Source organism: Bacillus sp. Pc3 (assembly GCF_000815145.1).
GTDB classification, from domain to species: domain Bacteria; phylum Bacillota; class Bacilli; order Bacillales; family Bacillaceae; genus Bacillus; species Bacillus velezensis.
Genome location: NZ_CP010406.1, coordinates 1754843 through 1870185 on the forward strand (window position 1 = coordinate 1754843; position 115343 = coordinate 1870185).

Annotated in this window: 113 protein-coding genes, 5 tRNA genes, 2 pseudogenes and 1 other annotated feature (1 of these 121 cut by a window edge); of the genes and pseudogenes, 34 read left to right on the forward strand and 86 right to left on the reverse strand. The window is 46.9% G+C overall.

Going from position 1 to position 115343, the window contains the following annotated elements; genetic code table 11:
• Positions 1 to 5 precede the first annotated feature (5 nt).
• Both tmrB and SB24_RS08120 read left to right on the forward strand, forming a co-directional pair.
• Entirely contained in the window at positions 6 to 599 is a 594-nt protein-coding gene (tmrB, locus tag SB24_RS08115) for a tunicamycin resistance ATP-binding TmrB (RefSeq protein ID WP_015416765.1), read from the forward strand.
• Between the two features lie 179 nt (positions 600 to 778).
• Entirely contained in the window at positions 779 to 1063 is a 285-nt protein-coding gene (locus SB24_RS08120) for an antimicrobial peptide LCI (RefSeq protein ID WP_015416764.1), read from the forward strand.
• Between the two features lie 50 nt (positions 1064 to 1113).
• On the opposite strand, the gene nadE is transcribed toward SB24_RS08120, so the two are convergent.
• Together nadE and SB24_RS08130 are read right to left on the reverse strand one after the other, a co-directional pair.
• Entirely contained in the window at positions 1114 to 1932 is an 819-nt protein-coding gene (gene nadE / locus SB24_RS08125) for an ammonia-dependent NAD(+) synthetase (RefSeq protein ID WP_007409061.1), read from the reverse strand.
• A 134-nt stretch (positions 1933 to 2066) separates the two neighbouring features.
• Positions 2067 to 2663: a DUF1989 domain-containing protein gene (locus SB24_RS08130; RefSeq protein WP_011996295.1), complete on the reverse strand. Its 597-nt coding sequence runs from the start codon at positions 2661 to 2663 to the stop codon at positions 2067 to 2069.
• A 124-nt stretch (positions 2664 to 2787) separates the two neighbouring features.
• On the opposite strand from SB24_RS08130, the gene SB24_RS08135 reads away from it, so the two are divergent.
• Complete coding sequence (locus tag SB24_RS08135) at positions 2788 to 4116, forward strand: amino acid permease (protein WP_015416763.1); 1329 nt, start codon at positions 2788 to 2790, stop codon at positions 4114 to 4116.
• A 1-nt stretch (position 4117) separates the two neighbouring features.
• Here SB24_RS08135 and SB24_RS08140 read toward each other — a convergent pair whose 3' ends face one another.
• From SB24_RS08140 to SB24_RS08150, 3 genes are all read right to left on the reverse strand, one after another.
• On the reverse strand, positions 4118 to 4879 hold the full coding sequence (locus tag SB24_RS08140; protein ID WP_015416762.1) for a YqcI/YcgG family protein: 762 nt from the start codon (positions 4877 to 4879) through the stop codon (positions 4118 to 4120).
• Positions 4880 to 4943: 64 nt separating this feature from the next.
• Positions 4944 to 5573 carry a LysE family translocator gene (locus SB24_RS08145; RefSeq protein ID WP_007409057.1) on the reverse strand — a complete coding sequence of 210 codons (630 nt, stop codon included), beginning with the start codon at positions 5571 to 5573 and terminating at the stop codon, positions 4944 to 4946.
• 63 nt (positions 5574 to 5636) lie between these two features.
• Positions 5637 to 6098 (reverse strand): MarR family transcriptional regulator, encoded by a 462-nt coding sequence (locus SB24_RS08150; RefSeq protein ID WP_003156626.1) that lies wholly within the window; start codon positions 6096 to 6098, stop codon positions 5637 to 5639.
• A 113-nt stretch (positions 6099 to 6211) separates the two neighbouring features.
• On the opposite strand from SB24_RS08150, the gene SB24_RS08155 reads away from it, so the two are divergent.
• Entirely contained in the window at positions 6212 to 7744 is a 1533-nt protein-coding gene (locus SB24_RS08155; RefSeq protein WP_015239110.1) for an MDR family MFS transporter, read from the forward strand.
• Positions 7745 to 7785: 41 nt separating this feature from the next.
• Here SB24_RS08155 and SB24_RS08160 read toward each other — a convergent pair whose 3' ends face one another.
• The 4 genes from SB24_RS08160 to SB24_RS08175 form a co-directional block, all read right to left on the reverse strand.
• Complete coding sequence (locus SB24_RS08160; RefSeq protein WP_014416851.1) at positions 7786 to 8739, reverse strand: L-lactate dehydrogenase; 954 nt, start codon at positions 8737 to 8739, stop codon at positions 7786 to 7788.
• A 270-nt stretch (positions 8740 to 9009) separates the two neighbouring features.
• Positions 9010 to 10989 (reverse strand): alpha-amylase, encoded by a 1980-nt coding sequence (amyE, locus tag SB24_RS08165; protein ID WP_039252855.1) that lies wholly within the window; start codon positions 10987 to 10989, stop codon positions 9010 to 9012.
• Between the two features lie 229 nt (positions 10990 to 11218).
• Positions 11219 to 11707 (reverse strand): DUF6773 family protein, encoded by a 489-nt coding sequence (locus tag SB24_RS08170; RefSeq protein ID WP_015416759.1) that lies wholly within the window; start codon positions 11705 to 11707, stop codon positions 11219 to 11221.
• A gap of 91 nt (positions 11708 to 11798) precedes the next feature.
• Positions 11799 to 13232, reverse strand: a complete 1434-nt coding sequence (locus tag SB24_RS08175) for a YfcC family protein (protein WP_039252857.1) — start codon at positions 13230 to 13232, stop codon at positions 11799 to 11801.
• A 133-nt stretch (positions 13233 to 13365) separates the two neighbouring features.
• Between SB24_RS08175 and SB24_RS08180 the strand changes: the two genes are divergently transcribed.
• Complete coding sequence (locus tag SB24_RS08180) at positions 13366 to 14487, forward strand: M20 peptidase aminoacylase family protein (RefSeq protein WP_039252859.1); 1122 nt, start codon at positions 13366 to 13368, stop codon at positions 14485 to 14487.
• A 34-nt stretch (positions 14488 to 14521) separates the two neighbouring features.
• On the opposite strand, the gene SB24_RS08185 is transcribed toward SB24_RS08180, so the two are convergent.
• From SB24_RS08185 to SB24_RS08230, 10 genes are all read right to left on the reverse strand, one after another.
• Positions 14522 to 15403, reverse strand: coding sequence for a glycine betaine ABC transporter substrate-binding protein (locus tag SB24_RS08185; RefSeq protein WP_015416757.1), 882 nt, complete (start codon positions 15401 to 15403; stop codon positions 14522 to 14524).
• The gene (gene opuAB, locus SB24_RS08190) at positions 15403 to 16251 is read right to left on the reverse strand and encodes a glycine/proline betaine ABC transporter permease subunit OpuAB (RefSeq protein ID WP_003156639.1); all 849 of its coding nucleotides are present in this window, start codon (positions 16249 to 16251) and stop codon (positions 15403 to 15405) included. The genes SB24_RS08185 and opuAB overlap by 1 nt, the downstream gene beginning before the upstream one ends.
• Positions 16252 to 17508 (reverse strand): glycine/proline betaine ABC transporter ATP-binding protein OpuAA, encoded by a 1257-nt coding sequence (opuAA, locus tag SB24_RS08195; RefSeq protein WP_015416756.1) that lies wholly within the window; start codon positions 17506 to 17508, stop codon positions 16252 to 16254.
• A 381-nt stretch (positions 17509 to 17889) separates the two neighbouring features.
• Positions 17890 to 19092, reverse strand: a complete 1203-nt coding sequence (locus tag SB24_RS08200; RefSeq protein ID WP_015416755.1) for an MFS transporter — start codon at positions 19090 to 19092, stop codon at positions 17890 to 17892.
• A 115-nt stretch (positions 19093 to 19207) separates the two neighbouring features.
• Complete coding sequence (locus SB24_RS08205; protein WP_007609246.1) at positions 19208 to 20296, reverse strand: toxic anion resistance protein; 1089 nt, start codon at positions 20294 to 20296, stop codon at positions 19208 to 19210.
• Positions 20297 to 20302: 6 nt separating this feature from the next.
• Positions 20303 to 21925 carry a YceG family protein gene (locus tag SB24_RS08210; RefSeq protein WP_007409048.1) on the reverse strand — a complete coding sequence of 541 codons (1623 nt, stop codon included), beginning with the start codon at positions 21923 to 21925 and terminating at the stop codon, positions 20303 to 20305.
• A gap of 72 nt (positions 21926 to 21997) precedes the next feature.
• Positions 21998 to 22771, reverse strand: coding sequence for a TerC family protein (locus tag SB24_RS08215; protein WP_003156644.1), 774 nt, complete (start codon positions 22769 to 22771; stop codon positions 21998 to 22000).
• Positions 22772 to 22809: 38 nt separating this feature from the next.
• Positions 22810 to 23388: a TerD family protein gene (locus SB24_RS08220; protein WP_003156645.1), complete on the reverse strand. Its 579-nt coding sequence runs from the start codon at positions 23386 to 23388 to the stop codon at positions 22810 to 22812.
• Between the two features lie 32 nt (positions 23389 to 23420).
• Positions 23421 to 24002, reverse strand: a complete 582-nt coding sequence (locus SB24_RS08225; protein ID WP_007409047.1) for a TerD family protein — start codon at positions 24000 to 24002, stop codon at positions 23421 to 23423.
• 23 nt (positions 24003 to 24025) lie between these two features.
• On the reverse strand, positions 24026 to 24622 hold the full coding sequence (locus SB24_RS08230) for a TerD family protein (protein ID WP_015239102.1): 597 nt from the start codon (positions 24620 to 24622) through the stop codon (positions 24026 to 24028).
• A 275-nt stretch (positions 24623 to 24897) separates the two neighbouring features.
• Between SB24_RS08230 and SB24_RS08235 the strand changes: the two genes are divergently transcribed.
• Positions 24898 to 25893: an LLM class flavin-dependent oxidoreductase gene (locus tag SB24_RS08235; RefSeq protein ID WP_007409045.1), complete on the forward strand. Its 996-nt coding sequence runs from the start codon at positions 24898 to 24900 to the stop codon at positions 25891 to 25893.
• A 44-nt stretch (positions 25894 to 25937) separates the two neighbouring features.
• On the opposite strand, the gene SB24_RS08240 is transcribed toward SB24_RS08235, so the two are convergent.
• The 6 genes from SB24_RS08240 to SB24_RS08265 all read right to left on the reverse strand — a co-directional run bounded on the left by SB24_RS08240 (position 25938) and on the right by SB24_RS08265 (position 32408).
• On the reverse strand, positions 25938 to 26777 hold the full coding sequence (locus tag SB24_RS08240) for a metal ABC transporter permease (RefSeq protein WP_007409044.1): 840 nt from the start codon (positions 26775 to 26777) through the stop codon (positions 25938 to 25940).
• Positions 26735 to 27430, reverse strand: coding sequence for a metal ABC transporter ATP-binding protein (locus tag SB24_RS08245; RefSeq protein WP_003156655.1), 696 nt, complete (start codon positions 27428 to 27430; stop codon positions 26735 to 26737). Before SB24_RS08245 ends, SB24_RS08240 begins: the two co-directional genes overlap by 43 nt.
• Before the next feature lie 54 nt (positions 27431 to 27484).
• Entirely contained in the window at positions 27485 to 28444 is a 960-nt protein-coding gene (locus SB24_RS08250) for a metal ABC transporter substrate-binding protein (protein ID WP_031378693.1), read from the reverse strand.
• 184 nt (positions 28445 to 28628) lie between these two features.
• Positions 28629 to 30308 carry a glycoside hydrolase family 13 protein gene (locus tag SB24_RS08255; protein WP_039252865.1) on the reverse strand — a complete coding sequence of 560 codons (1680 nt, stop codon included), beginning with the start codon at positions 30306 to 30308 and terminating at the stop codon, positions 28629 to 28631.
• Between the two features lie 83 nt (positions 30309 to 30391).
• Positions 30392 to 31171, reverse strand: coding sequence for a glucose 1-dehydrogenase (locus SB24_RS08260; protein ID WP_039252868.1), 780 nt, complete (start codon positions 31169 to 31171; stop codon positions 30392 to 30394).
• Positions 31172 to 31286: 115 nt separating this feature from the next.
• The gene (locus SB24_RS08265) at positions 31287 to 32408 is read right to left on the reverse strand and encodes a response regulator aspartate phosphatase (protein WP_033575143.1); all 1122 of its coding nucleotides are present in this window, start codon (positions 32406 to 32408) and stop codon (positions 31287 to 31289) included.
• Positions 32409 to 32517: 109 nt separating this feature from the next.
• Here SB24_RS08265 and SB24_RS08270 point away from each other — a divergent pair, with 109 nt between their 5' ends.
• The gene (locus SB24_RS08270; RefSeq protein ID WP_015416743.1) at positions 32518 to 33021 is read left to right on the forward strand and encodes a peptidoglycan L-alanyl-D-glutamate endopeptidase CwlK; all 504 of its coding nucleotides are present in this window, start codon (positions 32518 to 32520) and stop codon (positions 33019 to 33021) included.
• On the opposite strand, the gene SB24_RS08275 is transcribed toward SB24_RS08270, so the two are convergent.
• Both SB24_RS08275 and SB24_RS08280 read right to left on the reverse strand, forming a co-directional pair.
• Positions 33018 to 34376, reverse strand: coding sequence for a YcdB/YcdC domain-containing protein (locus SB24_RS08275; RefSeq protein ID WP_015416742.1), 1359 nt, complete (start codon positions 34374 to 34376; stop codon positions 33018 to 33020). The genes SB24_RS08270 and SB24_RS08275 overlap by 4 nt on opposite strands.
• 200 nt (positions 34377 to 34576) lie before the next feature.
• The gene (locus tag SB24_RS08280) at positions 34577 to 35977 is read right to left on the reverse strand and encodes a YcdB/YcdC domain-containing protein (protein ID WP_039252871.1); all 1401 of its coding nucleotides are present in this window, start codon (positions 35975 to 35977) and stop codon (positions 34577 to 34579) included.
• Between the two features lie 126 nt (positions 35978 to 36103).
• Between SB24_RS08280 and SB24_RS08285 the strand changes: the two genes are divergently transcribed.
• Positions 36104 to 37099: a DUF5105 domain-containing protein gene (locus SB24_RS08285; RefSeq protein ID WP_015416740.1), complete on the forward strand. Its 996-nt coding sequence runs from the start codon at positions 36104 to 36106 to the stop codon at positions 37097 to 37099.
• A gap of 43 nt (positions 37100 to 37142) precedes the next feature.
• Here the strand turns inward: SB24_RS08285 and SB24_RS08290 are convergent, their stop codons facing one another.
• From SB24_RS08290 to SB24_RS08305, 4 genes are all read right to left on the reverse strand, one after another.
• Complete coding sequence (locus tag SB24_RS08290; RefSeq protein ID WP_039252874.1) at positions 37143 to 38075, reverse strand: aldo/keto reductase; 933 nt, start codon at positions 38073 to 38075, stop codon at positions 37143 to 37145.
• Positions 38076 to 38204: 129 nt separating this feature from the next.
• The gene (locus tag SB24_RS08295; protein ID WP_015416739.1) at positions 38205 to 39275 is read right to left on the reverse strand and encodes a helix-turn-helix domain-containing protein; all 1071 of its coding nucleotides are present in this window, start codon (positions 39273 to 39275) and stop codon (positions 38205 to 38207) included.
• 136 nt (positions 39276 to 39411) lie between these two features.
• Positions 39412 to 40056 carry a lipase EstA gene (locus tag SB24_RS08300; RefSeq protein WP_007409033.1) on the reverse strand — a complete coding sequence of 215 codons (645 nt, stop codon included), beginning with the start codon at positions 40054 to 40056 and terminating at the stop codon, positions 39412 to 39414.
• A 195-nt stretch (positions 40057 to 40251) separates the two neighbouring features.
• Positions 40252 to 41367, reverse strand: coding sequence for a type II asparaginase (locus SB24_RS08305; RefSeq protein ID WP_033575137.1), 1116 nt, complete (start codon positions 41365 to 41367; stop codon positions 40252 to 40254).
• Between the two features lie 177 nt (positions 41368 to 41544).
• Between SB24_RS08305 and SB24_RS08310 the strand changes: the two genes are divergently transcribed.
• Positions 41545 to 42111, forward strand: a complete 567-nt coding sequence (locus tag SB24_RS08310) for a transcriptional regulator LmrA (protein WP_007409030.1) — start codon at positions 41545 to 41547, stop codon at positions 42109 to 42111.
• 36 nt (positions 42112 to 42147) lie between these two features.
• On the forward strand, positions 42148 to 43587 hold the full coding sequence (gene lmr(B), locus SB24_RS08315; RefSeq protein WP_032862609.1) for a lincomycin efflux MFS transporter Lmr(B): 1440 nt from the start codon (positions 42148 to 42150) through the stop codon (positions 43585 to 43587).
• Positions 43588 to 43622: 35 nt separating this feature from the next.
• On the opposite strand, the gene SB24_RS08320 is transcribed toward lmr(B), so the two are convergent.
• Positions 43623 to 44750 carry an aminotransferase class V-fold PLP-dependent enzyme gene (locus SB24_RS08320; protein WP_033575136.1) on the reverse strand — a complete coding sequence of 376 codons (1128 nt, stop codon included), beginning with the start codon at positions 44748 to 44750 and terminating at the stop codon, positions 43623 to 43625.
• A gap of 71 nt (positions 44751 to 44821) precedes the next feature.
• Between SB24_RS08320 and pcp the strand changes: the two genes are divergently transcribed.
• The gene (gene pcp, locus SB24_RS08325) at positions 44822 to 45469 is read left to right on the forward strand and encodes a pyroglutamyl-peptidase I (RefSeq protein WP_033575135.1); all 648 of its coding nucleotides are present in this window, start codon (positions 44822 to 44824) and stop codon (positions 45467 to 45469) included.
• On the opposite strand, the gene tatC is transcribed toward pcp, so the two are convergent.
• The 4 genes from tatC to SB24_RS08345 all read right to left on the reverse strand — a co-directional run bounded on the left by tatC (position 45466) and on the right by SB24_RS08345 (position 48906).
• Positions 45466 to 46191: a twin-arginine translocase subunit TatC gene (tatC, locus tag SB24_RS08330; protein WP_033575134.1), complete on the reverse strand. Its 726-nt coding sequence runs from the start codon at positions 46189 to 46191 to the stop codon at positions 45466 to 45468. The two genes, pcp and tatC, sit on opposite strands and share 4 nt — an antisense overlap.
• Positions 46192 to 46252: 61 nt before the next feature.
• Positions 46253 to 46450 (reverse strand): twin-arginine translocase TatA/TatE family subunit, encoded by a 198-nt coding sequence (locus SB24_RS08335; RefSeq protein WP_003156681.1) that lies wholly within the window; start codon positions 46448 to 46450, stop codon positions 46253 to 46255.
• A gap of 12 nt (positions 46451 to 46462) precedes the next feature.
• Complete coding sequence (locus SB24_RS08340) at positions 46463 to 48214, reverse strand: alkaline phosphatase D family protein (protein WP_033575133.1); 1752 nt, start codon at positions 48212 to 48214, stop codon at positions 46463 to 46465.
• Between the two features lie 263 nt (positions 48215 to 48477).
• Positions 48478 to 48906: a cell wall hydrolase gene (locus tag SB24_RS08345; protein ID WP_015416732.1), complete on the reverse strand. Its 429-nt coding sequence runs from the start codon at positions 48904 to 48906 to the stop codon at positions 48478 to 48480.
• A 153-nt stretch (positions 48907 to 49059) separates the two neighbouring features.
• On the opposite strand from SB24_RS08345, the gene SB24_RS08350 reads away from it, so the two are divergent.
• The gene (locus tag SB24_RS08350; protein WP_003156684.1) at positions 49060 to 49443 is read left to right on the forward strand and encodes a DUF2512 family protein; all 384 of its coding nucleotides are present in this window, start codon (positions 49060 to 49062) and stop codon (positions 49441 to 49443) included.
• A 63-nt stretch (positions 49444 to 49506) separates the two neighbouring features.
• On the opposite strand, the gene SB24_RS08355 is transcribed toward SB24_RS08350, so the two are convergent.
• From SB24_RS08355 to SB24_RS08370, 4 genes are all read right to left on the reverse strand, one after another.
• Positions 49507 to 49845 carry a thioredoxin family protein gene (locus SB24_RS08355; RefSeq protein ID WP_015416731.1) on the reverse strand — a complete coding sequence of 113 codons (339 nt, stop codon included), beginning with the start codon at positions 49843 to 49845 and terminating at the stop codon, positions 49507 to 49509.
• 178 nt (positions 49846 to 50023) lie between these two features.
• Entirely contained in the window at positions 50024 to 50413 is a 390-nt protein-coding gene (locus SB24_RS08360) for a DoxX family protein (RefSeq protein ID WP_015239089.1), read from the reverse strand.
• Positions 50414 to 50543: 130 nt separating this feature from the next.
• On the reverse strand, positions 50544 to 51482 hold the full coding sequence (locus SB24_RS08365; RefSeq protein ID WP_033575132.1) for a ring-cleaving dioxygenase: 939 nt from the start codon (positions 51480 to 51482) through the stop codon (positions 50544 to 50546).
• Positions 51483 to 51506: 24 nt separating this feature from the next.
• Complete coding sequence (locus SB24_RS08370) at positions 51507 to 52127, reverse strand: nitroreductase family protein (RefSeq protein ID WP_033575131.1); 621 nt, start codon at positions 52125 to 52127, stop codon at positions 51507 to 51509.
• A 428-nt stretch (positions 52128 to 52555) separates the two neighbouring features.
• On the opposite strand from SB24_RS08370, the gene SB24_RS08375 reads away from it, so the two are divergent.
• Positions 52556 to 53449 (forward strand): cation diffusion facilitator family transporter, encoded by an 894-nt coding sequence (locus SB24_RS08375; protein WP_007409018.1) that lies wholly within the window; start codon positions 52556 to 52558, stop codon positions 53447 to 53449.
• A 141-nt stretch (positions 53450 to 53590) separates the two neighbouring features.
• Here SB24_RS08375 and SB24_RS20410 read toward each other — a convergent pair.
• The 5 genes and pseudogenes from SB24_RS20410 to SB24_RS08400 form a co-directional block, all read right to left on the reverse strand.
• Positions 53591 to 53778, reverse strand: a pseudogene (locus SB24_RS20410) (IS5/IS1182 family transposase); the annotation flags it as partial.
• A 113-nt stretch (positions 53779 to 53891) separates the two neighbouring features.
• Complete coding sequence (locus tag SB24_RS08385; protein WP_007409016.1) at positions 53892 to 54056, reverse strand: tryptophan RNA-binding attenuator protein inhibitory protein; 165 nt, start codon at positions 54054 to 54056, stop codon at positions 53892 to 53894.
• Positions 54057 to 54142: 86 nt separating this feature from the next.
• Positions 54143 to 54393, reverse strand: a binding site (T-box leader).
• A 48-nt stretch (positions 54394 to 54441) separates the two neighbouring features.
• Positions 54442 to 54834 (reverse strand): annotated as a pseudogene (locus tag SB24_RS08390) (phosphotransferase); the annotation flags it as partial.
• A gap of 5 nt (positions 54835 to 54839) precedes the next feature.
• Positions 54840 to 55787, reverse strand: coding sequence for a glutamine utilization two-component system response regulator GlnL (locus tag SB24_RS08395; protein ID WP_039252880.1), 948 nt, complete (start codon positions 55785 to 55787; stop codon positions 54840 to 54842).
• 1 nt (position 55788) lies between these two features.
• Positions 55789 to 57081 (reverse strand): two-component system sensor histidine kinase GlnK, encoded by a 1293-nt coding sequence (locus SB24_RS08400; protein ID WP_039252882.1) that lies wholly within the window; start codon positions 57079 to 57081, stop codon positions 55789 to 55791.
• Between the two features lie 243 nt (positions 57082 to 57324).
• Between SB24_RS08400 and SB24_RS08405 the strand changes: the two genes are divergently transcribed.
• The 4 genes from SB24_RS08405 to SB24_RS08420 all read left to right on the forward strand — a co-directional run bounded on the left by SB24_RS08405 (position 57325) and on the right by SB24_RS08420 (position 62349).
• Positions 57325 to 58308, forward strand: coding sequence for a glutaminase (locus SB24_RS08405; RefSeq protein ID WP_007409011.1), 984 nt, complete (start codon positions 57325 to 57327; stop codon positions 58306 to 58308).
• A 24-nt stretch (positions 58309 to 58332) separates the two neighbouring features.
• Positions 58333 to 59769 carry an alanine/glycine:cation symporter family protein gene (locus SB24_RS08410; RefSeq protein WP_007409010.1) on the forward strand — a complete coding sequence of 479 codons (1437 nt, stop codon included), beginning with the start codon at positions 58333 to 58335 and terminating at the stop codon, positions 59767 to 59769.
• Between the two features lie 115 nt (positions 59770 to 59884).
• On the forward strand, positions 59885 to 60832 hold the full coding sequence (mmuM, locus tag SB24_RS08415) for a homocysteine S-methyltransferase (protein ID WP_033575128.1): 948 nt from the start codon (positions 59885 to 59887) through the stop codon (positions 60830 to 60832).
• A gap of 113 nt (positions 60833 to 60945) precedes the next feature.
• A complete protein-coding gene (locus SB24_RS08420; RefSeq protein ID WP_162624348.1) occupies positions 60946 to 62349 on the forward strand; it encodes an amino acid permease in 1404 nt (467 codons plus the stop codon).
• Positions 62350 to 62389: 40 nt separating this feature from the next.
• Here the strand turns inward: SB24_RS08420 and SB24_RS08425 are convergent, their stop codons facing one another.
• Positions 62390 to 63457, reverse strand: a complete 1068-nt coding sequence (locus SB24_RS08425; RefSeq protein WP_033575126.1) for a branched-chain amino acid aminotransferase — start codon at positions 63455 to 63457, stop codon at positions 62390 to 62392.
• Between the two features lie 369 nt (positions 63458 to 63826).
• Between SB24_RS08425 and gltP the strand changes: the two genes are divergently transcribed.
• Positions 63827 to 65077, forward strand: coding sequence for a glutamate-aspartate/proton symporter GltP (gene gltP / locus SB24_RS08430; RefSeq protein ID WP_007409006.1), 1251 nt, complete (start codon positions 63827 to 63829; stop codon positions 65075 to 65077).
• Positions 65078 to 65113: 36 nt separating this feature from the next.
• Here the strand turns inward: gltP and trhO are convergent, their stop codons facing one another.
• The 9 genes from trhO to SB24_RS08475 form a co-directional block, all read right to left on the reverse strand.
• A complete protein-coding gene (trhO, locus tag SB24_RS08435; RefSeq protein WP_007609165.1) occupies positions 65114 to 66082 on the reverse strand; it encodes an oxygen-dependent tRNA uridine(34) hydroxylase TrhO in 969 nt (322 codons plus the stop codon).
• Between the two features lie 104 nt (positions 66083 to 66186).
• A complete protein-coding gene (locus tag SB24_RS08440) occupies positions 66187 to 66462 on the reverse strand; it encodes a hypothetical protein (protein WP_033575125.1) in 276 nt (91 codons plus the stop codon).
• Between the two features lie 42 nt (positions 66463 to 66504).
• Entirely contained in the window at positions 66505 to 67320 is an 816-nt protein-coding gene (locus SB24_RS08445; protein WP_015239079.1) for a phosphatidylserine decarboxylase, read from the reverse strand.
• Complete coding sequence (locus tag SB24_RS08450; protein ID WP_015416720.1) at positions 67313 to 67801, reverse strand: DedA family protein; 489 nt, start codon at positions 67799 to 67801, stop codon at positions 67313 to 67315. The genes SB24_RS08445 and SB24_RS08450 overlap by 8 nt, the downstream gene beginning before the upstream one ends.
• The gene (pssA, locus tag SB24_RS08455; RefSeq protein ID WP_007409002.1) at positions 67792 to 68325 is read right to left on the reverse strand and encodes a CDP-diacylglycerol--serine O-phosphatidyltransferase; all 534 of its coding nucleotides are present in this window, start codon (positions 68323 to 68325) and stop codon (positions 67792 to 67794) included. The genes SB24_RS08450 and pssA overlap by 10 nt, the downstream gene beginning before the upstream one ends.
• A 476-nt stretch (positions 68326 to 68801) precedes the next feature.
• The gene (gene purT / locus SB24_RS08460; RefSeq protein ID WP_039252885.1) at positions 68802 to 69956 is read right to left on the reverse strand and encodes a phosphoribosylglycinamide formyltransferase 2; all 1155 of its coding nucleotides are present in this window, start codon (positions 69954 to 69956) and stop codon (positions 68802 to 68804) included.
• 81 nt (positions 69957 to 70037) lie between these two features.
• Positions 70038 to 71108: an iron-containing alcohol dehydrogenase family protein gene (locus SB24_RS08465; protein WP_031378714.1), complete on the reverse strand. Its 1071-nt coding sequence runs from the start codon at positions 71106 to 71108 to the stop codon at positions 70038 to 70040.
• Between the two features lie 72 nt (positions 71109 to 71180).
• Positions 71181 to 71651, reverse strand: coding sequence for a helix-turn-helix transcriptional regulator (locus tag SB24_RS08470; protein ID WP_003156718.1), 471 nt, complete (start codon positions 71649 to 71651; stop codon positions 71181 to 71183).
• Between the two features lie 263 nt (positions 71652 to 71914).
• Entirely contained in the window at positions 71915 to 72358 is a 444-nt protein-coding gene (locus SB24_RS08475; protein WP_007408999.1) for a Ser-Thr-rich GPI-anchored membrane family protein, read from the reverse strand.
• A 375-nt stretch (positions 72359 to 72733) separates the two neighbouring features.
• Here SB24_RS08475 and SB24_RS08480 point away from each other — a divergent pair, with 375 nt between their 5' ends.
• The 3 genes from SB24_RS08480 to hpaB all read left to right on the forward strand — a co-directional run bounded on the left by SB24_RS08480 (position 72734) and on the right by hpaB (position 77491).
• The gene (locus tag SB24_RS08480; protein ID WP_039252888.1) at positions 72734 to 74938 is read left to right on the forward strand and encodes a glycoside hydrolase domain-containing protein; all 2205 of its coding nucleotides are present in this window, start codon (positions 72734 to 72736) and stop codon (positions 74936 to 74938) included.
• Positions 74939 to 75009: 71 nt separating this feature from the next.
• On the forward strand, positions 75010 to 75897 hold the full coding sequence (locus SB24_RS08485) for a hypothetical protein (protein WP_031378857.1): 888 nt from the start codon (positions 75010 to 75012) through the stop codon (positions 75895 to 75897).
• 148 nt (positions 75898 to 76045) lie between these two features.
• Positions 76046 to 77491, forward strand: a complete 1446-nt coding sequence (gene hpaB / locus SB24_RS08490) for a 4-hydroxyphenylacetate 3-monooxygenase, oxygenase component (protein WP_039252891.1) — start codon at positions 76046 to 76048, stop codon at positions 77489 to 77491.
• Positions 77492 to 77546: 55 nt separating this feature from the next.
• On the opposite strand, the gene SB24_RS08495 is transcribed toward hpaB, so the two are convergent.
• Positions 77547 to 77789, reverse strand: coding sequence for a DUF2651 family protein (locus SB24_RS08495; RefSeq protein ID WP_007408994.1), 243 nt, complete (start codon positions 77787 to 77789; stop codon positions 77547 to 77549).
• A gap of 334 nt (positions 77790 to 78123) precedes the next feature.
• On the opposite strand from SB24_RS08495, the gene glpT reads away from it, so the two are divergent.
• Positions 78124 to 79458, forward strand: a complete 1335-nt coding sequence (gene glpT / locus SB24_RS08500; protein WP_003156725.1) for a glycerol-3-phosphate transporter — start codon at positions 78124 to 78126, stop codon at positions 79456 to 79458.
• Positions 79459 to 79553: 95 nt separating this feature from the next.
• Entirely contained in the window at positions 79554 to 80441 is an 888-nt protein-coding gene (locus SB24_RS08505) for a glycerophosphodiester phosphodiesterase (RefSeq protein WP_015416714.1), read from the forward strand.
• Positions 80442 to 80621: 180 nt separating this feature from the next.
• Here the strand turns inward: SB24_RS08505 and SB24_RS08510 are convergent, their stop codons facing one another.
• From SB24_RS08510 to SB24_RS08525, 4 genes are all read right to left on the reverse strand, one after another.
• Positions 80622 to 80870 carry a DUF2651 family protein gene (locus SB24_RS08510; protein WP_014720665.1) on the reverse strand — a complete coding sequence of 83 codons (249 nt, stop codon included), beginning with the start codon at positions 80868 to 80870 and terminating at the stop codon, positions 80622 to 80624.
• 76 nt (positions 80871 to 80946) lie between these two features.
• Entirely contained in the window at positions 80947 to 82149 is a 1203-nt protein-coding gene (locus SB24_RS08515) for a hypothetical protein (RefSeq protein WP_039252896.1), read from the reverse strand.
• 64 nt (positions 82150 to 82213) lie between these two features.
• Positions 82214 to 82954: a hypothetical protein gene (locus SB24_RS08520; protein ID WP_039252900.1), complete on the reverse strand. Its 741-nt coding sequence runs from the start codon at positions 82952 to 82954 to the stop codon at positions 82214 to 82216.
• Between the two features lie 373 nt (positions 82955 to 83327).
• The gene (locus SB24_RS08525) at positions 83328 to 84947 is read right to left on the reverse strand and encodes a glutamate/serine transporter AimA (protein ID WP_031378861.1); all 1620 of its coding nucleotides are present in this window, start codon (positions 84945 to 84947) and stop codon (positions 83328 to 83330) included.
• A 185-nt stretch (positions 84948 to 85132) separates the two neighbouring features.
• Between SB24_RS08525 and SB24_RS08530 the strand changes: the two genes are divergently transcribed.
• Complete coding sequence (locus tag SB24_RS08530) at positions 85133 to 85393, forward strand: hypothetical protein (RefSeq protein WP_039252903.1); 261 nt, start codon at positions 85133 to 85135, stop codon at positions 85391 to 85393.
• Between the two features lie 44 nt (positions 85394 to 85437).
• On the opposite strand, the gene SB24_RS08535 is transcribed toward SB24_RS08530, so the two are convergent.
• The 12 genes from SB24_RS08535 to SB24_RS08590 all read right to left on the reverse strand — a co-directional run bounded on the left by SB24_RS08535 (position 85438) and on the right by SB24_RS08590 (position 95593).
• A complete protein-coding gene (locus SB24_RS08535; RefSeq protein WP_039252906.1) occupies positions 85438 to 86136 on the reverse strand; it encodes a YqeB family protein in 699 nt (232 codons plus the stop codon).
• A gap of 109 nt (positions 86137 to 86245) precedes the next feature.
• Complete coding sequence (locus SB24_RS08540) at positions 86246 to 86494, reverse strand: sigma-G-dependent sporulation-specific acid-soluble spore protein CsgA (protein WP_031378862.1); 249 nt, start codon at positions 86492 to 86494, stop codon at positions 86246 to 86248.
• An 80-nt stretch (positions 86495 to 86574) separates the two neighbouring features.
• Complete coding sequence (locus SB24_RS08545; RefSeq protein ID WP_015239070.1) at positions 86575 to 87051, reverse strand: DUF4879 domain-containing protein; 477 nt, start codon at positions 87049 to 87051, stop codon at positions 86575 to 86577.
• 103 nt (positions 87052 to 87154) lie between these two features.
• A complete protein-coding gene (locus SB24_RS08550; protein ID WP_032862732.1) occupies positions 87155 to 87334 on the reverse strand; it encodes a hypothetical protein in 180 nt (59 codons plus the stop codon).
• Positions 87335 to 87347: 13 nt separating this feature from the next.
• Positions 87348 to 88490: an ABC transporter permease gene (locus SB24_RS08555; protein WP_015416709.1), complete on the reverse strand. Its 1143-nt coding sequence runs from the start codon at positions 88488 to 88490 to the stop codon at positions 87348 to 87350.
• On the reverse strand, positions 88487 to 89668 hold the full coding sequence (locus SB24_RS08560) for an ABC transporter permease (protein WP_039252909.1): 1182 nt from the start codon (positions 89666 to 89668) through the stop codon (positions 88487 to 88489). Before SB24_RS08560 ends, SB24_RS08555 begins: the two co-directional genes overlap by 4 nt.
• 8 nt (positions 89669 to 89676) lie before the next feature.
• The gene (locus tag SB24_RS08565) at positions 89677 to 90612 is read right to left on the reverse strand and encodes an ABC transporter ATP-binding protein (protein WP_015416707.1); all 936 of its coding nucleotides are present in this window, start codon (positions 90610 to 90612) and stop codon (positions 89677 to 89679) included.
• Between the two features lie 141 nt (positions 90613 to 90753).
• Positions 90754 to 91398 carry a response regulator gene (locus tag SB24_RS08570; protein WP_015416706.1) on the reverse strand — a complete coding sequence of 215 codons (645 nt, stop codon included), beginning with the start codon at positions 91396 to 91398 and terminating at the stop codon, positions 90754 to 90756.
• A gap of 4 nt (positions 91399 to 91402) precedes the next feature.
• Complete coding sequence (locus tag SB24_RS08575) at positions 91403 to 92533, reverse strand: sensor histidine kinase (protein ID WP_039252913.1); 1131 nt, start codon at positions 92531 to 92533, stop codon at positions 91403 to 91405.
• Between the two features lie 10 nt (positions 92534 to 92543).
• A complete protein-coding gene (locus tag SB24_RS08580) occupies positions 92544 to 93257 on the reverse strand; it encodes a YjjG family noncanonical pyrimidine nucleotidase (RefSeq protein WP_015416704.1) in 714 nt (237 codons plus the stop codon).
• Positions 93258 to 93349: 92 nt separating this feature from the next.
• The gene (locus SB24_RS08585; RefSeq protein ID WP_015416703.1) at positions 93350 to 94735 is read right to left on the reverse strand and encodes an amino acid permease; all 1386 of its coding nucleotides are present in this window, start codon (positions 94733 to 94735) and stop codon (positions 93350 to 93352) included.
• Between the two features lie 426 nt (positions 94736 to 95161).
• Positions 95162 to 95593, reverse strand: a complete 432-nt coding sequence (locus SB24_RS08590) for a MarR family winged helix-turn-helix transcriptional regulator (protein WP_039252916.1) — start codon at positions 95591 to 95593, stop codon at positions 95162 to 95164.
• A 195-nt stretch (positions 95594 to 95788) separates the two neighbouring features.
• On the opposite strand from SB24_RS08590, the gene SB24_RS08595 reads away from it, so the two are divergent.
• The 3 genes from SB24_RS08595 to SB24_RS08605 all read left to right on the forward strand — a co-directional run bounded on the left by SB24_RS08595 (position 95789) and on the right by SB24_RS08605 (position 97811).
• On the forward strand, positions 95789 to 96193 hold the full coding sequence (locus tag SB24_RS08595; protein WP_003156751.1) for a CidA/LrgA family holin-like protein: 405 nt from the start codon (positions 95789 to 95791) through the stop codon (positions 96191 to 96193).
• Positions 96163 to 96855 (forward strand): LrgB family protein, encoded by a 693-nt coding sequence (locus SB24_RS08600; protein WP_039252919.1) that lies wholly within the window; start codon positions 96163 to 96165, stop codon positions 96853 to 96855. The genes SB24_RS08595 and SB24_RS08600 overlap by 31 nt, the downstream gene beginning before the upstream one ends.
• Positions 96856 to 96965: 110 nt before the next feature.
• Entirely contained in the window at positions 96966 to 97811 is an 846-nt protein-coding gene (locus tag SB24_RS08605) for an aldo/keto reductase (protein WP_079891298.1), read from the forward strand.
• Positions 97812 to 97863: 52 nt separating this feature from the next.
• Here the strand turns inward: SB24_RS08605 and SB24_RS08610 are convergent, their stop codons facing one another.
• Positions 97864 to 99030, reverse strand: a complete 1167-nt coding sequence (locus SB24_RS08610) for a DUF4885 family protein (protein WP_033575103.1) — start codon at positions 99028 to 99030, stop codon at positions 97864 to 97866.
• Between the two features lie 134 nt (positions 99031 to 99164).
• On the opposite strand from SB24_RS08610, the gene SB24_RS08615 reads away from it, so the two are divergent.
• Positions 99165 to 100046 (forward strand): hypothetical protein, encoded by an 882-nt coding sequence (locus SB24_RS08615; RefSeq protein ID WP_015416700.1) that lies wholly within the window; start codon positions 99165 to 99167, stop codon positions 100044 to 100046.
• A 102-nt stretch (positions 100047 to 100148) separates the two neighbouring features.
• Here SB24_RS08615 and SB24_RS08620 read toward each other — a convergent pair whose 3' ends face one another.
• The 13 genes from SB24_RS08620 to SB24_RS08680 form a co-directional block, all read right to left on the reverse strand.
• On the reverse strand, positions 100149 to 100802 hold the full coding sequence (locus SB24_RS08620) for an ABC-2 transporter permease (protein ID WP_031378865.1): 654 nt from the start codon (positions 100800 to 100802) through the stop codon (positions 100149 to 100151).
• On the reverse strand, positions 100780 to 101652 hold the full coding sequence (locus SB24_RS08625; RefSeq protein WP_015416698.1) for an ABC transporter ATP-binding protein: 873 nt from the start codon (positions 101650 to 101652) through the stop codon (positions 100780 to 100782). The genes SB24_RS08620 and SB24_RS08625 overlap by 23 nt, the downstream gene beginning before the upstream one ends.
• Positions 101653 to 102070: 418 nt before the next feature.
• Positions 102071 to 103873: a glutamine--fructose-6-phosphate transaminase (isomerizing) gene (glmS, locus tag SB24_RS08630; protein WP_039252922.1), complete on the reverse strand. Its 1803-nt coding sequence runs from the start codon at positions 103871 to 103873 to the stop codon at positions 102071 to 102073.
• Between the two features lie 431 nt (positions 103874 to 104304).
• Positions 104305 to 105651 carry a phosphoglucosamine mutase gene (glmM, locus tag SB24_RS08635; protein ID WP_007408011.1) on the reverse strand — a complete coding sequence of 449 codons (1347 nt, stop codon included), beginning with the start codon at positions 105649 to 105651 and terminating at the stop codon, positions 104305 to 104307.
• A gap of 17 nt (positions 105652 to 105668) precedes the next feature.
• Positions 105669 to 107108, reverse strand: coding sequence for a CdaA regulatory protein CdaR (locus SB24_RS08640; RefSeq protein WP_039252927.1), 1440 nt, complete (start codon positions 107106 to 107108; stop codon positions 105669 to 105671).
• Positions 107101 to 107922, reverse strand: a complete 822-nt coding sequence (gene cdaA / locus SB24_RS08645; protein ID WP_003156763.1) for a diadenylate cyclase CdaA — start codon at positions 107920 to 107922, stop codon at positions 107101 to 107103. The genes SB24_RS08640 and cdaA overlap by 8 nt, the downstream gene beginning before the upstream one ends.
• 166 nt (positions 107923 to 108088) lie before the next feature.
• Positions 108089 to 108715: an anti-sigma-W factor RsiW gene (gene rsiW, locus SB24_RS08650; protein ID WP_011996220.1), complete on the reverse strand. Its 627-nt coding sequence runs from the start codon at positions 108713 to 108715 to the stop codon at positions 108089 to 108091.
• A 13-nt stretch (positions 108716 to 108728) separates the two neighbouring features.
• Entirely contained in the window at positions 108729 to 109292 is a 564-nt protein-coding gene (gene sigW, locus SB24_RS08655; RefSeq protein ID WP_039252930.1) for an RNA polymerase sigma factor SigW, read from the reverse strand.
• 230 nt (positions 109293 to 109522) lie between these two features.
• Positions 109523 to 109594, reverse strand: a tRNA-Gln gene (locus SB24_RS08660).
• 4 nt (positions 109595 to 109598) lie between these two features.
• Positions 109599 to 109683 (reverse strand) — tRNA-Tyr (locus tag SB24_RS08665).
• 19 nt (positions 109684 to 109702) lie between these two features.
• Positions 109703 to 109775 (reverse strand) — tRNA-Thr (locus tag SB24_RS08670).
• Between the two features lie 5 nt (positions 109776 to 109780).
• Positions 109781 to 109856: transfer RNA gene (locus SB24_RS08675), tRNA-Val, on the reverse strand.
• A 3-nt stretch (positions 109857 to 109859) separates the two neighbouring features.
• A tRNA-Glu gene (locus tag SB24_RS08680) sits at positions 109860 to 109931 on the reverse strand.
• A 180-nt stretch (positions 109932 to 110111) separates the two neighbouring features.
• Between SB24_RS08680 and SB24_RS08685 the strand changes: the two genes are divergently transcribed.
• The 6 genes from SB24_RS08685 to SB24_RS08710 form a co-directional block, all read left to right on the forward strand.
• Positions 110112 to 110564 (forward strand): 2-thiouracil desulfurase family protein, encoded by a 453-nt coding sequence (locus tag SB24_RS08685; protein WP_007408014.1) that lies wholly within the window; start codon positions 110112 to 110114, stop codon positions 110562 to 110564.
• 18 nt (positions 110565 to 110582) lie between these two features.
• Positions 110583 to 111059, forward strand: a complete 477-nt coding sequence (locus SB24_RS08690) for a GNAT family N-acetyltransferase (protein ID WP_015239057.1) — start codon at positions 110583 to 110585, stop codon at positions 111057 to 111059.
• A 99-nt stretch (positions 111060 to 111158) separates the two neighbouring features.
• Positions 111159 to 112088 (forward strand): N-acetylmuramic acid 6-phosphate etherase, encoded by a 930-nt coding sequence (murQ, locus tag SB24_RS08695; protein WP_015416693.1) that lies wholly within the window; start codon positions 111159 to 111161, stop codon positions 112086 to 112088.
• 128 nt (positions 112089 to 112216) lie between these two features.
• Entirely contained in the window at positions 112217 to 113584 is a 1368-nt protein-coding gene (locus SB24_RS08700) for a PTS transporter subunit EIIC (RefSeq protein WP_015416692.1), read from the forward strand.
• Positions 113585 to 113602: 18 nt separating this feature from the next.
• Positions 113603 to 114886, forward strand: coding sequence for a penicillin binding protein PBP4B (gene pbp4b, locus SB24_RS08705; protein ID WP_015416691.1), 1284 nt, complete (start codon positions 113603 to 113605; stop codon positions 114884 to 114886).
• Between the two features lie 46 nt (positions 114887 to 114932).
• A protein-coding gene (locus tag SB24_RS08710) for a glycoside hydrolase family 3 protein (protein WP_039252934.1) crosses the window boundary here: on the forward strand, positions 114933 to 115343 show its start. It continues 1503 nt past the right edge of the window; the window shows 411 of its 1914 coding nt (coding positions 1–411); its start codon is at positions 114933 to 114935; the stop codon falls past the right edge of the window.

A 115343-nucleotide genomic window follows, 5' to 3' on the forward strand; every position in this document is an offset into this window, starting at 1 on the left:
TCATGATGATCATTTGGATAAATGGGGCTTTCGGTTCCGGAAAAACACAAACAGCGTTTGAACTGCACAGAAGACTGAAACCGTCTTACATATATGATCCTGAAAAGATGGGGTTTGCGATGCGTTCGATGATACCGCCGGATATCGCTGAAGATGACTTTCAAAGCTACCCTCTGTGGCGGGAATTCAATTACAGCATGCTTTCCTATTTGTCAGATACATATCAGGGCATCATCATTGTGCCCATGACCATTACGAACGTTCAATACTTCCATGACATTATCAGCAGGCTGAGACAGGATGGCCGGACCATTCACCACTTTACCCTGCTGGCTTCAAAGGAAACATTGCTGAAACGCCTGCGCACCAGAGTGGAAGGAAAAAACTCCTGGGCCGCAAAACAAATCGACCGCTGCATCAACAGCCTGTCTGATAGCCTCTTCACAGAACATCTCCATACAGACCAAATGTCTATTCAGCAGGTCGCAGAAACGATCGCTGCCCAAGCAAATCTGCCTCTTAACCCTGATTCGAGAGGCAGCCTTCGAAGATTCACCGACAGGTTGATAGTGAAGCTGAATCATATCCGTATCAAATAAAAAAACGTTTTGAAAACATGTCCCTGATCCATGCAAATGGATCAATAAATAAAAAGCCCCTCTGAAGGGATGTTTTTTCAAATTAAGAAAAAAATTTTAGAAATAGAGGAGGAATTTTATGGATAATCATCTAATTATTAACACTGTAACACATTTCATTTGAAAAGGGAGTGCTCGAAATGAATTTCAAAAAAGTGTTAACCGGTTCTGCGCTGTCTCTTGCCTTACTGATGTCTGCCGCTCCTGCCTTTGCCGCATCACCAACAGCATCCGCATCCGCGGAAAATAGCCCAATCTCAACGAAAGCAGATGCCGGCATTAATGCCATCAAACTCGTTCAAAGCCCTAACGGCAACTTCGCTGCTTCTTTCGTTTTAGATGGAACAAAATGGATTTTCAAAAGCAAATACTATGACAGCAGCAAAGGGTATTGGGTAGGGATTTATGAAAGTGTAGATAAATAAAAATGAAATAAACAAAAAACCTCCCTTTCAAAAGGGAGGTTTTTTTTATTCTATTTCCACCAATCATCAAACATCGATGCCGGCACCTGGCGCTTATGCTCCGTACTGAGGTAGCGTTTTTCCAGCGCTTCAATCACTTCGGAAGAAACATCCTTGCCTTCTAAATAATCATCAATGTCATTGTATGTGATGCCGAGTTCGGTCTCATCAGTCTGCTGCGGTTTTTCATCGAGCAGATCGGCCGTCGGTAATTTCAAATACAGGCGTTCCGGCGCGCCGAGTTCTTCTAATAAACGTCTGCCCTGGCGTTTCGTTAATCCGGTCAGCGGCAGCAGATCAGCTCCGCCGTCACCGTATTTCGTGAAGAAACCGGTCACCGCCTCGGCCGCATGGTCGGTTCCGATGACAAGCAGCCCCTCTTGTCCGCCGATGGCATATTGAGCGATCATTCTCATTCTGGCTTTTACATTTCCTTTGTTAAAGTCAGACAGCTGATCGCCCGTGTCTTTTTTATACTGATCAGCGAACGCGCTGACAGCGGACTTAATATCAAATGTCCATGATTTATCAGGTTTAATGAATTTGAGCGCCAATTGGGCGTCATCCTCATCCTGCTGTGTGCCGTGCGGAAGGCGGACGGCGATAAATTCAGCGTTTCCGCCTTCTTCTCTGATGCTTTCAGCCGCCAACTGGGCGAGGCGTCCCGCAAGCGTGGAATCCTGCCCCCCGCTGATGCCGAGCACAAAGCCTTTGGCACCTGTTTTTTTTAAATATTGTTTCAGAAAGTTCACTCTGTCCTCAATTTCTTGTTTCGGATCAATTGAGGGCTTTACATGGAGATCATTCATAATTTGTTTCTGGATGCTCATCCCAATCACTCCTCCTGCATTGTTTCTTTATGATCCATTTCCCGTTCATGCTGAAAATGAATCATGCCACTATGTACGACTCTCTGTTAAATATAGCACAGGTGCAGATTTTAAGTGAATCAAATACACCGGGATCAGCTGATTTCCACCCGCAGCGCCGTGATGCTGTCTCCGTTGCATTTTCCTTTTTCAATCGGACAGGATGAAAACGCGACGACGAGATCCATTTCCGCACGGAGCCGTACATAATCACCCGCGTCAGAAAGAGGCGTTTCGACTGATAAGTTCCCCTTCTCATCGAGCACCGTGTTCATAAAGATGGCAAATGGGTAATGCATATGCGGCCGCGGCACCCCGAACGGTTCAAGCGCCCCGCTCATATTGTCATAGCACGTATCCTGGAGCTCGTCTTTATGCTTTCCGTATAAAAGCCTGTTCATATCCGGACGGCAGGCGGGAAGCAGCAGGTCATGCTTGCCGACTGTATCCTCAATCAGCGTCAGCATCGGCTTGTATAAATTCGAATAAATATGATCACCCGTTTTTACATGAATGGACTGGTTGGCATCAATCGTCGCGCCCTGATCAAGATGTTCATAAAAGTCCTTGGCATGATACGCCGTAAAATCAGCCACCTGCTGCCCTTCCACATCGACTACTTTTATAATCTGCCCTTTGTGAACCTTCAGGCCGAGCCCTTTTTTCGGCGGTACGATAAATTGCTGTGTCATCAGACTGCTCCTTTTTTTCTTCTATTATGAACCCCGGCCGTTTGTTTCATGTAAAGCAATTTATTGGATGTATATTCCCCTTCTGACGGCCGCAATCTAAGCTTTGATAAAGGGGTTGAACTTCATGAGTAAATCACAGGACCAGCCTAAAGGGAATCTCGCTTGGTGGCAGCTCTCCTTAATCGGCGTCGGCTGCACAATCGGGACGGGCTTTTTTCTCGGGTCCAGCATCGCTATTGTCAAAAGCGGATTTTCCGCGCTGATCTCATTTCTTATTGCCGGGCTTGGCACCTATTTTGTCTTTGAGCAGCTCGCGAAGCTCTCGGCCAAACAGCCCGAAAAGGGGTCTTTTTGCGCTTATGCGAGAAAGGCTTTCGGCACTTGGGCCGGTTTCAGCAACGGATGGGTGTACTGGTCGTCCGAGATGCTGATCACTGGAAGCCAGCTGACAGCGATCTCGCTATTTACGAAGCATTGGTTTCCGAATGTGCCGCTGTGGATTTTCGCCTCCATCTATGCGGTGCTCGGTCTCTTGATTATATTTACGGGGCTGTCCGTTTTTCAAAAAACGGAAAATGTGCTCGCTGTTGTCAAGACGGCGGCGATTGTTATGTTTATCGTCATCGCCATATTGGCGCTGTGCGGTATATTTTCTCATAAACCGGATGTGCAGGTGCCGAACGAATCAAAGGATTTGTTCCCGCACGGAGCGATGGGGTTATGGACCGGATTGATTTATGCGTTTTACGCCTTCGGAGGAATTGAAGTCTTGGGGCTGATGACCGTGCATTTGAAAAAGCCGGAGGAAGCCTCAAAATCAGGCCGGCTGATGCTTGCCGTTCTTGCGGTGATTTACGTCATTTCTCTCGGCCTGGCGCTGCTGTTAGTGCCGCTGGGCAAATTCACCGAACAGGACAGCCCGTTTATTACATCGCTGAAGGGTTTTCATTTAGATATCATTCTTGATATTTTTAACGGAATTTTTATTATTGCGGGATTTTCCACGCTCGTCGCCTCGCTGTTTGCCGTGACGACATTGCTTTGTACGATGGCAGATGACGGAGATGCGCCGAAATGCTTCAGATTAAAGGAAAACAAAAAAATCTGCTGGCCTGCGCTCGGATTGACGTTTGCCGGACTCATCGTCTCCATCATCCTGTCATTGGTGCTGCCGAAAAATATATATGAACACATGACGACCGCGGCGGGCCTGATGCTTCTTTATACGTGGCTGTTCATTTTGTTCTCGGGCAAGAAACTGCTCGAAACGACAAAGATGGGAACCGTACAGATTGTTATCGCCCTTGTGCTGATTGTCGCGGCCGTCTCCGGGACGCTGTTTGAGAAATCGAGCCGGCCCGGTTTTCTGGTCAGCCTTTGTTTTCTCGCCGTCATTGCGATCGTGACATGGATCGTACAAAAAAAGCAGGGACACAGCCCTGCCGGATCATAGCTTATTTCGTCGGTTTAAACAGTCTCTTCAAATAAGAAAAGGGACACTTTGACACTTGCGTCTCATCATCACGGAGGAAATATTGCTTCCATTCTAAATTGTCTTTTCCTCCGTACCACCCCAATCGGGGATGAAGAGGGGCTTCATCATACGCCTCTAAGCGTTTTCTGATCAGCCGGCTCATGTTTCGTCCGAACGCGGTTGAATCATTTAATCCTTCGAAAACCCATCTCGGCTGAAACGCGAGCATAAAAAACGGGAAGCTTCTGCTTTGTCTCGCTTCATGCGCAGGCGTCGCGCACAGAATAAAATACGGCTCGCCGTCAAAGCAGAACTCCCATTTATAATGTTCAGGGTCTTCCGGTATGTCTTCCGGCCAGTCTTTCGGATCGCAGCCGCTCAGCCGGTTTAAAAAAGACCAGAACAGCTCTTCATACGCCTCAATGGAATAATACTCAGCTAAATCCTCAGGCGTATCAAAAATCACAAGCAGCGACGCGTATTTTCCGGTATTCCTTGAGATCTTTCCGTACTCGGACAGCAGTAGTCCCACTTCCTCCGGGGTTCCCTCTTCGCGGGGATCACCCGCAAAGGATATCCGGAGCTGATCTGTCAAAAATCCCTGACGTCCGGGAATGCACGGAAACGCGTCCGCTTTATCGCCTACTTTTTCTGATAGAAGCTCAAAAGCGATTCTCTGCCAATTTGGCAGATCCAATAACTTTTCCTCAAGGCAACTTTTTGTGTACAGCTCGCTTGCCATCGGCCCACCTCCAGTATCGTCATGATACGTTATGATGGAGATAGGCGATGGGTGACTCTTCTATTTATGAGATGAGCATTTGAATCCCCTGCCATCCGAAATAAAACCCGAAAACGATCAAAGACACACCCGCCGCTCCCGTCAGCCAGCGGAGCGCTTTTTCATGAAGGAGATTTCTGAAAGTGCTCGCGGCGACCGCCATGCAGAAATCCCAGATCAAAATGCCGAGAAGAATGCCGGAGCTGTAAATCAAAAGCTGATTTGCATCGAAGGATTCAGCGGTTTTAGCGAGGATGCTGCCGTATATGCCGAGCCAGAATAAAATGCTCAGCGGATTGGAAAGAGAAATAAAAAATCCCGCGCCGAATGTTTTGTAAAAAGCCGGTTTTCCTTTTCCGCTTCTGACATTCATGGCTTCCCTGATATTTTTTAGCGTTTCGACTCCCGTATAGGTCAGCACGAAAAAACCGAAGAGCCACAAAAACGTTTTTACAAAAGGAGCGGTCAAAAATTGAGACAGCCCGAAATAGATCAGAATCATATACAGCCCATCCGCGGCCATGGCGCCAAGACCGAAAATCCATGCATGCCAAAAGCCGTTTTTGATGCCTTTGTCAATTTGCGCCGCATTGACCGGTCCGACAGGTGCTGACAATGACAGCCCGAGAACGATGTAGCTTAAAAAGATGTTCATTGACTTCCCCCTCATTCATGCAACTTGTACAAGTTATTCATGAATGGGCCGTGCTATGATATATTATTTTAATTTCTCAAGCTCGTCTTCCATCATGTCCGTCGCTTTTCCTAAAAAATCGAATATCAGCCGCAGTTCTTCTTCTTTATATTGCCGGCAAAGGCTGATCGTAGACTGGGATAAGGAGCTGAACAATTGCTTCACATTCGCCTTTCCGGCTGTCAGCGGCACGATAATCACCCGACGTTTGTCTTCGGGGTCTTTTTTCCTCATGACATATCCCGCTTTTTCGAGCCGGTCAATGAGCGCCGTTACCGAACCTGTGCTGAGACCGGTTTTTTTCCCAAGCTCGCCTGCGGTCATCGGGCCTGCTTCATTTAAGATATCAGCTGATTTTAAATCGGTTGGAAACAGACCGAGAGATTGAGCGGCCGCCTGATGAAACAGGATCGTCCTTGTGGCCATCTTTCGGAATAACTGTATCGCGGTTTCCTCCGTCTCGCTTCTGGTATTTCTTGTTGACAACTGACAGGCCTCCCTATAAAATCAATTTATCTTGACGATCAAGATAATTTTCGGCAAATCTAATATGATCATAGCAAATTTAATGATTAAAAGTAAGTATGGGAGGAAAAAGCATGGAACAAACAGCCGCGAAGGACGCCTCGACGAAGTTTGTCGTCATCGGTCTTTTGCTGGGCATTTTAATGTCGGCTATGGATAATACAATCGTTGCCACTGCGATGGGAAATATCGTGGCGGACCTCGGAAGTTTCGATAAGTTCGCGTGGGTGACGGCATCATACATGGTAGCCGTTATGGCCGGTATGCCGATTTACGGAAAACTGTCCGATATGTACGGACGCAAACGTTTCTTTTTATTCGGTCTTATTCTTTTCTTAATCGGATCCGCGTTATGCGGAATCGCCCAAACAATGGATCAGCTCATCATTTACCGCGTCATTCAGGGAATCGGCGGAGGCGCGCTGATGCCGATCGCCTTCACGATCATTTTTGATTTATTCCCGCCGGAAAAACGCGGAAAAATGTCGGGCATGTTCGGTGCCGTTTTCGGCCTGTCCAGCGTTCTCGGGCCGCTTTTAGGCGCGCTCATTACCGACTCCATCAGCTGGCACTGGGTGTTTTACATCAACGTGCCGATCGGTATTTTATCATTGTTTTTTATTCTTCGTTATTATAAAGAATCCCTTGAACACAAGAAGCAGAAAATCGACTGGGCCGGCGCAATCACGCTGGTGGTTTCCATTGTCGGTCTGATGTTCGCTCTTGAGCTCGGCGGAAAAACATATGATTGGAACTCCGTGCAGATCATCGGTCTGTTCGCTGTGTTCGCCGTGTTCTTTATCGCCTTTTTTATTGTGGAAAGAAAAGCGGAAGAACCGATTATCTCATTTTGGATGTTTAAAAACCGTTTATTTGCTACGGCACAGATTCTGGCGTTCCTTTACGGAGCCACGTTCGTCATTTTAGCGGTGTTTATCCCGATCTTCGTTCAGGCTGTGTACGGAAGCACCGCGACAAGCGCGGGCTTTATTTTGACGCCGATGATGATCGGCTCTGTTATCGGAAGTATGATCGGCGGAATTTTCCAGACAAAAGTGCGGTTCCGCACTTTAATGCTGATTTCCGTGGTCGCTTTCTTTATCGGAATGCTGCTGCTTTCCAATATGACACCGGATACGGCGCGTACAATGCTGACGGTATTCATGCTGATCTCCGGATTCGGTGTCGGCTTCAACTTCTCACTGCTGCCGGCCGCGTCCATGAACGATCTGGAGCCGCGTTACCGCGGAAGCGCCAACTCAACAAACTCGTTTTTGAGATCATTCGGTATGACGCTCGGTGTGACGATTTTCGGAACCATCCAGACGAATGTGTTTACCAATAAGCTCACAGATTCATTCAGCGGCATGAAAGGAGCGGGCGGCGCGATGCAGAACATCGGAAATCCGCAGGAGATTTTCCAGGCCGGCACGCGCGCCCATATTCCGCCGCACATTCTGGATCGCATTATTGACGCCATGTCGCAAAGCATCACATATGTATTTACGCTTGCGCTGGCGCCGATCGTCATTGCGGCCGTTACCATTTTGTTTATGGGAAAAGCGAGAGTAAAAACCTCTCAGGAAATGGCGAAAAAAGCGAATTAAAAAAAGCAGTACATGGCGTTTGTCATGTACTGCTTTTTTGTTTACTCTGCGAAATGCGGAGCGAGAATATCTTTCAGCACGTTTGCGCTGCGGCTGAATTGAGCCTGTTCTGTTTCATTCAGCTCAAGTTCCGTCACACCTGCGATGCCGTTCCGATTGACGACGGCCGGAACGCCGATAAAGACGTCGTTTACACCGTATTGGCCGTCCAGATATGTGCTGACGGTTAAAATGCTGTTTTCATTACGCAAAATCGCTTTTGTGATGCGGGCGAGGCTCATCGCCACTCCGTAATATGTCGCGCCTTTTTTCTCGATAATATGGTAGGCCGCGTTTTTCACATCGTCAACGATCTGATCCAGCTCGTCCTGTTTGTAAGCTGCATTTTTCTCCAGCAATTGCTGCACCGGCACTCCGCCGATATTGGCGTGACTCCATACAGGAAGCTCGGTATCGCCATGCTCGCCGATAATGTGGGCGTGTACGTTTTGCGGAGCGGCTCCGAAGTATTCGCTCAGCATATAACGGAATCGCGCAGAATCCAGTGTCGTGCCGCTTCCGATGACGCGTTCTTTCGGCAGCCCGCTGAATGTCCATGTCGCATAAGTGAGAATGTCGACCGGGTTTGTGGCAACGAGGAAGATGCCGTCAAATCCGCTTGCCATTACTTCACCGACAATGCTTTTAAAAATGGCGAGATTTTTTTCGACCAGCTCAAGTCTCGTTTCACCCGGTTTTTGATTGGCTCCTGCACAGATGCACACGATATCGGCATCCTTACAATCCTCATATGTGCCGTAAGACGTTTTGACCGGATGAGGCGCAAATGCCTTTCCGTGATTTAAATCCATGACATCTCCCATGGCTTTTTCTCTATTTACATCAATGATCACAAGCTCATCTGTGATCCCTTGGTTAATTAACGCAAATGCATAACTGCTTCCAACAAAACCTGCTCCGATTAATGCTACTTTGTTCACTCGTTCGTTCATCATGTATGCTCATCCTCCAGTGTTTCGTGGTGTCTGTTTTTATCTTGTGAAGTATTTCACATTTATATTGTGCAACACTTCACAAACTTTTGCAAGAGAAAAGTTTGATTTTTGAACAAAAAAATATCGGTGATGGTTTCCAGATTGTTGACAACATCCTAAAACGGAACCGTTTTAGGATGTTGTCATCTTTTCAGCGTGATTGAAGACGCGCTGTCCCTTTCCCAGAAGCGGGGGTTTGCCGGCACGCTGATGTGATGATGGCCCTATCCATTAATGCGGAAGATAACCATTCAAACCGGAGTTGTTATACAAACCATTCTGCACATAATCAAAGCCGGGCTGGTTCTGTCCGGGCACTTGGGCGCTGCCATTGTTAAAAATCACTTTGGCATTGGCCGTATCCGTATTCGCAGGCAGCGTCAGCGTGTACATTCCATTTGCATTCTTAGTCATTGCTTTCCCCGGCCACGATCCGGTTAATTCTATGGCCCTGCCTCCATCATGTTTATAGATATAAGCATTTACCTGGCCCCAATGGTCCGGGTTTTGATAGCCAATGATGTTGGTTTGGGACGGGTCTTTTTTGACAAATGTGTATTCTTGGGTTCTCGCTGGACCCTCGCCGTTCGTTCCGGTTAATTTGATGTTGTATGTCGTGCCGATTGGATCTCCTTTCCCGATCGTTAGTCGGTCTCCATCCTTAAATGCTGTCTGCTGCCCATTATTGATTTGGTAAACGGCTTTTGTTGTTTTCGCATTTGCACGCAGGGTGACCGTCAGCTGATCATTGAAAGAATGGACTGCCCCCGTTTGGTAATTCTCAAGAAAGACATGAGGCGTATTTCCAATATCATCAGGATAAAGAACAGCCGCCGATCTGGCATTGATCGTACCTGTCAGTTTGCCGTTCGCTACTTGAAATGAACCGGCGCCGGCCCTATTATCATACCTGCCGTCAGGTAATTTCGCTGAAGTATTGATGGTGACAGAAGAGGATCCTGCATTTGCCAGCACAACGCCTTTTGAGCCGCGCTGATTCATAAAGATTTGGTTGTTCCCATTCGGATTCGAGAGTTCCTCAGGCTGCCCGGCCATTACATTGTGAAATGTATTGACCGCAGTAATCGCCTGATCTTTAAATAAGGCGCTCCCGCGATCTCCTATTTGACTTTTTCCGGGAAATCTTACACCATTTCCTCCGCCCTCAGGTCTGGAAAAGAAAAGAGGCGTGCTTCCTGAGCGGGAACCAATCACTGCCCAGCCTAAACGAATATCGTCATCACTCATCCATGTGGACTCTTCATCATCATTGGCATACGTATCATGTGATTCCACCCATGTGACTAACTTGTCCGCAGACACGTCAGATGCATAACGGGAGATATTCGACACACTCAGATTACGGTTCTTTAAAGCGGATCTGATGGAATGCCCGTAGTTAGAAGCCGTCACATTCATATAATTCGCATAAGCAGTATCTCTGGACGCGCTGTCTTGCAGGATTTCTCCGTATTGGAACTCCGCCGATGTATTTGTGATATTCGGCCAAAACTGGCTGCCGTAATTCCCATCATCCGGAAGCTCTATATGCTTGGCGGCATCATAGCGGAATCCGTCTGCTCCGTCATTCAATGCTCTTTCCAAGAAACGTTTCAGATAGGCCTGCACCTCAGTATTCTGTGTATTCCAATCATACAGCCCAAGCAAGGAATTTTGAGTGACGTCCCATCGATCCGACCAATTTTTAATTTGTGTGTTTCCATGGGTCCAGTTTGGAATACGCTTAATCTCGTCAGAAATCGCGCCATAATCGCTGGTAGTATGATTGATAACCGCATCGACAATGACTTTTACGCCATACTTTTCCGCGGCTGCACACATGTCCTTAAATTCTTGTTCAGTGCCTAAGTAACGGTTGCCGATTTGGTACGATGTCGGCTGATACAGCCAGTACCAGTTCCTCATGCTTTTATCTCCTTGGTTCCCTTCCTTTACTTGGTTAATCGGAGACGTCTGAATGGCTGCATAGCCCGCATCACGAATATCTTTCATATTTTGTGTTAACGTATTGAACGACCAATTCCATGCATGAAGGATGGTCCCGTTTTTGACCGATGACGCGGTCACCTTATTCGATTTGTTTGCAGTTTCAGCGTTTGCAGCCGCCGGGCCTGACAAAACCAAATGAAACAGCAATAAAAATCCGGCGAATAACGGCAGTAAAGAGGTTTTGAATCGTTTTTCAAACATTTTTGACACTCCTTATTTCATTTTTGAAGACTGACTGCGGAGTCAAAAATTCCTCTTACTCTTTCTTCAGCTCCTTTCAACTGTTGTGAAGACTGGATAATTTTGTTAACGCTTACATTTCAACTTATCACACTCTCTCTATCAAAGCAACGTGGCAGAGTGAATTCAAATCTATATTCCTATCAATTAAAAAGACTTCCCGCTTTCAAACAAAAAAAGAAACCACCTGTCAAGATGATTTCTTTTTTATTTCTTTTATCGCTCTTCTGTAAGACAGCTTCACAATGACATACCGAAGCAGAAACAGAATGCCTCCGCAGACGATAAAAAGAAAGATCATTTTCAGCCAAGCAAAGAATGTATGGGGAAACCCCCTGTCGTACATCGTAATCGCCGCTACCGCAAAAGTGACCGCAATTGAATCTATCCGCTGCTGCTTCACCCGCTTTTGCAGTTCTTCTTTGGTGTCTATTCTCGGCATGAGCATTCCCGACGCTCCCGCCCTGATGCAATAATAAACAATTATAATGAAGAAAACCGCCAAGCTACCGGCCCATTCCCTAAACGGACAGTTCAGAACAAGTCCGCGTACGATGATGTCAAGCAAAGACAGTGTGCCCACAAGCATTCCGACTTCTGACCAAATCATTCGTTCTTTCTCTTTCACACTCTCACTCTTTCCATTCACGTTTGAAAGTCTGTTCCGACGCTGATTCATGACTTCCTCCCGTACTATTAAGAATGGCTTACAACTCCCATTATATCTTGCCGATTCATAATGATAAACCGAAATATCATTGACAAAAATGTTAATAAGGGCCCCAATTGATCAGGACGCCTATGCAGATAAACACGAGACCGATGACAAACCAAATCAGCGCCAGCGGAATCATGAAGCGAAGCCACTTTACGTACGGAATGCCGCTGGCAGCCAGTACGGCCATCAGCACGCCGGAAGTCGGATTGACACAGTTTACGACGCCTTCTCCGAGCATGACCGCTTCAACCGCGACCTGTCTCGTGATGCCCATCAGATCGGCAAGCGGCGCCAAGATCGGAATAAATACGACCGCCTCCCCTGAGCCCGATGAAATCAGAAAATGAAGCAGGGCGCTGGAAATATACATTCCGATTGCGCCTGCCATAGGGCTGAAACCGTCCAGCAGTGACGCAAGTCCATTGACTACCGTATCAAGCAGCTTTCCATGTTCCAGGATAACGGAAATGCTTCTCGCCATTCCGACGATCAGCGCACCGTAAACGAGCCCCTGACAGCCTGTAATAAACGTTTTTGCGATATCATTTGCCGCCATTCCCGCAATCAGTCCGGACACGATTGAGATAAAAATGAACACGGCGGCCATCTCTGAATCAGACCAGCCAAGAGTAAGCGCGCCGTATAAAAAGCCGGCAAGCGACAAAGCCGCAACAGCCAGAATCAATTTATGGCGGACGGTAAACGGGACATGCTTGTCCTCCGGCTCAGAAACCTGCGGGAGTGAACCTGCCGCCGGAAACCAATCGTTCCCCAGCAGACTGGCGTCCTTTGCTTTTCTGAGTTTTCTCGTATACCGATAAATATATAAAATAGATGATAACAGAAAACAAATGTAGACGGCAATCCGCAGGCCGATACCGGAAAACAGCGGCAGCTCCGCGATGCTTTGTGATAACCCGAGCGGTGAAGGTGATAAAATCGTCGCGTTAAACCCGGCATAGCAGCCGATATAAATGACGGCCGCTCCGGCCACGGCGTCCCATTTCAGCGAGCGGGCGACGATCAGGCCGATCGGAATAAAACCGATCACGGAATTAACGACGATGCCGGTTGTGCCGAGGATCGAAAATAGAGATCCGACAATCGCAATAAACAGCAGCTGTTTTGTGCGGAACGTACTGATGACATTACTGATCAATCCATTGATGGCGCCCGTTTTCTCCAAAATCGCAATGGTGCCGCCCGTAAACAGGATTAAAAAAATAATCGGCGCGGAACTTGTCATCCCTTCCTGAATCGCGGTAAAAAAAGCGATCGGGCTGACAGGAGACCGGTCTAAAGAATGATAACTCCCCGGGACGGCGGACGTCACACTGCCCTTTGTCACCCTGTCAAATTCCCCCGCGGGAACGATGTACGACGCTATCGCGCATAGTAAAGCGACAATGAACAGCAGCACATAAGCATCAGGCATCACAAACAATTTCTTCTTTTTCAATACAGGTTCGGCCTTCGGCACAGCCATAACATCACCATCCCGCTTTAAATTTATAAACTATTCAGAAAATACAGATATGTGCTATATTATATACAGACCGATTGCCTGTTTTCAATATCAAAAATAAAAAACAGACAGCTTTTGAAGGAGGACTTACGGCATGAACAGACTCACAGCGCATGAAAAGCAAGTCATTATGGATATTTTTGACCACCTGCACGCCAATCCCGAAGTAAGCTGGAAAGAATATCAAACAACTGAATATCTGACTGAAAAACTGAAAGAGGCCGGCTGCCGGACCCGCACGTTTGATGATTGTACCGGTGTTGTCGGCGAAATCGGAGAAGGCTCGCCCGTTGTGGCTGTCCGGGCGGATATTGACGCGCTGTGGCAGGAAGTGGACGGTGTCTTTCAGGCGAACCATTCATGCGGACATGATTCACATATGACGATGGCGCTCGGCACGATGATGCTTTTAAAGAGTCAGCCGAAACTTCCGAAGGGCACCATCCGCTTAATTTTTCAGCCGGCGGAAGAAAAAGGCGGCGGAGCGCTGAAAATGATTGAAAAAGGCGTACTGGATGATGTTGACTTCTTATACGGCGTGCACGTGCGCCCCGTACAGGAAACGGCAAACGGCCGATGCGCACCGTCCATTCTGCATGGCTCAAGCCAGCATATAGAAGGCCTGATTATCGGAGAAGAAGCCCACGGCGCGAGACCGCATCTCGGCCTTAACAGTATCGAAATCGCCGCTCTTCTCGTCCAAAAACTCAGCTTCATTCATCTTGATCCCGGCATCCCGCATTCCGTGAAGATGACAAAGCTTCAGGCAGGCGGTGAGAGTTCCAATATCATTCCGGGAAAAGCATCGTTCAGCCTTGATCTCCGCGCACAAACCAATGCCGCCATGGAGAAATTAACCGCCGAAACCGAAAGAGCCTGTGAGGCGGCGGCTGCCGCATTCGGCGCAAAAATCGAACTGCAAAAAGAACACAGCCTCCCGGCAGCCGAGCGAAACAAAGAGGCGGAAGCCATCATGGCATCTGCGATAAGCGGCATTCTCGGAGAAGAACATGTGGATGAACCTCTTGTGACAACCGGAGGAGAGGATTTTCACTTTTACGGGTTAAAGGTGCCGAACTTAAAAACGACGATGCTCGGCCTAGGATGCGGTCTGCAGCCGGGGCTTCACCATCCCCAAATGACATTTGACCGAAGCGCCATCTTTACAGGCGTTGAGATATTAACGGCTGCCGTCCTCAAATCGTTTGAAGCATAAAAAAAGCAGCCCGTTACAGGGCTGCTTTTCTTCGTTATTTCTTCAAATCTTCAATTGAATTGACGTTTTTCATATACTGAGGAACGACCAGACCCATCTTGACGCCTGTCAGACTCGTTCCTACATCTTCATATTTGCCTTTATATTTAGACGCATATGCCTTATGGGTATTCGGAAGCCAAGCAGACAATGACGCATCCGCGCTGCCTGTCGCAATCGCAGTCCACATCGGTCCGGCCTCCACTTGCGTCAGCTTCACGTCATAGCCGAGGTCTTGAAATACTTTTCCGACCACGTTCGTACTTGCGATTTCACTGTCCCAAGCCACATATGCCAGGTTAATTTTATCCCCTTTGACTTTATGGGCGCCTTTTGTCCATTGAGCCACTTGGTCTTTGTGTTTTTTCACATATTCAGCAGCGGCTTTGGCCGGCTTTTCGCCTTCTTCAACGGCAATCATGACTTCTCCCATATCGTCCTGCGTCCATTTGAACTGGCTGAGAACTTTGGCCGCGTTAGGCTGTTCCTTACTGAAGCCGGTTCTTGTAATCGTATGAATCTGCTCGGCAGTTCCGTACGTTTTTTTCGGATCATCAAGGAACTTCAGCTTGTATCTGGAGAACATCCAGTGCGGCGTCCAGCCCGTTACGATGATCGGCTTTTTCCGGTCATATGATTTCTTCAATGTCGCCGTCATGGCAGCACTTGACGCCGTGACGACATTCCAGTCTTTCAATCCGTAATCCTTCACGGCCTCATCCGTCAGGGCCATGATCCCCGATCCCGGATCAATACCGATAATGGTTTTGTTCACCTGGTCCGCAGCCGTTGCCTTACCATCAGTCTGCGAACCGCAGGCAGCCAAAGAAAGAGCCAGCGCAGCGGTAACGCCGACACCGATGATTTTCTTAAGCATCAGGCATTCCCCCTGCTCTTCTTCTTCACTTTAATGTTTTGCGTGATACGGTCGAGTGTAATCGCTACGATGACGATCGCGATACCCGCTTCCACTCCGACACCGGTTTTCAACTGTGTCACGGCGCTGTATACTTCAGAACCGAGGCCCGGCGCACCGACCATGGCCGCGATAACGACCATTGACAAAGCAAGCATGATGCTTTGGTTAATACCGGCAAGAATTGTTTTTGTGGCAAGCGGAAGCTGCACCTTGAACAGACGCTGAGACGTCGTTGAACCGAATGCTTCCGTCGCTTCGATCAAATCAGCCGGAACTTGTTTAATACCGAGAACCGTCATGCGGATCGTCGGAGGCATCGCGAAAATAACAGATGCCACGACGCCTGGCACAACCCCGATATTAAAGAAGAAAATTGCAGGCAGCAGATATACGAAAGCCGGCATGGTCTGCATTAAATCCAGAATCGGTGTAACAATGCGGCGGACCGTTTCTTTCTGAGACGCCCATATGCCGATCGGAACCCCGATAATAATGGAAATCAAAACAGATGTGACGACAAGCGCCAACGTTTGCAGCATCGGCGACCAATAGCCCAAATAATCAATAACAAGGAATCCGATTAACGTAAAGAGTGCAATTCCTCTCGTACTGATCCACCAAGCGAGAGCTGCAAAAATAACAGTCAATAAAATAGACGGGATGAAACCCAAACCGCTCACAATCGCGTTTACGAAAGCGGCCAAACCGTTTGAGATTCCGTCAAAGAAACCTCCGAACGTCATGGTAAGCCAGTCAACAAACCGGTCAACGATATCTGCTAACGGAATTCTAGGCAATCTGTCCATTTACTTCACCCCCTGAACAGAAGAATCCTGAGCTTGTTCAGCAGAATCTTCAACATTTATATAATCGTTATTTCCTGAAAGCGCGCCGATTAATGCGCCTTTTACGACAATGCCTTTCATGCGGTCTTTATCGTCCGTGACGGCGATCGGAATATTCGCATCAGACACGACATCGAAAATCTCCGTCAAGTACGTGCTTTCGTTTACAGTCGTAAATTCAGTATTTAGAATATCCTGAAGCGATAAGTCGGATTCCACCGCTTTTTTCGCATCCGCCGCGTGAATGACGCCGAGAAGCTGTTTCTGTTTATCAACGGCGTAAATAGAAGAAATACCGAGATTCTTCATGAGCTGCAGCGCTACACGAGGCCCTTTGTCAATCCGCACGGTTTCAGCGCGCTTCATGATGTGGCCCGCTGTCAGAACTTTGGATAAATCAACGTCCTCAACGAATTTCTCAACGTATTCATTGGACGGGCTCATCAGAATTTCTTCAGGCGTCCCGATCTGAACGATGTTACCGTCTTTCATCAGCACGATTCTGTCGCCGATGCGCAATGCTTCATCAAGATCATGCGTGATAAAGATGATCGTCTTGCCGACAGAGTCATGAAGGTCTAAAAGCTCATCCTGCATGTCTTTGCGGATCAGCGGATCAAGCGCACTGAAAGCTTCATCCATCAGAAGAATGTCAGGATCATTCGTCAATGCGCGCGCAAGTCCGACACGCTGCTGCATTCCTCCGCTGAGCTGATCTGGGAATTGGTGTTCAAAGCCTTCAAGACCGACAAGTTTAAGCGAATCAAGCGCTTTTTGCTCACGCTCTTTTTTGTCGACGCCTTGAAGCTCCAGGCCGTATTCCGTATTTTCAAGAATCGTTCTGTGCGGAAACAGTGCAAATTTTTGAAAGACCATGCTGATTTTTTTCCGGCGCACTTCCCGGAGCTGGTCTTTTGACATATTTGTTATCATGTCACCATCAATATAAATATTCCCGGCAGTCGGTTCAATAAGCCGGTTTAACAGCCGAACTAAAGTTGATTTACCGCTCCCCGATAGACCCATGATGACAAATATCTCCCCATCATATACATCAAAGTTTGCTTGATTGACACCAACGGTTGATCCGGTCGCTTTCAGGATCTCTTTTTTGTTTTTTCCGCTGGACAGCATCTGAATGGCTTTTTTTGTCTGTTTTCCGAAAACCTTAGATACATTTTCGACTTTTATCTTAATTGGTTTCTCATCCAAATTCATATTTTCCCTCCATAATAAGCAATCTTTAATACCGTAACACGTTTGTAATAAGTCAAACAAACATCATAATCCCGTTTATTTTGTATCATTACTTTAAAAACATCCCTGTGTCTTATTTTCCTCTGGTATGCTTCTAAATACTCTCTAATCCTCCTTATTGAGGATAAATTATAAAGGAAATCGGGCTTTTATCAGGCTTGAGAACGTTTCCATCGAATGTGCTGCAAACTGATTTCCTATCCTTTTTTTACAAAAACAAGAATTTTTTCGCGACATTGTCCCGGAAAAAGAAGTTTTCTCCTCCTAAAAATAAGGAATATTAAGGAAAAATATAGGTCTGTCAACAGACAGCTCACTAAAAAAAGCACCCCAAAAGGGTGCTCATTGCGCAAGCTCTGTCTGTTTCGTTTCTTTTCCGAGAATAATAATGGTGATGACGGCAATCAGGATGGCCGCACAAAAGACGGCGAAAATCACTGTAAACGAAACGTTCCGGGCTGCAAGCGATCCGACGAGAAGCGGACCGAAAATGCCGCCGATTCTGCCGACGGCCGCCGTTGTGCCGGAACCGGTCGCACGGATCGCCGCAGGGTACTGCTCCGGTGTATAGGCGTAAAGCACGCCCCATGCGCCGAGATTGAAGAAGGACAGCAGCATGCCCGCTGTGAGCAGCATGGCCAATGAATCCGCGGCACCGAAGAAATAAGCGCTGCCCGCCGTTCCGAGCAAATAGAAGACTAAGATGGTCTTCCTCCCCGCTTTTTCGATCAGCCACGCCGCAGAGAAATATCCGGGAAGCTGGGCAAGTGTCATCAGAAGGACGTATTCGAAGCTCTCAATCATGCTGTAGCCTTTCATCAGCATCACGCTCGGCAGCCATAAAAACATGCCGTAATAAGAAAAGACGACGCAGAACCAAACGACAGACAGCAGCACCGTCGGCCGGATATACGGTTTCGTCCAGACACTTCCCGCCTGCCCGCGTATGCTTTTTTTCTGCGGCAATGCCTGATGCGCCGGTGATTCCGGAAGGCTTTTCCGCAAGTACAGCGCATAAAATGCGGCCAGCGCCGTTAAGAGCAGCGCGGCCTGCCAGCCGAATGACGGTATGACAAAGTAGGAAATCACCGCCGCAAGAAGCCAGCCCGCGGCCCAAAAGCTCTCAAGCAGCACGATGATCCGTCCCCGCTTTTCGGGAGGGGACGCTTCTGACACGAGCGTCGAGGCGACAGGCAGTTCCCCGCCAAGCCCCATTCCGATCAGAAAACGCAATATGAGAAAAACCGTCAATCCCGTTGCGAAAGCGGATATGCCGCTTCCGACAGAAAAGAATAACAGCGTGATCATAAACACTTTTTTCCGGCCGATCCTGTCGGCCAGCATTCCGAATACAAAGGCGCCCGCTGCCATACCGATGGAATTGACGCTTCCGATCCATTTCATTTGATCGGGTGTTAAATTCCAATCAGTGTGAAGCGCGGCGATAATAAACGATAAAATTCCGACATCCATCGCATCAAACAGCCAGCCCATTCCGGCAATCGCCAGAAGTTTTCGCGGAGTGACGGCAGGTTGTTTGTTCATAAGCAGCACCTCAAATCGAAAATGATTACCGTATAAGTTTACACCTGTCTTTACACATTGTCATTATCTTTTTTCGCAAAAAAATCCCGCTTGCCGTAAGCAAGCGGGGTGTGTGTTAATTCTTTAAGACTGCGTTTTTAATATTATCCTGAAGCTGTTGAATCCGTTTCGCGCCGTCTTCTCTGATACGTCTGTTCTCTTCTTCGATCTGTTTCGTTTCCTGCATACCGCTGACAATCGTATTCCAAGACGTTTCAATCGTCTCAATGTCAATGCTCGGACGGCCTGCCATACGGGCAATCTCCACGCTTTGGTTTGAAATATTTTCAGCGTTTCGCTTCAGCATTTCATTCGTGCGGCGGTCCAGCTCGCTCATTGAATCAGCCACAAGCTTTTGCCGTTTGACTGTGACAGCCTGAATGATGCCGTTTTTGAAAATCGGAATCGTAATGACGAAAGCGGAATTGATTTTCCCGATGAGCTTCGTATTTCCGCGCTGAAGGAGGCGGATCTGCGGCGCCGTTTGCAGCGCCACCATCCGCGCCATATCTAAATCATAGACACGTTCCTCAAGCGCCTGAAGCCCGTCACGCAGCGTATCAAGCTGCATTTGCGCAAGCTGGTTTCCGCCTGCCGCTTTTTCTTCATAAGAAGGAATGAGCGCCTGCATTTCCTCAAGCTTCATCTGCCCGGCAACGACATATTTTTCAAGCTCCATGTAGTAGTTAATGTTGTTTTCATACATCTCTTCAAGCGTATGGTTCGTCTTTGCCATTTCATCTTTGTATTTTGAAATTTCGACGTGGATTTTTTCAATTTCTCCGCCCAGGGTGCGGTACTTTTGAAAAATCTTTTCAATCATACTGTTGCCGCGTTTGAACATTTTAGCGAGAAATCCTTTTGGTTCATCGAAATCATTTTTGTCAAAACGGTCCATGATTTTTCCGAGCTGCGTCAGCATTGTGCCTGAATCCGTGACACTTGTTGTTTTCATCATATTTAAGATGCGGTCGGAGAACTTCGAGATTTCAACTGCCGGTTCTTTTCCGTACTCAAGCAGCTCCATTTGGTTTTTCACGTCAATCTGCTGCGAAATGCGCTGCACCTCAGGGTCTTGGCGCAGCTGCACCCTGATGTCATCTGCTTTTTGTTCAGAAATCTCTTCATTTTTATCAAGAACAAGCGGATTTTGATTTTCTGTCATGACTATTTACTCTCCCTGCTTTTGCGTAATGGTTCTAAACAGCTTTCTTACGAGTGACGGCTCCTTATATTCCTGCCGAAACACCATGTCCTCCAGCCAATGGACATCAAATTGGCTTTCTTCAATATAATGCTCAATGTCCTGATGGCCCGGCGGATTATACAAGATGATATCGACGCCGAATTTATTTAAAAACAACAGAGCGGCGGCGTCAGAACGTGTAAGTTCGCCATTTTGTTCCGTATGATATAAAACGAGTTTCGGAACGGTTTGGGCGTAATCAAACGTCTGAATCAATTGCAGCAGCGAAGCGGGCAGGTTCGTCGCCTGGCGGAACAAATAGATTGCGGCATCCCTTGCCTGCTCCCCGGGCAAAGCCTTCAGCCCTGGGTTTCTGCACATGTCAGAAATCACATTGGCGATGGCGTTCTGCACGCCTGACGGGAGATGCTTGTACTGCCAGATGTTGCTTCTTTTCAGCCTGTCCGCGTCAATCGCTCCTTCTTCGTTCAAAACCTGACTGTAGTGATACTGGTAGTTGGCTTTCAGCTCTTCCGTAAACGGAAAACTGCGGATCATGTGTGTCTCCTGATAGTCTGCGGCGGTATGGAGTCTGTTCCAATATTCTTTCGTATCTTTGGAAACCCCCATCACTTTCGCAAAAAGGTTCGGAACGGCCACCCGCTCCCTGTCCGCTTTAAATTGCGGCCGGATAAACGCCCGCTCCTTCGCAATGAGAAATAACTCATCATACGTCGTTTTTAATGTCACGGACTGCGGGGTATGATCCCTGAACTGCCAAGGCTTATACATCATAGATTCCTCATGGTTCAGCACATGCTCAATTTCTTTCGTTGACCGGTAGGCCGTCGTGGACGTTCTGTCCGGCTTTTCTTTCGGGAATGGCTCAAGGCCGCCTGTTGCGGGGAGCTTTATCACAAAGCTGAGTTCCTCATCCGGATCAATCAAGCTGAACGGATCTTCCGCAGCCGGATGAAACAATAGGACGTCACAGCCGATCAGCATGAGATAATAGAGAAAATAGAGCTGGCTTTTGGCAGCGTCTCCATACCACACCACCTTCGGCATCTCACGCTCTATATCGGCTTGTTCAAGCCATGGATTCAGGTGGTTCAGCGAAAACTTTGACACATCCAAGAGCACACGCCGGAAATCGGGATGATTCAGCCCGTTTTCATGCCGGTCCGCAAAGGTTTCCAAAAGCGTCATAAACGCGGTTCTCAGCCGGCGGTGCATAAGCGGATCAGCGTGTTTGGCAAGCAGCCTGCCCCCATCGAGAAACGCGACAAACCTGGAAACCGAAAGCCCTTTCTCTTTTTGATTGACCGAATGGATGTGCTGCAGCGCCTGAAACGTTTCAGGCGCGATGGTCTTATCCAGCGTCTCGCTTAACACATGGATGTTTTCGTGAGAAGACAGCTCGAAAAGCTTATTGTAATACTCCGTCTCATCATAAGGAGTGCCCAAAATCCGGACGGCAAGACGGGTAAACGCCAGCCCGTTTTCCCGCTCGTAACCGGGACGTTCCGGCAGCGGCCGCATCAGAAACGTTTCCCAGTCATCGTTTTCCGGCTCGGCCTTTCGGATCACCAATTCTTCCTGCCTCATCATTTTCCTCCTTTCTCTTCATGATGATCGGTACAAAAAAGGAAGGAAATGAACTCTCCCTCCTTTTTTGTTTTATTCTTCTTTAGATGCAGCCGTTTGCTCCTGAACCTGCTTTTGTTTGTTGAAATAGTGGATAATAAACGTTACCACAAACGCAGCGATGATGATTCCGAAGAACACCACGTGCGGCATTTCATAATCAAAGGCGCTCGCCGCCATTTTCACGGCGATAATCCCGATCAGCACAAAAGCCGTATTTTCAAGCTCAGGGATTTTATCAATTAAAACAAGGAATACTTTTGCGACTGTACGCATCATGAGAATGCCAAGCATACCGCCGATCAAGAGCACCCACACTTTTTCCGATACCGCAAACGCGGCCAGAATGCTGTCAACAGAGAAGGCCAAATCCATTAACTCAACTGAAACGACAGTGGCCCAGAAAATTCCGAACGTACGGACCATCCATGAATTTTTCTTCATGCCTTCCGTATCGTCATCACCTTCTCCGATCCAGAAATGCTTAATGACGAGCCAAGCCAGGTACAGCGCGCCAAGCACTTTAATCCACCAGAACTTAATGAGCAGCATTCCGATCCCGATAAAGATAAAACGGAAAATATATGCCCCGAACAATCCGTATGTTAATGCTTTCTTCCGCTGTTTTTCAGGCAGATGCCTTACCATCACCGCAAGCACTAACGCATTGTCGGCCGACAGCAGCCCTTCCAGCAGAACCAAGGAACCGATCAGCCCCCATGATACAGGGTCAGTCAGCACCTCACCCCACATTTTCCAATCAAAAAAGGAAGCGTAGGTCGACATAATATGATGTAGAAAATCCAAGTTTTTTCCTCCTATTTAGTAAAACGGTAATTTCCTGCTTACACCTGCAAGCCGTAATTCCGGCAAAGTGATGCCAGACCGCCGGAAAACCCGCTGCCGATGGCGTTAAACTTCCACTCAGCCCCATGGCGGTAAAGCTCACAAACGACAACCGCCGTTTCAATCGAGAAGTCTTCCCCTAAATCGAAACGAAGCAGTTCATTCTGGCTGTTTTCATCGACGACGCGCACGAACGCGTTCGAAACTTGTCCGAAATTTTGGCCGCGCGCTTCCGCATCATGAATCGTGACGGTGATGCCGATCTTTTCAATATTTGCGGGTATTTTTGAGAAGTCGACGATAATTTGTTCATCGTCTCCCTCGCCCTCGCCCGTCCGGTTGTCTCCCGTATGGATGACGCCCCCGCTCGGGTGTTCCAGGTTATTGTAGAAAACAAAATCAAGATCATTTACACAGTTGTCATGGGCATCGACAAGAAAAGCCGACGCGTCAAGGTCAAAGTCATGCCCTCCGGAGTACTTGTTCGTATCCCACCCTAAGCCGATCACCGCTTTTGTAAGGCCGGGGTTCGTTTTTGTCAGATCAACACGCTGTCCTTTCGCCAATTGAATAGCCATGTGCCGTCTCTCCCTTCTGTGTTTGATATGGTTCAGCCGATTTGCAGGCCGTAATCTGTCGCAATACGGGCCAGTCCGCCTTGGTAGCCTGAGCCGATCGCGGAAAATTTCCATTCGCCGTTATGTCTGTAAAGCTCCCCTGCGATAATGGCTGTTTCAATTGAGAAATCTTCAGCCAGATCATAGCGGATCAGCTCCTCATTTGTCTCTTCATTGACAATGCGCACGAACGCGTTGGAAACTTGTCCGAAGTTTTGGCCGCGCGCTTCCGCTTCATGAATCGTGATGACGAATGAAATTTTGTCAATAGCCGCGGGCACCGCGCTCAGGTTGACTCTTACGCTTTCGTCATCGCCTTCGCCCTGGCCTGTCAGGTTGTCGCCTGAATGTGCGACAGAGCCGTTTCCGCCTTCAAGCTGATTATAGAAAATGAAATCATCAGGCGACGCGCATTTTCCCGCTTCATTTAATAGAAAGACGCTGGAATCTAAATCAAAATCATGTCCGCCGTCGTATTTGTTTGTATCCCAGCCAAGGCCGACAACGACTTTAGAAAGACCCGGATTTGTTTTAGTCAAATCTACTTTTTGTCCTTTTGCCAATGAAATTGCCATGTGTGCACTCTCCTTTTTATCGTTTAGGCGTATCGGTTAACGATATCGCCGATTTTTGTATCGTTTGTGCCTTCTCCTACTGCGGCGAATTTCCACTCGCCGTCCTGGCGGTAGATTTCAGCCGCGATCAGGCTCGTTCTGCCTGAATAGTTATCTCTTAAATTGTAAGTCACCAGTTCTTCGCGATTAGCCTGATCAACGACGCGGATGAACGCGTTTTGAATCATGCCGAAGTCCTGTTTTCGTCTGACGCAGTCGTAAATATTGACGACAAACACAAGTTTATTAATCTGAGCGGGCACCTTCGCCAAATCGATGAGAATTTGTTCATCATCGCCGTCGCCTTCACCCGTCAGGTTGTCACCCGTATGTACGACACCGCCGCACCGGCTTTTCAGATTGCCGAAATAGATGACGTTTTTGCTGTCTGTCATTTTATCATTTTCAAGCATCAGTACGGAAGCGTCACAGTCGATATTGGCACCGCCTCCGCCGAACAGCTTTCCGAAAAAGCCCCCGGATGATACAGGGTCCCAGCCGAGTCCGACCAGCAGTTTTGACAGGCCGGCTTTTCCTTTTGTTAAATCAATCCGCTGTCCTTTTTGTAAAGAGATCGCCATATGATTCACTCCTATTCTGTAAGGGTGCCGCTAAGCACGCCGCAAGTGCGCATTTTTACTAAATTCCGGGACAAGAATCCCGGTGTTTATTAAGATATACGTCTTTTATTATATCAAAGTTTCATAAAACATAAGAATTTTTGGCGAAAAACGGCGAAAAATTACTTCCTATATTCTCCTTCGTTCCGGAGAGAATAGAGAAAACAAAGAAATTGACGAAGACTGAACATTTTTCCTATCCTTGTATCAATACATGTCAGTAAAGGAGCAGACGAGTGATTGATTTAAGCATACTTGATCAGGCGCCCGTATCCAAAGGAAACGGGCCGCACGAGACGCTCCGCCGTTCAGCGGAGCTCGCCCGTCTCAGTGAAGGATGGGGCTATAAGCGGTACTGGTTTGCCGAGCATCACGGCACAAGAGGGCTCGCAAGCGTTTCGCCGGAAATTATGATCGCTCATACCGCCGCAGCCACAACGTCCATCCGTGTCGGATCAGGCGGCGTGCTGCTGCCGCAGTACAGCCCCTATAAAGTCGCGGAAACTTTCCGTCAGCTTGAGGCGCTGCACCCGAACCGGATTGACCTTGGGGTCGGACGCTCACCGGGCGGCACGACGAAAATCCGGCTCGCCCTCACAGACGGGGTAAAGAAAAGCATGACCGAGTTTAACAGGCAGCTTCAGGATTTATCATCCTTTCTGACAGATTCGGTTCCCTCGGACCATGCTTATGCAGGAATAAAAACAGCGCCTTTGATTGAAACAGCCCCGCAGCTTTGGGTGCTCGGCCTCGGGGAAAACAGCGCCAGACGCGCCGCTCTTCAAGGTGCGGGCTATGTCTTCGGCCATTTCATTAATCCGGAACGCGGGGAAAAAGCTTTTCAGATCTATCGGGACCATTTCCGGGCCTCCGCCCATTTTTCCGCTCCCGCCTCGCTCTGTGCCATTTTCGTCATATGCGCGGCTACGGATGAGAAAGCGGAAGAACTCGCCTTAAGCCAGGATTTATGGCTTCTTCGTGTCGGAAAAGGCGCCGACAGCCGCGTGCCGAGTGTGGAGGAAGCGAAAGCTTATCCGTATTCGCCGGAGGACCGTAAACAGATAGAAGAAAACAGGAAGCGGATGGTGATCGGCTCTCCTGCCGCAGTGAAACGCCGTCTGCTTGAACTTTCCGAGCGGTATCAGACAAAAGAGATGATGGTGCTGTGCAACGTCTTTGATTTCGAAGCAAAAAAAGAGTCATATGAGCGTCTTGCTGATATATTTCTGTGAAAAAAAGCCGTCAAACGGAGCAGCAGATGAGACTGCTGCACCGCTTAACGGCGGTTTTTTCGTTCTTTTCCTTTTTTAAACGCATTCCAAATCCCCTGCAGCGTAAACCCGAGCAGAAGCAGAATGATTAACAGTAAAGTGATTGACGGCCCCGGAGGCGTTCCGAGCTGGTACGAAGACGTCAGCCCCATGAACACACTGAAAAGAGAAATAATAATGGCTGCCGCAAACACCCATTTAAACCCTTTGGCGATACGGATTGCAAAAGCCGCGGGCAGTACGAGGAGCGCGGAAACGAGCAGCACGCCGATAATCGGAATAATGACCGAAATCGCCAGCCCCGTCACGATGCTGAATGACATTGACAGCAGGTTTGTGTTAATGCCTGATGTCTTCGCCGTCGCCTCGTCAAAAGTAAGCAGATAGAGCGGTCTGTTTAATATAATGAAATAAAGCAGAATCAGCAGGGTAATGCCTCCGATAATATAGACCTGCTGCTGGCTGACCGTGACAAGCGATCCAAATAAATATTGATCGATGCTCATCGACGCGCCGCCTTTTGACAGACTGATCAGAAACATCGCAAACGACAGCCCGGCCGCCATTAAGATTGCGATAGATACCTCGGAATATGTACGGTACGCCCGCCGCATGTATTCAATGCCGATCGCTCCGATCGTGACGACAACGATGCTCGCCGCCGTAATATTGGTACTGAGAAAAAAACCGATGGCCACGCCCGACAATGAAATATGAGACAGCGTATCCGCCATCAGCGCCTGTCTTCTCAGCACGAGATATACGCCTAATATCGGCGCCATAATTCCGATCATGCTTCCCGCTAGAAAAGCTCGTCGCATGAATTCCAAGTCAAACATTTCCATCCGCCTTTTTCCCCCCTTTCAAGCCGTATGACTTTATCCAGATACTGCTGTACTTCGTTTTGTTCGTGTGTCACCATGACGACGGTGCGGTTGTGATTTTTCACCTGATGGTGCATAAATTCGTAGAAACCCTGTCTGCTTTCATAATCAACCGCGGTTGTCGGCTCATCAAGCATCAGCAGATCCGGATTGCTCGCAAGCATTCTCGCAATGCAGATTTTCTGCTTCTGTCCGCCGGATAAATCGCCGATTTTCCGGTGGCGGAAATCCCACATTTCCACCATCTTCAGCGCGTTTTCCACCTCGTGGTGATCCGTTTCGTTCAATCGTTTAAACCATTTTCCTTTCGTATAACGGCCTGATTGCACAAGCTCCAGAACCGTGCTTGGGAATCCTGCGTTAAATGAAGAAATCTGCTGCGGAACATAGCCGATTGTCAGGCGTTTTCCAGCTGCGTTTTTTTTACTGATCTCGGCCGTTCCTTCCCAAGGTCTGAGCATGCCGAGCATGACTTTCATCAGCGTCGATTTTGACGCGCCGTTCGGCCCTGTAATGCCGACGAATTCGCCGCTTTTAATTTCCAGCGACACGCCGTCAAGCACCGGTGTATGCGAATAACCAAAAACGATATCCTGTAATGTAACGAGATTCATGCTGACCTTCCTTTCCCGCATAGAAATAGTGTGCACCCCGCGGCGCACACTATGTTATTTAACCAATAGCGAATCTTTCAGTGCATCAAGGTTTTTCTCCATAATGTCGATATAACCGATGCCTTTATCCCGTTCTTTTTGGCTTAAACCTTCCAGTGTATTGAGCACTTCCGTTTTCGCGCCGATTTCACCGGCAAGTGTATCTGCAACTTTAGGCGATGCAACTTCTTCAAAGTAGATGATCTTCACATCATGCTGTTTGGCAAACGTTTTGAGATCCGCCAGTTTGGCCGCACTCGGCTCTTCTTCAGGAGAAAGGCCTGCAATCGCGACTTGTTTTAAGCCGTATTCTTTGGCGAGATAGCTGAATGCCGCGTGCTGTGTGATCAGTTCTTTTTTCGCCGCTTTATTTAATGTTGTACGGTATAGTTTATCAAGATCCTGCAGTTTTGCAATATATTCTGTACTATTTTTCTCATAGTATGCTTTATTCTTCGGGTCCTGTTTTACGATCTGCGCCGTAATGGTTTTGACCTCTTTTTGCGCAAGAACCGGGCTGAGCCACACGTGAGGGTCCATGCTGTGGCTGTGGTCATGACCGCCGTGTCCATGTTCCTCTTCCTCTTCATCCGAACCTTCGAGTAAGTCAATTCCTTTTGACGCCTTTACAAACTTCGCATGATCAGAGCTCATGCTTTTTTCCGCTGAAGGAACCCATGTCTCCATATATTCGCTGTTGTATACGAAAAGATCGGCGTTTTGAATGCCGGCGATATCCTTCGGCGTCGGCTCCCAATCATGGGGTTCGACCGAAGACGGGATGAGAATGTCTACATCGCCTTTGTCTTTGACAATTTGTTTCGTGAATTCGTACATAGGATAAAAGGTCGTCACGACGTGCAGTTTGCCGCTTTTCGAAGAACCTGACGAACCTTTTGAAGATGAATTGCCGCAGCCCGCCGCGATTAAAAAGCATGCCGCAATGACAATGATTCCGCTCCATTTTTTAAACAAGCCGTTTCCCCCTGTTCTGTAAATCAGAATGATGACGATTTCCAAAGCGTTCTTTCTCGTTCATTTGTTACCTATACCATAATAAAACGAAGTAATTACGTTTTGCAAGATATTTTTTTCTAAATTAATATCCAATTTACCTAAAAAACCCCGCCATGTATGGACGGGGGAGTCCTATCACATATCAGGCAAGCAGATAAACTCTTGTTTCGTATGGGCGGAATGTGATGCGGGATTCCGTGCCGCCGTCATTATCATAGTTGCTGAGAAGCAGCTCGGCCCTTTCAGGTTCGGAACCGTCCGGCCAATAAAAAGCGGCTTCTTCTTTCGATACGTTGCTGATGGACATGAGTTTTTGTCCGTTTGCCTGTCTTTCATACACGAACAGCTGCGGGTCATCAGGAAGCAGCAGCTTGTAGCTGCCTTTTATGATATCAGCATACTGTTTTCGCAGGCGGATCAGTTTTTTGTAAAAGTTCAATATAGAATCGGGATCATCCTGAGCCTCGGCCGCATTGACGGTTTTGTAATTGGGATTGACCGCGAGCCACGGTTCGCCCTCCGTAAATCCGGCATTCTTGCTGCCGTCCCACTGCATCGGTGTACGGGCATGATCCCGGCTTTTCGCCATAATGGACGCCATGACTTCTCCCCTGTTGCGGCCCATTTCAAATACCCTTTTATGATACATATTGACGGTCTGAATATCTTGATAATCCTCTATTCTGTCAAACGGAGCGTTTGTCATGCCGATTTCTTCCCCCTGGTAAATGTACGGCGTGCCTTTCATGAAATAAAGCAGGGCGGCAAGCATTTTGGCGGATGCTTTGCGGTATGTGCCTTCGTCTCCGAAACGGGATACGATCCGAGGCTGGTCATGATTGCACCAATACAGCGTGTTCCAGCCTCGATGTTCCAGTTTTTCCTGCCAGTCTGTGAGCACCTTCTTCAAATCGGACAGCTCAAGCGGTTTTACATCCCAATGCTCTTGGCCCGGCTTTTGATCAAGCTCCATATGCTGAAAATGAAAAATCATATTCAGTTCATGCTCATCGGTTCCCGTGTAGACCAGCCCCTCCTCAGGCGTCACTGATCCGGCCTCGCCGACCGACATCACGTCATATTTGGAAAACACCTCTTTCGTCATTTCTTTTAAGTAATCGTGTATCCGTGCCCCGTTTGGCCGGAAAGGCTTCGGATCGGCCCGGCGGGCGATGTAATCTTCATATGGCGGCAAATATTCTTTTTTTGACAGAAGATGGAGCTGGTCTATACGCAATCCGTCCACGCCTTTATCGAGCCAAAATCTCATCATCTCGTACACGGATTGCCGAACCTCGGGATTTTCCCAATTCAGGTCGGCTTGTTTGACGGCGTTCATATGCAGGTAATATTCGCCCGTATGTTCTTCGTACTGCCAGACGGATTGTCCGTAATCCGACACCCAATCGGTCGGCGGGCCGTCCGCGGTGCCCGGCCGCCAAATATAATAATCGCGGTATTTGCTGTCCGGATTCATTTCCGCCTCTTTGAACCAAGGATGCTCCGTGGAGGTATGATTTAAGACGAAATCCATCACAAGCTTTAATCCGCGGCTGTGGGATTCTGTAAGCAGATCGTGAAAGTCCTCCATCCTTCCGTAAGATTCCATAATCGCTTGATGATCCGTCACATCGTAGCCGTTATCGACGTTTGGCGACGGGTAAATCGGGCAGATCCATATCACATCAGCGCCAAGTTCTTTTATATAATCGAGACGCGCGATAATCCCCCGCAGGTCGCCAATGCCGTCGCCGTTCGTATCTTGAAAGCTTCGCGGATAGATTTGATAGACAACGGCGTCTTTCCACCAGTCATTCTCCATCTTGCGGCCCCTCCTGTTTTTTAGAGAACCATTTCCTTTATAATCCTTCCCTAAACAAAAAAGAGAAGGTTTCCCCTCCTCTTTTAACTTTCCAGCTGAGACGGATAAAGCGTCATGCCTCCGTCGACGAAAAGTGTCGTTCCGGTTACGTAACTCGCTTCTTCCGACACCATCCATGCGGCGGCCGCGGCGACTTCTTCCGGTTTTCCGAAGGCGTTCATCGGAATTTTTTTCAGCTGGGCCTGTTTATGTGTTTCATCTTCCAGATCCTTATTGGACTCCGTGGCGATCGTGCCGGGAGCGATGGCATTCACCCGGATGCCTTTGTCTGCGTAATTGAGCGCCATCGTTTCCGTCATCATTTTGATCCCGCCTTTGGATGCCGAGTACTGCACGTTTTCAGGACGCGGTATTTGCTGATGAACGCTCGATATGTTTAAGACCGTTCCTTTTTTGCCGCGTTCGAGCATATGTTTCAGTGCCGCTTTCGCCCCCAAAAAGGTGCCGGTCACGTTGACGTCGATGACCCTTTGCCAATCCTCCAGGCTCATTTCATGGGGCATCGCTTCGGCCCCGTTAAAGCCGGAATTGTTAACCATCACGTCCACACCCCCGAAATGCTCCTGGGCGGCATCAAACAGCGCCTGAATCCCTTCTTCTGAGGATACATCGGCTTTTACGGTGACGGCTCGGCCTCCCGCTTTCTCAATGATGTCCGCCGCTTCTTCCGCTCCGGCGGAATCACCGAGGTAGTTCACAACCACATTCATCCGCTCCTTGCCGAAGCGTTCGGCAATGGCCTTTCCGATTCCTTTCGAAGAACCTGTTACGATCGCTGTTTTTCCCTGTAAATCCTGATACATTGTCTCATTTCCTCCCTGATGTTAATACAGAGCATGTACCCGGTTTTAATCGGCTGAAAACAAAAGAGATCATAAAAAGAACGATGAAGCCGAAGCTCCCTCGTTCTTTTTTTCATTATGCGTAGTTGTTCATTTGCAGCCTTTTTTGCACGCCGACAAGCCTGCTGAAAAAATAAGATGCCGCTTTGTAGTTCTCCCGTTGATGAAAGAAATGAGCCGCGTCCTGAAGCAGTTCCTCTGTGTCAGCCAACAGCTCTTTTGATTCCAGGATGTCAAAATACTCTTTGAGCGAATCCTGTCCGCCTTCCCCCTGATAAAGCTCTTTAATCAGACGGAATTTCGTCATATAGATCTCATCTTCCCACTCCGCCGCGCTTCTCATGCCCCGCGCGCAGCTGGCGGCGGCTTCACTGTATTTTTCCGTTTTAAAGTAGATATGCGTGAGTGAAAAAACAGCTTGGATGACCTGCCGGAAGCTGTGTGCTTCAAATCCGGCAGCCGCCCGTTCAAAATCCTCCGCCGCCTTGCAAAAGTCACCCAGACTGTACATACAGTGCCCGATATTATAATAGGCCGCAGCAATCATATATTGATCATCAAGCCGCTCCGCGTGTTCCAAGGCGCATTCGAGGTATTCCAGGGCTTTTTTATGCTGCTGGGCGTCCATCAGATTTCCGGCAATGATAAATTTGCACTGCACCCTTCTCATTCCGTATAATTCATATTTCTTGTAAATATCAAGCGCCTGCCCCGCGTAATTCATCGAAAAGAAAGTCTGCTTGATATGATAGTACACCTCAGAAATTTTATACAGAAACTCGGCTTTCTCTATGTCATCTTCCACATATTCAAGCTTTTCCTCAGCCCGCTTATAATGAGAAATCGCTGAGATGAAGTTTTTCTGCTTAAATTCATACATTCCCCTGAAATAGTAAAAATAATATTCCAGTAAGCCGGTCAGCTTTTGCTGGTTCATCTCAATCTCAGTGAGCATTTCAGAGAACGGAGGCTGGCAGTCGCCGTCTTTCATGGGTTTTAATTTATCCAGCATGATGCGGTGCCGAAATTCCATCAATGAAAAATACAACAATAAATCCTGGTTCTCTTCCATATCTTCGAGTTCATATTGAATCTCCCGCTTCAGCGCTTCAGCTTGATCGGCTTCAAACGCGCGGATCAGCTTATACCATTCATTCATCTTTACGGCCACTTCTTCAGATGGAATTTTGGATTTCATAGATTTGCCTCCTTCCTCCGGCTACTAATTATGTTATATTTTATCATAGCAAATTTATGGCAGTGAGCAAACAAAGATTTTAATCAATTAAAGAAAGAGAGAATTCATCATGAAACGACCAGTCAGAATTGCGCTGCTTTTGATCCTCTTCTTTTCCGCAGACCTATGTTTTTCCTATGTGCAGAAAGAATTGAGGCCGCAGACGGCATTACAAGACAGAGCCATTCCAAGCGCTCTTCATCCGCTCGTGAAACAGAATGCGGAGCTATTGCAGACGGCCGCTCTGAAAAAAGGCATCACCGTCATTATCACAGAGGGTTTCAGATCAATTGAGGAACAAAACGAATTGTACCGTCAAGGACGTTCAAAAAAAGGAAATATCGTCACCTACGCAAAAGGCGGGGAATCTTACCACAATTACGGCCTTGCGATCGACTTCGCCCTGCAAAAAAAGGATGGAAGCCTGATTTGGGATATGACGTACGACGGAAACCGAAACGGCACGCCCGATTGGCTTGAGGTCGTATCGATTGCCAAAACGCTCGGTTTTGATTGGGGAGGCGATTGGAGAGGCTTTAAAGATTATCCTCATTTACAAATGATCCCTGGCTAATAAAACCTTTTCTTTTTTCGCTTTTGCGCATCAATGTACGGAGGATAGACAGGCCTGTACACAAGCTTATATCCTTCATTGCCGGACGGCGTAAAATCGCGCTGCCACTCCAGCCGCAGATGGAAATCGGATAAAAAAGCGGCCTTTGCTTCTTCGGGAGTAACGGCCGGCACCGGATTGATCTTCTCCAGCTGCTCCGGGTCAATGTCAGGCGCCATGTAAGCTTCCACAAGCCCCGTTACGGGACTGACAAGTATTCTCGCAGCGCCGAACCGCAGCGGAATATCCTGATGCCATACGGAAAAATGGAAGCGGAACCTGCCCCTTCCGTCCGTTTTCAGCGGGTTCATTTTAAAAAACTCGTCCGCTCTCGGATAAAGTTTGTATAAAAATTGAAGCGCGACGGTCTCACACTCTTCCGCAGAATAAAAGGCCGGGCCCTGATGCTCAATAAAAGATTTAAAGGCTGTCATTTTCCCTGTCTTTTTGTCCGTTTTCATCTTCATTGTATTTTTGTTGCTGCTTTCAAAATAGCTTTCGATACTCAAATCTTTCCGTTCCGGAACCGATCCTTTCCGCCATGTCGTTCCGATCTCATCCCCGAGATCGCGCCGGCGCGTCTGAACCATATCCGAGGTAAACCCCATTAATTCATCCAGGCTGATTTCCCGTTTATGTTCAAACGCGGGAAGCGGTTTTGCCGGCTCATTCCTGTCTTCGCAAAGCTGCTGATCCGGCACGATATCATCTTCACCGGCCGGATAGCTGTAAGCCGGCAGAATCGGTTCATAGACGAGACGCGGTATTTTCTCAAAATTGACCACATCATAGACGAGACTGAATGTCAGCACACTCATATAATGCGAGACGACTTTTTCCCGATCGACGAATGTTTCCGGGACGGGCGCTTCACCCTTATCCCCGTAATAGATAAACTGCACGACGAAGCCGCTCCTGGTTACATCAACGAAAAAACCTGAATCGGGAAGCGGCCGGCCGAGCACTTTTTTTGTATAGATAAATCGGATGCACCCATTGCGTTCTTCCCTCGCCTGAAAGATGAAATTCATAAAAGTAAGCGGGCGGTGTCTCGCCGCAAACCGAAGAGCCGTCAGCTTTAATTCGGCGTCTGACAGCTTCATGTCTGAACTCGGACAGTCGTTGCGTGAATAGGTAAGCAAAGATCCGTCGTCGCCCAGCTCAATCGTGACCGTTTTATCCGGATGGTTACGATCTTTCCATATATAATAGGCTTTCGTTTTTTGTTTTTCATCATAATCTTCTATTTCAAGCTCATAGTCCGGCGGTATGTTCCCGATTTCCAGCGCTTTTTTTCTCAGATGTTCTTTCAGCAATGGGGTCATCCTTTCAGAAGAGTGTATAAAAAAGAACTGTTTTTTATTATATAAAAACGTCCTTATCCTTTTAAAGGGAAGAAAGTGCCTTTTATGTGTCTATTTTTAGCAAAGAGGGAAAAGAGCCGTATTCAGAGCGGCTCTTTTTCATACAAATGTCACATTCCCCGTGAAAGCCCCGGGACGAACGCCCATGACCTTCAGCCTATTAAACTCGTGATCGCTTCCCCTGTATGAGCCTCAATAAACCGCGGGAAAACCGGCTTGTATACGAGCCTGTACACTTTTCCGCAGCTGTCGTCATCGTAACAACGATCCCAAGCGAGCTCGGCTTTGATGGCCCGGCGGATCGCGTCCTTCGCCTCTTCCATTGTCAATGAAGGAACGGGATCGATTTCCTGGAGCTCTTTCGGATCAATTTCCGGCGGCATATAAAAAGTGACAAGACCCGTCTTTTTGCTGACACAGATTCTCCCCTCTCCGAATCGCAAATCAACGCCGTCCGAACAAGCCTTATATGTAAGTCCCACGTTTTCTCCTTCATCATCCGGTTCATCATATTGAACCCGGAAATACTGATCCGCTTCCGGAAACATGGCGAATAAAAAGCGGATGGCCATGTGATGGCATTCTTCCTCGGAAAACACCGATTCGCCTTCAACTTTTATAAATGACATCACCCCGGTGAGCCGGCCCGATTCTTTATCATACCTTGTTTTCAATACGTGTTCATTCCGTTCTTTAAACAGACTTTCCAAGCTTTTATCTTCCCGCACGGATTTTGTTTTTTCAGGACGCCAGGCAATGCCGATACAGCCCTCTCCAAGATCGCTTTCCCTATCTTTATAAAAACCGTCGTGCAGCCCGATCATGTCATTGATGCTCATCTTTTCCGCTTCAGGTGCAGGGCGTGAAATCGGGACATACGGCCGCGTTTCGTCTTCCAGCTCTTCATATTCGTCTAATTCTGCATTCTCTTCCTTCAGGTCGGCCGATATCGGCCGCGTCGGAGACACGATTTCATAGACGAGATGGGGCTTGTCATCCCCCTGCACATAGACGGACTGATGCAGGACGGTGAACAACAGCTCTGCTTCAATATGTTTGACAAAGTGAGCCAATGCTTCCCGCTTGTCCGCAATTGTCTCCGGTCTTAACAGATCATCGGCCTTCCCATGGTAAGAAAAGCCGGTTACTTCCCCTGTCACAGCCAGGTCGATGTAAAACCCGGTCAGCGGAAGCGGCAGACCGTCAGCCATCTGAACATAGGAATATCTCACATCGCCATCATTTGCGGGTCCGTTTTTTTCCGGTTCAAACTCAGCCAATGCCCCCGGACGATGGGTTTCTAAAAACGCCCGCATCCGTTCTTCTATGTCCGATTCCGAAAGAGCCGGCAGATCAGTCCGGAAAGCCGGACGGGATAAGTATTTCAGTTTTCCGTCCCGGTCTAATTCGACCATGATGCCGGCTTCCGGATCATTCTTATCTTCCCACCAAAACAGAACCTCATCTTCCTGGTATTCTTCCACATTACTCTCGTAGCGGGCAGGTACGTTTCCGATTCGGAGAGCCAGCTGTTTCAATTCTTCTTTATTCATCATAACACTTCCTTTTCTTCCAAAAAGATTGATGATTACCAAGACTCTTTTATACAAAACTAGTATAATTAACCTGTCCGTCTTCATGACTATCGAATTAATCATTAACAACAGGGGGTAAACCAGATGTCCATCAAAAAAATGAGCGCCGTGTTTTTCATTCTGCTTCTCACGGCATTTACCGCCGCGTGCAGCAGCGAAACGAGCGGCGGCCAGGAAAGCAGCACGGCGAAAGTGAAAATAAAAGAGACGGCATGGGCCGCTTCAGACGATACTGAACATCCGGCCGCGCTGAAAGTAACGGTCACCGTCAAAAATACGGGCAAAGACCCGCTTACCGTCAAAAGCAGCGACTTCTCGCTTTATCAGGATGACGCGAAAACAGCCAAGGCCGATAAGGAAGACTTGATGCAGAGCGGCACGCTTCATGCCGGTAAGACAGTGACGGGCAATCTGTACTTCACAGCTGACGAAGGCAAATCCTATGAATTGGTATATCAGCCGCAGGCAAAAGACGCGAAGCCTTTATCTTATAAACTGAAAGTCAAAGGCACAGCCTCCAACGCAAAACCTGACCCGGCGGACGCATTATCCGCATACATTGATGTGATGCTGTACGGCAAGCACAATAAAGATTTCACCCGCCTGACCGGTGTAAATGAAAAAATGACGGCCGCCGCATATCAGGAATCGGCGAAAGCCAGCTTTATCGCTTCTGCAGGCATTTCACAAGAACAGGCGGATTCAAAAGCCATTTCCGCTATTATTGACGCCATGTCATCAGCGCTTCGGGATAACACAGAGCTCAAGGTGCATACCAAATCCATGTCAGGCAAAAAAGCCGTCCTTGAAGCAAAAGTGACGCCGCTTGATATGTCTCCGCTTGCGGGCCAGCTGCAAGACCGCGTGCAAGACTATGCCGGAAAGCACCCTGATGCTGATGAAAACGAAATTGTCAGCCACCTGCTTTCTGTCTATCCGGAAGAGTTTATGCGCCTCAAACCGGCTTCTTCTTCTGTTACAAGAGAAATCGAGATGAAGAAAAACGCCCGCGGCCAGTGGTATCTGGATACAGACGCCGATCTGGAAGGATTGACAGAAGCGTTTTTGAAAACGTCCTGACAACAAGAAAGGAAATAGCGCAGGCTATTTCCTTTTTTTATTTTCACTTAAAGATGTCACTGATATATTGAACCTCATCCTCGGTTAACTGCACATGAAGCGCGTCCAGATTGTGTTTCAGCTGGTCGGGGCGTTTGGCTCCGGGAATGATCGCATCCACTGCCGGCTGCGACAGAAGCCACGCGAGTGCGATATGCGCTGTCTGCGCCCCTTTTTCCTCCGCAACGGCCCGAAGCTTATCCACTCTCTCCAGGTTTTGGCGAAAAGCTTCCCCCTGAAACGGCGGCCTGTTCTTTCGGCTGTCCTCAAAGACTGTGTCTTTTGTAAACTTTCCCGTCAGCAAGCCGGAAGCAAGCGGGAAATAAGGAATAAAGGAAATGCCGTTCTTTTCACAATAAGGCAGCAGATCATGCTCCGCCTCACGCTGAATCAGTGAATATTCCGATTGAAAAACCTCTAAATAGCCGTCCGCGTTAAACTCCTGCAATTGCCGGAAGCTGAGATTGGACGCGCCGATTGCTCTGATTTTCCCTTCGTCCTTCAGTTCTTTTAGCGTGCCCGCCACTTCGGAGAGCGGTGTTTTGCCGTCAGGGAAGTGGATGTAATACAAATCAATCACGTCTGTTTTCAGCCGCTTCAGGCTGTTTTCCGCCTCACTCCGGAGAAATTCACGGCTGTTGTCCAGCTCGATTTGTCCGTTGGCTTCTTTATGCGCGCCTTTTGACGCAATCACGAGGCTGTCCCGCACGCCGCGCTCTGCGACAACTTCACCGATTAACTCTTCGGAACGCCCCAAACCGTATATAAACGCCGTATCAATAAAATTGACGCCGCCGTCCAATGCTGTGCGGATGAGTTCTTTTCCCGTTTCATCATTAAGATTCGGAAACAAATTATGTCCTCCGACCGCATTTGCGCCAAAACCGATACGCTTTACCCGTAAATCCGTCCTGCCCAGCGTACGTGTCTCATCCATGGCTCAGGCTCCCTTCCTTTTATCGCTCTGTTTAGTATTAGATAGACGGTAAGAATTATCCTGCCTGAGAGCCTATCTGCAAAAAAAACCTTGAAAAGCGTTTGCCCTTCAAGGTTTTTTGGCTGTGTATTAAGATGTCAGAGCTGCGGCGAAGCGTTCGGCTTCATCCGTGAGAGCACCCTCAATTTCCTTATAGCGGCTGGAAATCGTTGAGGCGCTGACGCCGTACTTCTTCGCCAGCTTCGCTTGAGAAACGGACGCGCCGTTCAGAGAAATGCTGTTTACGTAATATTCGACCGCCGCCGCGAAAGCTTCAGGCTTTCTGATCGTCGGTGTTTTTTTGACACAGAACGTTTTCCACAGATCAATTACGGCCGGAACCAGCTCAGCCGGGTATTCATCCCCGCTCAGGCCTTTTTCAATAGCGTCTGCCGTTTCCTTCTCCATGTCGTTGGCCCACTCTGTCTGTTTTTCTTCAGCAGCCTGCTCAGGCTCTTCCGCCGTTCCTAAAAGAGCGGCCAGCACAATGTCGAAGTTGTCCTGCATAAAGCGCTCAGGCGATTTTCCTTCCGCAAGAGCCGGGGCAGCCGCCTTTTTCACTTTGCTGATTAGAGCTTCGGTCCGCTTCACAGGGAAGATCGTAAATTGCATGAAGAACTCCGCTTTTTCCGCTTCGTGGATCGGATAGCCGAGAATCAGGCTTCCCGCCGGCGGAAGATCCTGCTGGCTGACGTCCATTTCCACTTTGAATTGTTTTTTCGTCATCACATCTTCAAAGTGAATCATTCCTTCTTTCACATCTTCAAGCACCATAACGGCAGGTGTCATGCTTTTCCATGATTCAACGATTTCCCGTGTTTTCGGGCGGTTGATGCCGCCGGCTTTTTTCTGAAGATATTCTTCAAAAATCGTCTTGCCGCCTGCCAGCGGACGAAAGAAAATTCCCCAAATGCCGAGGTTGAAGACTCCGATGTCTTTTGTCTGTCTGTCCAGCTCCGTAATGAACGCGTGCTGGTTAATAAATGATGATATGCCGTCTCTATGTGCTGTAAAGGCGTACTCCATTAGGCTTTCCTGAATCTGTTTCGCTTCTTTTGCCGCGATGTCTGCCGGAATGGCAGCTTCTTTGCTTCCGCAGCATTTTTTATATTTCTTCCCGCTGCCGCATGGGCAAGGGGCGTTTCTTTTCACTTTTCCCACAATAAACCCTCCGAATTCTGATATAACTTTATTATTTTAACAAAAATAACTTCAGAGGGCTTGGTTTACGGCGAAAAAAGAATATGGAAGAAAAAAAGACCCCGGGATATTCTCATTCTCCGAGGCTTTGAAACTGTTAATTTGTATTTTGTCCGCCGCCGTTCAGACCTTCTTTAATCAGCCCGTTTACTTGGCTGTTCATCAAAAGTCCGATGTGGCCGACACCGTGAATCTGCACGTTTTTCCCGCCGATCAGCCGTGACAGCGGGTTCAGGACGATTAAGTCCGCTGAGCTGTAAATCGATGTATATAAAATCTTTTGGTTCGGATCAGTCCCCGGAAGCGCCCGGTTGGTCACAAGGCCGTTCGCTCCGCCGAGTGTGACGACGTTTGCGATTTTGTCTCCGCCGTCAAGATTTTTAATGTAATAGAGCGTGTTGGCGCCGCCCATGCTGTGCGCGACGATATCGACTTTTTTCGCACCTGTTTCGCTGAGCACTTTTTTCACGTAATTGGACAGTCTCGGTGCATTGTGTCTGTTGTTTCCGGTTTTGTCCAGAAAATCAATGGCGTACATCTCATTTCTTGACCAGCCTTGGGATGCCAAGTACGTTTTGATTCCCGCGAAGTTAAAGGACGCCCCGCCGATTCCGTGGACCATGACAACCGGGTTATGCTCTGAGGAAGCTTTCGATACGGTCGGCTGGAAGGCAAATACGGAAATGACGGAGAGCATGCAGACTGTAAGAATCGCTAGGATTTTGCTTTTGATTTGTTTCATGAACTTTCCTCCTGTTATGTAATTTTTTGCAATTTTCATTTTATTAGAGAAGAAAAGGAAAAAATAGAGTATTTTTTACTGTTTTCAACAATTGAAAAAGAGGCGGAAAAATGAGAAAGACGCCCCTTTCCCGAAAGCACACTTATACTTTAATACGGCAAACAAAAAAAGGAGAGAACACCCGGTTCTCTTCTCCTAGTACTCATTGAAATAGGTTTGAATCCGCTTAGGGTCATGCGTTTTTGTCAGCGCGAGCATCAGCAGAATCCGCGCTTTTTGAGGGTTGAGAGAGTTTGAAGCTGTCAAATGGTCTTTTTCATACTCTCGATTAGGTGTTACCGTTCCGTTTCCCGTCCTTGTGGAGCGGACGACCGCCAGCCCGCTTTTGACCGACTTTACGGCGCCTTTATGCGCCGCATCAGACATTGAGCCGTTTCCCGGGCCTGCAAAAATAATGCCTTGCGCCCCTGATTTTACGGCAGCTTCAAAGAGATAGCTTCCGTCATTTTGATAGCCGTATATAATATCGACTTGCGGCAGTTTATCAAGTTTGTCTATCTTGAAATCTGTATCCTTCGTATGCTTTCGGGTCATGATGTTATTAAAATAGATGTCATCAGCAATTGTTCCGATATAACCCATCTCTTCCGATTTGAATGTGTCTGCCGCGGTTGTATTGGTTTTTGTCACATAGCGCGCCGAAGCGATTCTGTCATTTAATACGACAAGCGTCCCCTTACCTTTCGCATCAGGCGCAGCCGCTGTTTTTACAGCGTTATATAAGTTGGACGGCCCGTCTGCTCCGATCGCCGTGGACGGCCTCATTGACCCGGCGACAACAACGGGCTTGTCACTTTTGACCGTCAGATTGAGAAAGTAGGCGGTTTCCTCAAGTGTGTCTGTTCCATGTGTAATGACAATGCCGTCTGTATCATCAGACTTGAGCAGCTTGTTTACCCGTTTTGCAAGTTTCAGCAGTGTCTCGTTATTCATATTCTGGCTGCCTATATTCACAACCTGTTCTCCGCTCACATGCGCGACCTCTTTTATCTCCGGAACGGCCTGAATCAGGGCATCAACTCCGATTGCCCCCGCCGTGTACTCCGTAGCGGACGTCTTTGAAGGAGCAGCGCCTGCAATTGTGCCGCCGGTGGCAAGAATTTTAACATTCGGAAGTCCGTCTTTTTTCGCTGGGGCTGCGGCTGCCATCCGGGGCGGTGTTTCTTTCGCTTGAGGAGATTGGGAGCAGCCGGCCGCGATGAAGAGCAGAGCCGTGATAAATGTAATGAAGGGCATAAATTGTTTTTTCATTCTTTTCTCTCCTTTTCTTTATTTATGAAGATTTTCCTCTCACCGGTCAACGCGCTTGTCAGGCAACCTCCCGAAGAAAATAACCGTTAAAAAACCTTGACACCGTCATGTGAAATCAAGATAATAGACCAGTCACTATATTTTAAATTTGTCAAAAATCAGTAAGGTGGGAACATTATGAGCTATGGAGATTCTCGTGAAAAAATCCTCGCCGCGGCAACCAGGCTGTTTCAGCTTCAGGGATATTACGGCACGGGGCTGAATCAGATTATTAAAGAAAGCGGTGCGCCGAAAGGTTCTCTTTACTATCATTTTCCGGACGGCAAAGAGCAGCTCGCCATTGAGGCTGTCAATGAAATGAGCCATTATATCCGTATGAAAATAAAAGAAAGCCTTGATGCCCATCCTGATCCTGCGGAAAGCATTCAAGCGTTTTTACAGGACTTATCAAGCCAATTCACATGTCCGGAAAACTTTGAAGGGTTTCCTGTCGGTTTACTGGCTGCCGAGACTGCTTTAAAGAGCGAAAAGCTCCAGCAGGCCTGTCAAAGCGCTTATCAGGAATGGGAGAATCTGTTCGCGGGCAAATTGAGATCAGCCGGTTTTTCTGATGAGAAAGCGGCGGAAATCAGCACTGTTTTAAATGCCATGATAGAAGGCGGCATCATTGTGTCCTTAGCCAAAAAAGACAAAATGCCGATCCTCCATATTTCTAAACAAATCCCGAACCTGCTGAAGACATAAAATACGAGAGACATGTACGTATAGAAAGAGAGGAGAATGATTTTGGAAAACGCTCAGCCTTCCAAACAATATAAAGTCATGCCGATCATGATTTCTTTACTGACGGCAGGGTTTATCGGCATGTTCAGTGAAACGGCGCTGAATATCGCCCTGACTGACCTGATGAAGGAGTTACATATCACTCCTGCGACCGTCCAGTGGCTGACGACGGGCTATCTGCTCGTTCTCGGTATTCTTGTCCCGGTATCGGGTCTGCTTTTGCAATGGTTTACGACGAGACAGCTGTTTATCGTTTCACTTGCTTTTTCCATTATCGGCACGCTGATTGCAGCGCTTGCGCCGAGCTTTCCGTTTCTTTTGGCGGCAAGAATCGTGCAGGCTTTAGGAACCGGGCTGCTGCTGCCGCTGATGTTTAATACAATCCTCGTCATCTTTCCGCCGCATAGGCGCGGAGCGGCGATGGGGACGATCGGGCTTGTCATCATGTTCGCTCCTGCGATCGGTCCGACATTTTCAGGGCTTGTGTTAGAGCATTTGAACTGGCATTGGATTTTCTGGATTTCCCTGCCGTTTCTTGTGTTGGCTCTTTTATTCGGCATCGCCTACATGCAGAACGTGTCTGACATTACAAAACCGAAAATTGACGTGCTTTCCATTATTCTGTCTACGATCGGATTTGGCGGCATCGTATTCGGATTCAGCAATGCGGGCGAAGGATCAGACGGCTGGTCAAGCCCGACGGTTATCGGTTCGCTCACTGTCGGTGCGATCGCGCTCATCTTATTTTCCATCAGGCAGCTGACAATGAAGCAGCCGATGATGAATCTGCGCGCTTTCCGCTATCCGATGTTTGTTCTCGGTGTCGTGATTGTATTTATCTGTATGATGGTTATCTTATCAACAATGCTCCTATTGCCTATGTATTTACAAAGCGGACTGATGCTGACGGCGTTTACGTCCGGGCTCATCCTGCTGCCGGGCGGTATTTTAAACGGCTTTATGTCTCCGGTGACGGGGCGCCTGTTTGATAAATACGGACCGAAGTGGCTTGTCATTCCCGGGTTTGTCATCACGGCCGCCGTACTTTGGTTTTTCTCAAACATTACCGGCACTTCAACGGCCATTCTCATCGTCGTGCTCCACACATGCCTGATGATCGGCATTTCCATGATCATGATGCCGGCGCAAACGAACGGCTTAAACCAGCTGCCGCCGGAATTTTACCCGGACGGAACGGCCATTATGAATACGCTCCAGCAGATGGCCGGCGCAATCGGCACTGCGGTGGCGGTCAGCATCATGGCAGCCGGGCAGAAGAATTATATGAGCACCGTGAAAAACCCGAATGATCCTTCCGCATACTCTCACGCGCTGATTGCGGGCGTCCAGCACGCCTTTATCTTCGCGATGATTGTCGCTGTTATCGGCTTGATCAGCGCCTTCTTTATGAAACGGGTCAAAGTGAATCACTCATAAGAAAACAGCAGGCTCCCCGTGAGTCTGCTGTTTTTTTATATACCGCGCGCTTCAGCCAGTTCATCAATCGCATACATCAGATCATCGGCCGTGTTATAGAAATGAGGCGCCAGCCGGATGATATGTCCGCTGGGTGCGCATACGATGTTTTTCCGCCTCAACAGCGCAGCCGTTTCCGCCACTTTTTCATCCCGTATGGAAATCATGCCGGGTCTGTCATCGGCAGACGGAGGGCCTGTGAGATTCAATCCTTTTTCAGAAGCGTATTCATACGCAAATGTGCTGAGTTTTTTTACTTCCCGGTGAATGCGGTCTGTGCCGGCATCGTTCACTAGAGATAAAGCCGCCTGTGCCGCATATATGCTGATAAATGCCGGGGTTCCGGTCTCAAAGCGTTTGGCTCCGTCCGCATAAGAAAAACGGGTTATATCCAGCATCGACGCCCGCTGCTGCCCGAACCACCCGGTGACTTTCGGCTTCAGCTGTTCGGCGAGTTCCTTTCTGACATAAAGAAACGCCGTTCCCGGTATGCCGAGCATATACTTTCTCGCACCCGCGGCCAGCATATCAACTCCCCATTCTTTTACATCAATCGGGATGTGCCCCGCCGATTGATAAGCATCGACAAAAAGAAGCGATCCCTTCTTTGCGGATATCTCGGCAATGCGCTTCATATCCTGGACAAAACCGGACGTATATGACACATGGGGCACACAGGTGAAAAGCGTCTGTTCCGATATGTACGTCTCATACCGCTCTAACGGGATCATTCCGTCTTCAGACGGCACGACTGAAAGCTCCATCTCAGTCTGTGCCTTCAAAATGTGGGCGATCGCCGGAAAATCCAATTCCGTATACACCGCCTGTTTCTTTCGGCAATCCGGTAAAGCAGAAACGACGGCAGAGACAGCAGCCGTTACTGAAGGTAAAACGGCGATTTCTTCAGGATGGGCGCCGATCAATTTCGCAAATTCACACCTTGCCTGCTCCGTTCGTCCAATGGCTTCTTCCCAGTTTCCGCCATGCTGAAGCAGGCTTTCCTGATAGTCATTGATCGCTTTTGAAACCGGCAGGGCAAGAGCGCTTTGAGAGCAGCTGGCGAGCATCGTATGTGTGCGGAGCGCCGGAAATAAAGATCGGTATTGCACCAGAGGCGAATTCAAGACATGTTTCCCCCTTCGGCAGGAATATATGTCCATTATAGAGTATGGTAAAAAGAAAAGGAGGGTTTTATATGGAGAAAAAAGTATTGCTGACAGGCTTTGACCCCTTCGGCGGGGAAACGGTCAATCCTTCATGGGAAGCGGTCAAACGGCTGAATGGTGCCGCTGAGGGCCCCGCCTCTATCGTATCTGAACAAGTGCCGACCGTTTTTTATAAGTCTCTTGCCGTGCTGCGCGAGGCGATCAAAAAGCATCAGCCTGACATTATCATCTGTGTCGGACAGGCAGGCGGCAGAATGCAGATCACGCCGGAACGGGTCGCGATCAATCTCAATGAGGCGCGCATACCGGATAACGAAGGAAACCAGCCTGTCGGGGAAAACATTTCTCAAGACGGTCCCGCGGCTTATTGGACCGGCCTTCCGATCAAACGGATCGTTGAGGAAATCAAAAAGGAAGGCATTCCCGCGGCTGTATCCTACACGGCGGGGACGTTTGTATGCAATCACCTCTTTTACGGGCTGATGGATGAAATCAGCCGCCATCATCCGCCCATCCGCGGCGGGTTTATACACATCCCGTACATTCCGGAGCAAACCTTGCAAAAGTCTGCGCCGAGCCTCAGCCTGGATCTCGTGACAAAAGCGCTCAAAATCGCCGCGGTGACCGCCGCGGCGCATGAGGACGATATTGAGACTGGCGGAGGCGAACTTCACTAAGCTGCAGACGCCGCCTCGGCCCATTTCTTCCGGTAAACGATGCGGGACAGCGTCACACTGATTTCATAGAGGACGAGCAGCGGAATCATGACGAGAAAGTCAGACATAAAATCCGGAGGCGTAATCAGCACCGAGACGACGATCAGCACAAAATACGAAAGCTTCCGCGCCTTTGCCAGCCGGGTTGGATTCACGATTCCGAGCCGTGTCAGAAACATGACGGCCAGAGGCATTTCAAACAAAAATCCGAACGGCAATGTAAGATTCAGCATAAAGGTAAAATACTTGTCCGCCGTAAATACCATGTCAAAATGGCCGGCGGATAATTGTGTTAAAAATCCGAGCACAATCGGAAACAGCACAAAATACCCGAAGGAAATTCCGATAATAAACAAAACCGAAAGCCCCGGAATGTAAAGCAAAGCGGCGCGGCGTTCAAACGGGGTCAAAGCCGGCGCCGTAAAACGCCAGAGCTGAAAAGCGGCAACCGGAATCGTTGCCGTAAGGGCGCATATTCCCGCAATCATCATATACACCCATAAAATCTCGCTCGGCCCTAAAACGGCCAGCCTGCCATCCAAATCCTTGATCAGCCAGTCATAAATATCCTGCACAAACCAGCAGGCGCCGATAAAAAACACGAGAAAGGCGATAACGGTTTTAATGAGACGCTGCCGGACTTCCTCTAAATGCCCGATCAAGTGGGTTTCTTTTTTATCCAATCGTACATCCTCCTTATAGAGAAAGAGGCAGAAGCGGATTCGTCTGCCCCCATGTCAGGATTCAGCCTGCCGTTTTGTCTTTCTCAGCCGTCTGCTTGTCCGGCTCTTCATTTGAGACCAGTGTTTTTGCGGCGCTTTTAAATTCAAGCAGCGTGCGGCCGGCGGCACGGCCGATTTCCGGAAGCTTTGAAGGCCCGAAAATGATGAGAGCGATGACGAAGATCAGGATCAACCCGGGAATGCCGATATTAGAAAACATGAGTGTGCCTCCTTATTGTGAGATTTTGGCCCGTTTCTTTCTCATTTGCTTTTCATGCGCATTGTTATGGGCGAAGAAACGATCCTCTTCCACCTCATTTGACTGCTTTACACCGCCTGCAACCGCAGCTTGAGAGACCTTCCGAATCCCCGTCTGGTCTTTCTGATAAATGAATGAAGCCCGCGTGGATACCTCAGCCCCCGGCTCCGTCACGTACGGCACCACTCTGTAATCCGCTCTCCATTGGGCAGGGGTCACCGTACAGCGGACATAGCCGCGGTAATCGTTGAAAAACTTAATATGCGGGTTTTGTTTTAAGATCTGATCCGTATCGGCCCGTTTATCCGCTCCGTTTCCTCCAGATGTAATGGAAGTTCCGACGAATTCGGCTCCGAAAATCTTTGAATTCGTTTGATTAAAATCGGTATGCAGGTTTGACGCCCAGCTTGCGTGAACATCACCCGTCAGCACGATGACATTGTTCAGGTTTTTGCTTTTTATAAAATTGATGACCCGCTCCCGCTGAGCCGGGTAGCCGTCCCATGAATCCATGCTGTATATCGGATTGGCGGTTGTTCCGAAATTCCATTGCGCGAAAAAGATTTGCTGCGCCAGCACATTCCACTTCGCTTTTGAGGCGGCTAAATTTCCGAAGAGCCATTGCTCCTGTTCTGTCCCCATCAATGTACGCTTCGGATCTCTCCACTCATCAGAAGGCGGCTTATTCCCGTCGCCGTTGGCCTGATCATCTCTGTACTGTCTTGTATCAAGCACATTGAACGATGCTAAATTGCCATAAGAAAATTGCCTGTACAGCCGCATATCAGGACCGTTCGGCAATGACATGCGCCTGAGCGGCATGTGTTCATAATAAGCCTGATAAGCTGCGGCCCTCCTGAGCACAAACGCTTCAACGGATTGGCCTTTTTCAGGGATAATATTGGCATAATTGTTTTCCACCTCATGATCGTCCCACGTCACGACCCACGGAAATGCGGCGTGGGCGGCTTTCAGATTGGCATCAGAGCGGTATTGGGCATGACGGTTGCGGTAATCTGACAGTGTATACACTTCAGCGCTGCTGTGCGTCCTGACATTTCCCGTTTTTGACACATATTCGTTCGGTCCGTATTCATAAATGTAATCTCCGAGATGGAACACGAGATCAAGCTTTTCCTTCGCCATATGTTTATACGCCGTATAATAGCCGTGTTCATACTGCTGGCATGAAGCAAATGCAAACGTCATGGCGGATACGTCAGCACCGGGAGCGGGCAGCGTTTTCGTCCGGCCGACAGGACTGAGCTCATGCCCGCTTTTAAACCGGTAATAGTACACTTTATTGGGCTTAAGCCCGTCCGCCTCGACATGGACGGAGTGTCCGAGATTCGGCTTGGCCATTTCCGTTCCGCGTTTGACGATGTGACGAAAATGTTCATCAGCGGCGATTTCCCATTTTACCGGCACGGCCTGCTTCGGCATGCCGCCCCCATTCAGCGGGTCAGGGGCAAGACGCGTCCAGAGAATGACGCTGTCAGACAGCGGGTCGCCGGAGGCTACGCCGAGGGTGAACGGATAGTTTGAAAATTTCGGAGCGGCATTCACTTCAAACGCGCCGATGGATTGCGCGATCGCTAACCCGAGGGAAAGACCGGCGATTTTCCCGGCGCCCTGTATAAATGCGCGGCGGTCAAACGTATTGTTCTGAAAGCTTTTGTTCTCCAATTCCTTGATCCATTCATCTAAACGGCCGTCATGTGTCATGTCAGTTCCCCTTTCGTCTCATTGATCGCCCTTATTATAAAAAAGAAATGTTAAACCGCTATGAAGAAGTGTGAAGGGTTTGTAAGGCTGAAAAATGGACGGCGGGAGACATTTTTCACATTGTTTCGACAAACCTTGCCCCGCCGGGAGAAAACCCCCTCTGTTTGTTTTTGGCTTGTCATCCGTCAAGCGCACTTTTTTCCTATTTTTCTTCACAAAAAATTAAAAAAACACCGTTCATTCTCAGAACGGTGCGCCCGGGATTAAAATGTATTGTACACGTTTTCGCACGTCTCACCTGTCGGCTGATAGAAGCAGTGGGATTTGAATCTGGCGACAAACGGCTGGCCATACCAAGTCTGCGGGCAGTTGCCCGGAGGCTTAAAATACCACAGGCTGAATTTAGCCGGCCAAAACCGTTCTCCGTTAATCGTCCGGCGGGCAAGCCTCCGCTCGGATTCACGCGGTCTCTGGTAAAAGTATCCGTGAGTCACCGCTTCAAACGCGTGCGGCTGAAACACCATCTGCCTGATGGTGCGCAGGCCTTTAAAATCAGAACAATTCGCCCGCACCCGATTGATTCCCACATTGCCGACCAAAAGCATTCCCTGCTTCCCTTCGCCTTCCGCTTCCGCCCTGAGCAGCCTTGCCATTAGATCCAGATCGGCGCTCGACGCTTTTACGACTGCCATCATGACACCTCCCGTATTTTCTCCCTTCATCATATTCAGCCGCGGCCCAGTGATGACAGACAAAAGCCAGAAAACAAATGTTCACGAAAAAAGGGTTTATATTTCACGTTATGAGGAAACATATTAACATGATTTCCATAAGGAGGAATTCGCATGGAACACATTAAAGCGCTTGCCATTAAAGGCATTATGACCATCATTATTCTGTACCTGATACTCGGCTTAGGTTTTCGCTTTACATTCGGCGACGTGCTGCTGATGACCATTGTGCTGGGAGCCGTTTCCTACTTTACGGGCGACCTGTACGTGCTTCCAAGATGGAATAATATCACGGCGGCGTCCGCTGATTTCGGAATCGCGTTTCTTGTTGTCTGGCTGATGGGAATGCCGCTGTCCATGGGCATTTCCGGAGGAAGACTGGCGTTTGCCGCTCTTATTTCCGCCGTCATCATCGCCGTCGGAGAATATTTTTTCCATATCTATCTGATGAGAAAAGACTTGGGCGGGTCCCGTTTTTTAGAACCCCGGTCCGAATAACGTAAAAAAGGCCGGATAAAAGCCCCTTTAAAGGGGGCTTTTTATTTGTAAAGTATAAACGCTTTATACATCTTGATATAACTGATAAACCCTTTTCAGCCTTTCTTCGAGCTGTTCAAAATGAACAAAGCGGGCTTCTCTCAGAAACTCAGTCCCATCAATGAACAAAAGAAGCACGGGGACAGTGAAGACTGAAAATCTGCCGGCCACCTCTTCTACCTCGTCAGCATTGATATGCCCCAATTTGATATTCGGAAACTGATCCAATACGTTTCTGAGCTGCGGCAGAACAGCGTGACATACTGTACAGGCGGGTCTTGAAATGTAGATAAAACTGAATTGATGCTGTTTAATAAAATTCTCGATAGAATCTAATGAATGTAATTCTGCCATCTCTTTCATCAAAACCCTCCTCCAAATCGGCTCGTCTTTCATGACCAAGCTCATCAATACGCGTACATCCACTATACACATTTATATTGAACATATCCGCTTTTTTGCTATTCAGAGCACCTGAACGTTGTGCTTGAAAATAAAAGAACAGTTACCGCTTTTCAGTAACTGTTCTTAGATACTTATATTAAAAATGCAAAGCGTACGCCCCTGAACCGATGAGTGCAACTCCGATGGAGACTGCAATCAGCACCAAGTTATATTCAAAACCGCCGGCACCGTTGGCAAATCCTTTCGCTCCATGGACTTTTACGATGGCACCTAACATAATAATCGTTATAATAGCAGCTCCGAGCGGGAGGAAAACACCTAAAATAAATAGAATTCCGCTTGCGAGTTCCCCGAGACCTGATAAAGCGGCCGCGGCATTGCCCGGTTTAACTCCAATTGACTCGAACCACTGTCCGGTTCCTTTAATTCCGTATCCGCCAAACCAGCCGAATAATTTTTGTGATCCATAAAACAGAAACACCACACCAATTATGATTCGAATAAGTAATAGTCCTGCATCTTCCATTTTTATCTCTCCTTATTTTTCATATTATATGATGTCTGCAAGGCAGCTGTTTACCAACAGTCGCTTCCAGCAAACATCTGTTAAATGTATGTCTTGTTATTTTTCTTCATGCTTCACGTTCATCTATCAATCAATCTAATTCTCTCACTTCAAACGGCAGCAGCCCTAGTTCAATTTGTGCCCGGTGCGGTTCATACTGCTCAGGGAGCATCAGTTTTCCGCCCATTTTTTCTTGTGACTCATCATGGGCAAAGCCCGGCGGATCAGTTGCGATCTCAAATAAGATTTCCCCGTGTTCTCTGAAGTAAACTGCATTAAAATAGTTTCTATCCTGAACAGGAGTTACACCATATCCGTGCGCAGCAATGAACCTTTGCCAATCTAATTGATCTTCGTCATCCTGAGCCCGCCAAGCGATGTGATGGACCGTGCCGATACCCATTTGCCCGCGGCCGATAGGCGTTAACTTAAGGTCAATCACATTTCCGATATCACCGGCAGAACGATAACGAACGAAGTCTCCTTCTTTACCGACTCGCTCAAGCCCCATGATGTTTTCTAGCAGTTTACCTGTTTTTTCAGGCTGTGCTGATAACAGGGTCGCACCGCCAAAGCCTTTAATGGCAACATCCGGGGTTATGTCTCCGAACGTCCACGTATTGGCTTCTCCTTCTTCTCTTTCCACGATTTCCAAGTGCAGACCGTGCGGGTCATCAAATTCTATATATTGTTCTCCAAAACGCTCGATTTTTGTGTATGGAATGTTGAACTTTTCAAGTCTCTTTTCCCAAAACGCCACGGCACCCTTCGGCACGGCGTAAGATGTCACACCAACCTGTCCGTCTCCAATGATGCCTTGGCGGGCGCCCGCCCACGGAAAGAATGTGATGATTGTTCCCGGCTTCCCGCCTTCATCCCCAAAATAAAGGTGATACGTACCCGGATCATCAAAATTGACCGTTTGCTTAACCAATCGCAGCCCCAGCACTCCAGCGTAGAAATCAGCATTCTCTTGAGGGTGACCGACAATTGCCGTAATATGATGGATGCCCATCGTTTTTTTCGCCATTTTTATTTGCTCCTTTACAAATAGTTAAATATACTCCACAAACTCATTCACAGGCTTTCGGTAGCCGCGCGGCCTTCTGCTTTCTATTTTTTCTTTCCCGATTGTAATCATCATGACGACCTCAAATTGATCACCTATCTTCAAAATCTGTTTCACGGCTTCAGCATCAAACCCTATCATCGGACAGGTGTCCCAGCCTTTTTCCTTAGCACTCAGCATAAACATCATCGCAGAAAGTGAAGCATTTCTTATCGCCTCATCTCTCTTAAATGGTTCTCCCCTGTTTTCATAAAACGAAACGGTGTCTTGAACCATGTGATCATACTCTTGTTTATTTAATACCCCCAGCATCTTCAATCCTTCATAGATGTCAGCCGCTTGCTGATATGCCTGCTTATCCCCTAAAACCAAAAGAACAGCTGATGAGCTAAACACTTTATATTGTCCGTTTGCGGCCTGCTTCAGCTTTTCTTTTACATCCGGGTCAAGAACCGTCACATATTTTGTATGCTGCAAATTAAAAGCTGATGGAGCCAACGCAACCAATTCAAACATTTCGTTGAGCTCATCTCTTGTGATTGGATGTTCTGGAAGAAAGTTGCTTGCAGATCTTCTTTCATTCACTAGCTGTACAAATTCAGCCATTTCTCTCGCACCCCTTTTATCTCGAATTCGAGATATTATCGTATAAAAAATCAAATAACGTATGATTAAAAAACGAAACGTTCTCTTCACTGATCTTTTCGTGATTCAAACGATCGGCAGGTTCTTATCCTGCACTCTAATTAAATTATCTTGAATTAAAAAATCTCGAATTCGAGATAATGATAAAAGATAAATACTCAAATGTCAACAGTTCTTTTTTTAATTCAGCCCCAATTTGTCTGTGTACTGTTTAGCCCTGCTCCAACTTTTTTTCTGTCACCTTATTTATTAGTAAACAGGAAACAACCTTGCTATAGACCCACTCGAAACTGAATTGGTACGATAAGCAAAGTGATTACACAAGAAAGGATACGGAGAGCGAATCAAAAGCGCCTCTATTTTTTTGTGCAGTTTTATAGGAGGAAAAAATGACAAGTGAAAGAGAACAAATAAGCAAAAAAGTTGCTTTGATTGCATTGATAGCCAATCTGATCTTAATGGCAGGAAAGATCTTTTTTGGACTGATAGGCGATAGTGAAGCAGTTTTTGCCGACGGTATACATTCTGCAGCGGATGTCGCGGCTTCAATTGCTGTCCTGGCCGTCATCGGCATTTCTAATAAGCCGCCCGATCAAGACCATCCTTTCGGGCATGGCAAAGCTGAGGTCATCAGCGAAGCGATTGTAGGAATCATATTAGTGCTCGTTTCCGTGTATATTCTGATAGAAGCGATTTCGTCCTTTGTTGAAGGTCCAAGCATCCCGCAATACAGCGCATTGTTTGCGGCTCTGATATCCTACGCGGCTAAGCAGATCTTATATCGTTATTCGATCAAACAAGGGGAAAAATGGAACAGTAAAGCGATTATAGCGATTGCATACGATCATAAAGGCGATATCGTTGCCTCTCTTGCCGCTTTTATCGGCGTCCTATTGGCGATTATCGGGAACACACGCGGATGGTCCTATCTGTTGTACGCCGATGCAATTGCCAGTGTCATCGTGGCGTACCTCATTTTTAAGATTTCAATGGAATTAATCAGGCCGTCTGTTGACGTTCTCATGGAAAAAAGTGTTGATCCCGAACTGATAGAGGAATATAAAGCCGTTATTTTGCACTGCCCTCAAGTCAAACGGCTCGATAAAATCCGAGCAAGAGAACACGGCCACTATAAATTGCTTGATGTCCGGTTATCTTTGGATCATGATTTGACGATTAAGCAGGGACACGATATTGCCCGCGAAATCCGAAATGAAATCCAAAGACACTTTTCAGATGTTGAAGAAGTGCTCATCCATGTGAATCCTTATTTTGAAGAATGAAAAAGCAGCTTGTAGAGAAAATGATGTTTTTCTACAAGCTTTTTTGTTTTGTGCTGTTTCTTTACATATTCATTTGATTTCAGGTGCAGAAAAAGCACTCCCGCATGCCTAGCCTTGCTTGGCTGGGTATGTGGCAATCTTCCACATCATTTTGAATAAGATCAGCGGATCAAGTGAGCGCTGCAGTAAGGTTTGACCTTTTCAACGATGAAAGAGAAGTCTATGTATTTATCAATTTTTCGAAGAAGGTGATCCTCTTCGACGAGTTGGTCAAACAGAACGAATTCGGCTGTGTTTCGAGAAAAATTTCTTGTGTGGAACATGAGAATGAAAAGACACCGTTTTTTCAGTCTTTCTTTTATTTTATGACAAGAGAAACATAAAGGCTGTCGAGATTTTCTCGACAGCCTGAAGGCCGGATAACGGCCTTTTTCGTTTGATTTCACTGATCAATATGCTTTCTGATAAAATGCAGCAGCGTGTTTCCTTGAGCGGTCAATATGACGCCCTTCGCGCCGCACTTCGGACAGGGCGTCCCTTCTTTCTCCTCGCCGGTTCCTTCACAATGCGGACACGTGAGCTCAAGATCGTCGGTTGCGATCACCATGAATATCCCTCCTTTTTGATTGTCTGTCCGTCTCCAGTCACTTTCCATGGCCATCACCTCCTTAACAATACAAAAAACCCCGTCCATCAAAGGACGAGGTTTTCGCGGTGCCACCTTTATTAACGGCTGAAGAGCCATTCTCTCAAAAAGTACAGAAACACACGGTTTCAATACTCCTTTCTTGATAACGGGGAAAGAATCCCGGCACCGCCTACTGTCATTTCAGCGCAGCAATTCAGAAGCCCATTCGGCACCGGACGGGGATCGGTTCACAGCGGCCACCGGCTCTCTGAACCCCGCGCGCTGATGCGTACTTACTCTTCCTCAGCATTGTTCATCCGTTCTTTTATTTTAAAATGTATCATACGCTGTCATCCGGCGGAAGTCAATAACCTTTCGGATCGGTCAGGCCGAGCATGTCCCGCGCCATTTGCATATGCTCCTCTTGCCCCGTCTGAAGCGCGAACTTCGCCGTTTCCGCAGGGTAAGCGGCCTGCCATTCTGTCACATGCTCCTGGATTTTCGGCCAGACGCGCCCGCCTTCAGCTTCGCAGCTCTTCATCAGCCGTTTTGTTTCTTTTTCTCCTAATATCACTTGATAAAGGACAAAATCCTTGGGCGGATCGGCAACCTTTGCCTCCGTCCAATCGAGGAGACCCGTCACACGCTGATTTTCGCCGATCAAAATATGCGGAGGATGCAAGTCGCCATGGATCAGCGCGGAAAAATCAGGCCAGTACGAACTGTCATTTATCCACGTTTGCCATCTTTTCCAAAGCCAGCTTACCGGCTGCCTCCGCTGACAAATTTTGATCCTTCGCGTAAATCTTTCGCCTCCAAAAAGAAGACGTGAATGAATTTTTTCATATTCACTTTAACCGGAGAAAGCGGCACGGTTTCCTTAGCCTGCATTTCTTTCATTCTCTTGCTGACAGCGGGGAAATCAAAGAATTTCGAGGCGTAATATTCAAATTTGGGGTTTGAAAAATCAGTTGTGCCCAATGAAGCGAAATGGTTTAACGAATGAATGACGGCCCTTCTGATCCGCTGTTCCGAGGCTTTGATTTCCCTGTTAACCTCGGCTTGTGCCGCCGCAGGCCCCAGCTTCCGGATGGCGACGTTTGTAAACATCTGCTTTAAAGACGGGATGTTTCTTTCCGCCTGTTCATCCTCAAATAAATAGTGAAGGACGGCCATGAGGTCATGCGCCCCGCTTTCTCCCACGATGCCTAATTCCGATAAAAGAAATTTTCCTGTTTCTTTGATTGATTTCTCGTGCATCCCCCCCGGCCCGCTTTTTTTCGGCTCATTCCGCTGAATAAGACGGCTTAACGAGTGTTGGATGTCGCCGATCGAGGTTTCCAGTTCAATCCGCTCTTTTACTTTTCCCAAAACGGTGACGATCTCGATTTTGTTGATCGGTTTGTGGATAAAGTATTCGATGCCGAGAGAATAAGCTTCTCCCACCATTTCCTTTGCCTCCACCTGCGATATCATCACCGCTTTTCCGTTGTACGATCCCTGAAGATGCCGGATCGTCTCAATCCCGTCCCGACCCGGCATCAGCAGATCAATTAATAAAATATCGACTTGTTTAAAATGGAGATAATGCCCTTCAATCTGGCTTCCGTCCTCTGCCTCACCGACGACTTCTCCTAAGTCCTCGTCCTCGATCATCTGTTTTAAAATGGAACGGATCGCCCGGTCATCATCAGCTATAAAAAAACGCATATTATGAGTTCATCCTTTCTGCAATCAAATGCTTCACCGGCAGTTTAATCGTAAATATGACGCCTTTTGGCTTGTTATGAAAGGAAATGTCTCCTTCAAGTTCAGTTACAATTTCCTTCACGTAAGTAAGCCCGATGCCCGTTGAAGGTGTGCCGAATTCATCGTATTTGGATGTAAACCCGGGATCATAAACGACCTCTCCGATTTTTTCCGGAATGCCGGGACCGTCATCTTCCGCCTGAAATTCAGCCTTTTCTCCTTCCGTCCTGCGCAGCGCGAGGCGGATCTCACCCCTGTCTCCCATGGCTTCGACGGCATTGGCGGTCAGGTTATTTAAGATCGACAGGACGGTAAAGACGTGATAATCGGGATGCTCTCCTTCAATCACGCTCCGGAATTGAATGTCCTTGCCTAAAGATTCGGCGTATTTTTCATTGATTCGGATGACGATGCCGACCAGAGCGGCGGCATTCATGTAATCCCGGAATCTCTCATTGGAAATCAGCTTCGACAGGCCGGCGAATATTCGCTGATTGTCTTTTTTCACTTCATGAATCTCTCCCGCAAGGCGCAGCATTCGGCTCCCGAGCTCCCGGTCGTTCCCGCTCATTTCCCGATATAGCTGATAGGATTCTTTCGTCACATGCTCCGTCGTTTTCAGCGTTTTTTTCAAATGAATCGTTTCTTCATATAAGTTGGACACAATCATCAGCATGTGCTCATGCTGCTTTCTCGTTTGTTTTTCCCTGACCTGAGATTCGTGCAGCTTCATCACGTTGAAAAAACTCAGCACAATAAATGTGTGAGAAACAGCGATAACCGCAATATCCGCCAGCTTGTCCGGCATCATAATCTGCCGGCCGCCGGAAAACTGAACCGTCATTTCAACGGCATCGGACGCAATTTCAATGAGAAAACCGAGAAAACCGATCATAAGCGGCCGATCCCAAAAAAGCCTGACCTTCAGCACATAAAACAAGCAGGCATATGTAAAGTAAAAAAAGAAACTGGGATATTGGCTGAAAAAAACCTCCGTAAAGCCGGCATGCTCTCCTCCCCAGCACGCCAGGCCGATCCGGAATGCCACAACGGCTGCACCTGTCAACAGCCCTGACAATACTGCCGGCACATGCCGAAGCAGCAGCAGAAAAAAGAAAAAAGCCGGGGCGCCGAAGCTGATCCGATATACCTCATTCAGGGGGTAAAATTTCAGTTCCCCCGCCAACGGCACGGTGATCAGCATAAGGGCGAAAAGATAGCCGTCTTTTTTCAGTAAATAGTCGAGCCTGATCATAATCACTTCCTTCTTCTGTCTATTTTGAACAAGACCGATACAGTCCGCAAATTTCTTTAGACCCGAATGGCGGGACACTCCGGCTGATTTATAAATCTATCGGCTTATTTTAAGAATGATTTTGTCGTATTTTGTATGATTCTGTAGATGTCATTATACATTAACATGGAACACGCTATTTTTGAAAACGTTTTCCAAGACCGGTTTCCGCTTCGGACAGGCTTGCAATAGAGGAGGAATGTTATGAAAGATATGGTCAGAGAGCGCCTTGAAAAAGAGGAACTGGCTTCACTTTTACAAGATTGGGTCGAGCATTACCGACCGTTTTCCGTCAATGGAAAAAGCGCAAATTATATACCCGCCCTCGGAGAAATCAACGACTCTCAGCTGGGCATTTGCATATTAGAGCCGGATGGCTCAATGATTCATGCCGGTGAATGGAATGTCCCGTTCACATTGCAGAGCATCTCAAAAGTCATCAGCTTTATTGCCGCCTGCATGAACAGAGGCATTTCTTACGTGCTGGATCGTGTGGACGTGGAACCGACGGGTGATGCGTTTAATTCTATCATCCGGCTTGAAATCCATAAACCCGGGAAGCCCTTCAACCCGATGATCAATGCCGGCGCCATTACCGTCGCCTCGCTGCTTCCGGGTGAAACGGCGCATGATAAATTAGAATATCTCTTTTCCGTTTTTGAAAAATTAATAGGAAAACGGCCTCACATTCACGAGGAGGTCTTCCGTTCTGAATGGCAGACCGCGCATCGGAACAGAGCGCTCGCCTACTATTTAAAAGAAACGAACTTTCTAGAGGCGGATGTGGAAGAAACGCTTGAAGTGTATTTAAAGCAGTGCGCCATGGAGGGTACAACCGAGGACATCGCTTTAATCGGATTGATACTTGCGCATGACGGCTACCATCCGATCCGACGGGAACAGGTCATTCCGAAAGATGTCGCGAAACTCGCCAAAGCCCTGATGCTGACGTGCGGAATGTACAATGCGTCAGGCAAATATGCGGCTTTCGTCGGCGTCCCGGCCAAAAGCGGGGTATCCGGCGGCATTATGGCATTGGTTCCCCCAAGCGCCAGAAGAGAACAGCCTTTTCATAACGGCTGCGGCATCGGCATTTACGGTCCGGCCATTGATGAATACGGCAACAGCCTGACCGGCGGCATGCTGCTGAAACATATCGCACAGGAGTGGGAGCTCAGTATTTTTTAATCAAACGAACCAAGAGGTGATTGGATGCAGGAATTCCTTGAAAATGTAATCGGCTCGGCAAATGATTTTTTATGGTCAAAACTGTTAATCGTACTGCTTCTTTCTCTGGGACTGTTTTTTACGTTCAGATCAAAGGGTCTGCAAGTCCGCATGCTGAAGGAAATGATCCGGGTTTTGAAGGAAGGCGCGGCCGCCCGGACAAAAAACACCATTTCCCCGTTTCAGGCATTTTGCATCAGTATGGCGGCGCGTGTCGGAACCGGGAATATTACCGGAATCGCCATTGCGATCGCACTCGGCGGTCCGGGCGCTATTTTCTGGATGTGGATTATCGCAGTCATCGGTTCGGCTTCAAGCTTTGTTGAAAGCACGCTGGCCCAAATTTATAAAGTAAAAGATCAAAACGGATTCCGCGGAGGCCCGGCCTATTACATGGAAAAGGGCCTGAAGAAACGCTGGATGGGCGCGCTGTTCGCCGTATTAATCACACTGTCATTCGGGGTAGTTTTTAATTCCGTTCAATCCAATACGATCAGCGTCGCCTTTCAAAACGCATTCGGCACCAGCCGGCTTACATTGGGCATTATTTTAATCGTGGTTTTCGGCGGCGTAATCTTCGGCGGCGTCAAACGAATTGCGAAAATGGCGGAATACATCGTAGTCGTCTTGGCCGTTTTATATATCGGTGTCGCTTTCTTTGTCATTCTGACGAACATCACCCAATTGCCCGGCGTTCTGTCGCTAATCGTAAAAAATGCGTTCGGCATTGATCAGGCAGCGGGCGGCGCTTTAGGTGCGGCCTTGATGCAAGGTGTAAGGCGCGGGATTTTCTCAAATGAAGCGGGTATGGGAAGCGCTCCGAACGCAGCGGCGACAGCTACAACGAGCCACCCGGTGAAACAGGGGCTCATTCAGGCATTCGGCGTCCTGACGGATACGCTCGTCATTTGTACAAGCACGGCGCTTATCATTTTATTTTCAGACGCGTATCACCAGCCGGGACTGAGCGGCATCGCGCTTTCTCAGGCCGCCTTGAGCGATCATGTCGGCGCATGGGCGTCAGGTTTCCTTGCCGTCTTAATGCTTTTGTTCGGCTTCAGTGCTCTGATGGGCAACTATTATTACGGAGAAACCAATATCGGATTTTTAAGCCAGAACAAAAAATGGCTGTTCATTTACCGCATCTGCGTGCTCGGAATGGTACTGTTCGGCTGTATTTCCAAAGTCCAGCTTGTGTGGGATATGGCTGACTTATTCATGGGCTTAATGGTGGTTGTGAACTTAATCGCGATTTTCCTTCTGTCGAAAAAAGCGTTTGCCGCTTTGAGCGATTATGTCCGGCAAAAGAAAGCCGGAAAAGACCCCGTCTTTTACAGAGATGTGCTCCCTGATGATGATGGGATCGACTGCTGGGAGTATTCAGACATCGCGAAAAGTGCGAAAGGCAAACACATTTCCTAAACAAAAGGTGTTCGGGCAGCGTCCTGAACACCTTTTTTCTGCCGGTTCATTGACAAAGAGAATAGCGTCCATTACCCTTTTTATATATTTTCAGTAAAGTCAGAAAGGAAGGCCTATGAATCCCATTACACAAATATTAAATGAATACCCGGTTATGATCATAGACGGCGCGATGGCAACCGAGCTTGAGCGGATGGGCTGTGATTTACATGATGATCTGTGGTCGGCCAAAATTCTTTTGGAGAGGCCAGAACTGATCAAACAGGTGCATGCAGAATATTTTGCCGCAGGCACTGATTGCGCGATCACCGCCAGTTATCAATCGACAATTGAAGGATTTGCAGCGCGCGGCATCCCGGAAACCGATGCGATACGTCTCATTCAGACATCTGTTGAACTTGCCGCACAAGCACGCGATGAATTTTGGGCGCATGAAGAAAACCGTTTACACCGGCCCAAACCTTTGGTCGCCGCTTCTATCGGGCCTTACGGCGCGAGCCTCGCTGACGGCTCAGAATATCGCGGGCATTACGGACTGACGGAGGATGAGCTGATCAGCTTTCACCGCCCCCGGATGAAAGCCCTTATAGAATCCGGCGCCGATCTTTTGGCCTGTGAGACCATTCCGTGCCTGTCAGAAGCAAAAGCGATCACAAGGCTGCTGGAGGAATTCCCCGGCACTTATGCATGGATCAGCTTCAGCGCCAAAGACGGACGGCATATCAGCGAAGGCACGCCAATTTCCGAATGCGCGGCCCTGCTTGACTCCTGCAGCCAAATCGCAGCGATCGGCATCAACTGCACACCGATTGAACATATTCCGCCGCTGATAGAAGAAATCAAACGGTCAGCATCCAAACCGATTATCGCCTATCCGAACTCCGGCGAACAATATGACCCAGTGACAAAAACCTGGAAAGGCGCAGCGTGCGAAAACCATTTCGGAAAAAGCGCGCAAGGCTGGTACGAAAACGGCGTGAGCCTGATCGGAGGCTGCTGCCGGACGAAACCTGCGGACATTCAGGCCATTGCCGATTGGGCCAAGACCTTAAAAACAACTTGACTAATCGGAATAGTTTGTATATTCTATTCAAAAAGCCGGTTCGCCGGAATCTCGTGCCGTTCGCCGGCATGAGATTTTTTATTAGGACGGCCCTCGCAGAAAGTTGGAAAACAATGAACAACAAGAACGAGACGAATTTTCAGAGAAGTATGAAAAGCAGACACCTCTTTATGCTATCACTCGGAGGTGTGATCGGAACGGGGCTGTTTTTAAGCTCTGGGTATACCATTCATCAGGCGGGTCCGGCGGGCACCATTTTCGCTTACCTTTTGGGCGCGGGCATCGTCTATCTTGTCATGCTTTGCCTTGGTGAACTGTCAGTGGCCATGCCGGTGACGGGCGCATTCCACACCTATGCGAAGACCTATATCGGGCCGGCGACGGGCTTTACGGTCGCATGGCTGTACTGGCTGACGTGGGCGGTGGCGCTGGGCTCTGAATTCACGGCGGCCGGGCTTTTCATGCAGCGTTGGTTCCCGCATACTTCAGTTTGGATGTGGAGTGCGGTATTCGCTCTTTTCATCTTTTTATTAAACGCCTTCTCCGTGAAATTTTTTGCTGAATCGGAGTTTTGGTTCTCAAGCATTAAAGTCTTAGCCATCTTACTGTTTATTTTATTGGGCGGAGCGGCGATGTTCGGCATCGTCCCGATGAAAAGCGGTGAGGCCGCACCTATGCTATCGAACTTTACGGATGGCGGCAGCCTTTTTCCAAATGGCTTTTTCCCGATACTGATGACGATGCTTTCAGTAAACTTCGCTTTTTCAGGGACGGAATTGATCGGAATCGCCGCCGGGGAAAGCGCCGATCCGGAAAAAACCGTTCCGCGCGCCATTAAGACCACAGTCTGGCGGCTGGCGCTTTTCTTTATCGGAACGATTTTTGTGCTGTCAGGGATGATCTCCATCAAGGAAGCCGGTGTGATTGAAAGCCCGTTCGTCACGGTATTTGACAGAGTCGGCGTGCCTTATGCGGCCGATCTGATGAATTTCGTCATTTTAACGGCGCTACTGTCTGCGGCCAATTCAGGGCTGTACGCGTCATCACGTATGCTGTGGTCCCTGTCTAAAGAAGGGGAGCTTCATCCCGCCTTTGCCAGGCTGACCTCTAAAGGCATTCCTTTTAACGCTCTGATCTTCAGTATGATCGGCGGCATTCTGTCGTTGTTGTCAAGCGTATTTGCAGCGGATACAGTCTATCTTGTTCTCGTCTCCGTCTCAGGATTTGCGGTAGTGGCTGTGTGGATGAGCATCGCCGCATCGCAATTTTTGTTCCGAAGACGGTTTCTTACAGAAGGGCACCAGCCTTCAGACTTGAAATACAGGACGCCGGGATATCCGGCCGTACCGATAGCGGCCTTTCTCCTGTGCCTCGCCTCCTGTATCGGCATCGCTTTTGATCCGAACCAGGCCATCGCCCTTTATTGCGGAATTGCATTTATGGCCGTTTGCTACACCGCTTATTACTTGAAAAACCGGAAAAGCAGAGCCCGCGTGCAAGCCGTAAAATCCCAATAACCAAAAAAAGAACCCTGCAGCGCAAGGGTTCTTTTTTCATTTATACTTCAACCACCCACCTGAACGAATCCCGCACCTTCCCGACTTGGATGCCGGCAATCGTTTCATAGAGCCTTTCTGACACTTCACCGATCAAACCGTTATTCAGTTCAATCGTTTCTCCGTGAATGTGCAGCGCGCCGACCGGCGAGATGACGGCCGCGGTTCCCGTACCGAATACCTCTGACACCTCGCCTCTCATCGCAGCCTCATAGATGTCATCAATGGCGACCTGTTCTTCCCTTACGCGGATGCCCCAGCTTTTTAACAGCTCTATCACAGATGCGCGTGTGATGCCCCCGAGAATACTTCCGTTTAACGCCGGCGTTACGGCCTCTCCGTTTATGATGAAAAAGATATTCATACTCCCTACCTCTTCGACATATTTCTTTTCCACCCCGTCGAGCCAAAGCACCTGATCATACCCCAGTTCTTCGGCTTTCCGCTGAGCCTGTAAGCTGGCCGCATAATTTCCGGACGTTTTGACGTCGCCCACTCCGCCGGTGACGGCACGCACATACTCATCCTCCACATAAATTCGGATCGGTTTCAGCTGATCGCCGTAATACGAACCGACAGGCGTCAGAACAACCATGAACTTGTAACGCTTTGACGGCCGGACGCCTAAAGAAGGCTCAGTCGCAATTACAAACGGACGGATATATAAAGAGGTTCCTTTTTCTATCGGTATCCATTCCTGCTCCAGCTCCACCAATTGTATCAATGCCTCCAGTGCCAGCTTCTCGTCAAGAGGCGGCATGCTCATCCGCCGTAACGATTTATTCAGCCGTTTTATATTTTGGTCAGGACGGAACATCAACACCCGTCCGTCTTCTGACCTGTAAGCCTTCAGCCCTTCAAATACGGCCTGCCCGTAATGGAAAACCGATGCGGAAGGATCCAGATGGACCGGTTCATAAGGGGTGATTCTCGGATCATGCCACCCTCTCTCCTCTTCGTAATCCATGACAAACATGTAATCTGTGAAGTACTTGCCAAACCCCAATGAAGCGGAGTCCGGTTTTTCTTTTCTTGCTGTGACCTTACGTCTTTCAATCAGTTGATTCAACAAAAGCACACCTTTCTTATAATTGTTAAAATTTTCAGTCTTTTATAAGCTGCCTGTTTTCTCTGCCTGAATCGTGTATGCACAGATATATGAGGATGCAGTTGACCGTATCATATCAAATATACCACTTATAAGGGGATAATTATCAAAATTTTTGATATTTTCAAACGAAAATCTAACTTTATTTTATTCTGCTTGATTTTTTTCAATGAGGACTTTCTGTCATATTGAATGATTGCGCTTACATAATGTAAAGCAATCCTTTCTTTCGCACAGTCAATCATGTGACAAATTTATGGCGGATAGGAAGGTGGTTGCCGCCTGCTTCACGAATTACGTATGAAATGCGCAAGTAAAAGGGGGATTCGCTTGAAAAAATTTATCGCATTCCAGATTTTGATCGCTTTAGCCATCGGAGCATTGATCGGCCATTTCTTCCCGGATTTCGGGATGGCGCTGCGGCCCGTCGGAGACGGATTTATCCGCCTGATTAAAATGATTGTCGTGCCGATCGTGTTTTCAACCATTGTCATCGGAGCCGCCGGCAGCGGCAGTATGAAAAAGATGGGCAGTCTCGGCATCAAAACGATTATTTGGTTTGAAGTGATTACGACGCTTGTTCTGGCGCTCGGTCTGTTATTGGCGAACGTGCTGAAGCCGGGAGTCGGACTTAACCTCTCTCATCTTGCTAAAAAAGATATTCACGAGCTTTCCGGCTATACGGAAAAAGTAGTCGACCTGAAACAAATGCTTCTTGATATTATCCCCGTTAACATCATTGACGTCATGGCGAAAAACGATCTTCTCGCCGTCATTTTTTTCGCGATTTTATTCGGTGTTGCCGCAGCCGGCATCGGCAAAGCCTCCGCACCTGTCATGAGTTTCTTCGAATCCACGGCAAATATTATGTTCAAGCTGACGCAAATGGTAATGGTCACCGCTCCGATCGGCGTTCTCGCCCTGATGGCCGCCTCTGTCGGGCAATTCGGAATCGCGCTTTTGCTTCCGATGCTGAAGCTGATCGGCACTGTGTTCCTCGGGCTGTTCCTGATACTCTTCGTTCTGTTTCCGATCGTGGGGCTTATCTTTAAAATCAAATACTTTGAAGTGCTGAAAATGATTTGGGATCTGTTTTTGATCGCTTTCTCCACGACAAGCACAGAAACCATTCTGCCTCAGCTGATGGATCGGATGGAGAAATACGGCTGTCCGAAGCGGGTCGTCTCCTTTGTGGTTCCGTCAGGTTTATCGCTGAACTGTGACGGCTCAAGCCTCTATTTATCGGTGTCCTGTATTTTTCTGGCGCAGGCGTTTCATGTAGAGATGCCGCTTTCTCAGCAGCTTCTGATGATGCTTGTCCTCGTCATGACAAGCAAAGGCATTGCCGCCGTCCCGTCAGGCTCACTCGTCGTCCTTCTGGCGACAGCGAATGCCGTCGGTCTCCCCGCGGAAGGCGTCGCCATCATTGCCGGTGTCGACCGCGTCATGGACATGGCGAGAACCGGCGTCAACGTGCCCGGCCATGCGGTCGCCTGCATCGTCGTGTCCAAGTGGGAAAAAGCATTCAAATATAAAGGACCCGTCACGGCAGACCAGACCGCCCGGACAGAAAGTATGTAAACACAAAAAAGACCACCTTATTGGTGGTCTTTTCTATTAATCAATCGCCGCATGATCCTCTTTCTCAATCAAAGCAAGGCGTTCATTGATTTCTTCCTGAGTCATTTCGTGCTCTTTCACATACATGTTGCGTTCGTTCGTACGGCATTCGTGACTGCAGCTGCGCATGTATTTGTATTCATTCTCAGGTGTGCAGATCATTTTTTTATTACATGCCGGATTTGCGCAGTTCACATAACGCTCGCACGGCTCGCCCGTGAAATAGTCTTTTCCGATGATAACGTGCTCTACGCGGTTGACCGGTACGCTGATTCTTTCGTCAAACACGTAGCACTGTCCGTCCCACAGCTGCCCTTTCACTTCAGGATCTTTACCGTAAGTGACGATACCGCCGTCAAGCTGGGACACGTCTTCAAAGCCCTTCTTCAGCAGCCAGCCGGAAAATTTTTCACAGCGTACGCCGCCTGTGCAGTACGTGAGGATTTTTTTGCCTTCAAGCATGTCTTTATGCTCTTCAATCCAGTCCGGCAGCTCACGGAACGCCTCAATATCAGGTCTGACCGCTCCGCGGAAATGACCGAGATCATACTCATAGTCGTTTCTGGCGTCGATCACGATCGTGTCAGGATCCTGCATTTGCTCATAAAAGTCTTTCGGTTTCAAATGCTTGCCCGTCGTGACATTCGGATCAACATCATCTTCGAGACGAAGCGTCACCAATTCTTTTTTATGGCGCACAAACATTTTGCGGAATGCATGTCCGTCAGCCTCGTCAATTTTGATCGGCATGTCGGCAAAGCGCGGATCAGCTTTCAGCGCATTCATGTATTGTTCCGTCTGTTCAACCGTTCCGGACACCGTACCGTTAATGCCTTCCTCAGAAATCAAAATACGGCCTAACAGACCGAGCTCCTTACAAAACTTCAAATGCTGAGCCGTGAACTCCTCAGGCTCATCAATCTTTACATATTTATAATAAAGTAAAACTCTATATTGTTTTTCCATGATTTATACACCCTGTTCAATTATATTAATGATCGCACACTCTACTATATCATACAGGAAAACGGGCGAAAGATGAACATTTCCGTCCGTACTCTTTCTTCCAGTCACGCTTCGCCTTTTAAAACCTGCTGAAAATAAAACCGATATGTGTTGCGCAAAAAGGTCTCAAGCGAAAGGCCGGCCGCGGTCTGATACTTGCCGATAATAAACGGAAAACGGTCACGGCCTTTTGCCCGCAGAAGATCGGCGCTGTCTTCAGCCAGTTCTGAGATGAGCGCCTCAACGACAGGCCGGCATGCGTCCCGCACGGCTTCAAGCATTTGCTGATCCCCTGTATGCCGGTACTGTTCTATCAGCTTTGCCAAATCCTTTTCTTCCATAATGTTCACTTCCTTACACCATATAAAAAAGAGGAGCAGCTTTTATAAAGCGGACGCCTCCTCCTGTGACTCCGCATAACCGATGATCTGGCCGACCTGTAATTCACGGCCTTCAGTCAGGTTATCCGAAGGGGTAAACATATCTTTCTCGAATACTAAAATAACGGTCGATCCAAATGAAAAATAGCCCAGCTCTTCCCCCGTCTCAAGCCTGTTTCCGGTGTTTGTCTGAACGATCGAGTTAATATTCATCGCACCTACCGGAATCATGAGCATCTGCTGGTCAGCACGGGTCAGCTCGTACACATAACGGTAATTTTTTGAGAGCACGTCTTTCCCGTACTTTAACCCCATCGTATTAACGGGATAGGAGCGTTTCCCCAGCTCGGCCAGCTTCTGATACGTGCAGCTGACGGGAGAATGGAAGCGGTGGTAATGTCTCGGGCTCAGGTAAAGCACGGCAAAACACCCGCCGTTATACTTGTGATCGGCGCTTTTAAACCCCGTCAGTTCGGCGAACGAATAATCCTTCCCTTTTACCATGAAAGTTTGATTAGGATTAATCATGCCCACCGTCTGAACGACGCCGTCCACCGGGCTGACGATGGCGTTCTTCTCTTTTGCCACGGGGCGGAGATTCAAATTAATATCACGAATGAAAAATGACGCCAGTGAATCAAAGTCAGAAGCCGTGCGTTCCGTTTCATTCCAGTTAATGCGATAGTGTTTGGAAAACAGCGGAATCATCGGCTTGCTCAGTTTCGATTCACAGAAGTTTTTAATGAGATAAGACGTCAATCGATTATTAGTCAGTTCAATCAATGAACGGTAAAGAACTTTAGCGGCAGTATTAAACATTGATTACTCCTATGAATTTTCCTATAGTAATAAAAATAAAACACCATAAAAACGCTCCGATGGCGGCGAAGCATAAGTAGGTTTTGAATTCCATTCTGCCGATTCCGGAAAAGTAGCAGGTCACGTGTCTGATGCCGGGGATGAAATAACCTAAAATAATGGTGTACGGCCCGTACTTCTTCATCCACCTGTCTACTTTCTCCATCCTCTTTTCCTTCAGGCCGACCCATTTCCCGAACTTATTAATAAACGGCCGGCCGGCTTTTCTGCCGATGAAGTAGCTGATAATCATCCCAAGGAGCGCTCCGATAAAGCTGATCAGAATGGAGAGCCCGTAATTCAGCACGTTTATATGAGCGAAGTAGCCCACAAGTGTCATCATGACTTCATCCGGAATAGGCAATCCGATAATACCGAGTGTCAGCATAAGAAAAATCGCGATATATCCGTAATCGGATATTAATTGCTGAACTAATTCCATCTTCTGCTCTCCAGGTTTTCAGGCGCCTGTTTTTTAAAGTGCGGAAATTTAATGTTGCTGACCATTAAATAACCGAGCGCGATCGTTCCCGCCCCCAGAAGAAAAGCGTTATTGATAAAGCTCAAAATGACAAGACACATACCCGCAAACGGAATCGGCATCCCGATAAACGTCGGCAGCTTGCTTTGTTCAATATTAAATCTGGAAAGACGGATCATCCCGCAGATGCTGTAGGAAAGCGCGATTAAAATTCCGATGAACGGAATCGTATATAATGAAACACTGTAAGCGAGCATAGACGGCGCCACGCCGAACGTCACGAGATCAGCAAAAGAGTCAAGCTCCCTTCCCATCTCCGATACCGCGTTCAGCTTACGGGCGGCCAAACCGTCAAAGAAATCAAGAAACATCCCGGTGAAAATAAAGATCACCGCAGAGTGTATATTATGATACAAAAGGGAATGAATCGATAAGAGCCCGCAAATAAAATTTCCAATTGTAATCATACTAGGTATATAATTCACAGTTTACACAAACCCCCAATTAAAACCATATCAAATCGGACTGCGTATGCATAAAGGCTCCATTTTACGGAAACATAAAATGAAATTCTTTCAATGCTATCATTCAAATTCTTTTATTATACAGCATTTGGTGTTATTTGAACAATCTAATCTGGTGATTTTTGTTTTTTCGCCGTTCATATTAAGGTAAGCAATCATGCATGCCTCTATTCCGGATTACCCTGCTTCAATATTCCATGCCGCGATCCGGATTGTCCGTTCTTGATGAATGAAAAGCCGTATGATGTATTGTTATTTCCTTCTCCGTGAAATGAGAACATTACATATAACGATTGCGGACATAAAAAGTTTCATGAATTCAAAAGCCGGCACAAAACGGCCTCATACATTATCTCACAACCCCGTTTTCCAGTATATAGTCTGCCAAACAAAAAAGGCGCCTTACCATTACGGTAAAAACGCCTTTTAAGATCATTTTATGTAATTGATAAATGGCTGAGTGCTTCGGCCGCTCTTTCCCTGGCTTCTTCAACGGTCTCAGCTGCAGAAAGCGCAACCGCCATACGGCGTCCTACTTTCGTGACGGGTTTACCGAATACGCGGATCTGAGTGCTTTTTACTGCCAAAGCTTTCTCCAAACCTTCAACCGCATAATCAGCAAGCTCTTTTGGCGCCTTCAGCGGACGGCTTGCCCCCGGCGACAGCTGAATGATTTCCGGAATCGGGAATCCCAAGACCGCGCGGACATGCAGCGCAAACTCTGACAAATTTTGCGTTACAAGCGTAACGAGCCCCGTATCATGCGGACGGGGAGACACCTCGCTGAAATATACTTTATCTTCAGTAAGGAAAAGCTCCACACCGAACAAACCGTATCCGCCGAGCTCGTCCGTTATGCTTTTCGCAATGTGTTTCGCCTCTTTGATCTGCTGTTCCGTCATATGATGAGGCTGCCATGATTCAATATAGTCACCGTCTTTTTGTTCATGTCCGATCGGCGCGCAAAAGGACGTACCGTTCGCCGCACGCACTGTCAGAAGAGTGATTTCTGATTCAAACGGAATGAATTCCTCAACGATGACCCGGCCGTTTTTCACTCGGCCGCCTTCCATCGCCATGTCCCAGCAGCTTTTCAGCCCGGAAGCCGAGCGGCACACGCTTTGCCCTTTTCCGGAAGAGCTCATCAGCGGTTTTACCACGCACGGAAAGCCGATTGTTTCCGCCGCTTCTTTAAATTCTTCATATGTATTCGCGAATTCATAGCCGGCAGTCGGAAGATGAAGCGTCTCTGCCGCAAGCCGTCTGATGCCTTCACGGTCCATCGTCAGCTTTGCCGCACGCGCATTCGGAATGACGTGAAAACCTTCTTCCTCAAGCTTCAGCAGCTCATCCGTCGCAATGGCTTCCACTTCCGGCACGATCAAGTCCGGTTTTTCTTTCTCAATGACTTCTCTGACCTGCGCTTTATCAAGCATATCAATCACATAGCTTTTGTGCGCGGCCTGCATGGCGGGAGCATGCTCATAGCTGTCAACGGCTACAGTGACAACCCCGAGCCGTTGCGCTTCAATGACGACTTCTTTCCCCAGCTCGCCTGATCCTAATAACAACATCTTCTTCGCCTGATACATGTCCTTTGGCCCCTCCCTTTCTATACCCCACTCATTATAACGGAAATATTCAAAAAATAAAGACAAGATAGATGACAAGCTCTATCCTGTCTTTTGCGCTGATTCGAGCGATTCAATCGCCGCTGACACGTCCTTCTCGCAATATTGCCCCATTAAACATAACGATTCTTCCGCCCGGCAGGCGTGAGAAGCAATGCGGCGCTTGGCTTCCTCATGGTTGTCAAGGATGCCGAGATCACAGAGGCTGACGGGGAAACCGAGCCGGAGGTAAAACGGAAGCAGCTCTTCAATCTCAGGTCTCCGATTCTCAAGCGCGAGCTGCACCAATATGCCGTAAGCAACCTTCTGGCCATGCAGCACCTGATGTGTCTCCTGAAGAAAACTGAGTCCGTTGTGGACCGCATGCGCCCCTGCCATCCTGCACAAACGGCCGCCATACCCGCCGACCGTTCCCGCAAGCATAATGATCGTTTCCGCCGTATGGATGAACGGCACGGACAGCTCGCCTTTCTCCATGCTTCCGACGGCCGCTTCACTGTAACGCAATAACAGATTACGGATATATTCCGCCTGTCTCAGCCCCGCCTGCGCCATCAGCGGCGCCGCCTCCTCCGTATTTCTGATGACCGCCTCAGCCTCATACCATTTCGCCAGCGTATCACCGATCCCGCTTTTCATATATTCAATGGGAGAGGAAAGCAAAAACAGCGGATCAACAAGCGTCAAATAGCTTGAACGCTTATGATAATCAACTCTGATAAAATTGCCGCTCTCATCATATATGACACTCAACGGCGTACTTGCCGCACACGTCCCCGCAATGGAAGGAACCATCACAGCTTCAATATCAAGCCGGTCTGCCGCCGCTTTTGCCAAATCCAAAATCGTGCCGCCTCCGATACCGATGATCACATCCGCGTCTTCCGCCTGCTCACAGACCTTACGCACCGCCTCAGGTGAACAGTATCCTTTATGCTGAATCACATCCCAGGAAGAACCGCCGCTGTAATCGGAGAACGCCTGATAGGATTTGATTCCGGTCACAATAACGGGTTTTCTGAATGTCTCCAGCAGCCCCGGAAGTTCTTTTGCGATTCCTTCCTTGCATATGTACTGATTCGGGCCGCTTCGGACGATATCTTCAGGCTTCATTCGAATCTCTCCTTTGGCTGGAATTTATATATATTTTCCCACTTATCAGAAAATACATCAACCGGAGGTGCGTCAGCGCTTCGCTTCTTCCGCCTCCAAAAACAGCTCATCAAGCCGCTCCAAAGCCTCTGCCTTTTCAAAACTGCTGAACCACAGATCATCATAGGAATCAAGGATGCGGTAATGGTGGGAAATCAAATGCTGCTGCAAGCGGAACTCGCCTTTTTTCTCGATGGCTTTCCACCACACCTTGCCGCCCATCGTCTTCCCCTTCGGCCTGTCAATTGTGCGGTGAGCAACCGTTTCAATGACTTCCAGCGGATCATCTCCTAATACGGATTGCAGTGTTTCACTTGATCTGAAAAGCGCGCAAACCGCCACAACGTGCGGCCATTCCGCAAGCGCCCGCCCTTTCTCAATCTGCACCAGCGACTTTTTAGAAAGGCCGATCACGTCCGCCATTTTCTCTTGCGTATAGCCTCTCTCCGACCGGATTTTCTTCAGCTGGACCGAGACAAGCTCAGTCATATAATCTTGATCCATCTCAACCTCCATATTTATCAATATAGCCATTTTACACCGCGGCACGCCTTTTTTATATCAGAACATTTTCAAACGAATCAAAAGAACCCGGGATTGGCTTATCATTGAAGCGATGTACCTTTCCGCATAATCCAGAATGATGCGGTGAATACAAACGTACGCCCGAATAGACAGGTGCAGGCTCCCTGGCGGTTGAGCTCCGGACAAAATAAAAAGCTGCCGCAGCTGCAGCAGCTAAAACTTTATAGACCGGAAAATCAGCATTATGAAGCGAATACAATCCATCTTGCACTATAATTGACACGTTTTTTCGAACCCTGATTGACCATTTTAAATCTGTATGAATCTCCTTTTTTTAACGAAGGTGTTTCAAAATAAGTCGTTCCATTTTTCTTTGCATTGGCGGTTTTGATTGTTTTCCAGGCACCTTTGCCGTTGACTTGCTTTTGGACGTATATTTTATACGTGCCCTTCCCTTTACTGTTGGATTTAAAAGTCACGGCTCTCAAGGTGTACTTTTTTGTCGTTTTAGTGAATTTAGGGTGATATGTATTGATCACATAGTTAGTGAAATACCCGCTTTTATAAGTATGAAGCCAGTCTTTAGCCTCTGCTTTTTGCGGAGAAGAAAAACCCATAAAACCAATTCCGCTGATTAAAAGAGTGAAAATAATGATGAGCGACTTAAAAATCTTTTTGCTTTTCATCGAGAAAATCCTTCCTTCCTGTAACTATTTACCCTATTTATGTTAATGACAATATAGCCAATCATAAATCCGTCCAACTAACCATTTTGACCGCAGGAAGAGATGTGAACAGCCCTTAAAATGACTATATGACTACTACTTATGATTCTTGTTATTTTTGATTAAGTGATAAAGTTACTTTAAACCGCTATTCATTTTGTTGTTTTTATATCAATTGTCATAGCGAGGTCTTTTCCTATCAATGCCTCTCTTTCGGCGTTTGTTCTGCGGCTGTATGATGGGGCTCTCCTTGGATAAACTCCTGCACCCATGACAAACTGTCATACGTTTGCCACCTATGAATGAACGCACACTACACGCAATGGAGGGATTACAATGGACGAAATGGTCCTGGAAACACAACAATGGCTGAATGAGACGTACAAAGGCAGACACGGGTACAACAAAGTGCCGGAAAACGGAAAAACGGGCTGGGATACCATTTACGGTCTGACACGGGCGCTTCAAATTGAGCTTGGTATTTCAGAACCTGCCGATAACTTCGGACCGACGACACAAAGATTGTTTAAGCCGTTGAAAAAGCAGGCTCCCGATTCAAAGCCGACAAACATGAATTACATTCTGCAAGGGGCGCTGTGGTGTAAAGGTTTTAACCCCGGCGGATTTTCAGGCGTTTTCTATGAAAATACCGAAAGCGCTGTAAAAGAGTTTCAAAAAGCGGCCGGGCTCACTAAGCAAGACGGCATCGTCACGGCTCTCATTATGAAAGCCTTGCTGGATATGAGCGCTTTTCGGTTAGTAGCGGGAGGCGACAAAAGAATCCGCCAAATCCAGCAGAACCTGAACCGGGATTACAATGACTACATCGGCTTGATGCCTTGTGACGGCTTATACGCCCGCGATACAAACAAGGCTCTCATTTATGCTCTGCAAAAAGAAGAAGGCATGAGCACAAGCGTCGCCAATGGATTTTTCGGAAACGGGACGACCAGCTTATGCCCTACCTTGACTCCCGGCGATTCACGGACAGGCTTTGTTTTGATTGTTCAATACGCGCTTTACTGTAATGGGGAAGCGTTTGATCCCGGTGAATTCGACGGAAAATACGGCGTCGGAGTTGTATCGGCAGTGAAAGCTTTCCAAAAGTTTATGTGCCTGCCGCAGACCGGTTATGCGGACATGCCGACGATTAAAGCTTTATTATCAAGCTCCGGCGACACAACGCGGGCTGCTTCAGCTTGTGACACCGCTGCCATTTTGACGGCAGATACGGCCAAAACTTTGCGTGAGAATGGCTATAAGATCGTGGGAAGATATCTGACCGGGAATGTGCGGACAAGCAGCGGACTGACATCGAAAGCGTTAACGTCAAAAGAACTTTCCACGATTTTCAATGCCGGCTTAAGCGTGTTTCCGATTTATCAGGACGGCGGCTATGAATCTTCTTATTTTGTAAAAGACCAAGGAACGAGAGATGCGTACAGCGCTGCATCAGCCGCCCGAAGATTAGGTTTTCCGTCAGGAACGACCATTTACTTTGCGGTCGATTTTGATGCGTATGATTATGAAGTCACGGATAAAATCATTCCTTACTTCCAAGAAATCAAGTCAGCTTTTATGAAAATGCAGGCGTTCTCTACTGCGCCGAAATATGAAATCGGGGTATACGGACCGAGAAACATTTGTATCCGGACGTCAGAAGCAGGTCTGACCAAATATAGCTTTACGGCTAACATGTCGACCGGATTCAGCGGCAACCTCGGATACCCGATGCCGAAAAACTGGGCTTTTGATCAATTTTATGAAGGGACAATCGGAAGCGGAGCGGGAAAAGTCGCCATTGACAAAGACGGATACTCCGGAAAAGACTCGGGTGCAAGCAGCGTCCATCCGCCTTCTGATCCTGTGTATGATGCAAGACTAAACACATTAACCAATATCCTGTCAACAATTCCGGATTTAGAGAATATATCCGGTCTTGCCAATATGATGTTCGAATTCGGTACAACCGAAACCATTTTAACTTCCCCAACTTTAGATATCTTATTGTCTACTTCAATTCTGTATACGATCCCAAGTGAGGGGTCTGCTAATACAATGACAATAACAAATGGAAAGCCCGGGGCATATGTTACTGGTTTACTGGGAGATACACAAACAATACTTACGGCTTCAGACATCCGTTCTTATCAAAATTTATTAGACAATCTGAGCCTATCTGTAAGAAACGGTTATCTGGAAATGGCAGTGACCCCTTCTGCTCAATCTTTAGATGTTTCAATTAAAATCTATACACCTGACATTCCAGTTGCCGATGGATCCACAACTGGACTTACGACCATGTTTACGTTTAGAATTAAAACGTATAAAGGTGTACCGGTTTCAGCTGCAGAAAGTGAATTAGCGAAGGACTGGGATCTTCTCCCTTCAACTCTCGTTATTGTTGCAGGGGTGTCTGCTTTCTATTTCACCTCTAAGATCCTTACTGAAAAACCGACCGGGAATAAAACAGTAGAAGCGGTAACTGAATTCGCCGCAGTTTTACTAGCCCTTTACGCTTATATGACGGATCTCTACTAATCAAAGAAAAACTGCATGAATATCTCATTCATGCAGTTTTATTCCTATTATTTTTTTGGAGGTTTCACTCATTGAATGAAAATCAATCCGCATTTAACACAGCAAAGCAAACTGCACAAAGATTGTTAAAATGTAAGAATGAACAAGAAATGATGGACTTTTTATCTGAACAGGATGTACATACGCTCAGTCTTTTAAAGTACTATTACTCTGCCCCGGCTCTTCCTTTTCAAATGCTCATGAAGATTGCTTTTTGCTGTATAGCGATGGCGTTGATCTTCACTTCATTCTTGTTTATTCAAGTCAAAACACTCATACCTTTTCCCATTTTATCTGATCTGTTGCCGGCAGTGTTTTCACTGTTTACAATCGGATGTATTGTCGCGTTTTATATGTTTTTTTCGCGCGAAAAGAAAGACCGGTTACCTGACAGCCGCTTAAGAAGAAACACTTACTCCTTCCGGGTTATAAATATGATAAATACAAATCTGGAAAAGAAATATCGTACACTGGCTTCTTTAGCGGGCGGTAAACAAAGTGATGATACACTCGAAGAAAGCATGAAGCAGATTAGCTCTTGTAAAAATGATGAAGAACTGATGAAATGTCTTGAAGAACAAGATACAGAGAAGTTATTCAAGCTGAAAAATCAGTTTTCCAAACCCGACTTCTCATTATTGGATTTTATGAAATGGATTTTTATCGGAAGCATTATTGCTATGTTTCTGACTGCACTTTTCTCAGGTCAAGTCAGCTATGTTCATGTTCCCCGCCTACTTCCATATCTTCTGCTTTTTTTATTCGCCAGGGGCTTAATATATCTAATAAAACTGCTGAAACTGTACCAAAAAGGGCCTTTGCACTCCATTCCTCACTTTACAAAGAACGCTGAAAACACCCGTATCACCGGAATGATAGACTTTGTCCTCGAACAACGATACAAAGACATGATCAGTTAAAACCCCTCTGCTTAAGGGGTTTTTTATTATGCAATCCCTTCACCCCCCTTATCAAAAAAGGCTCTTCTCCTTTGGAAATAACCGGAACACCCAATTTCGTTTTCAATATAATGAGGTAGTGGATCCGCAAAGAAAGAAGGGCGACATGATGGGTATCATTAATGGCAAAATGTTCATTGACCGATTAAATCAGCTTGGAAATGAGATTTGGCTTGATGGTGAAAAGATCGAGGGACAGATTTCTGAGCATCCCGCATTTAAGGGCCTTCTGGAAACGAAGCGCTCTCTTTATGATTTGCAAACGAAACCGGATATGAAAGATCAAATGACTTACAGTCTTCCCGGTAAAAAAGAACGGGCCGGGCTTTCATACCTGCAGCCGAAAACGAAAGAAGACGTAAAAAGAAGAAGAAACATGTTCGAACATTGGGCCAGACACACGCACGGAATGATGGGACGAAGCCCGGATTATATGAATACCGTGCTGATGAGCTTCGCCTCCTCCGCCGCGCTTTTGAAAGACCGCGAGCATTGTTTTCCGGAACATGTTCAAGCGCTGTACGAACGCGCTGCTGCACAGGATCTTTCTTTTACGCACACGTTTATCACCCCTCAGGTGAATCGTTCACAAATGGGTGTAAACGTATCGCCGACACCTATCTCGGCAAAAGTCGTCGATAAAAATGAAAAAGGCCTCATCATACACGGCGCCCGGATTTTAGCCACACAAGGCGGCCTGACGGATGAAGTGCTCGTGGTTTCTCTGCCTAAAATGTATTTTGAATCGGATGAAGCGTTCGCTTTTTCAATCCCTTCCAATACAAAGGGAGTAAAATTCATCTGCAGGGAATCTTTCGTACTCGGAAAATCATCGTTTGATTATCCGCTCAGCTCAAGATATGAAGAAATGGATTCTATCGTTGTATTTGATCACGTTTTGGTCCCTTGGGAACGCGTATTTTTTTATAATAATTACGAGGCGGCTTTTGATTTTAATATGAAAAGCTCTTTTAACGCCTTCGCATTTCATCAAGTCATCACGAGACAAATTGTAAAGACGGAGTTTCTCCTGGGCCTCGCCCAAACGCTTGTCGAAGCGATAGATGTGGGCGAATATCAGCATATTCAGGCTAAGATGGCTGAAATCATCACCGGTCTGGAAACGATGAAAGCCCTTTTGGAAAAGTCGGAGAATGATGCGGAAACAGATGAATGGGGTTATATGCGTCCGAGTGTCACTCCGCTTCGTGTGGTCAGCGCGATTTTTCCCGACATCTACCCGCGCTTCACGGAAATCATTCAGCTGATCGGGGCAAGCGGAATGGTGACTTTGCCGACTGAAAAAGCGTTCCGTTCTGACATCAGAGGAGACCTTGACCAATATTTGCAGGCGGCCGAATTGAACGCTGAGGACCGGGTAAAAGTGTTCCGCCTCGCATGGGATTTGACCATGAGCCCCTTTGGAACAAGACAGACACAATATGAGCGGTACTTCTTCGGTGACCCCGTCCGCTTAGCCAGCCATCTGTACAGAAGCTATCCGAAAGAAGAACAGACCGCGGTCATCAAGGAATTCCTGCACATTCATAAATAAAACAAAGCAGAGAGCGCATCTCTGCTTATGATAGCTGGATCGGCTGCCGCCGATCCTATTTTTTATTTTGGCTGATCACCACCATCGTAATATGCGATAACGCGAAAGAGACAAGCGTATACACAACGGCCCACCCGATAAACGAGAAATTCAATACGGTAAAGGTGCATATAAGGCAAACGGCCAAAGCGGCAGCCGGCATAATGAACGCGTTTTTAAACAGGTACGTTCCGGCGACTGACAAGATGATGATACAAAGCGGCAGAACACCGAACGCAAAATCCAATTCATCAATCAACAGATGCACTCCCTTCGCTTTTCTTAGTGCGGCCTAACACATCTTATGCCTGAGTACAAAATCGAGTACTTCAAATCTTTCGCGCTCCGGCTGATTTTCCCTCCGGTTATTTATTCAAAAAAATGAAAACTTTCCTTAAAGCGTTTACATTCACGTCAGACTGTGATAATTTAAGAAAGCGCTATCATACACAAGTTAATGATTTTTGGATGGAGATGAGGAGAACCAGGAAACCCCGCCCTTTCACAAGGGTGATTTCTGGTTCTTTTTGTCATTTTCAAGGAAAGGAGTCATACATACATCATGATAGACGTTCAGCAAAGGGGAGGATATGATGTTTCAATTGTTTAAGCCGGCTCCGCATATTGAGAGATTGGATGATTCAAAGACGGATGCGGCCTATAAACGGCTCAGGCTGCAAGTATTTTTGGGGATTTTCATCGGGTATGCCGGGTATTATTTGCTTCGCAAAAACTTTGCCTTCGCTATTCCTTATTTTCAGGAACAAGGGTTTTCAAAAGGGGAACTTGGCTTGGTGCTTGCGGCCGTATCAATCGCTTACGGCTTCAGTAAATTTATTATGGGGATGGTGTCTGACCGCTGCAACCCGAGATATTTCCTTGCGACGGGTCTGTTTTTGTCAGGTGTCGTAAACATTTTATTTGTTTCCATGCCGTGGGTCACGTCAAGCGTGACGATTATGTTTATTTTTATGTTTATTAACGGGTGGTTTCAAGGAATGGGCTGGCCGCCTTGCGGACGGACGATGGCTCATTGGTTTTCCATCAGTGAACGCGGCACGAAAATGTCGATATGGAATGTCGCCCATAACATAGGCGGAGGTATTCTCGCCCCGCTCGTGACTCTCGGCATCGCCATGTTTGTTACTTGGAAAAGCGTGTTTTTCTTTCCGGCGATTATCGCCATCGTCATTTCATTTGTGATTGTTCTTCTCGTTCGGGACACGCCGCAATCCTGCGGGCTTCCGCCGATTGAAGAATACCGGAATGACTATCCGAAACATGCGTTCAAAGACCAGGAAAAAGAGATGACGACCAAAGAAATTCTTTTCAAATACGTGCTGAATAATAAGTTTCTGTGGTATATCGCATTTGCCAATGTCTTTGTTTATTTCGTGCGGTACGGTGTCGTTGACTGGGCGCCGACTTATTTGACGGAAGCGAAAGGGTTCTCTCCTGAAGATTCCAGATGGTCTTATTTCCTTTATGAATATGCGGGAATTCCGGGAACGATTTTGTGCGGCTGGATCAGCGACCGGTTTTTCAAAAGCCGCCGCGCGCCGGCAGGCGTACTGTTCATGGCCGGCGTATTTATCGCTGTATTGGTCTACTGGCTTAACCCTGCCGGTCATCCGCTCATCGATAATATCGCGCTGATCAGCATCGGCTTCTTAATCTATGGACCTGTCATGCTGATCGGGCTTCAGGCCATTGACCTTGCGCCTAAAAAAGCGGCGGGAACGGCAGCCGGCTTAACCGGGTTTTTCGGCTACATCGGAGGCTCTGCTTTCGCCAACGCCATCATGGGTTATGTCGTAGACCGCTTTGACTGGAACGGCGGCTTTATCATGCTTATCTCCTCATGCGTGCTGTCCATCGTCTTCTTGGCTATGACGTGGAATACGGGCAAGCGGGCGGAGCATGTGTAAGAAAACAACATAAAAGATTAATATTTTTGCAGTACAGCATTTACAACGATTTTCTACGCTAGAGACAGATATTGATTTTTAAGGGGGAAGAAAACATGCGGAAACATAAATTGTTTGCTTTGGTATTGCTTTCATTCGGTTTATTGTCATTCATCGTCACGCCTGTATCGGCGGCGGGAAAAGGAAACCTCTTGTCTCCTGACAGAATTTTGACCATTGCCCATCGCGGTGCTTCGGGGTATGTCCCGGAGCACACGATCCTTTCTTATGAAACTGCGCAAAAAATGAAGGCTGACTATATTGAGCTGGATTTACAAATGACAAAAGACGGCAAGCTGATCGTCATGCATGATGAAAAACTGGACCGCACCACAAACGGACAAGGCTGGGTGAAGGATCATACATTAGCCGAGATTCAAAAGCTCGACGCCGGCTCTTGGTTCAATAAGGCCTATCCGGAAAAAGCAAAACCGAATTACGCCGGACTTCGCGTTCCCACACTTGATGACGTGTTAAAACGGTTCGGCAGACATGCAAACTATTATATTGAAACAAAGGCGCCCGAAACATATCCGGGTATGGAAGAAAAACTGATCGCTTCACTGAAAAAATACAAATTGGCAGGTAAGCATGCGAAACTTGGACAAGTTATCATTCAGTCTTTCAGCAGGGACAGCCTTCTGAAAATCAAACAGCTCGATCCGAAACTTCCCGCTGTCCAATTGCTTGAAGCGGAACAGATGACGTCAATGACTGACGCAGATTTAACGGACATTAAAACATATGCCGTCGGAATCGGACCGGATTACAAAGCGCTGAACGCTCAAAATGTCCGAAACATTCGCAGCCACGGCCTTCTGCTTCATCCTTACACCGTAAACAGCGAGGCGGACATGCGCCGTCTGCTGAATTGGGGCGTAACCGGTGTGTTTACCAACTATGCGGATATATTCCAAAAGGTTAAAAAAGAATACAAATCATAAAGCCAGCATGGGTTCGGAGATGATGCCGAACCCATTTTTTTTGCCCGATCATGCAAACGCCGTCATGGGTTATGTAGCGGGCGGAGCATATTATTAAAGCTTACATTCACCTTTATATTAATTAAAGGTATCACTGTAATTGTGAATTACCTATGATACCTTACAAACAAAAGGATATAATTATTTATTTCTATTATCTATTTTCTTTCTTATACTATTTGTAATAGACGATAATACAAGTGATACTAAACCATAGACAACCACCCATCCCCAGAAGGATAGATTAAAAACAGTGAACATTAATATGACTGAAACAACTATACTGACAAGCGGCATTATATACACTTTTTTGAAAATATAAGTGAATATAATCGATAAGACGATAATAGAAAGTGGTAAAATACCAAAAGCAAGATCTAGCTCATCCATTATTATTCTCCTTTGTGAATTTAATTTTTCCCTTTAAATATACTCACTCAGCTGTCTAGCGATTTAAAAAATGTATCTATCCACTCCATACTTCTTTGTTTTTCTTAATCATAAAAAAGTCATATTCAGAAACATGGGTATTGTTAATAATTTTTTCAAGTCCTCTGATAGGAGTAGATTTTAATTTTTTTCCGTTTTTATAAGAGTAAGAATTAATCACATATTTCCCACCCTTGCTTATTTCTAACAAGAAAATTTTAGATTCGTCAAAATAAGTGAATTTTGCTTGGTTTTCAAATTTTGTCGACCTATTTAACGGGATTTTTTTTCCCGGCTTCATACTTTTCAGATCAAAAGTATAAAGTATTGAATTAGCTGCCAAATGATATAAAGTGTCATTTTTCACAAAAAAGTTATTAGTGGAAAGAGGAATTGCCAGTTGAGAAATTTCATCAGGGATATGATAACTGCCTAAAGGATATGCCCCTTTAAACTTATTATGCTTTAAATCAATTTCTGCTACTTTGAATTGTACTTTGTTTGATTTATCCGTTTGGTTATATAGTATAAAAAAGGCTGAGCTTTTTTTAACTATTATTTGTGAATAAACACTCCAATTTTCTTCATTTAATATAGGAATTGTTGTTCCTTTCCCTACTGTAACTTTATCTTTATCTATTTTAACATCCTGGAAAGTCGGTGTTTTGATTGAAGAGTCTTCATTTATCACGTAAATATATTCACCGTCATTACCGGTACTTGTATAGAAACCCGGAATAATTTTTTCATGAAATCCATTGCCGTTACCCCATCTAATTAAACTATTATAATGGTTTTCACCGACTCCTTGATTATTCAAAAAATAAAAGATATTTTCTTTTATTAAATGGCCTGATGATTGCCCATAACTTGTATGTACTTGATGCTGCATCGGGAATTTTTTAAAGTTATCGCCTATCATATAAACTTCTTTTTTGTCCTGTCTAACTATGTTTTTTTCATCTTGTGCAATGGTTCCAACCTCAATAGCATCTCCTTTTACAGCTGTTGCTGCTCCTTTTTCATCAATGTATACAGTGTAACTCCCATCTTTAGGGTAATCTATTGTTGCTGAATAATATATAGCTGCAATTTTATCATTCAAGAAATTCTTTTCTTTTTCTGTTTCAGTTTGTTTAACGTCAGAAACTGAATTAGTATATTTAAATGTTCCGATACATATAAATATACCTATTAATACTATGACCGCAATTATAATAAGCCACTTAATCTTGTTCAAATATAATCTCACTCCTTAAAATAATATGACTCCCTAAATAAACTTAGGGAGTGAAAATAATTCATCAAAATGTTTTAATAGTTTTTGTATAATTGGAATCTCTGATGTCTCTTGGATAGACACCCAGACCTTTATCTTTATCCATATCTATACCAGCCTTTAGCTTAAAAGCTGACCATAATAGTTTTGAACAGTTTTTATCACCATAATGACTCGATTTTCTATTTGTTGCAAAATTATATGAATAACCATCCTTCCCAACCCTGCTGTAACCCCAATTTACTGAATTATTTTTTTTAGAACTAGACACTTTCACATTTTGAATTACAGCATTTTTTTCGACCTTACGTTTCGAGGAAGCTATTGCACGAACACCTTTTTTAGGGACCGATTCGACAATTTGATTTCCCTTATAGTACATACCGACGTGTCCATGCGGAAGCCCAAAAGTAGATGCAGGTGTATAGTAAACATTACCTTTAGAGCTTGATCCTATAATTTTCGGCCCGCTATTCTTGCCCATTGTGCTCATTCTATTACTTTTATCTTCTTCTTTATCTAGCTTTTCTTGCTTCTTTAATTCAGTTTTAATTTCCTCTAAGATCTCATTAGATGTTTTATTATCTTGTTTAACTAGATCATTAACGGATTCAATTAATTCTTTTTTCGACAGATTCGGATTCATTTTCAATATGTAGTTTACTGTTTCTGAATTATACGAGTCCACAGCCTTAACACTCGTAAAACCTCCAAATACTAAGGGAGTAACGATGCATAATCTTGCAAAAAATTTCCTCATTTTCATACTTATTACCTCCAACTATTTGTTTATTATCCTATATTTTAATTTATTATACAATTATTGTAAACACAACTTACGTACTGTATTTTCTATATGGTTAATTATTTGTTTTATCGCTAAAACTTTGACTTGAAGTACAGGAAAACGGATGAAGTTACGGAGAAGAAAGAAGTTGCCCAACATATCTTTTACATTCATTGTTTAATATGGAAGACAGTTATTGATAAGGCGGAGAAATCATGAGAAAAAAAGAATACTGTCCGTGGTTGCCTGTCGTTAGGCTTTCTCATTCATCGTCACGTCTGTATCGACCCCATGTTTTTTTGCCCGATCAAAAAACCTTGCGGGAATGTTACCGCAAGGTTTTTATCAATCATTATTCTTTTCCGGCAGCGGCTTCAGCCTGTCCGCCTTTTAATTGATCGTTAATTGCTTTGGCGTCTTTCAAATACTCAGTCTTGAAGCCGCTCTTCAGCGCCCACGCATAGAAGGCAAGGGCAACGATTGCGATCAGCCCCATATCCCATCCGTACGGAATGATGTTCAGACCGCCGAATTTTTCACTTCCGAGCCATGAAATGACCATCATGCTGAGCAGATAGACAACCATCCAGACGCCGCCTTTAAAGTTTCTGCGGAATCCTTTCCACTTCGCTTTCGCTTGGTAGTAGAAATAAATCGGAAGGCCGATCAAAATGATAAACAGCACCTGCCCTGTTAACGGCCAGCGCGCCCAATACAGCACGAGAGACGCGAACACGAAGCCGAGCGGTGCAACCACGCTGAGGCCTTTCAGACGGAGAGGCCGGTACAAATCCGCCGCCGTCCGCCGCAGCGTCATCACCGTCACGGGACCCGTGATATAAGAAATCAGCGTCGCAACGGAAATGATTTCAGCAAGCACGCCCCATCCTCTGAATAAAAACAGAAAGATAAACGATACGATCAGGTTGAAAATCATCGCTTGGCGCGGCACGCCGTACAGCGGATGAAGCTTTCCGAAAATGCTCGGCATATATTTATTTTTTTCCATGCCGTAAATCATGCGGGACGTCGTAGCGGTATAAGTGATACCCGTTCCTGACGGAGATACGAACGCATCCGCATAAAGAATAATGACAAGCCAGTTGATATTCAATGCGATCGCCAAATCGGCAAATGGAGAGTTGAAGTTCAGGTGACTCCAGCCGTGAACAATCATGGAAGGTTCAACCGCACCGATAAATGCGATTTGCAATAGGACGTAAATGACGGTTGCGACCAACAGCGAACCGACAACCGCAATCGGAATCGATTTGCCGGGATTTTTTGCTTCTCCGGCCATGTTAATCGGGCTTTGAAACCCGTTAAACGCAAATACGATACCTGATGTGGCCACCGCCGTCAGCACGCTCGCCCAGCCGTTCGGCGCAATGCTTGAACCGGATGTGAAGTTTTCGCCGTGAAAACCGGTAAACAGCAGCGCTCCGATTGTCAGTCCCGGAATAATGATTTTAAAGATGGTAATCAATGAATTCGCTTTTGAAAATAAGTTAACTGTCCAATAATTCAGTAAAAAGTAAATAATCAGTAATACGGATGCGAAGCCGAGCCCCTCTCCCGTAAGAGTGCCGTTGTGAACGAGATTACTTGTCCATTTTGCCCATTCCCACGGCCATGAGCTCATGTATTGAACAGACGCAACCGCTTCCACCGGAATAACGGAAACAATCGCAATCCAGTTTGCCCATCCTGCGATAAATCCAATAAATGATCCATGAGAATATTGAGTATATTTTACCATTCCCCCGGCTTCCGGGAACATTGAACCCAATTCACTGTAAGAAAGTGCGATAAACAAAATAACGATCATACCGATAATCCAGGAAATAATTGCGGCAGGTCCCGCAATCTGAGCCGCCCGCCACGCCCCGAATAACCAGCCGGAGCCAATCATCGACCCAAGTCCGACCATCATGAGTGCAAACGTTCCCATTCTGCGATGTAATTGATTCATAAAGTTAACACCTTTCAATTAAAATATGACTCCAGCGCTATCATATATTTATAATATTATTCTGAAAATAGTTTTGTCAATCTTTATCGCATTAAAGCGGCAAGCCAAAATTAACCTTCCGATGTTTAAACAGCCGTTAAGCGGGAATAACTACTGCAAGCCAGAAATAGAAAGGAGTTTTTATCGTGAAACAAAAACTGCTCATTTCAGGAATTGCCGTGTCGACTGTCGGAGTGACTTCCTACCTGCTCAAAGATAAATCAAACCGCCAAAAGGTGATGAACTTTATCCGCAATATGAAAACATCGCTCTCCGGGAAGCAGGATATTGAATCATTCCCCGTCAACAAAGCAGGCAACCCGCATCCCGAAGATATTGAAGATAACAAAATGGTATCCGAAGGCTCCATGTACCCGGTTCAATATTATGATGACAAGAAGAAATAATCTGTTCCCGGGCTGCCCGGCCGTATCAAACGGCGGCAGCTTTTTTATGCAGACGGCGTTTGATAGAACCGCCAATATTGGCGCGAGCCTTTATCCCGCACGGTAATGCCCAGTTTGGATATTTCCGCTTTCAGTTCTTTCGCATCAGCCTTTTCCTCCTCTTTCAGCGCCTTTTCTCTCGCTTTTAAAAGAGCATTTGCCCCTGGCTCCAAATCCGGCGTGTCCGGCACCCACCGTTTGTATTCTTCTTTAAAAGGATCTTCCGTCCCCAGCCAGACATACCCATGCGCGCGAAACGCATCAGCCGCTTTTTCAACCGCCGGCTCAAGCTTCTCCCGAAAAAGCTCCTGCCCTTCAGTCCCCAATAAGACAAGATGCTTTTCATCCGTAAACACACCGGAAATGCTGTCTTTCGAAAACACGCTTTCTTCATTATATATGGTTAAGGACACCTCGCTGTCCGTCACGACTGCCACAAGAGTTTCTTTAAAAGCTGCCCGCGTCAGCCACACTCCCCCGATTAAGCCGATAACGGCAGTTGCAGCCGCAGCCTTCCATCCGTGAAAAGAAGCGATTATTTCCAGCGGCCCGTGAAAAGGCAGCCAATCCAATGTTACGGCCCACTTCGCAATGACCGGCAGAAACCATCCGATGACCAGCCCAAATAATGGCGGCACCAGAAAAACCAAAGCTTTTTCAACCGATGACAACTCAAGAACCGTCTGTTTTTTTATTTCGTTCATGTTTCTCCTCCGTCTGTGTTTTTCACAACTATCCATTATACAAAGGGTTGGATGATTCTGTAAACTGTTTCCGAAACAATAAAAAGCCTCCCGACCGCCGGGAGGCTTTTTAAAACAGGAGCTCATATACTTCATTCAATTCCATCGTGCGCTTCTCATCCTGCTCGTTCTCAGCATATTTGATTTCCTTTTCAAGCAGTTGATTCAGCGCATCCATTTCCAAATCATTTAGATCTTTCACAAACTCGCCCTCATTTGCATAATGCTTCACCTGAAGCTTTTTATAAATCCCTCGGCACACATCATGCTCCAAGTGGTTCGAAAGCGACTCGCGCAAATATCCGAGTGTCCTGTCCATCATGTAAGCCCTCCCTTTTCTTTAGGAATAGCTTCCCGGAAAGAGAGAAAAACTATACATGAAAGCACCGGGCGGCTGTTTTAACTCTGTACCTGAATGGAGAAAAATCCGCTGCTTAACGGCGTGTACGGCCCGTTCAGCCCCGTTGCGGAGAAAGAGAACGTTCCTGAACTGACATAAGAAAGAGGAACGCTGTAATATTTAATATAGCCTGTAACGATATTGCCGTTTTTTGTATATTCATCTTCCAGCGCTTTTGACGTAAGATTTGTAATATTCGTTCCGTTGTTAAATGCCTGGATCGAGTTATTGTTCGGATACCCTTGGAAATATACGGCTAAATAACCCGTTGTCCCCTTCATCGGTTTTGATGCGCTGATTTGGTTCGGCCCGATATTTTCCCATTGGTAATTCTGACCGTCAGACGTCACACCGATAATACGGATTTGTGTTAAAGCAGGAGCCGGCGCCGCAGACGCTGACGGAGCCCACAACCCGCTCACAAGCAACAAAGCAGCGGCGGCCGCGGCAAATAGCATAACGAGTCTCTTTTTCATGTTTCTTCCTCCTCTTAATCTTTTCGTAGAATCCTATACTATTTTACATGATTCCCAAGGAAAAAGATTACATTTCATAAAAGAGTCCGGAATATTTTGTGAACTAGATATGAAACGCTCTGGAAACGCCATTGATTATGAGAAAGATGCCGCAGATTCTTAACACGACTCTTGAACTTCTGTCATCCTTACCGAAAAAGGTTTTTCCGAGCCAGCCGATCCATAGGTTCATTGCGGCTCCCGCGAGCAATTCTATGATTCCGATTATTTCTGCCATATACAAAGCAGCCACCCTTCTAACCGTTTTTTTTCATATGACGGTTTATCATATAAAGTGATAAGACCAATGACGCTGCACCGGCAGCAAGAAACAGGCTCAGCGGCACGATCTGCATGCTGCCTCCGCCATTGTTTTGAAATGCACCGATCGCCCATTTTTCAGGGGTAAACAATGACAGCATCCGCATGTACTCCGGAGCCGTGTCTAATGTGAAGAAAGCCCCTCCCAATAAACCCGTGACAGCTATAAAAACCGAAGCAAGCGACGTGAATTGCTTTTGGCTCTTCATGAACGGTATCACGGCCATCGTTACAGCAGTCAGCGCAAACGAGCAGGCCGCAAGCACCGCTCCCGCAGCAAAAACATGATCAGCAAAACGGATATGCAGCATGAATGTTCCGGCAGCGAGGATTACAATGATATGGAGAAGTCCGAAAAGATACGCCGCCGCAAACTTAGAGATTGCATATGCCGTATAGGAAACGGGTGTGCTCAGCAATCTGTCATATGTATGATTTTCATGTTCATCTATAAATGATCGCAGGCTTTGGACTGCAACAAACCAGATAAACATCACTAAAAATCCGATAAGTCTGTCGGCTGCCTGTCCGCCTTCATAAACGTGATGGCGGTCAACATTGACGGCGGAATGCCCCTGAATATCCTTCAAGAGATCAGCTGCCACCTGCTTCCCGTCGGTGTGCAGCGTGCGGGATATCACTTTTGCATCGCGGACTATTTTTTTCAGCGCGCCCGCCTGCTGCGCAATCAGCTGCTCTGTCAAAACAGCATCACCCTTTTCTTCATTCTGAATAAATGAAACGTTCAATTCATCTCCGGAAAATAATTTTTCTTCAAAATGAGAGCCGATCAGCAATCCGAAGGAAATATCCTGATGATTAACCTTTGTTTTTAATACGTCCTCCGTGACCTTCGTGACTTTTATATGGCCGGCTGTCTGAATCATTTTCATAAATTGCGCTGAATAGGCGCTCTGATCCTTATCAGCTACATATACTTCCTTCTGCTGACTGCCATCCGCAGAAAAGGAAAAGAAATATGTGAGAAGGAGCGGGGCGGAAATCGTCGCAAAGATGGCAGCCCGATTTTGCAGCATCAGTTTCAGCTGATGTCTGATCATGAATAACAGCTGCGTCATGAAACAGCCTCCTTCCGTTTAAACACCCAGATGGTCAAACATAAAAACACGGCGCCGATGGCGGCAAGCTCTGCCAAATCCGTCGAAATACCGCTCAGACCGGCATGCTGCGTGACACTGACATAGCTGTTGATCGCTTTGCCGTTCGGTATCAGCTCCTGCACGATTTTCAAACTGTCAGGCAAGCTGTCTTTTGCGATAAAGCTTCCGCCTAAAAAACTGAATCCGTATAAAATGGGAGCCGCCATGCTTGAGACGGTCTCGTGATTTTTTGCAGTAAACCCCCAAAGAAGCACGATACTGCCGATCGCAAATGAATAAACAATCGTAACCAGCAATATTTCAAACAAATTGCCCCATTTTACCTGATACAAGATGCTGCTTGCGATGATGACGGCAGCCATTTGCATAAGGATGGCAAGCATGATTCCCAAAAGCTTACCCGCCACATACTGGATACGTAAAACAGGCATTGATTTGATTCTGAATAACGTGTGCTGCTGTCTCTCTTCCACTATCCCGTGAATGAGCGCAAACGCGGTCATAATGGAGAACATGACGACCATTGCGATTGAATAATACTGCATCGCATCAATCGGAGCCGCGTGATTGCCGGCCGACTGTTTCGGAATGGTGACAGCCTGTTCACCCGAAAGGCCGCTGATGATTTTGCGGGCATCTCCCTTTGACAGATGTCCCGACTGCTTCAGCACCGCTTTTTCTTCACTGATCTCCGCTTTTACTCTGGTGACAAACGAATCGGCCATCATTTCCACAATGTCTCCGTTTACAGAGCCTTGTTGGTTCGAGATGACTTTGATACTTGTTTTTTCATTGTGTTCTGCCGCTTTTGCAAAGCCTTTCGGCACATATACAAAAACGGAGACTTTGCCGCTTTCGACAAGCTGTTTCCCTTCTTGGTAACTGCCTATGTCTTTTACACGGATGAGATCAGTTTGTTTCAGCACGTCATTCTTTAATACGTCGCCCAAAGAACTCTGCGCGTGATCCGCATTATAAAACGCGGTCTGAAATGGCTTCACTTTCGAATCGCCGTGAAAAACCGTTCCTAAAATAAAAATCATCAGTGCCGGAAACAGAATCAGTTTTATATAGAAAGACTTTGCTCCGGCCAATAACCGAAAATCTAATAAGATCAGCCTGAATAATATTTTCATGACGCCCCCTATGAATCCCGCAGCGTTTTGCCGGTGAGCCGGAGGAAAATGCTTTCCAGATTGGCTTCCTCGAAATGAATGCCCTTAATGGTGATACCGGTCTCCCTGATATCATCCGCAATATCAAGGATATTGCGATCTGCCGCAGAGACGAGCATCGTAATGGTCTGCTGGCTGACAGCAGCCTCGGCAACACCGGGAATGCGGCGGATTTTTTTAACGGCATCATCATTCAGACCCTCTGCATTCACGATCAGGGTATCAGAGGCTTTGGCTGACTGCTTCAATTCGTCTTTCGTCCCGCAGGCAATGATTGAGCCGTGATCCATGATCGCCGCTTTTTCACAGAGGTATTCGACCTCTTCCATGTAATGACTCGTGTAGATGACGGTCATCCCTTTTTCTTGATTTAACGTCTTCACGGTTTCAAGAATATGGTGTCTGGATTGCGGATCAATTCCGACGGTCGGTTCATCTAAAATGAATAGTTTCGGTTCATTCATTAGCGCGGCTCCGATATTCACCCGTCTTTTCATGCCGCCTGAAAACTCAGATATCCTTTGATTTCGCTGTTCCTTTAATTCGATGATGTCCAGCACTTCATCAACCCGTTTACAAAGTTCCTTACCGGAAAGTCCGTACAGACTCCCGAAAAAAGCCAAATTATCCTTTGCGCTTAACGCTTGATATAAAGCGATTTCCTGCGGGACGACTCCCATCACTTTTTTTATGGCCGCAGGCTGCTCCTGTAATGAGGTTCCGTCAATGCAGATTGTTCCACCCGTCGGCGGGAGCACGGTGCTGATCATCGACACCGTTGTTGATTTACCGGCGCCGTTTGGTCCCAGGAGACCGAATATCTCTCCTTTTTCGACGCGCAGTGATATATGATTGACAGCGGTAAAATCGCCGTACTTCTTTGTCAAATCCGTTAATTCGAGCATTCGTGCAGCACTCCTTGTGTCATATCTGCACTTATTCTACTCTTGGCGATCCTTGTTTTCTATTCACTTTCGTACTCGATATGGGTATTACTTTCGTCATATGTTTAGTGATAAAAAGGGAGAGAGGAGGGTGAAGCGGGGTTATAGCAGTTTTTGCAAATATAAGGTAAGCTCGGTTCTGTTTGACACTTCAAGTTTATCGAGGATTCTGGATACATAGTTTTTCACAGTGCCTTCAGTCAGAAATAAGTCTGCGGCAATGCGTTTATTGCTTTTGCCTTCCATAATGTGTTTCGCCACATCAAGCTCTCTCGGCGTGAGAATCTCCTTCAGCTTTGTCCGCGGCTCTTTCTGCACCGCAGGGATCTCCATATTGTTCAGCGCTTTTACGACGGAAACCGTGATTTTGGGATTCAGCATCATCTTCCCTTCATAAACGGCTTGAAGGGAGGCGGTAATTTCATCTGAATCAGCATCCTTCAAGAGATAGCCGTCGGCTCCGCTTTTCAGCCCGGCAAAAATATAGTGATCATCTTCAAACGTTGTCAGAATGATGACTTTTACGGACGGATATCGCGCTTTTACCGCTTTTGTCGTTTCGATTCCGTCCATACCGGGCATTCTGATATCCATCAAAATCACATCGGTTTCAGTTTGAGAAAGCAGCCGGAGAACCTCTTCGCCGCAAGAAGCCTCTCCCGATATTTGAATTCCTTCATGAAGACTCAGAATCATTTTCAGCCCCTCTCTCACAATGGACTGGTCGTCTGCAATCATGACATTCACTTGATTATTCCTCCTTGCATGGAATCCTTATTTTCACGTCAAAACCCGTTTCCTTCCCGGACGAGAAAACAGCCTCTCCGCCAAGTGCGGCCGCTCTTTTCTCAATTCCTTTCAGACCATTTGATTTTATGATCGTTCCGCAGGCTGAGCCGTTATTATGAATATGCGCCAATATCATGTTTCGGTTTTTTTGAATCCGGACAGAAACATATGAAGCATGTCCATGTTTTATCGCATTCGTAATCGTTTCCTGAACGGATTGATAAAGACAATGCTTCACATCCGGCTGTTCCGCTTCTATGGCCGCGTCCATCTCCAGCTCGAAGCGTATGCCTCCCGCCTCTTGAAAATGGCTGAAAATGTCACGGAGCTCTTGCTCAAATCCCCGCCCCGGCAAAGAGCCCTGCAGCAGCATAACGGCCTGGCGAAGCTTTAAAATGGATTCTTTCGTAAGATCATGCGCCTTATGAATGATCTGCTTCACTTTGTCCGGCTGATGCCCGGCTGTCTTCCCGGCAAATTCCAAATTCATTTTCAGAGCAGCCAGATAATGACCGAGAGAATCATGCAGCTCCTGCGCAATTCTAGTTCTTTCTTTCGTAACGGCCAGTTCCTCAATCCGGTCTGAATATTCCTTCAGTGTGTCATTAGCGATCTTCAGCTCTCGGTTCAGCAATTCAACCTTCGACTTCTCCTGCAGGTTTTTCCGATATAAATAAATCACCGCAAACATGATGAAGTATGGCGGCACGATATCACTGACACCCGCTCCGCCGGCGTATAAAGCTGCGGCAAATGCGGCGGCATTCATCGTTAACAAAACAGCCGAAATCTCCTTATCAGTAATAAGCACCTCCGCCAATAAAAGCACCATTACGGCCTGTGCCCCCACACTATAGACATTGTACAAAAGTACTCCCGCGATAACGTTGCTCAGGAGAAAAGAGCCTTGATATACAGCCGGCCTTCTCTTCATATATAGCGGCCGCAGGCAGTCATTAGCCGTCAGCATCATCACGAGCACAGACAAAAAAACCTTCAGCTCCCCCCGGCCGGGAGGAAGCTGAAGAATCGCATGAAAGATTGATAGTAATGCAAAACCCCTGATCAGTAACTTCGTATGTGCAATCTTCATCGAATTCTCCTTACAAATGAGCGGCGGCTTTCCGCTCCACGTTCAGCACATCATACAGCTCATCAAGCGAATGAATCTCGTACGTCGGGATGATTCCGGACTCATTTGCTTTCTTTCCGGGATTAAACCAGCACGTATCCATTCCCGCCATCTGACCGCCTTTTATGTCCGCGCTCAGTGAATCGCCGATAATAAGTCCGCCCTCGGCAGAAAAATCGGGAATTCTCGCAAACACGTAATCAAAGTATTCCTTCATCGGCTTTTGAAAACCCGTGTCCTCAGATACAAACACATCTTTAAAGAACGGATACAGACCGGAGTCGCCCAGCCGCTTATATTGTGATCTTGAGACGCCGTTCGTCACGATGTATAAATCAAATAAAGGACTCAGCCGTTCAATCAGCTCATAAGCTCCGTCTATCATCTGGTGCCCTTCTTCTAAGTATTGGCGGTACGCCTGATTCATCAGCACGCCGTCGGCTTCGAGGCCGTATTCTTTAAACAAAAGGGCAAACCGTGTATTGACCACTTCATCGCGGGTCATTTCCCCCTCTTCAAACGCCTTCCACAGCCCTTGATTTAACGCTTTATAACGGGCTTCCACCTCTGCCGTCAGCTCCAGCTTTGAACCTTGAAACAATTTTTGAAGGGCATCGGTTTCTGAAGCGGTAAAATCCAGCAGCGTATTGTCTATATCAAATAATAACGTACGGTAATGACTCATCGATGTTTCCCCCGGTTCTGCTTTTTTTAACCAGTATACCACTCGCGGACAAGCCGAAAAAGACACCCCTGTAAGAGAGGTGTCTTTTTGAATTATACAGCGTCTTCTATTTTCGATTTTTCACCAGGCATGCGCTTGCCGATACCGAACGCATAATAGCTGACCGTCACAATCGCCAGGAAAATCACCCCGACAACCAAAGAAATCCGCGTATCTTTGTTAAACCACATGCCGATCAATACCATGAGTAAGAAAGCGATCGTCAAATAGTTTGTAAACGGCGCAAAAGGCATTTTAAATGGATGCTTATCAAGCTCAGCGCCCTTCGCTCTTCTGAAACCGAGATGGCTGATTAAAATGACGAACCACGGAATCATTCCCGGCAGCACACTCGCGCTGTACACATAGACAAAAATTTTCGGAGGCGCGATGTAGTTCAGCACGACACCGATCACAAGTCCGATTAATACGGCAAACGTACCGAATATCGGCACACCGCTCGAAGAAACTTTCTTAAAGAATTTCGGGGCCTGTCCGTTCACGCCCAATGTATAAAGCATGCGTCCCGCACTGAATATCCCGCTGTTGCATCCGGACATCGCAGCGGTAATCACAACAAAGTTAATCAAACCGGCCGCCGCCGTAATCCCGACTTTCGCAAATGTCGAAACAAACGGACTGCCGAGTGAGTGAAGCTCATTCCACGGATATACGGTAACGATTACGAAAATCGCACCGATGTAGAAAATTAAAATCCGCCAAATAATACTCTGAATCGCGCTTCGCAGCGTTTTTTGCGGGTCCTTCGCTTCCCCTGCCGTAATCCCGATCAGTTCGACCCCTTGATAGGCCGCAACGACCAAAGACAAGGCAAAGAAAAATCCTGAAAAACCATTCGTAAAGAAACCGCCGTGCGACCATAAATTAGATAATCCGATTGCATGCCCTCCGTTACCGAAACCGAAGAAAATAATCCCGATTCCGGCCACAATCATCAGAATAATGGTGACGATTTTGATCATGGCAAACCAAAATTCAAACTCACCGAAAGATTTTACCGAAATTAAATTCGCCGCACCGAGAATGGCCATGGCGATAATGCCGGGAATCCATGCCGGCAGATCAGGAAACCAATATTTCATATACGAACCGACGGCGATAATTTCAGACATCCCGACGATCACCCATTGAAACCAGTTGCTCCACGCCGTCATATAGCCGGCTAACGGATGTATATACTTATGGCCGAACGTCGCAAACGACCCTGTACTCGGCTCTACATAGAGCATTTCGCCCATCGCACGCATGATAAAAAAGATAAAGATACCCGAGATCGCATAAGCCAGCAGGACAGACGGCCCGGTCCATCCGATCGTGCTGGATGACCCCATGAATAAACCGACACCGATCGTGCCGCCCAGCGCAATCATCTGTATATGACGCGCGCCTAAGCCTCTCTTTAATTCTTTGTTTGCCACTTCGCTTCCTCCTCTTAACAGCTCTGATATATGTGAAATAATGAAGCAGAAGGTGCACCTGTTGAACCTAACTCACTCTTCATTTCCCGCAATATTAGAAATATTCTATCTTTCTATTGTTATATAATCTCCAATTTCCTTATTCCATCATAATAAATTTCCGTGGAAAATACAATTGTTTTTTTCAGGTAAACACCTTGCACCCTAAATCAACAAACTAAAAATAAAGCGCTTTCATTTTTATTGAATTATGAATATTGAGATAATAAATGCCGCAGCCTCCGAGAAACAGGATGTCCCCTGGAGAAACATGTTCCGCCCCCTATTCAATATTATTTTTGCTAAGCAGAATGGCGTAAAGCCTTACCCTCTTCCATTCTCCCTTGTATACGCCATAATCCTGCTTAACTCGGCAAAAATCATGCATTAATCGATAAATGCCTCATTCAGCCGCAGCAAAAGCCGGCCGAACATTTCTTTTTCATCGCCTGACCAATCGTCAAGCATACGATGATACCGCTCAAGACGCATCTTTTTATCAGTTTTTAACCTCTGTCTGCCAAGCTTCGTAATCGCAAACAGACTGACCCGCCCGTCAGAAGGATCGGAAAAACGCTGGATCAGCTCTTTCGACTCCAAGGCCGCGGCTTGGCGTGACAATGTGGAAATATCCAGCTTAAAAGATTCGGCTAATTCCTTTACACGCGCCGGTCCGAATTCATCCAGCTGCCGTAATAACAAATACGCAGCCCTTTCCAGATGTCCGATTTTACGGTCGGAGTTATCAAGATAAACAGCTCTCCTGATAAAAGTGGTGAGCTCATATTCAATTAATTCAATCGGATCTTGTTTTGACAAACAGCCTCACTCCTTACATTGACAACAGCAATATTAGTTGTATAATACAAACATATGCACATTTACTCAGAAAACATATAGAAAGATTTTGCATACATATATTTGTATAGTACAAATATATGCGTAAAAAGTAAAGAAACTTACCGAAGCATCAAGAAAGGGGGAAGCTGCTCTTCTCCAAAGAACAGCATTGTCGTGAAAGTCATACGCATCATACTGCAAATCATTATTTTATTCGCATTTTCCTTTATCGGGGGAGCCGTTCAGCAGTTCTTTCACCTGCCCATTCCCGGAAGTATCATCGGTTTGATCCTGCTGATCATATGTTTATCGGTTAAGATCATTCCCGTCAAAATGATTGAAGACGGAGCCGGATTTTTGCTGTCTTTTCTTCCGCTGTTATTCATTCCGGCCATGACGGGCGTCATCAATTACCCGTCACTGTTTTCCGCCAGCGGGGCTGCTCTGTTTCTGATCATCGTGCTGAGCACCATCGTCACAATGATCGCCGCAGGGTACGCCAGCCAGCTGTTAGAGCACAAAGCCAATCAGAGAAAGGAGAAAAAGAAGTGCAGCAAGCATGTATCGCAATCCTTATAATTTTGTTCACGGCCGCCGCCTATCTGGCTATGGTGAAATTATATGTGCGCTTTCCATATCCCTTTCTCATACCGGTTTTGACGACTACGATTTTCATTATTGCCGTGCTGCTTGTTTTTCATATTTCGTATAATGACTATATGATCGGCGGACAATGGATCAATTCACTGCTCGGACCCGCCGTGGTGGCTTTGGCATACCCGCTTTATAAGCAGCGCCGGGTGTTAATCAAGTATATGTTTCCGATCATCGGCGGCGTGTTGGCCGGTTTATTCTCCGGAATGGTCAGCGGCCTGCTATTTGCAGAGCTGTTCGGCATCAGTCGGAGTTTGATTTTGTCAATTATCCCAAAATCAATTACGACGCCTGTCGCCATACAGATTGCGTCCGGTATCGGCGGTGTCCCTTCCATGACAGTCGTGTTCGTCATGATCGCAGGGTTTTCCGGCGTTATCTTAGGACCGCTGCTTCTCAAGTGGATCCGCATCCGCAGCTCACTCGGGAAAGGAATTGCATTCGGGAGCGCTTCCCATGCGCTCGGCACCTCAAAAGCAATGGAGTACGGAGAATTAACGGTCTCCATGAGTTCTGTTTCCATGACGCTCTGCGCCGTGTTAGGATCGGTCTTCGGCCCCGTCGTAGTATGGATGTTTCAAATTTAAAGCTGACGGTTCTCCGTCAGCTTTTTTCATGTGCGGATCATCTCATTTCCTTCCATTATTATGTTTCATTTGTAAGAATAATGGTAAAGTAGAAAACAAGGAGGGATTTAATGATGACTGGAGCAATTCCGCAAAAGAAACTGCTGGATGGGACAAGCATTCCCGTGATCGGCTTCGGTACATACGCTCTTAATGGAAACAACGGCGTTCATGCCATTACCAGCGCCATTGATATCGGCTACCGTCTGATTGACACCGCTTATAACTATGAAAATGAAGGATCGGTCGGAGAAGCCATCAAGAGAAGCTCTGTTCCGAGAGAACAGCTATACGTGACGTCCAAGCTGCCCGGGCGCTACCATGACTATGACAAAGCTGTACAAACCATCCAAGAATCTTTATACCGCGCCGGTCTGGACTACTATGACCTGTATCTCGTCCATTGGCCGAACCCGAAACAAGACCGCTACACGGAAGCATGGCAGGCACTGATTGATGCGAAAAAATGGGGCCTGATCCGATCCATCGGCGTCTGCAATTTCCTGCCTGAGCATATCGAACGGCTCGAACGTGAAACCGGCGTAAAGCCTGGCATCAACCAAATTGAACTGCATCCCGCTTTTAATCAGCAGCAGCAGCGCCAATGGCACGAAGAACAGGGCATCGTGACAGAATCATGGAGTCCGTTATCCCGGGCCGGCGAAGTATTGAACGATCAAAAACTCGGACAGATTGCGGACAAATACGGCAAAACCATTTCTCAAGTCATTTTACGCTGGCATATCCAGCTGGGCGCCATCCCGATTCCAAAATCAGCATCGCCCGAGCGCCAGCTTGAAAACATCTCCGTTTTTGATTTCTCCCTTGATGAAAACGACATGAGCATTATCGACTCGCTTACCCGCCCCGACGGACGCATAAACGGCCAAGATCCGGCGGAGTATGAGGAGTTTTAAGTAAACACATAAAGAAAAGCTGACGGCATCATTCGTCAGCTTTTTTCTCATTTTATATACGCACACCCAGCTCCCGTTTCCATTCAGAAAGCCAATCTGTATCCCCAGATCCGTATTGCCTGCTTTGGCCGACATCACGCAGAGATCCGTTTTTATACTCAATGGACAGAACCAAATCAGGAATGGCATCATAACCCGTTCTCGCCAGCTTCGTGAGCGCCTGTCCGTAATGGGCGGCCGCTTCTGCCGCCGTATGTCTCAACAAAGGATCTTGCTGCAGCGCTTCCTTATAGACGTCTAAAAGGTCGCGTCCGTCTTCTGTGACGTACTTTCCGTCCACGATCTGCAAGTCTTTCAGATGATAGCCGGTCACCTCGTACATTTCCCGAACGACTTGATATTTCTCATATGTTTCCGGCGTAAACTGCGAGGAGTCATCACTCCGGCTGCGAATGATGTGCGCAAACAGCTCTTTGCTGTTTTCCCCGGAGTTTAAGACAGCTTCAATCTGCTGAGTGAGCTCTTTATCGTCAGTCCCGCTCACTTTTAACAGATAATCAATCGGTGATATCGTAAATGTAAGATTCGCACCCTCCGGAATCTGAATATGATTCCGATGGAAAAGCATCTCAATCTGCTGATTCACCTGCCCGCGCTGAAACACCTTTTCATTTTCGACTTGAATCTCTCCGTTGAGCGTTTCACCCCGAAACGCCGCATCACGGAAATCATAGCTCTGGGCTTTCCCCTTAAACAGCCATTCCGTTTCATTATGATAAGCGGCCTGACGCTCCGATTCTGATAAATCACTTCTGAAATAAGGTGAATCGGCACGCTGGTATTTGTCCTTAATATAATGCAAAGGATCTGGTTTTCGTTTATTGATTTCATTGATACGGCTGTATTTCTCATCAAGAATCTTGCTCGCAATATCACTCTCAGACTCATATGGATTATTAGCGTCTATTACCGTCTCATTCCCATTATCCGTAATCGTTTTCTGATTTGCAGATTGATATAAACGGGACAGGCTGCTCCCTTTCTCAGTGACACCGCTCCTTGAATAATTCACCTGGCTCAGATCGCGGCTCCCGCCTGTCTGAATCAATAAGCTGTCCGATCCTTTTGCCGCATCTTTCACATTTGTTTTGGAAGAATACCGCTGAAGCACTTGCTGAGCCATTACTTGATTTTTTATATATCGAGCGTTTAGGCGCATGTTTTTAACCTCCGCTTGAGATGATGTTCTAGTGTTTTTATCGGCTGTCTTCCAGTAGATTTTAACCTTAAATAACAAATGTTTACATAGCTAATGTTTTTATGTATGATGTAGTCAAAAAGGGGGATTTTTCCATGAAGAAGTGTATATTGATTCTATTTGTCAGTGCAATCGTATTATCAGGCGCATTGTTTGCATCTTCACCTTCAGCCTCTGCGTCTCAAAAGAACTCGTTACAAATAAGCGCCATTACAGGAAATCATTCATTTGAAACTGCCAATCCGGTAGGCTACTGGAAATATAAAAATATTGATACTGCCATATTGCCAAAAGGGGAAAAAGATTCGTATTTCACTTTCACGGCAAATAAGGGAGAAAGACTTTATGTCAGGAGTTCAACAAGAAGTGAATACAAGGGAATGGACATTGAAATTTATAATAAAAATAAAGTACTGATCAGTAAAGGCACAGAAGTGATAAATCCTGATACGGCGCTACCTTTTATCTATGCGGATACAGATGCGAAAGAAAATAACGAGACGTTCTACGTGAAAGTGTCCCGCGGCTCCTACACTGACGATATGTACTTTACTCTCTCTATTTACGACCGAATCAAATCCGGCAGTGAGACCTTCTCATTCAGCGGTACAGCTGAAAATAAAGGGAACACAAGCCTCAGTCCGAATGGATCAGATTCAACTGTTCTTAGACTCGACTTAACCAAACAGACAAGCATTCCAAGAGACGCCACAGTGAAAAGAATCAACACCACCGCAACCCAAACACCAAGCCAAGGAAATACAAGCCACTACATCATGTCGGAAGAAAATAAAGTGTGGCACCGTGCACTTGCAAACAGCTCCACTCAAGGAAATTACGGTATCACACTGGATGATAACCTCTCAGTCTCAAGCATCTGGAATTTTAAATACAACACACTCGCAACAGCAAAATCGACTATGAAAAATGTGAAATTGAAGATTGATTATGAGTACGATGTGACAACGCAGTTTTAATTAGAAGAACAGCCGCCCATTGTGCGGGCGGCTGTCTGCTTGGAGTTAAAGTGAATTTATGAGCCCGTGCCATGTCTTATCCTGTTGTAACTTGATCAGTTGCTAAAATTCTTTTTTATGATATATAGCTGCGGCAATGAAAAATGAAATGATATATAAGATAACGCCGATCATGAGATATATAATCGGGACATATAAAGAAGGATTTATGTGCAAAAATGACAGCGGTACTTGTTCTGCTACATACCCAACGACACTTTGCAATCCAAACGTAGCAAAAAGTCCCCCCATTGCTCCTCCAATCACGATAGCATCGGATTTTTCCGGGCCTATCATGTAGAGAAGAGGATAAACGATTGCACCGGCAAAGAGAACGATGAACGTTCCAAAAGAGACAATATTAAATATGCCGTCAATTGGTTCATCAGAACCCAGGCTGTATACAAGGAAAATACCATAAGATATTACAGCTCCGATCACAACAATCAAAAGATAAAAGACATAGTGGCTTTGAACAATATTTGTTCTGCTGACCGGTAAAGTCAGGACATACCTGTCATAGCCAGACTTGCTCTCATACTTTATAACCTCAAGTGCGGGCATGACGACAAACAAAATAATCAGCATAGCAACAAAACGATGCATTGAAGCATCCCCAAAATAAAAAATGACTGCTGATACCAATATGGCCAACCCCGTGTATGCAAAGAAACTTCGATAAACCAGGTAATAGTTAGTCAGTAACAGACCTCTCAATTTTTTCACTCCTCGTTAAAAAGACGCTGATTTCTTCTATGGAAATGGTGTTGGCCGTTACGCCATTCGGCAATTTCTGTTGATCCGATACAAGCACACTCCAATAAGATCCATGATTCCTTTTTGCTAGAACGATATCTTCGTCAAGCTCAGCCAATCGGCCTTCATCAACATCTATAACAGTATAGCTTTCAAGAACCTTATCTTTCTCTTCATTTAATAAAATTTCGCCATCTTTCATAATAACGATATGGCTGGCTATCTTCTCGACATCAGTCATAATGTGCGATGAAAGTAAAATACCGCCGTTGCTTTTGCTCACAAAGCTTTTTAATTCATTTAACAGATCATCTCTTGAAGAGGGATCAAGCCCTCCCGTTGCTTCATCCAGGAGTAATAATTTTGCATTATGCGACAAAGCAACAGCTACGGATAACTTCATTGACATGCCGCGCGAGAATGTATTCACTTTTTTGTCCATAGGTAAAGAGAAAGAATGAACCAACCGGTAAAAATGATCTTGGTCCCAAGCACCGAATAGTTTCTTAAATACATGATTCAGCTGCTTTATCGTAAGGTGCGCAGGAAGATTCATCGCATCAAATACGACCCCAATATTTTCTTTGAACTTTATATGTTTATCCAGATTCTCTTTACCAAAGATTTTCACTTTACCTCTATCCTGAGAGATTAATCCTAATATCGTTTTAAATGTTGTTGACTTGCCTGCGCCGTTATCACCGATAAATCCGACAATTGATCCGGCAGGCACATTGAATGTAACATCCTTTAAAACAGCTTTATGGCCAAAAGATTTGCTGATGTTTCTGATTTCTAAAAGGTTTGACATCATTCCACTCCTATCAGTGTCGTCAGGACTTTTTTAAGGATTGAACCGGATTATTGCAAAAATGTTGTTATTTTCATATCTAGTCGAGGTATTCATAAAGAGGCAGGAGCCGACAAATACAAAAGGGATTTTAAAGTCTTAAGCATAATGTGGATGTGTAATCGATTGATTACGTTTATATAATGGATATTCATGATGAAAATTGCTGGAGATGATTACTTTCCGATGAGGCATGCACAAAACGATTTACTAATGATTACATTTATGGATGTTAACCGGAATGCATCTCGTATTATAAAGCAGGTGTTAATCCTTTTCAATATATAAAAGGGGATTTCTTTACAATCGCAAAGAGTATGTATTTCTAATTTCCGCATTAAAAAACCCCTCTGGCTAATAACCAAAGGGGTTAAATATATTATTCCACCGTAACACTCTTCGCAAGGTTGCGCGGTTTATCAACATCACAGCCGCGGTGCAGCGCAGCGTAGTAAGCGATCAGCTGCAATGGCACAACAGATACCAGCGGAGCAAGTGCAGGGTTGACTTCCGGCAGGATGAATCTGTCGTCTGCGTCTTCTAAGCCTTTCAGCGAGATGATGCAAGTGTTGGCGCCGCGGGCTGCGACTTCCTTCACGTTTCCGCGGATGCTCAGGTTGACGTGTTCTTGTGTCGCCAGCGCAAAGACCGGTGTTCCTTCTTCGATCAGAGCGATTGTTCCGTGCTTCAGCTCGCCGCCGGCGAAGCCTTCCGCCTGGATGTAAGAAATCTCTTTCAGCTTCAGGGCGCCTTCGACACATACGAAGTAGTCGAGGCCGCGGCCGATGAAGAAAGCGTTTCTTGAAACAGTCAGGTACTCACGCGCGATCATTTCCATTTCGTCCTTCTGGTCGCAGAGGGCTTCCATGGCGTTTGCCGCGATACCTAATTCTTTGACTAAATCAAAACCGATATCAACACCGTTGCGTTCTGCTGCAACGGACGCAAGGATCGCAAGCACGGCAATCTGAGCCGTATACGCTTTTGTTGATGCAACAGCGATCTCAGGGCCTGCGTGCAGAAGCAATGTGTAATCCGCTTCACGAGAAAGCGTTGATCCCGGAACGTTTGTAATTGTCAGCGCTTTGTGACCCAGCGCTTTGACTTGAACAAGCACGGCGCGGCTGTCCGCTGTTTCTCCGCTTTGAGAAAGGAAGATAAAGAGCGGCTTCTTAGACAGAAGCGGCATGTTGTAAGAGAATTCACTCGCTACATGCACTTCAACCGGTACGTTTGCCCACATTTCAATATATTGTTTCCCGACAAGACCGGCATGGTAGCTCGTTCCGCAAGCCACGATATAAATGCGGTCCGCTTCCGCCACGGCGTCAGCGACATCGCCGGCCACGGCCAGTCTGCCGTTTTCGTCCTGATACGTTTGGATGATTTTGCGCATAACAAGCGGCTGCTCATCCGTTTCTTTTAACATGTAGTGAGGGTATGTGCCTTTTTCGATATCACTGGCGTCAAGCTCAGCGATATAAGACGCACGTGTCATGACTTCACCGTCAAGGTTTTTAATCACGGCTTCGTCTTTTGTCACGATCACCATTTCTTTGTCCAAAAGCTCAACGTATTCATTCGTTACTTGAAGCATAGCCATCGCGTCAGATGCCACGACGTTAAACGTATCTCCAAGGCCGATTAACAGAGGGCTTTTGTTTTTTGCAACGTAAATGGTGTCTGTGTTTTCACCGTCAAATAATGCAATTGCGTAAGAGCCTTTTAACAGAGTCAGTGTTTTGCGGAACGCTTCTTCTGTGTTAAGTCCTCCCGCCACAAATTGCTCGATCATTTGAACGACTACTTCAGTGTCCGTGTCGCTTTTCAGTTCAACGTTTTCAAGATATTCGCGCTTCAGCTGAACATAGTTCTCGATCACACCGTTGTGAACAAGTGTAAAGCGGCCGAGTGCGCTTTGATGCGGATGAGCGTTCAGGAAGCTTGGTTCGCCGTGAGTCGCCCAGCGTGTATGGCCGATTCCCGCTTGAGATTCAACCGAGTGATCTACCACTTCACGAAGGTCGGCGATGCGGCCTTTTTCTTTGTACACATGCACGCCCTGCTCATTCGCCACAGCGATACCGGCAGAGTCATAACCGCGGTACTCAAGCTTCTCTAATCCTTTTAACAAAATCTCTTTCGCATCAAGCTGACCGATGTAACCTACAATTCCACACATATTTTCTTCCTCCTAAAGGTGCAAAAGGAGACGAAGAAAGTCAAATTACAAGGGGACTTTCAATCGTCCCCTCCCACATGTTTTTTTGGAAGATCATGTGATTTCTCTTTGTTCGGAGAGTCGCCCCTCCGGTTTGAAGAAATCCTTACGGCTGTGATCTAAATGAATCAGCCGGGAGGCATCCGCCGAAAATTCGATAACCTCCATCCTCGTCAACTAAGCCGTTTTTCGGGCGCTTAGTTCGGGCGCTGTAATTATAAAAGATGCAAACAATCCCGCCTTTCCTGCAAGTGAAAAACAAAGGCTGAACAAGCTTGATTTTACAGCATGTGCCAAGGACGGTCAATTATTTTTTGCCGCCCCGGCATCATGTTTACTATCATATTATGCTGATCGCACTTGTCTTGTTCGCTCTCTGCTTATAAACTTCGCTACTCCGCTCCCATTTCTGTCCGCACGACATCCACGATTTTTGTGACATATTCGTCACAAAGCTCTTTTGTTCTCGCTTCAGCCATCACGCGGACGAGCGGTTCGGTGCCTGACGGGCGCACTAAAATCCGGCCGTCTCCGTTCATTTCTTTTTCCACTTCAGAAATAACGGCCTTCACCTTAGCGTTTTCTTCTACCTTATATTTATCCGTCACTTTCACGTTCACTAAGAGCTGCGGGAATTTTTTCATTTCATCCGCAAGTTCTGAAAGGGTTTTGCCGGACGCCTTCAGCGTATTCACAAGCATGATCGCGGACAAAAGACCGTCGCCAGTAGTGTTGTAATCAAGGAAAATAAGGTGCCCTGACTGCTCGCCGCCGACATTATAGCCGTCTTTTTTCATCGCTTCTACGACATAGCGGTCGCCGACTGCCGTTTGAACGCTTTTGATTTCTTCTTTTTCAAGCGCTTTGTAGAAACCGAGGTTGCTCATCACAGTCGATACGACGGTATCATCCTTCAGACGGCCCTCTGATTTCAAATACTTCGCGCATATGTACATAATCTGATCACCGTCGACGATGTTTCCTTTTTCATCAACGGCAATGAGGCGGTCGCCGTCGCCGTCAAACGCAAGGCCGATATCGGCGTTTTTTTCTTTGACGAAAGCACTCAGCGCTTCCGGGTGTGTAGACCCGACGCCATCATTAATGTTTAATCCGTTCGGAGACGTCCCCATTGTAGACACGTCAGCATCGAGATCGGCAAAAAGGTGCGTCGCAATGGATGATGTCGCACCATGAGCGCAGTCAAGCGCTACATGAATGCCTGTGAAATCTTCGTCCGCCGTCTGCTTTAAAAATTGCAGATACTTTTGAACGCCTTCAAAATAATCGTTTACAAGCCCGAGGTCCGCGCCTGTCGGTCTCGGCAGCTTATCTTCCGGTTCATCCATAAGACGTTCAATCTCGGCCTCCTGCTCATCAGAAAGCTTAAAGCCGTCCCCTCCGAAAAATTTAATTCCGTTATCCTGTACGGGGTTGTGAGAAGCGGAGATCATGACGCCCGCCTCAGCATCCATGGCTTTCGTTAAATAGGATACCCCCGGCGTAGAAATAACGCCGAGGCGCATCACTTCAGCTCCGATCGATAAAAGTCCGGCGACAAGGGCTCCCTCCAGCATATGTCCGGAGATACGTGTATCACGGCCGATCAGCACTTTCGGGCGCTGCTTATCTTTGGTCAGGACATAACCGCCAAAACGCCCAACTTTAAAGGCCAGCTCTGGCGTAAGCTCGCTGTTGGCAACACCTCTTACACCATCTGTTCCAAAATACTTGCCCATTTTGTATCGCTCCTTTTTCATTCTGTTGAAGAAGAATCAGCGCTTGATCCGTCTTCATCCTGGTCTTGATTTTGATCCTGGTTTTGACTTTTATTCTGATCGCTGTCAGTGTCGTCTTCCCGGTTCTTGTTCTTGTCTTTGTCTGCGTCTCCGCTTGTGCCGTTCTTATTGCCGGAATCAGCGGAGCCGCCGTCATTTTTATTTGAACTTGTGTTTTTCTTAGAAGTCAGCTTGATCTTAACCGTGTCTTTTGACAGGGACCATGTGACGTTTTGCGGGCCGTTTACTTCAAGCTTTACAGAGTGCTCTCCGTCATCCAAGTCCGAGACATTGGCATACAGTTCAATGTCCGACTTTTTCAGCGCCTTAATGTTGGCGGGAGAGCCTTTGGCCGTAATATTTATCGCCTGCGATTCAGGATCGAGAAACTCAATCTGCTGTGAGCCTCCCAGTCCGACCGTCTTGATTCCGACATTGTCAAAATCCTTTTTGTCTTCACTGTCCACTTTAACATGAAGCGTGATTTTTTCCGGTGATACCTTAGTGACACCCTTAGGAAGCGGGATATCGGCATTGATATCGGTATCTTTATCAATTTTGCCTAAATCAAGAGATACGCCGTCAATAAATTCAAGTGAATCCAGCACATCCTGCGGGCCGTAAACCGTCACCTCACTCGGATTCGAGTCAATGCTCGCAACGCTCACCCCGTCCGGAAGACTTCCCTTCCTTTCGATTTTGAAAGGAAGCTTTTTGCTCGGACTGGCTACGGGAACCGTCACTTTAATGACTGACGGTTCAACATCAACAGGAAGTGCGTTGCCGTCTTTGTCATAGACGGTCACCTTCACTTCCTTTTCAATGGTCTCATTTGCATTTTCTAGGTTCACGGATGCTTTGACAAGTGAAATGTTATCAATCACATTTTTCGAACCTGTAATCTGCACGTTTTTCGGGCTGATAATCGGCTGCTGAGGGGTATATCCCTTTTTCATTTTGCTTTTATTGTAGTATTCAACTTCCACGGGAAAACTCTCAGCCGTTTTTTCCTGAATCGTAACCGTCGTGACTGACGGGTTAATGGAGACCGTCAGTCCGTCCGATACGTTTTTCGCCTTCAATTCGACCTTATGAGTCCCGGTCTTCAGCTTATTCATATCGGCGTATATCTCAAAATTCTTCGTCTGTCTCGCCTTTTTCACCGCGCTTGTCGAGCCTTTAATCGTGACATTTACGGTCTGGGGCACGCCGGTGACGACATAGTTCGCTTCATCATAGTATGCTTTTACAGGAATATCAGTAAGCGTAGCCTCGTCAGTCGTTGATGTCGGAAAAAAGGATTCCCCCGGCTTTTTCGGAGTCGGCGCCTGGTTGTTGTTAACCGCAACGTAAAGCAGCAGCGCAAAGAGCAATGCAATGATCTTTACAGCCCAGCGGTTGTTTAAGAATTTATCCATTTTTCTTGCCCCTCCAGTACCAGCGGTTAGAAGAAGTATCTCTGGCGTTTTTCTTAAACTCGGCTTCAAGCATTTCTTTCAGTGCTTCTTCCGTCAATTCTCTGTGAAGGTCTCCGTTTTTGGCCACACTGATGGCGCCCGTCTCTTCAGATACAATAATGGTTAAGCTGTCCGTCACTTCACTGATGCCGACAGCCGCTCTGTGACGCGTCCCCAGCTCCTTTGAAATAAACGGGCTTTCAGAAAGCGGCAGATAACAGGCAGCCGCCGCAATCTCGTTATTTTTCATAATGACCGCTCCATCATGCAGCGGTGTATTCGGGATGAAGATATTAATCAAAAGCTCCGAGCTGACCTGCGCATTAAGCGGGATGCCCGTCTCAATATAATCGCCCATTCCCGTATCGCGCTCAATGGCGATGAGTGCGCCGATGCGGCGTTTCGCCATGTAGCTGATCGATTTTGTAATCGCTTCAATTGTCTTATGCTGCGCTTCCTCCACGGGGGTTCCGCTCCTGGAAAAGAACCGGCCCCGTCCGAGCTGTTCAAGCGCCCGTCTCAGCTCAGGCTGGAATATAATGATGATCGCTAAAAATCCCCATGTTATCGCTTGGTCCATCAGCCACTGAAGCGTGCTGAGTCCCAAATATGAACTGGCCATCCGGACCAATACGATGACGACGATTCCTTTTAAAAGCTGAACCGCCTTCGTCCCGCGTATGACCATGATTAATTTATATATCACATACCAAACAAGGAGAATATCAACGGCATTGCCGAGGTATTGCAAAAATGGGATGTCCTCAAAAGCCATTTCCTCGTCCTCCAAGAATTCAGTCATTTCGTTTTTCTGTTATGAATTGTGCTGCATGAGCAATATGTACATCATATAGCGTGCTCATTATACCACATTTTGATTTCTCAAGTGAAATGAGCCAGAGCGGCGATGCACAAAAAAAAGAGTAAAGCGATTATACGCTTTACTCATCTTCACTCGGGTCCAAAGCGCTCACGACGCCCTGGCCCGCCGATTTCAGTTCGTACCAGACCCAGTCAAACAATTGGTTAATCTCTTCAATCTGCCCGGTGACTTGTCCGGCTGAGGCCATGTATTTTTCTCCGTTGACGACGGTCACATTGCCGTCGACTTTTCCTTCAATGAACAGCTTGCCGTTTTTTACTGTGACATCGCCCTTTACGGTCTCGCCTTCAGGGACGGTGACCGTGTGATTCTGCACGACAAGGTTCGGCTGTTTGGACACACTGAAATTGTGGTCATTATGCCAGCTGTTGAAAAAACCGCCGCCCATTAAAATCACAAAAACCGCTGCGGCTGCAATCATCGGATGAGTTTTTATCCATCGTTTTACAGAAGCGCGTTTTTTCTCTTTTGGAAGATTCGCCATAACTTTGGCAGTAAAATCAGCAGGGGCCGTGACATGCGATGTGCTTCGGACGAGTGCTACGGATTTCTCCATTTCATGAAAATGCCGTTTGCAATTCCCGCATGACTGCAAATGTTGTTTTAATACGTTTTCATCTTCAGGAAGGATATCTCCATCAAGATGCTTATGCATAAGCTGCACGATCTGTTCAGGACAGCTCATTTCATCACCCCACTTAAAGATCCCTCAATTGTTTTCTAAGAGCCTCTCTGCCTCTGTGTATCCTTGTCTTGACGGTGCCGACAGGGATATTCAGAATCTCCCCGATTTCAATTAAAGAGAGTTCGTCAATATACTTTAATACAATAACCGTTCTGTACTTGTCAGGCAGCTTTAAAATCTTTTTCTGAATTGTGTCCGACAGCTCCAATGACAATACGGCGTCTTCAGGGAGAACCCCGTCCGCGGCGATCTGCGAATACATCGTCAGCCCTTCTGTTCCCGCTACTTCTGCGTCCAGATAGTAATCAGGCTTTTTCTTGCGGATGCGGTCAATGGTCAGGTTGGTCGCAATTCTGTAAAGCCACGTTGAAAACTTTCTGTTGATATCGAAACTGTCGATATTGACATACGCTCTGATAAAAGCTTCCTGCGCAATATCTTCCGCTTCGTGAACATTGCCGAGCATGCGGTAGCAAAGCTGGTAAATCTTATCTTTATAAAGGTCAACGATTTCTGCAAACGCATTTTGATCGCCTTTTTTGACTTGCTTGATTCTTTTTTTAATCAGGTTTTCCATGTTTTATCTTACCTCTGCCCTTCACCGGTCTGTATCTATACGTTGATTGTTTTAAAAGGTTTCATTTTTTTATTACATTTATTTTACCAAATTTCAGGCAGGGTGTAGATGGAAAATACAGAATATACTGCCTTAACAGCAGCTTAAAAATAGTATATCTGATGAACAATCAGAAATCGAAACAAAATGCTGATAAAAAAAAGACACCTTTATGCAAAAGGTGTCTGAGACTGGGCTAGCTGGATTCGAACCAACGCATGACGGAGTCAAAGTCCGTTGCCTTACCGCTTGGCTATAGCCCAAAAATGGTGGAGGGGGGCAGATTCGAACTGCCGAACCCTGAGGGAGCGGATTTACAGTCCGCCGCGTTTAGCCACTTCGCTACCCCTCCGTATTTTTTTGAAAAACAGTGCCGGCCAGAGGACTTGAACCCCCAACCTACTGATTACAAGTCAGTTGCTCTACCAATTGAGCTAGGCCGGCAAATATGGTGGAGGATGACGGGCTCGAACCGCCGACCCTCTGCTTGTAAGGCAGATGCTCTCCCAGCTGAGCTAATCCTCCATATGACCCGTACGGGATTCGAACCCGTGTTACCGCCGTGAAAGGGCGGTGTCTTAACCGCTTGACCAACGGGCCGTTGTGTCCGCGTCGAGCTGACAAAAGTTATTATATACAGGTTGTACCCCATTTGTAAAGAGAAAAATTATTTTTTTTATTTTCAAACTTTTTTACCCGTTTTTTAACTGAAAAACTCATCCCTCCTCTCTTATTTCATTTATGATGAAAGTATCAAAATATTGAAGGGAATGGACACAGATGATCTTAGTCAGCTCTTGTCTCGGCGGTATCGAATGCAGGTATAACGGCTCTCACGCCGCTTCGGAAAAAATCCGCAGACTCGTAGAAGAAAAGAAAGCTGTTATGGTCTGCCCCGAACTTTTGGGCGGCTTCACCACTCCCCGCGAACCGGCGGAAATCATCGGCGGCACGGGCGAAGACGTGCTGAACGGAACAGCAAGAATCGTAACGGCATCAGGCGAAGACGTTACGGCTTTATATATGGATGGCGCGGAAAAAACGTTAGCATACGCAAAAGAAATAGGCGCCGCAACGGTCATCCTTAAAGAAAACAGTCCGTCCTGCGGCAGCAGCTTTATCTATGACGGCACTTTCTCAGGAAAAAAAATAATCGGAGACGGCATCACTTCCGCTCTTTTAAAACGGGCAGGCTGCCGTGTTCTATCAGAAGATGAATTGGATCAATTATAAAAAAGGAGAGTAGATATCATGGATGTAGCCCTGTCCTTTTATAAACCGGAGCATGCAGACGGACTGAACGGGTTTGTGCTGAGTGAAGAAGATAAAAAGTTCACAGCTCTCCCGAAGGATGTACTGCCGCAGGCTCTTGTCATCCGGGATCGCTACCCGACAGTCATTTTAAAAGAAGACCGCCCCGTCGGTTTTTTTATTTTACATACCTCAAAAGAAACCATTGCCCCGTATTCGAACAATGTGTCTGCCATTTTGCTGAGTGCGCTGTCCTTACATGCGCCGCATCAGGGAAAAGGTTATGCCAAACAAGCGATGCTGCAGCTCCCCGCTTTTGTCGCAAATTACTTTCCTTGGTGTGATGAAATCGTGCTTGCTGTAAACCATCGCAATCATCGTGCAAAGAACCTGTACCGGTCTTCCGGTTTTATTGATAAAGGTCGTCGCAGGATCGGCCCCATCGGTGAACAGCACATTCTGCATCATTTTTTGTGAAAGCGCTTGATTATTCATCTCACCCCTGCCGATTTTTCTTGAAACATCTATTCAGAAGCCCATATACTTCAAGTATTAACGACTTGGGAGGGTACAATCATGACAGACCGGCTTAACATTCACAGATTGACCACAGAAACCAGAAATCCGCAGACCGCTTCAATCCATCAAGCAGACACGATGGAAATTCTCCGCATCATTAACGAAGAGGATTTCAAAGTGGCTGAAGCCGTTCAGCAGGTGCTGCCCGATATTCAGATTGCCGTTCAATTCGCCCATCAATCATTACGGCGAAACGGCAGGCTGATTTATGCGGGAGCGGGCACAAGCGGCAGACTCGGTGTACTGGATGCGGTTGAATGCCCGCCTACATACAGCGTAAGTCCCGACACCGTCATCGGTCTGATGGCCGGAGGAGCAGACGCCTTTTTGCAAGCGGCTGAAGGTATAGAAGACAGCGAGGAAACCGGCGCTCTCGATCTCAAAACGATTGGGCTTACCGCAGAAGACACCGTAATCGCCATCGCGGCAAGCGGGCGCACGCCGTATGCGGCCGGTGCGCTGAAATACGCAAAAACAATCGGCGCCAAAACCGTCGCGCTCACATGCAATAAACACTCATTGATCAGCACTTATGCCGATCACAGCATTGAAGTCGTCGTCGGCCCCGAAGTGATTACAGGGTCAACACGAATGAAAGCGGCGACGGCACATAAAATGATTCTGAACATGATTTCCACGGCCGTGATGATCAAAAGCGGCAAAGTGTACGAAAATTTAATGGTGGACGTTCATGTCAGCAACGAAAAATTGAAAGAACGCGCAATCGGCATTATCCAAAGCATCACGGGCGTTCCGTACGACAAGGCAAAAGAAACGCTTGAGGCCGCAGGCAGCCATGTCAAAACGGCAATCGTCATGCTGAAGACGAATTCAGACGAAACACACGCGAAGGCACTGCTCAAAGAAGCAGACGGCTTCATTGACAAAGCCATTGAACAGCACGTTTCAAAGGAAAAAGAACGCTGATCGTTCTTTGGTGAAAAATAATGTGCTTTTACGAGCCCGCGCCGTTTTCATGATCGGCGCAGGCGCTTTTAGGACGCGTTTCAGGCACAGCTCCCCGGGAAAAATCGCACGGAAAAAGGAGGATCTCCATGAGCAAAGAGGCATTTTATCAGTCACTGGCCAAAGATATCCTGGACAATTGCGGCGGTTCATCGAATATTTCAGGCTTTACCCACTGTATGACACGCCTGAGGATTACACCTTTAGATCGGGACAAAACGGATATTGAAGCGCTGAAACAGCTTGACGGGGTAATAGGCGTCGTCGAAGCCGAAACACTGCAGATCATTCTCGGCACGGGTGTCGTCAATCATGTCGCCGACGCTTTCGCAAAACTTATGCCATCCGGAAAAAACATTGATTTAAAAGAAGCCGCCTCACGGAAAAAAGCCGATCTCAACAGAAAAAACACCACACCCATCAGACTGTTTCTGAGAAAAATATCAAGCATCTTCATTCCCCTTATTCCCGCACTCATTGCATCAGGTTTAATCACCGGTATTACGAAAGCCGTCATTCAGGCCGGCTGGCTCCCGAAAGAATCCCAAATCGCACTTATTTTAACGGTTATCGGTTCAGGCTTATTCGCTTACCTCGGCGTCCTTGTCGGCATCAATGCGGCGAAGGAATTCGGCGGGACACCCGCGATGGGCGGCCTTGCGGGCATATTGATCCTTAACCCTGAGATCGCCAATATCAGTTTGTTCGGAGAGAATCTGCTCCCTGGCAGGGGAGGATTAATCGGCGTTCTTTTCGCTGCGGTTTTTATCGCTTATACCGAACGGTTTATCAGAAAGTACGTCCATCAATCCATCGACATTATCGTCACGCCTACATTGTCTTTACTTATCACCGGGCTGGTGACATATGTCGTTTTTATCCCTGCAGGCGGTTTTATTTCTGATCTCATTACATCAGGTTTATTGTCGCTGCTGAATGTCGGGGGAGTGCTCTCAGGGTTTGTACTGGGAGCCGCCTTCCTGCCGCTTGTCGTCACCGGCCTGCATCAAGGCTTGACCCCCGTACATTTGGAATTAATCCGATCAATCGGAGATGACCCGCTTCTTCCGATTCTCGCGATGGGAGGCGCGGGTCAGGTAGGGGCGGCCTTCGCCATCTTTATGAAAACAAAAAAAGCCTCATTGAAAAGAGCGATCGGCGGCGGACTTCCATCCGGTCTGCTCGGAATCGGAGAGCCGCTCATCTTCGGCGTCACGCTCCCGCTCGGCCGGCCGTTTTTGACGGCGTGTTTAGGGGCGGGAATCGGCGGCGCCTTTCAAGCCCATTTTCAGGTGGCTACTTTTTCAATCGGTGTCTCCGGCCTTCCGCTCTCGTTTCTCGTACAGCCGGCTCAAATCGTTTTGTATATCATCGGTCTCTTCATCTCTTACGCGGCGGGCTTTGTCTTCACTTATGCGTTCGGATTTAAGGATGAAATGGCTGCTGAATTTGACTAAACCGGGAGGGATCAGAATATGAAAACACTGACAGCCGCCATACTCACAATGGTCATCAGCCTCTCTTTTCTGCCGCAGCACAAAGCCGAAGCCCAATCCAAATTATACGACGCAGCAAAGCTCAGAAAGGTTGATCAAATGATTGAAAAAGACATCGCAGAAGGATTCCCCGGAGCCGTCCTCGTCGTCGTAAAGGACGGACGGGTGATCAAAAAGAAAGCATACGGCTACAGCAAAAAATATGACGGGAACACCCTTTTATCCCGTCCGAAAAAAATGAAAACATCAACCATGTTTGATCTAGCTTCCAATACAAAAATGTACGCGGCGAATTTTGCATTACAGCGACTCGTCAGCCAGGGAAAGCTTGATGTGTATCAAAAAGTCTCGGCTTACCTTCCTGATTTCAAAGACAGAAAAAGCGATCCGATTCAAGAAAAAGACCGCATTCGCGTCATCGATGTGCTCCAGCATCAATCCGGTCTGCCGGCAAGCTTTTATTTCTATCAGCCGGACACCGCAGGCCCTTTGTATTCACAAGAACGGGATAAAACGATCCGTTTTCTCACTCAAATCCCGCTTGCATACAAACCGGGAACAAAACACGTATACAGCGATATCGGTTACATGCTTCTCGGCTGCATCATTGAAAACATAACCGGAAAAACCCTTGATGCCTATGCGGAACAAGAACTGTACAAACCGCTGAAACTGACGCACACACTGTTCAATCCGCTGCAAAAAGGCTTTAAAGAAAAAGCATTCGCAGCTACTGAACGTTTAGGCAACACACGTGACGGAGTCATCCATTTTCCTCACATCAGGACGTATACGCTGCAGGGGGAAGTTCACGATGAAAAAGCATTTTACTCAATGGGAGGGGTGTCCGGTCACGCCGGGCTGTTTTCCAGAGCTGACGACATGGCCGTCCTTCTTCAAGTCATGCTGAACGGAGGCAGTTATAAACACGTTTCTCTCTTCAATAAAAGAACGGCCGATTTGTTCACAACGGCGGCATCCTCTGATCCGACTTTCGCTCTCGGCTGGCGGAAAAACGGCAGCCCGGATATGGAGTGGATGTTCGGCCCTTATGCAAGCAGGCAGGCATACGGCCATACGGGATGGACCGGCACCGTCACGATTATTGATCCCGCTTATAAGCTGGGGATCGCACTTTTGACCAATAAAAAGCATTCCCCCGTCGTCAGTCCCGGTGAAAACCCGAATGTTTTTGAAGGGGATCTTTTTCCGACCGGAAGCTACGGCAGCGTCATAAAAACGATTTATGAAGCCATTGAATGACAACCCATGTCTTTTGTCCAAACTATGACGGCAGGAGGGCACCATCATGAAACTTGTCATCTCAGCTGTATTACTGTTGTTCATTGTTTTCGGCACGCATCATGCATCGACAAAACCGGACATTCCGTCACAGGCGGAACAAGCGGTATCCCGTATGACATTAGATGAAAAATTAGGGCAGATGCTCATGCCTGATTTTCGCAATTGGCAAAAAAAGGGGCAGTCATCACCTGAGGCTCTTACCAAAATGAATGACGAAGTCGCAGGGCTTATTCAAAAGTACCGGTTCGGCGGCGTTATCTTATTTGCAGAAAATGTAAAAAACACTGAACAAACGGTACGCCTGACAGATGCCTTTCAAAAGGCGAGCCCTGACATTCCGCTATTATTAAGCATTGATCAGGAGGGCGGCATCGTAACCAGACTTGGTGAGGGCACTCATTTCCCAGGCAATATG

What these genes read in the sequence shown, in the direction of transcription:
- tmrB (WP_015416765.1), top strand. Translation starts at nt 6, where the DNA reads ATGATCATTTGGATAAATGGGGCTTTCGGTTCCGGAAAAACACAAACA.
- SB24_RS08120 (WP_015416764.1), top strand. Translation starts at nt 779, where the DNA reads ATGAATTTCAAAAAAGTGTTAACCGGTTCTGCGCTGTCTCTTGCCTTA.
- nadE (WP_007409061.1), bottom strand. Translation starts at nt 1,932, where the DNA reads ATGAGCATCCAGAAACAAATTATGAATGATCTCCATGTAAAGCCCTCA.
- SB24_RS08130 (WP_011996295.1), bottom strand. Translation starts at nt 2,663, where the DNA reads ATGACACAGCAATTTATCGTACCGCCGAAAAAAGGGCTCGGCCTGAAG.
- SB24_RS08135 (WP_015416763.1), top strand. Translation starts at nt 2,788, where the DNA reads ATGAGTAAATCACAGGACCAGCCTAAAGGGAATCTCGCTTGGTGGCAG.
- SB24_RS08140 (WP_015416762.1), bottom strand. Translation starts at nt 4,879, where the DNA reads ATGGCAAGCGAGCTGTACACAAAAAGTTGCCTTGAGGAAAAGTTATTG.
- SB24_RS08145 (WP_007409057.1), bottom strand. Translation starts at nt 5,573, where the DNA reads ATGAACATCTTTTTAAGCTACATCGTTCTCGGGCTGTCATTGTCAGCA.
- SB24_RS08155 (WP_015239110.1), top strand. Translation starts at nt 6,212, where the DNA reads ATGGAACAAACAGCCGCGAAGGACGCCTCGACGAAGTTTGTCGTCATC.
- SB24_RS08160 (WP_014416851.1), bottom strand. Translation starts at nt 8,739, where the DNA reads ATGATGAACGAACGAGTGAACAAAGTAGCATTAATCGGAGCAGGTTTT.
- amyE (WP_039252855.1), bottom strand. Translation starts at nt 10,989, where the DNA reads ATGTTTGAAAAACGATTCAAAACCTCTTTACTGCCGTTATTCGCCGGA.
- SB24_RS08170 (WP_015416759.1), bottom strand. Translation starts at nt 11,707, where the DNA reads ATGAATCAGCGTCGGAACAGACTTTCAAACGTGAATGGAAAGAGTGAG.
- SB24_RS08175 (WP_039252857.1), bottom strand. Translation starts at nt 13,232, where the DNA reads ATGGCTGTGCCGAAGGCCGAACCTGTATTGAAAAAGAAGAAATTGTTT.
- SB24_RS08180 (WP_039252859.1), top strand. Translation starts at nt 13,366, where the DNA reads ATGAACAGACTCACAGCGCATGAAAAGCAAGTCATTATGGATATTTTT.
- SB24_RS08185 (WP_015416757.1), bottom strand. Translation starts at nt 15,403, where the DNA reads ATGCTTAAGAAAATCATCGGTGTCGGCGTTACCGCTGCGCTGGCTCTT.
- opuAB (WP_003156639.1), bottom strand. Translation starts at nt 16,251, where the DNA reads ATGGACAGATTGCCTAGAATTCCGTTAGCAGATATCGTTGACCGGTTT.
- opuAA (WP_015416756.1), bottom strand. Translation starts at nt 17,508, where the DNA reads ATGAATTTGGATGAGAAACCAATTAAGATAAAAGTCGAAAATGTATCT.
- SB24_RS08200 (WP_015416755.1), bottom strand. Translation starts at nt 19,092, where the DNA reads ATGAACAAACAACCTGCCGTCACTCCGCGAAAACTTCTGGCGATTGCC.
- SB24_RS08205 (WP_007609246.1), bottom strand. Translation starts at nt 20,296, where the DNA reads ATGACAGAAAATCAAAATCCGCTTGTTCTTGATAAAAATGAAGAGATT.
- SB24_RS08210 (WP_007409048.1), bottom strand. Translation starts at nt 21,925, where the DNA reads ATGAGGCAGGAAGAATTGGTGATCCGAAAGGCCGAGCCGGAAAACGAT.
- SB24_RS08220 (WP_003156645.1), bottom strand. Translation starts at nt 23,388, where the DNA reads ATGGCTATTCAATTGGCGAAAGGACAGCGTGTTGATCTGACAAAAACG.
- SB24_RS08225 (WP_007409047.1), bottom strand. Translation starts at nt 24,002, where the DNA reads ATGGCAATTTCATTGGCAAAAGGACAAAAAGTAGATTTGACTAAAACA.
- SB24_RS08230 (WP_015239102.1), bottom strand. Translation starts at nt 24,622, where the DNA reads ATGGCGATCTCTTTACAAAAAGGACAGCGGATTGATTTAACAAAAGGA.
- SB24_RS08240 (WP_007409044.1), bottom strand. Translation starts at nt 26,777, where the DNA reads ATGGAAATGTTTGACTTGGAATTCATGCGACGAGCTTTTCTAGCGGGA.
- SB24_RS08245 (WP_003156655.1), bottom strand. Translation starts at nt 27,430, where the DNA reads ATGAATCTCGTTACATTACAGGATATCGTTTTTGGTTATTCGCATACA.
- SB24_RS08255 (WP_039252865.1), bottom strand. Translation starts at nt 30,308, where the DNA reads ATGGAGAATGACTGGTGGAAAGACGCCGTTGTCTATCAAATCTATCCG.
- SB24_RS08260 (WP_039252868.1), bottom strand. Translation starts at nt 31,171, where the DNA reads ATGTATCAGGATTTACAGGGAAAAACAGCGATCGTAACAGGTTCTTCG.
- SB24_RS08265 (WP_033575143.1), bottom strand. Translation starts at nt 32,408, where the DNA reads ATGAAATCCAAAATTCCATCTGAAGAAGTGGCCGTAAAGATGAATGAA.
- SB24_RS08270 (WP_015416743.1), top strand. Translation starts at nt 32,518, where the DNA reads ATGAAACGACCAGTCAGAATTGCGCTGCTTTTGATCCTCTTCTTTTCC.
- SB24_RS08280 (WP_039252871.1), bottom strand. Translation starts at nt 35,977, where the DNA reads ATGAATAAAGAAGAATTGAAACAGCTGGCTCTCCGAATCGGAAACGTA.
- SB24_RS08285 (WP_015416740.1), top strand. Translation starts at nt 36,104, where the DNA reads ATGTCCATCAAAAAAATGAGCGCCGTGTTTTTCATTCTGCTTCTCACG.
- SB24_RS08290 (WP_039252874.1), bottom strand. Translation starts at nt 38,075, where the DNA reads ATGGATGAGACACGTACGCTGGGCAGGACGGATTTACGGGTAAAGCGT.
- SB24_RS08300 (WP_007409033.1), bottom strand. Translation starts at nt 40,056, where the DNA reads ATGAAACAAATCAAAAGCAAAATCCTAGCGATTCTTACAGTCTGCATG.
- SB24_RS08305 (WP_033575137.1), bottom strand. Translation starts at nt 41,367, where the DNA reads ATGAAAAAACAATTTATGCCCTTCATTACATTTATCACGGCTCTGCTC.
- SB24_RS08310 (WP_007409030.1), top strand. Translation starts at nt 41,545, where the DNA reads ATGAGCTATGGAGATTCTCGTGAAAAAATCCTCGCCGCGGCAACCAGG.
- pcp (WP_033575135.1), top strand. Translation starts at nt 44,822, where the DNA reads ATGGAGAAAAAAGTATTGCTGACAGGCTTTGACCCCTTCGGCGGGGAA.
- SB24_RS08335 (WP_003156681.1), bottom strand. Translation starts at nt 46,450, where the DNA reads ATGTTTTCTAATATCGGCATTCCCGGGTTGATCCTGATCTTCGTCATC.
- SB24_RS08340 (WP_033575133.1), bottom strand. Translation starts at nt 48,214, where the DNA reads ATGACACATGACGGCCGTTTAGATGAATGGATCAAGGAATTGGAGAAC.
- SB24_RS08345 (WP_015416732.1), bottom strand. Translation starts at nt 48,906, where the DNA reads ATGGCAGTCGTAAAAGCGTCGAGCGCCGATCTGGATCTAATGGCAAGG.
- SB24_RS08350 (WP_003156684.1), top strand. Translation starts at nt 49,060, where the DNA reads ATGGAACACATTAAAGCGCTTGCCATTAAAGGCATTATGACCATCATT.
- SB24_RS08355 (WP_015416731.1), bottom strand. Translation starts at nt 49,845, where the DNA reads ATGAAAGAGATGGCAGAATTACATTCATTAGATTCTATCGAGAATTTT.
- SB24_RS08360 (WP_015239089.1), bottom strand. Translation starts at nt 50,413, where the DNA reads ATGGAAGATGCAGGACTATTACTTATTCGAATCATAATTGGTGTGGTG.
- SB24_RS08365 (WP_033575132.1), bottom strand. Translation starts at nt 51,482, where the DNA reads ATGGCGAAAAAAACGATGGGCATCCATCATATTACGGCAATTGTCGGT.
- SB24_RS08370 (WP_033575131.1), bottom strand. Translation starts at nt 52,127, where the DNA reads ATGGCTGAATTTGTACAGCTAGTGAATGAAAGAAGATCTGCAAGCAAC.
- SB24_RS08375 (WP_007409018.1), top strand. Translation starts at nt 52,556, where the DNA reads ATGACAAGTGAAAGAGAACAAATAAGCAAAAAAGTTGCTTTGATTGCA.
- SB24_RS08385 (WP_007409016.1), bottom strand. Translation starts at nt 54,056, where the DNA reads ATGGTGATCGCAACCGACGATCTTGAGCTCACGTGTCCGCATTGTGAA.
- SB24_RS08395 (WP_039252880.1), bottom strand. Translation starts at nt 55,787, where the DNA reads ATGCGTTTTTTTATAGCTGATGATGACCGGGCGATCCGTTCCATTTTA.
- SB24_RS08400 (WP_039252882.1), bottom strand. Translation starts at nt 57,081, where the DNA reads ATGATCAGGCTCGACTATTTACTGAAAAAAGACGGCTATCTTTTCGCC.
- SB24_RS08405 (WP_007409011.1), top strand. Translation starts at nt 57,325, where the DNA reads ATGAAAGATATGGTCAGAGAGCGCCTTGAAAAAGAGGAACTGGCTTCA.
- SB24_RS08410 (WP_007409010.1), top strand. Translation starts at nt 58,333, where the DNA reads ATGCAGGAATTCCTTGAAAATGTAATCGGCTCGGCAAATGATTTTTTA.
- mmuM (WP_033575128.1), top strand. Translation starts at nt 59,885, where the DNA reads ATGAATCCCATTACACAAATATTAAATGAATACCCGGTTATGATCATA.
- SB24_RS08420 (WP_162624348.1), top strand. Translation starts at nt 60,946, where the DNA reads ATGAACAACAAGAACGAGACGAATTTTCAGAGAAGTATGAAAAGCAGA.
- trhO (WP_007609165.1), bottom strand. Translation starts at nt 66,082, where the DNA reads ATGGAAAAACAATATAGAGTTTTACTTTATTATAAATATGTAAAGATT.
- SB24_RS08440 (WP_033575125.1), bottom strand. Translation starts at nt 66,462, where the DNA reads ATGGAAGAAAAGGATTTGGCAAAGCTGATAGAACAGTACCGGCATACA.
- SB24_RS08445 (WP_015239079.1), bottom strand. Translation starts at nt 67,320, where the DNA reads ATGTTTAATACTGCCGCTAAAGTTCTTTACCGTTCATTGATTGAACTG.
- SB24_RS08450 (WP_015416720.1), bottom strand. Translation starts at nt 67,801, where the DNA reads ATGGAATTAGTTCAGCAATTAATATCCGATTACGGATATATCGCGATT.
- purT (WP_039252885.1), bottom strand. Translation starts at nt 69,956, where the DNA reads ATGTATCAGGCGAAGAAGATGTTGTTATTAGGATCAGGCGAGCTGGGG.
- SB24_RS08465 (WP_031378714.1), bottom strand. Translation starts at nt 71,108, where the DNA reads ATGAAGCCTGAAGATATCGTCCGAAGCGGCCCGAATCAGTACATATGC.
- SB24_RS08470 (WP_003156718.1), bottom strand. Translation starts at nt 71,651, where the DNA reads ATGGATCAAGATTATATGACTGAGCTTGTCTCGGTCCAGCTGAAGAAA.
- SB24_RS08475 (WP_007408999.1), bottom strand. Translation starts at nt 72,358, where the DNA reads ATGAAAAGCAAAAAGATTTTTAAGTCGCTCATCATTATTTTCACTCTT.
- SB24_RS08480 (WP_039252888.1), top strand. Translation starts at nt 72,734, where the DNA reads ATGGACGAAATGGTCCTGGAAACACAACAATGGCTGAATGAGACGTAC.
- hpaB (WP_039252891.1), top strand. Translation starts at nt 76,046, where the DNA reads ATGGGTATCATTAATGGCAAAATGTTCATTGACCGATTAAATCAGCTT.
- glpT (WP_003156725.1), top strand. Translation starts at nt 78,124, where the DNA reads ATGTTTCAATTGTTTAAGCCGGCTCCGCATATTGAGAGATTGGATGAT.
- SB24_RS08505 (WP_015416714.1), top strand. Translation starts at nt 79,554, where the DNA reads ATGCGGAAACATAAATTGTTTGCTTTGGTATTGCTTTCATTCGGTTTA.
- SB24_RS08510 (WP_014720665.1), bottom strand. Translation starts at nt 80,870, where the DNA reads ATGGATGAGCTAGATCTTGCTTTTGGTATTTTACCACTTTCTATTATC.
- SB24_RS08520 (WP_039252900.1), bottom strand. Translation starts at nt 82,954, where the DNA reads ATGAAAATGAGGAAATTTTTTGCAAGATTATGCATCGTTACTCCCTTA.
- SB24_RS08525 (WP_031378861.1), bottom strand. Translation starts at nt 84,947, where the DNA reads ATGAATCAATTACATCGCAGAATGGGAACGTTTGCACTCATGATGGTC.
- SB24_RS08535 (WP_039252906.1), bottom strand. Translation starts at nt 86,136, where the DNA reads ATGAACGAAATAAAAAAACAGACGGTTCTTGAGTTGTCATCGGTTGAA.
- SB24_RS08540 (WP_031378862.1), bottom strand. Translation starts at nt 86,494, where the DNA reads ATGGACAGGACACTCGGATATTTGCGCGAGTCGCTTTCGAACCACTTG.
- SB24_RS08545 (WP_015239070.1), bottom strand. Translation starts at nt 87,051, where the DNA reads ATGAAAAAGAGACTCGTTATGCTATTTGCCGCGGCCGCCGCTGCTTTG.
- SB24_RS08555 (WP_015416709.1), bottom strand. Translation starts at nt 88,490, where the DNA reads ATGACGCAGCTGTTATTCATGATCAGACATCAGCTGAAACTGATGCTG.
- SB24_RS08560 (WP_039252909.1), bottom strand. Translation starts at nt 89,668, where the DNA reads ATGAAAATATTATTCAGGCTGATCTTATTAGATTTTCGGTTATTGGCC.
- SB24_RS08565 (WP_015416707.1), bottom strand. Translation starts at nt 90,612, where the DNA reads ATGCTCGAATTAACGGATTTGACAAAGAAGTACGGCGATTTTACCGCT.
- SB24_RS08575 (WP_039252913.1), bottom strand. Translation starts at nt 92,533, where the DNA reads ATGAAGATTGCACATACGAAGTTACTGATCAGGGGTTTTGCATTACTA.
- SB24_RS08580 (WP_015416704.1), bottom strand. Translation starts at nt 93,257, where the DNA reads ATGAGTCATTACCGTACGTTATTATTTGATATAGACAATACGCTGCTG.
- SB24_RS08605 (WP_079891298.1), top strand. Translation starts at nt 96,966, where the DNA reads ATGATGACTGGAGCAATTCCGCAAAAGAAACTGCTGGATGGGACAAGC.
- SB24_RS08610 (WP_033575103.1), bottom strand. Translation starts at nt 99,030, where the DNA reads ATGCGCCTAAACGCTCGATATATAAAAAATCAAGTAATGGCTCAGCAA.
- SB24_RS08615 (WP_015416700.1), top strand. Translation starts at nt 99,165, where the DNA reads ATGAAGAAGTGTATATTGATTCTATTTGTCAGTGCAATCGTATTATCA.
- SB24_RS08625 (WP_015416698.1), bottom strand. Translation starts at nt 101,652, where the DNA reads ATGTCAAACCTTTTAGAAATCAGAAACATCAGCAAATCTTTTGGCCAT.
- glmS (WP_039252922.1), bottom strand. Translation starts at nt 103,873, where the DNA reads ATGTGTGGAATTGTAGGTTACATCGGTCAGCTTGATGCGAAAGAGATT.
- glmM (WP_007408011.1), bottom strand. Translation starts at nt 105,651, where the DNA reads ATGGGCAAGTATTTTGGAACAGATGGTGTAAGAGGTGTTGCCAACAGC.
- SB24_RS08640 (WP_039252927.1), bottom strand. Translation starts at nt 107,108, where the DNA reads ATGGATAAATTCTTAAACAACCGCTGGGCTGTAAAGATCATTGCATTG.
- cdaA (WP_003156763.1), bottom strand. Translation starts at nt 107,922, where the DNA reads ATGGCTTTTGAGGACATCCCATTTTTGCAATACCTCGGCAATGCCGTT.
- rsiW (WP_011996220.1), bottom strand. Translation starts at nt 108,715, where the DNA reads ATGAGCTGTCCTGAACAGATCGTGCAGCTTATGCATAAGCATCTTGAT.
- sigW (WP_039252930.1), bottom strand. Translation starts at nt 109,292, where the DNA reads ATGGAAAACCTGATTAAAAAAAGAATCAAGCAAGTCAAAAAAGGCGAT.
- SB24_RS08685 (WP_007408014.1), top strand. Translation starts at nt 110,112, where the DNA reads ATGATCTTAGTCAGCTCTTGTCTCGGCGGTATCGAATGCAGGTATAAC.
- SB24_RS08690 (WP_015239057.1), top strand. Translation starts at nt 110,583, where the DNA reads ATGGATGTAGCCCTGTCCTTTTATAAACCGGAGCATGCAGACGGACTG.
- murQ (WP_015416693.1), top strand. Translation starts at nt 111,159, where the DNA reads ATGACAGACCGGCTTAACATTCACAGATTGACCACAGAAACCAGAAAT.
- SB24_RS08700 (WP_015416692.1), top strand. Translation starts at nt 112,217, where the DNA reads ATGAGCAAAGAGGCATTTTATCAGTCACTGGCCAAAGATATCCTGGAC.
- pbp4b (WP_015416691.1), top strand. Translation starts at nt 113,603, where the DNA reads ATGAAAACACTGACAGCCGCCATACTCACAATGGTCATCAGCCTCTCT.